This window comes from Pseudomonas sp. MWU349, assembly GCF_017947325.1.
Classification (GTDB): Bacteria; Pseudomonadota; Gammaproteobacteria; order Pseudomonadales; family Pseudomonadaceae; genus Aquipseudomonas; species Aquipseudomonas protegens.
Window position 1 is genome coordinate 166,431 of record NZ_JAFEVP010000009.1, and the last position, 111,431, is coordinate 277,861.

Genomic DNA, 111,431 nt, shown 5'->3' on the forward strand with positions numbered 1-111,431 from the left:
CGAGGCGCTGTCGATTCCTGCCGAGGATGACATCCTCACACACCTGGCGGCCTTGCCGGCGGACGAGTCCGCGGCCAAGCATGCCTGGCTGCTGGAACACGAGCGCGACCTGGCCCTGGGGTCGCGCCCGGCGCCGGGTGCGGTGGAACTGGTGCGGGAACTGGCCGGGCGCGGTTATCGCCTGGGCATCCTCACCCGCAATGCGCGGGAGCTGGCCCATGTGACCCTGGAGGCCATCGGCCTGGCGGACTGCTTTGCCGAGGCCGACGTGCTGGGTCGCGACGAAGCACCGCCCAAGCCCCATCCGGGCGGTTTGCTGAAGCTGGCCGAAGCCTGGGATATCTCGCCGTCACGGATGGTCATGGTGGGGGACTACCGCTTCGACCTGGACTGCGGGCGGGCCGCCGGGACCCGTACGGTGCTGGTCAACCTGCCGGACAACCCCTGGCCGGAGCTGACCGATTGGCATGCCCGGGATTGTGCGCAGTTGCGCGACCTGCTGTCGGCCTGAGGGCCCTGTTCGCCGGCAAGGCTCCCGTAGGAGCCTTGCCGGCGAAAGCGTCGTTCCGGGCAGCGCCTTTCTTTACTTGAACACTGCCGCCTGCCCCTCGGGCGAGGTGAACATCCGGTCACCGTCATGCCCGACCCCGGGCACTTCCACCAGCCGTTGCAGCAAGCCTTGCGGATGACGCCGCACCAGGTAGTCGAAGTAGTTGTGCCCGCGAATCAGCCGGTACGCGCCCTGGGTCTCGGCGGCGCAGCTCTTGTCCAGGGCGGGATGGTTGGGATCGGTGTCCTGCTGGCCCAGCAGGTAGGTGATGTCGCGCGTCACGTAGCCCTGTTCGAGTTGTGCCGGGGAATGGCCGCCGGCATAGCCCGGCAGCCGGTTCAGGCCGTACTTCCAGTCGTTGAAGCCCGGGCAACTGGCCGGTTCGAATGCCACCGGGCGCCATGCGTCGAAGTAGGCGTAGGACGACGGATTGGCGATCACGTAGCGCAGGCCGATCCCGGCTTTTTCCAGCTCGGGGTGGCTGCCGGTGGTCAGCGCATAGCGCTGCACCACCTGGGCGCCGCCGGAGTGACCGGCGATCACCACTTCCTTGAGTGCCGGAAAACGTTGGCGGTCTTCCAGGCGCTGGAGGATGGCATCGAGCACCGCATAGGAGCTGATGGCCTGCGGACCCACTGAAGGTTCGCCGGCCATCCAGCCATTGCCCTTCCAGCGCAGTAGCGCGTCTGGCAATTGATGGCGGGTGATGTCGCTCTGGTTGAGAAACTGCGGGGCGATCACCAGGGTTGTTGTGCTTTGCCCGGCCTGCCCGGCAGCGCTTTGCCCACTGTGCAGATACGTCTGGGCGTTGCGCAGCCGGCCGTGAACGATGATCAGGGCCCGCTCTACGCCCGGCAGCGGCTGGCGCCAGTCCTGGCTCAGGCCCAGCGCCAGTTGCCCGCCCTCCAGGGGCAGGCGTTGCGGGCTGATGACCTTGACCCCCTGTTCCGCCGCCTGGGCGCCGCAGCCACCCAGGCACAGCAGCAGGACGAGCAAGCGGCGCATCTACAGGCTCCTGGCGCTGAAGGTGTCGCACTGGCTGACCTGGCCCTGGCTGAAGCCGGTCTTGAACCAGCGCACTCGCTGCGCCGAGGTGCCATGGGTGAAGGAGTCCGGCACCACCCGGCCCTGGCCTTGCTGCTGCAGACGGTCGTCACCGATGGCATTGGCGGCGTTCAGGGCTTCTTCCACATCCCCGGGTTCCAGCCAGTTCAGGCGTTTCTGTGCGTGATAGGCCCAGACCCCGGCAAAGCAGTCGGCCTGCAGCTCCTGGCGTACCAGCAGGCCGCCATCGCCTTGCATCTGCTGGCCCTGCTGGCGTGCGGCCTGGATTTTGGCCGAGACCCCGAGCAGGGTCTGCACGTGGTGCCCGACCTCATGGGCGATCACGTAGGCCTGGGCGAAGTCGCCGGCGGCGGAAAAGCGCTGGGCCATCTCCCGGAAGAAGTCCATGTCCAGGTACACCTGGCGGTCGGCGGGGCAGTAGAAGGGCCCGCTGGCGGAAGTGGCCGCGCCACAGGCGGAATTGACCCGGCCCCGGAACAGGATCAGCTTGGGCGGCTGATACTGGCGGCCGGCTTGCTGGAAGATCTGGCCCCAAGTGTCTTCGGTGTCACCGAGGATGGCGCGGACAAACTCTGCCTGTTCGTCATTGGCCGGTGGTGCCTTGCGTGCCTGGGGGGTGGCCGGCGCTGACGTCTGCCCGCTCTGCTGGCCCAGCAGTTGCCCGAGGATCTGCAGCGGATCCTGGCCGGTGGCCCAGCCGATGCCGACGATCAGTACGATCGCCGTCAGGCTCAAGCCCTTGCCTCCACCGAACCGCATGCCACCGCCACCGCCGGCGCTGCTGTCATCTCGCGCGTCCACGACGTTGTCGCTGCGCCGGCCTTTTTTCCAAAGCATGGGGGTGTCCTCGTTTTTTCTGCTGGTCAGTGTTGCTGGTGGCTCGAACCGGCGCCAGTCCGGTCGTCAGGGTTTTTTCTGCACGCTACCATGGCCCGGTTACGGATCGATCCGGTCCAGGCGCATTCGGGGCTCCCTATTGAACATCGATACCCGCATCAAATTCCGTCACTTGGTGTGTTTTCTTGAAATGGCCCGCCAGGGCAGCCTGGCCCGGGCGGCCGATGTCCTGGCGGTGAGCCAGCCGGCGATGTCGAAAACCCTCAAGGAACTGGAAGCGTTGCTGGAGACCCGGCTGTTTGCCAGGAGCAAGGCGGGCCTCAGCCTGACCGAGGCCGGGCGGGCCTTCCTGCGTTATGCTGGGCCTTCGGTGCAGGCCCTGCGTGAAGGTGTCAGCAGCCTGCGCGGCGGTGAGTACGCCGCCGGGCTGGTGCGCATCGGTGTGCTTTCCACGGTGGAAAGCCTGCTGCTGCCGGAGGTGATGCGACGCCTGCATCAGCGCCATTCGGCGCTGACCGTGAGTGTGCTGACTGGCCCCAGTGCTTACCTGCTGTCGCAATTGCGGGTCGGCGACCTGGACCTGGTGGTGGGGCGCATGACCGAGAGCCCGGAGATCCACGGCCTGAGCTTCGAGCACCTGTACAGCGAATCCATGACCCTGGTGGCCCGCCCGCAGCATCCACTGGTAACCGGCCCTCTGGACCGGGACGCGGTGAGCGCCTATCCCCTGGTGCTGCCCCTGGCCGGCACCAGCATTCGCAAACACGCCGACAGCCTGTTCATCCAGTGCGGCATCGCCCCGTCGCAGCAGCGCCTGGAAACCCTCTCGGTGGCCCTGAGCCGGCGCTACACCTTGTCCAGCGACGCGCTGTGGATCGCGCCGCTGGATGCCGTGCGCCTGGACCTGGCCAATGGCGAGTTGCAGGAGCTGGACCTGGGCCTGCGCGAACCCGGTGGCTCGGTGGGGATTTCCAGCAATGCCAGCCTGCCCTTGTCCCTGGCGGCGCAATGGGCGGTGGAGGTGCTCAGGGAAGTGGGGCTGGCCTATCGCGAGGGCAGTTATCCATAACCATTTGGTTATTGATTGAGGGCGGCATTTCAATTTTCCCTGCTCCTGGTTTGTTTGAAACTGCGCCGGCTGCGCTCCATAAATCAAACAACAGGAGATCGACATGTCTGATGCAGACAGCAGTCGCTTCGTGATTCGCGACCGTAATTGGCACCCCAAGGCCCTGACCCCCGACTACAAGACCTCCGTCACTCGCTCCCCGCGCCAGGCGCTGGTGAGCATTCCACAATCGGCCAGTGAAACCACAGGCCCGGACTTTTCCCACCTGCGCACCGGGCGTTTCGACAACGACCTGCTGCTCAACTTCAACAACGGTGGCTTGCCCGTGGGCGAGCGGATCATCGTTTCCGGGCGGGTCTGCGATCAGTACGGCAAACCCATTCCCCATACCCTGGTGGAAATGTGGCAAGCCAACGCCGGCGGCCGCTACCGGCACAAGAACGACCGCTACCTGGCGCCCCTGGACCCGAACTTCGGTGGCGTCGGCCGGGCCCTCACCGACCGTGATGGCTACTACAGTTTCCGCACCATCAAGCCCGGCCCCTACCCGTGGCGCAACGGCCCCAATGACTGGCGCCCGGCGCATATCCATTTCTCCATCAGTGGCCCGTCGATCGCCACGCGCCTGATCACCCAGCTGTATTTCGAAGGCGACCCGCTGATCCCGCTGTGCCCGATCGTCAAGTCCATCGCCAACCCGGACGCGGTACAGAGCCTGATCGCGCGCCTGGACATGGGCGGCGCCAATCCCATGGATTGCCTGGCCTACCGCTTCGACATCGTGCTGCGCGGCCAGCGCAAGACCCACTTCGAGAACTGCTGAGGAGCCTGACATGCCTGTTCAACTGCTGCCTGAAACCCCCTCGCAAACGGCCGGCCCCTATGTGCATATCGGCCTGGCCCTGGCGGCCGCGGGAAACCCGCCGCGCCCCGAGGAAATCTGGAACCAGATGGCCAAGGCCGATGCGCCGGGTGAGCGGATCCTGCTGATCGGCCACGTCTACGATGGCAATGGCCACCTGGTGCGCGATTCATTCCTGGAGTTCTGGCAGGCCGACCACGCCGGGGTCTACGACCCGGTGTTCGATACGGAGAAACCGTTCAACTGCTTCGGTCGCACCGCCACCACCTTCGATGCCGGGGAATGGACACTCAACACGGTCAAGCCCGGGGTGGTGAACAACGCCGCTGGCGTGCCCATGGCGCCGCACATCAACCTGTCGCTGTTTGCCCGGGGGATCAATATCCACCTGCACACCCGGCTGTACTTTGCCGATGAGCCGGAAGCCAACGCCCAGTGCCCGGTGCTGAACCTGATCGAACAGCCCCAGCGCCGGGAAACCCTGCTGGCCCATCCCTGTGAGGTCAATGGCCAGCGTGCCTACCGTTTCGATATCCGCATCCAGGGTGAAGGGGAGACGGTGTTCTTCGATTTCTGAAGCATCGCCAAGCCAGGGATGGCCAGCGTTCGAGCATCCGCCCCCTGACGCCACGCTGCGGTGTCAGGGGGCGTTTCGTTTCAGTGGTCGAAGTGGTCCCACACCGGAGCGAAATCCGGGCTGACCTGACGCTGGTCCTTGGGCAGGGCGGCGATCAGCGCCCGGTCTGCATCGTCCAGGCGGATCTTCAGGGACTCCAGGTTGGCCAGCTGGTTGGCTCGGCTACTGGCCTTGGGGATGGCGGCCACATTGTCCTGGTCGAGCAGCCACTTGAGGGCCACCTGGCTCGGCAGCACGCCGTGCTTGGCGGCGATCTGCTGGATTTGGGCCACCTCTGAGACCTTGTTGCGCGCCAGCGGGGTATAGGCGGTCAACACCATGTCGCGCTCGCGGGCGTAGTCCAGAAGGCCGCTCTGGCCCAGCAGCACGTGGTACTCCACCTGGATCGCCGACAGCGGCGCGCCCAGCCCTTCGATCACTCGGCGCAGCAGGGCCAGGGGAAAGTTGGCCACGCCAATGTGTTTCACCAGCCCCTGCTCCTTGAACGACACCAGGGCCTCGATGCTGCGTTCCAGTTCCCAGTCGCTGGTGGGCCAGTGAATGTGGAACAGGTCGATGTAGTCGGTTTGCAGGGCTTTCAGGCTGCGCTCCAGTGAGTGGCGCATGGCGGTGGGGTGCAACTGGTCCCACCAGACCTTGGTGGTGACGTGGATCTGCTCCCGGGGTACAGGAGTGTTGGCCAGGGCCTGGCCCACCGCTTCTTCGTTGTTGTAGGCCTGGGCGGTGTCGATATGCCGGTAACCCAGTTCCAGTGCCTGTTCCACGGCGCGGGTGCATTCCTGGTCGAGCATTGGCCAGGTGCCCAGGCCGAGCTTGGGCATGCGCAGGCCGCTGTGGGTGAGGACGGGGCAGTCAAGGGTATGAGGCATGGGCAATCTCCCTGTGGATAAAAGAGCACAGCCGGTTGAGGGGCGAGTGACGATCCGGGCTGCGGGGGTGTTGCTGAAGGTTGGACAGCATTGGCGGGCGGAAAATGCCCGGAAAATCGATGCGGCGGGCAAGCCGTTATTTTGCGTTTTATGGAAGCGGGTTCCAAAAAATATACGAGCTCGGCTACCCTGCCACAAGGCGCCGTGCCGGGTACAAGACTCGATCGGCGCCGATTCCGGGCGGTAATCGAACACCGCCGCCCGGTTCCCCAACCGGCCGCTTGTCTCTAGAATCGGCCAAATTTTGTCGGGACCCGACCATGGCTGGCAGTCAAATCGAACGCGTCTTCAGTGTTCTCGAACGTCTTACCGCTGATCCCCGTGGGCTGCCCTTGCAGACCCTGGCCGAGCAACTGCAGATTCCCAAAAGCGCCACTCACCGCTTGCTGGCGGAGCTGATCCGCCTGGGTTATGTGCGGCAGAACCCGGACAACCTGCGCTACCAGCTGTCCACACGGCTGGTAGCCATGGGCTTTCGCTACCTGTCCGCCAGCGGCGCCGATATCGTTCAGCCAGTACTGGACCGCCTGGCGGTCGAATCCGGCGAGCTGGTGCGCCTGGGCGTGATCGAAGGCGAGCGCCAGACCTGGATCGCCAAGTCCCAGGGCGCCCGTTCCGGCTTGCGCTACGACCCGGACATGGGCCGTGAAGCACCATTGTTCTATACCGCCTCCGGGCACGCCTGGCTGGCCACCCTGAGTGATGCCGAGGCCCTGTCCCTGGTGGAGCGCCAGGGGGCCGAGCCCCCGACGGACCTGGGGCCCAACGCTCCGCGCTCGAACATCGAACTGCTGGAGCGCCTGCGCCTGGCCCGGGAGCAGGGCTATGCCTGGGTCGAAGAAAGCTCCGCCGTGGGCACCTCGGCGATCGCCGCGGTGGTGCGCCATCCCATTGATGGCCGGGTCGTTGGCGTGCTCAGCGTTGCCGGGCCCAGTGCACGCCTGCCTCTGGCGCGGCTGCACGAACTGGCGCCACTGCTGTTGCAGTTTGCCGAGGAACTGTCGGCCGCCAGCCAGGCGTCCGAGTTGTTCAATTGAGGCAACGCCGCAGGGCCGGTAGTGGCCTTGATATCTCCGCGCCTGTTGCACAGCCGTTCGCAGCCTGCGGCAGTGGCTACATAAGCCTCGGCCTGGCATAAAGCTGTTCGATAATCGGACAGTATTTTTTATCTCTCTTGTGTGAAAGTGGAACTGAGTTCTAAATATTTGAAATCCAGTGTCCCCATAACAATCACAAGAGGATCTTCCATTGAGCACGCCACTGCGCATCGCCCTGATCGGCGTCGGCAATATGGGGCAGCAGCACTATCAGCACCTCAAGACTCTGGCCGAGGCCTGTCTCTGCGCGGTGGCCGATCCCGGCCCCCAGGCGGCGGCTGTCGCCGCACAATGGCAGGTGCCGCACTTTGCCGATCACCAGACCTTGCTCCGGGAAATCCGCCCGGATGCGGTGATCGTTGCCAACCCGAACAACCTCCATGTCAGCACCGCCCTGGATTGCCTCGCCGCAGGCGTGCCGGTGCTGCTGGAAAAGCCGGTGGGCGTGCATCTGGATGAAGTACGCGAATTGGTAGCGGCCACGCGGGCCACTGGGGTCCCGGTGCTGGTGGGTCATCATCGACGGCACAACCCATTGATCGCCCGCGCCCATGAACTGCTGCGCAGCGGCGCCCTGGGGCGCCTGACCAACGTCACCGCACTCTGGCAATTGCAGAAGCCCGAGCACTATTTCGACATTCCCTGGCGCCGCGAGGCCGGGGCCGGCATGTTGCTGACCAACCTGATCCACGACCTGGACCTGCTGCGCCACCTGTGCGGCGAGGTGCGCCAGGTCCAGGCCATCACCAGCAACAGCGTGCGCGGCTACGCCAACGAGGATTGCGCAGCGGTGCTGCTGCAATTCGACAACGGCGCCCTGGGCAGCCTGACCGGGTCCGACGCCGCGGCCGCGCCCTGGAGCTGGGAGCTGGATTCCGGGGAAAACCCGGTGTACCCGCGCCAGGCCGACCAGCCCTGTTACCTGCTGGCCGGGACCGCAGGCGCCTTGAGCATTCCCCAGCTCAGGCGCTGGCACTACGCCGAAGCCGGGGCCGGCTGGCATGAACCTCTGCTGATGCAGCAGGAGGCCTTTGACCCGGGCGAAGCCCTGCACCTGCAGTTGCAGCACTTTGTCCAAGTGGCCCGGGGGGAAGTCGAGCCTCTGGTCTGTGCCGCCGATGCCGCGCGCACCCTGGCGCTGATTGAAGCGATTCGAGAGGCCGCCGCCACCGGCCGTGCCTGCACCCCAACCCTGATTGAGTGAAGAACGCATGAGTGAGCGGATTTTTTCCCTGGCCAGCCTGACCGTGCTGGAGCTGTCTCCGCCCGAGATGGTGGAAGTGGCGGCCCGTGCCGGCTACAGCCATGTGGGCCTGCGGCTGGTGCCGGCGACCCCAGAGGAACATCACTTCCCGCTGGTGGCGGATGCCGGCTTGCGTCGGCAAACCCAGGATCGCCTGCGCGATACCGGGGTGCGGGTGCTGGATGTGGAAATCCTGCGGCTCAAGCCGCAGACCCGGATCAAGGACTTCGAGGGCGTGCTGGCAGTGGGCGCCGAGTTTGCCGCCAGCGAGTTGCTGGTGGCGGGCAATGACCCGGATGAAGCCCGCATGACCGACAACTTTGCCGCCTTGTGTGATCTGGCGGCGCAGTATGGCTTGCACCCCCATCTGGAGTTCATGCCCTGGACCGATGCGCGCAACCTGGAGCAAGCCGTGCGCGTGGTGGAGAACGCCGGTCGCAGCAACGGCTGCGTGCTGGTGGACGCCTTTCACTTCGACCGCTCGGGATCGCGCCTGGAGGACCTGGCCAAGGTGGCTCCGGCGCGGCTGCGGTATGCCCAGTTGTGCGACGTGGCCGGGCCGCGGCCGGACGATATGCAGGAAATCTTGCGCCAGGCCCGTAATGAGCGGCGGTTCCCTGGGGAGGGCGATTGCGATCTGGCGGGGCTGCTCAAGTGCCTGCCGGAAAACCTGCCCCTGAGCCTGGAGATTCCTACGGTGCAATTGCTGGAGCAGGGCGTGAGTGCCTTGCAGCGAGCACAGATGGCCCTGGACAGAACCCGGGAGTTGCTGGCTCGGATTTGAAGCCGCGCAGGCCTTTCGCCGGCCTGCCGGCTCCTGCCAACATCCGGTAGGGGCCGGCTGGCCGGCGAAGCCGTTTCTACAATTGCCCCAAGGAAAGCCCATGACCCGCAGCACGCCCCTTTCCGGGACCAACCACCCTTTCAAGGGCATTGTGCTGATCGTTCTGGCGACCTTTCTGTTCGCCAGCCACGATGCCCTGTCCAAATACCTCTCGGGATTCTTTCCGGTGATCATGGTGGTCTGGGCCCGTTACCTGATCCACACCCTGCTGATGGCCGGGATCTTCCTGCCGCAATCCGGCCTGCGGGTACTACGTAGCAAGCGACCGCTGCTGCAACTGCTGCGGGCTCTGTGTTTGCTGAGCACCAGCCTGTTGTTCACCTCGGCGCTGCTGTTCATTCCCCTGGCCGAAGCCACGGCGGTCAACTTTCTCGCCCCGGTGCTGGTCACCGCGTTGTCGGTGCCTTTGCTTGGCGAGCAGGTGACCCGGGGCCAGTGGCTGGCGGTGATCTGCGGTTTCGTGGGGGTGCTGATCATCGTGCATCCGGGCGGCGAGCTGTTCACGCCGGCGGTGTTGCTGCCGTTCTGTTCGGCGCTGTTCTTCTGTTTCTATCAACTGCTCACACGCAAGCTGGCCGAGCATGACAGCCCCACCACCAGCAACTTCTTTGCCGGGCTGTGCAACACCCTGGTGATGACGGCGCTGGTGCCGTTCTTCTGGCAGACGCCCGGGTTCCTCCATGGCTTGCTGATGCTGGCACTGGGCGCCTGCGGCATGAGTGCCCACCTGTTCCTGACCCAGGCCTTTCGTCATGCGGCGCCGGCGCTGCTGGCGCCCTTCGGCTATTGCCAGATTGTCTTTGCCGGGTTGCTGGGCTGGTTGCTGTTCGGCCACGCGCCGTCGTTGATCACCCAGGTGGGCATCGCCGTGATCTGCCTCAGCGGGCTGGCAGCGGCCTGGCAGCAACGCCACCGTTGAGACGGCTCAAAAGCGCAAGCGCACCACCAGGTTCTGCAGGCCGGCCGCCAGGTGCGACAGCTCCTGGCTGGTGGCGTTGGTGCGGGTGGCGGCGTCGGCGCTTTCCAGGGACAGGTCGCGGATGTTCAGCAGGTTGCGGTCCACTTCACGGGCCACCTGGGCCTGTTCTTCCGAGGCACTGGCGATCACCAGGTTGCGCTCGTGGATCTGTTCCATGGCCCGGGTGATTTCCCCCAGGGCCAGCCCGGCCTGTTCGGCGATGGACAGGGTCTGGGCCACCCGCTGACTGTTGCCGTGCATGGACTGCACCACGCTGTCGGTGTCGCCCTGGACCCGGCCGATCATCTGTTCGATTTCCTGGGTCGACTGCTGGGTGCGATGGGCCAGGGCCCGCACTTCGTCTGCCACTACGGCAAAACCACGGCCGGCTTCCCCAGCCCGCGCGGCCTCGATGGCGGCGTTCAGGGCCAGCAGGTTGGTCTGTTCGGCAATGGCGCGGATCACGTCCAGCACCTTGCCGATTTCCCGTGACTGCTCGGCCAGGGTCTGCACTTGCTGCAGGGCGATGCCGACATCGCTGCTCATGGCCTGGATCGCGTCCAGGGTCTGGGTCACCCGGGCTTGCCCCTGGGTGGCCTGGGCGGTGGACTGGCGGGTGGTGTCGGAGGTGGACACTGCGTTGCGGGCCACTTCCTCGACGGCCGCGGTCATCTCGTTGACGGCCGTGGCTGCTTGCTCGATTTCGTTGTGTTGCTGCTGCAGCCGGCTGGAGTCCTGATGGGTGCTCTGGCTCATCTGTTGCGCGGCGGCGGCCAGTTGGGTCGAGGTGCTGCTGATCAGTTGCAGGGTTTCCCGCAGGCTGGCTTGCATGCTGGCCAGGGCCTTGAGCAGGCGCGCGGTTTCATCGTTACCCTCGCTGTGGATGGGGCGGCCGAGATCGCCAGCGGCCACTTGCTCGGCCACGTCCACAGCCTGGCGGATGGGCACGACGATGCTGCGGATCAACAGCCAGGCCAGGCACAGGGTCAGCAGGGCGACGGCGATCAGGGCACCGATCACCGTGATTTTTACTTGGGTATAAAGCGCGTCTGCATGCTGGGCCGACTGGCTGACTTCCTCGGCAGTCAGGTTCATCAGCTCGGCGAACTGGTCGCCGGTCTGGGTCGAGTAATCCTGGATCTTGCCATTGAGCAGCGCCGTCATCTCGCTGCTGCGGTTGTCCTGGGACAGGGCTTCATACTGGGCCAGGGCCTGTTGGTAGCTCTTGATCGTGGCGAGGAATGCCTCGTATTGCCCCCGATTGTGATCGCCCACCAGTGGCGCGAACCTGGCCAGGGCCTGGTCGAGCCAGGCTTGTACCTGATGCAGGCGGGCAATGGTGCTTTCCAGCACTTTGGGTTCACGGTTGAGGGCCATGCGCAGGCTCAGCACGCGGATGCTCAACACGTAGTCGCGCACTTCTCCCAGGTAACGGGTGCTGGGCAGGGATATGTTTTCGGTGTGCTGGCCGGTGGCGCGGACTTCGGCCACTTGCTTGAGGGCGAACAGCCCCTGCAGCAGGACCAGCAGGGCAATCACGCCGAAGCTGATCACGGCGCGTTGGGCGATGCTCAGGTTACCGAGCGTCATGGGACGATCTCCGAGTCTGGAAAAACAAAAGGGGGGAGGGCGAGCCGATAAAAAAACGCAGGCCCTGAGCGGGCCTGCGTGAAAGGAGCATCAGTCTTCTACGCGGGGAATCTTGCGCGGGGCCATGAAGTACATCCAGGTCAGGGCAATGAAGTACATGGCCGGGATCAGGGTGAACAGCAGGGTGTAGTTGTTGTTGGTGGCGGTAAGGATGTGGCCGACGATCTGGGTCATGAACATGCCGCCGATGGCCGCGCACATGCCGCCGAAACCGAACACCGTGCTCATCATGTGCTTGGGCGTGTAGTCCATCACCAGGCTCCAGATGTTGGCGGTCCAGGCCTGGTGCGCGCCGATCCCCAGGGAGATGGCGAACACGGCCAGCCACAGGTTGGCGGTGCCGGCGGCCATGATCACGCCGATGATGCAGCAGGCGAACAGGAACATCGACAGCAGCCGCGCCTTGATCGGGTTCATGCCGCGCCCGATGAGGAACGAAGAGAGGATGCCGCCGCCGACGCTGCCGAAGTCGGCGGTCAGGTAGATGATGATCAGCGGGATGCCCATCTGGGTCACGTTGATGCCCAGGTTGTACTGCTGGTTGAGGAACGGCGGCAGCCAGTACAGGTAGAACCAGAACACCGGCGCTGTCATCGCGTAGGCCAGGGCGAAGGCCCAGGTGCCGCGCATGCGCAGGATGCGGCTGAAGGGCACGCGGGTTTCTTCCGGCTCCACCTGCTGCTGGATGTAGGCCAGTTCGGAGGCTTTGACGCTTGGATGATCTTCAGGGTTGAAGTACTTCAGGCCCCAGAACAGCAGCCAGATGCCACCCAGCGCGGCCATGCACAGGAACGCGGCCTGCCAGCCCCAGGCGTGGAGGATCAGCGGCAGCAGCATGGGCGTGAACATTGCGCCGACGTTGGTCCCGGCGTTGAAGATCCCGGTGGCCACGGCCCGTTCGCCGGCCGGGAACCACAGCCGCGTGGTCTTCACGCAGGCCGGGTAGTTGGCGGCTTCGGTGAGCCCGAGAATGAACCGGCAGACCATGAAGCCCGCCGCCGAGGTGGCCAGGCCGTGGGCGCCGGTGGCCAGGCTCCACAACAGCACGGCGAAGAAGAACACCCGCTTCACCCCAACCCGGTCGATCAGGCGGCCCTGGAGCACGAAGCCCACGGCGTAGCCGACCTGGAACCAGAAGTTGATATTGGCGTAGTCCATCGCCGTCCAGTTCATTTCCTTGGCCAGGATCGGCTGCATCACGCCCAGTGCGGCGCGATCTATGTAGTTCAGGGTGGTGGCGAAGAACACCAGGGCGAGCATGCCCCAGCGGGTCTTGCCGACCGCCATGGCGCCGCGGATCTTGTCGCCGATGCCGCCGGCAACGCTGAGGCTCGGGGCGATGCGAGAGCTTTGGGAAGGAGTCATGTGGGCCATCCGTTCAGTGACTGGCGAGCCGGGGCTCGTCGGAACTCAAGGGCGCGTGACCAACCGTCGGCGGGGGCATGGCAGCCCGGGAACCTGCGGGTTGATCGGCTGGGGCGGCGTGTCGCTGCGGCAGATGCCGGGCAGGCGAACGCCATCGGGTCGGCTGCAGCTCAGGGCTGTAGCGCGGCGTATTCCAGGGTGCCGGTTGAGGCCGTTGGCGGTATCAGCCAAAGGGATGTGCAGCAGTGAAGGGCGTTGAGTGCAAGCATGAGGGTGTACCCGATTTTTGAAATTTTTATGGTGTGTTCTGGGTCTGGGTGATTGAAGCCGGGGGTTTGGCGCCGGCTCAATGTGCTGTCGATGGTGCGCAGTGGCTGAAAAATCGTCAATTCGCCAATTTGTATTTTGTTCGATAATCGAACACAAAACTAACTGGTTCGTACACTTTAACAAGGCCTGTGGAATAATCCGCAACATCCAATAAAAAGCCGCGGTCCCCCTGTGCCCGACTGGCCGTCCTTACCCGGGAGTCGAATCATGCAGCGTTCCATTGCCACCGTGTCCCTGAGCGGTACCCTGCCGGAAAAACTCGAAGCCATCGCCGCCGCCGGGTTCGACGGCGTGGAGATCTTCGAGAACGACCTGCTCTACTACGACGGCAGCCCTCGGGAAATCAAGCAGATGTGCGCCGACCTGGGCATTGCCATCACCCTGTTCCAGCCATTCCGGGATTTCGAGGGCTGTCGTCGCGACCGCCTGCCGCGCAACCTGGAGCGCGCCGAGCGCAAGTTCGACCTGATGCAGGAATTGGGCACCGACCTGGTGCTGGTGTGCAGCAACGCCTCGGCGGACAGCCTGGGGGACCGGCAGATCCTCATCGACGACCTGCACCTGCTGGCCGAGCGGGCCGGTGCCCGGGGCCTGCGCATCGGCTACGAAGCCCTGGCCTGGGGCCGTCACGTGAATACTTATCAACAGGTCTGGGACATCGTGCGCAGCGCCGATCACCCAAGCCTCGGGGTGTTGCTGGACAGCTTCCATACCCTGTCGCTCAAGGGCGACCCGGCGGCGATTGCCGAGATTCCGGGAGACAAGATCTTCTTCGTGCAGATGGCCGACGCGCCGATCCTGGCCATGGATGTGCTGGAGTGGAGCCGGCATTTCCGCTGCTTCCCCGGCCAGGGCGAATTCGACCTGCCGGGCTTTCTGGCGCCGATCATCAAGAGCGGCTACACCGGGCCGCTGTCCCTGGAGATCTTCAACGACGGCTTTCGCGCCGCGCCGCCGCGGGCCAACGCCGCCGATGGCTTGCGCTCGCTGCTGTACCTGGAAGAGAAGACCCGCGAGCGCCTGCTGCAGGAAGACCAGCCGGTGGCGAACATCGACACCCTGTTCGCGCCGCCTGCGGTGCAGGCCTATGGCGGCACCGAGTTTCTCGAGTTCGCCGTGGACGAGGCCCTGGGCGCCAAGCTCGGCGGCTGGCTGGAGCGCCTGGGGTTCGCCAGGGCCGGGCAGCATCGCTCCAAGAGCGTCAGCCTGATGCGCCAAGGGGATATCAACCTGATCCTCAACTCCGAGCCCTATTCCTTCGCCCACAGTTTCTTCGAGGCCCACGGCCCTTCGGTGTGTGCCACGGCAATCCGGGTCAAGGACAGCGCCAAGGCCCTGGAGCGGGCGGTGGCCTACAAGGGCCAACCCTATCGCGGCCTGGTGGGCCCCAATGAGCTGGAACTGGCGGCGGTGCGCGAGCCCGATGGCAGCCTGATCTACCTGGTGGATCAGCAGCAGGGCGGCCAGCACCTGTACGACACCGACTTCAATATGCACAGCGGCGTGGTGGCCAAGGGCGGCCTCAAGCGCATCGACCACATGGCCATGGCGCTGCCGGCGGACAGCCTGGACAGCTGGGTGCTGTTCTACAAGAGCCTGCTGGACTTCGAGGCCGACGACGAAGTGGTGCTGCCCGACCCCTACGGCCTGGTGAAAAGCCGCGCCCTGCGCAGCCGTTGCAGCTCGATCCGCCTGCCGCTGAACATCTCGGAAAACCGCAACACGGCGATCTCCCATGCCCTGTCCAGCTATCGCGGTTCCGGGGTGCACCACATCGCTTTCGATTGCGACGACATCTTTGCCGAAGTCAGCCGGGCCAAGGAGGCGGGCGTGCCGCTGCTGGACATCCCGCTCAACTACTACGACGACCTGGCGGCACGCTTTGATTTCGACGACGAATTTCTCAGCGAACTGGCCTACTACAACGTCCTCTACGACCGCGATGCCCAGGGCGGCGAGCTGTTTCACGTCTACACCGAGCCCTTCGAAGGGCGCTTCTTCTTCGAGATCATCCAGCGCAAGAACGGCTATGCCGGCTACGGGGCGGCCAACGTCGCGGTGCGCCTGGCGGCCATGGCCAAATCACGCAGCGGTGCCGTGCGCCAGGCCAAGTTGTAGAAGATTGTTAACGACGGCGGTAACGGCCGCCGTCGCGCTTTCTTTCGCAGGGTGACGCGGCCCATAATCGCCCGCGTGTGCAGTGATGGCCGTGAGCCCAGAATGACAATGACCAGTGAACGCTCGATTGCGCCCGATGAGCCTGCTCTCGAACCGCGCAAGAGTCGCAAGAACAACCCGGAAAAGACCCGCGAGAACATCCTTCAAGAAGCCATTGTCGAGTTCGTCCAGCAGGGATTGTCCGGCGCGCGAGTGGATGCGATCGCCGAACGCATCCATACCTCCAAGCGCATGATCTATTACTACTTCGGCAGCAAGGAGCAGCTGTACGTCGAGGTGCTGGAGAAGCTCTACGGCGATATCCGCAGCACCGAGAGCCGCCTGCACCTGGCAGAGCTGGCGCCCCAGGAAGCGATTCGCCGGCTGGTGGAGTTCACCTTCGATCACCACGACCGCAACGTCGATTTCGTGCGCATCGTCAGCATCGAGAACATCCACAAGGCCGAGTACGTGAAGCAGTCCGGCGTGATCAAGGCCATGAACAACACCATTCTCCATGCCCTGGGCGAGATCCTCGAGCGCGGCGCGCGCGAAGGCGTGTTCCGCGGCGGCCTGGACCCGCTGGACGTGCATTTGCTGATCAGCTCGTTCTGTTTCTACCGGGTCTCGAACCGCCACACCTTTGGCGAGATCTTCCAGATCGACCTGCCGGATGAAGGCATCAAGCAACGCCACCGGGAGATGATCTGCGAGTCGGTGCTGCGCTACCTGCAGGCCTGATCCCACTCTTTGTAGGCGCTGGCTTGGCAGGCGCTGGCTTGCCAGGCGCTGGCTTGCCAGCGAAAGCGCCCGTAAGATCGCCATCGCCACCAAGGCTTCTGCAACCTGCACCACGACAAGGAAGGCACCATGGGCAACCCCGTTCCAACCCTGAAAATAATCCTGATCCTGATGATCGTGGTCGACACGTTCTGGTTCGGCGAGCGCCTGCTGTCCCTCACCGGGTTCAGCATGTTCGACTGGTTGCCGTCGTCGGTCATCAGCCTGGTGGGCATCCTCGGCAGCCTGCTGATGATTCTCTTCAATGTGCTGCTGATCGGCCTGCTCTCGCGCCTGCAGCTTAAATCCGACTAAGCAGGCTGTAGCCGCTGCCGCAGCCTGGCGGCAGCGGCTACAAGCGCATTTCAGCCGTTCATGCTGTGAAAGTGCGCCAGCATGCGCTGCGGGTCCGCGCGTTGGCCGCTGAACAGCTCGAACGCCTTGACCGCCTGGAACACCGCCATGGTGCCGCCATCCAGGGTCCTGCAACCCAGGGCCCGGGCGTTGCGCAGCAGTTCGGTTTCCAGGGGAAAGTAGACGATCTCTGCAACCCACAGCTGCGCTCGCAGCAGTTCCACCGGCACCGGCATGCCCGGCAGCTTGGCCATGCCCATGGGCGTGGTGTTCACCAGCCCGTCGGCGCTGTGCAGGGCACTCGACAGATCACCGCCTGCCCGGGCTCGGGCGCTGCCGAAATGCTGGTTGAGGTTGTCCGCCAGGCTCTGGGCCCGCTGCGGCTCGACGTCAAAAATATTCAGTTGCTCCACGCCTTCACTCAGTAGGGCGTGAGCCACTGCGGCCCCGGCACCGCCGGCGCCCATCTGCACCACCTGGCGCCTTGCCACGTCCGGCAGGCCGCGGCGAAAGCCCTCGGCAAAACCCAGGCAGTCGGTGTTGTGGCCGACTCGTTTGCCATCCTTGAGCACCACGGTGTTCACCGCACCGATGCCCCGGGCTTCCGGGGACAGTTCGTCGAGCAGCGGCAGGATGCTCTGCTTGCAGGGAAAGGTGATGTTCAGGCCGGTGAAGCTCATCTGCTCGGCGGCGCGCAACAGGTCGGGCAGGGCGCTGCTGTCCAGGCCCAGTTGATCCAGGTCGATCAACCGGTACAGGTAGCGCAAATGCTGGGCATCGCCCTCTTGTTCGTGCAGGGCCGGGGTGCGGGAGGCCTGGATGCCGGCGCCAATCAGCCCGGCCAGAACGCTGGCTTGCCGGCTCATGCGCCTTGCTCCTTGAACCGCTGGCTGAAGTGTTCCAGCGCCAGGCGATAGCCATGGCTGCCAAAGCCGCACATCACCGCCTGGGCGATGGCGGAAACGAAGGAGTGATGGCGAAACGGTTCGCGCGCGTGGACGTTGGACAGGTGCACTTCGATCACCGGCAGCTCGCTGGCCACCAGGGCGTCACGGATTGCCACCGAGGTGTGGGTCCAGGCGGCCGGGTTGATCAGGATGCCGGCGCAGCGACCACGCGCCCCGTGGATCCAGTCGAGCAACTCGCCTTCGTGGTTGGTCTGGCGAAACTCCACGGCGAGGCCGAACTCCTCGGCGGCGCGGCCGCACAGGGCGGAAATGTCAGCCAGGGTTTCGTGGCCGTAAGTGGCCGGCTCGCGGGTGCCGAGCAGGTTCAGGTTCGGGCCGTTGAGCACCAGAACGATAGGACGCATGGGGTAAATCTCCGTTGTTATTGTCGGCCTCGGGAGAGCGTACGAGGCGTTGAAAGGTAAATTGTACTAACTGGTTAATTTGGTCAATTGGCGGTAGATGCGCAACAGGGGGCGGGCGGATTAAGTGTTCGGTAATCGAACGGCAGCGCTGGGCTTGCTGGTGCAAGGCGGCCGCCAATGAGTGTTTATATCAATTGAAAATCATTCTCGATTGACCGTAAGATGCCCGGCAATTTCCTTCATGTTCCAGGGAGTCGGTTTGTCGGACGTGGATCTCAAGGGACTGTTTCTCAAGCATGCCGCTGCCTTGCGTGGGTACCTGGCGCGCAAGATACGGGACCCGCAGTTGGCCGCTGATCTGGTGCAGGAGAGTTTCCTGCGGCTGGCCGAGCACACGCGCGGCGAGCGTATCGACAACTCCCAGGGCTATCTCTACCGCACGGCGAACAATCTGCTGATCGACCATGTACGTCAGGAGGCGCGACGCAAGACCGAGACCGTGCCCCATGAAGTGCTGGCCGACATCGAGGATGAGGCGGCCGGGCTGGAGGCTCAGGCGATGGCGCAGCAACAGCGCAAGGCACTGAAACAGGCGATCATGGAACTGCCCCCGCGGACCCAGGAAATCTTTCGCCTCAACCGTATCGAAGGCATGACCCACGCCGAGGTGGCCCGGCACCTGAATATTTCCGACAGCTCGGTGCAAAAGCACCTGTCCCGGGCGCTGGCTTATGTGATGCAGCGTTTGCAGGCTACCGACGGTCGGCCGGTCGACGAGTGAGTTACGGTAAAAGTCGGGGTCAGACGTCACTGCTTATATATAACGAGAAATCGAGATTCACACGTGAATAGCCAGGGTCCGCAAGAGCGCAGTATCACCGAGGCCGCCGCCGACTGGGCGGTGCGTTTGCACGCGGGAGGCCTGAGCGCCACCGAGCAGGCGCAGCTTGCCCAATGGCAGGCCGCCGACCCGCGTCATCCCCAGGCTCTGGTGTTTGCCCGGCAGACCTGGGAGGCCCTGGGCGAGTTGCGCCTGGACCCCGAACTGGCGGCCACTGCCCCACCACGGCGCCAGGTGGAGCGGCCTGCGGCGACAATACCGCGCCTGCGCCGTCGACGCCGGCTGGTGCGGGCCGCCAGTGCGGCGATGCTGGTACTGGCGGTGGCCCTGGGCTGGTTGCAAGGACCGCAGGCGCTGCTGTACCTGCAGGCCGACTACCTCACCGGCAAGGGCGAGGTACGCACCGTGCAACTGGCCGATGGTAGCCAGGTGGAGCTGGATTCGGGCAGCGCCATTCGCCTGGATTACAGCGGCGACAAGCGCCAGGTTCAATTGCTGGCCGGCTCCGCGGTGTTTGACGTGGCGCCCATGGCCGGCGAGGAAAAACGACCTTTTATCGTACAGAGTGCCGGCGGCCAGACCCGCGCCCTGGGCACTCGTTTCGTGGTCGGGCGCGAGAGCGCTCAACAAGCCTGGGTCGGCGTGTTGCAGCACAGTGTCGCGGTGAGCCTGGATGCCCCGGCGCAACGCGGGGCCTCCGAGCGGGTGCTGCAAGAGGGGCAGAGCGTGCGCTATGACCCGCAGTCGGGAGTGGTGGCGCTTGATGGGCTCGACCTGCAACGGGCCACCAGCTGGCGGCGCGGCGTCCTGGTGTTCGACCGCCAGCCCTTGGGCCTGGTGGTGGAGCGCCTCAATCGCTATCGGCCCGGGCGTGTGGTGCTGACCAACAGTGCCCTGGCCCAGCGTCAGGTCAGCGGTGTCTTCCGCCTGGACATGCTCGATGCAGCCCTGGTTACCCTGACCCGGGAATTGCAGGTGCAGCGCTTCGACCTGGCCGGCGTCAGCCTGATCTACTGAGGCCTGCGGGCCTTTTTCCACCCTTGTGCAAAATAATTCAAAAAAACCTTACTGAGTTTTCCTGCCTGGCACGTCTAGCTAATTGAGATGCATTCGCATAAACAAAAATAGCCAGCGCAGGAACAAGGGACATGAGTGTAGGCAGTCGCACTGGAATTCACGCAGCAAGTCGTTTGGCCCTGGCCATTCACTTGGGCGTCGCAGGGCTGTTGGCAGGAGGCGGTTTGCTGCACGCGGCAGAGCCTGTGGGTGCCGCCCCACAGAGCGCCCAGCAGCAACGCGAGATGGATTTCGATATCCCCGCCCAGGCCCTCGGCAGTGCGGTGCTGGTGTTTGCCGAGCAGGCCGGGGTGCAGGTGCTGTTCGACAGCCTGCGTCTGCATGGCTTGCACAGCTCGCCGCTCAAGGGCCGCTACAGCGTCGAGGAAGGCCTGGCGCGGTTGCTGGGCAATGCGCCGGTGCAGTACCGCTTCACCGGCGAGCGCCAAGTGACCCTGAACCGGGTGGAAACCGGCCGTGACGGCGCCCTGGCCCTGGCGCCCACCACCATCTCTGGCAACCTCGAAGGCCGCCAGAGCGACTGGGTGTATAACGCGCCGCGTTCGGTGAGCGTGGTCGGCCGCGAGCAGCTCGATCGCAACCCGCCCCGGCACGCGGCCGACATGCTGGAGGAAACCTCCGGTGTGTATTCGGCAGTCAGCCAGCAGGACCCGGGCCTGTCCGTGAACATCCGCGGCCTCCAGGACTATGGCCGGGTCAACATGTCGGTGGACGGCATGCGCCAGAACTACCAGCAGAGCGGCCACCAGCAGCGCAACGGCACCCTCTACGTCGACCCCGAGCTGCTCTCCGAGGTGGTGGTGGAGAAGGGCGCCACTTCGACCATGGGCGGCGCCGGGGTGATTGGCGGGGTCGCCAATTTTCGCACCCTCGAAGCCCGTGACCTGCTCAAGCCCGGCCAGGAAATCGGTGGCCGGATCCGCGTGACCAGCGGCCTGGGTGGCCGCAGCAATGGCACCCATTTCATCGGCAGCACCGCTTTTGCCATCGGCACCGAGGTCTGGGACATGCTGCTGGCCGCCAGTGAGCGGCACCTGGGGGACTACAACCCGGGGACCAAGGGCGGTATTGGCGAGCTGCGCACTGGCAGCTGGATGGACCCGTCGATCAATGACCGGGTGAAGAATTCCAAGGTGGCCTATTCCGCTTCCGTGATGCGTTCACGCCTGGCCAAGCTGGGGCTCAACCTGCCTCAGGACCAGCGCCTGCAACTGAGCTACCTGACCACCCAGGTGTCCTACGACGACGCCAACATGATGAACGTCGAGAACAAGCAACAGCTCTGGGAAAAGCTCGGCAGCAGCGATGTGCGCTCGCAGAACTTCGGCCTCGACTACAGCTACACCCCGGACAACCCGCTGATCGACTTCAAGGCCAAGCTCTACTACGTCGACAACAGCAACGACCAGAGCACCTTGACCCGGCGCAGCAGCCCCGGCTACTCGATCACCTACCAGACCGACACCTATGGCGCTCAGGCGCAGAACACCTCGACCTTCGCGCTCGGCGAGCTGGCCACGCTGAAGGCCAACTACGGCCTGGAGTTCTTCTATGACAAGGTCCGCCCCGACTCCAGCCAGCCGGTGCCCAAAGGATCGGCGGTCAGCGCTTCGCCCGCAGCCAGCATGACCCCCGAGGGCGATCGCGCCCTGGGCAGCCTGTTCACCCGCCTGGATTTCGACTACGACGGCTGGCTGAACCTCAACGCCGGTTTGCGCTACGACCGCTACCGCCTGCGGGGCGAAACCGGAATCAACACCCGCACCTTCGTGATCGGCAAGACGCCCCAGCAGGTTTCGGTGCCGGTGGCCTATGACATCGACAACGAGCAAGGGCGCTTCTCGCCGACCTTCGGCCTGTCGGTCAAGCCGGGCGTCGAATGGCTGCAGTTGTTCGCCAGCTATGGCAAGGGCTGGCGGCCACCGGCGGTGACCGAAACCATGATCACCGGCCGGCCCCACGGCGGCGGCTCGGAGAGTACCTTCCCCAACCCCTTCCTCAAGCCGGAGCGCTCCACCACCTGGGAAGCGGGGGTCAACGTCTTCAAGGAGAACCTCTGGTTCAACGATGACCGCCTGGGGGTCAAGGTGGCGTACTTCGATACCCGGGTCGATGACTTCATCTATATGGCCATGGGTGTGCAGCCCCCCGGCTACGGCTCGCCCGGCATCGGCAACAGTGCCTATGTCAACGACCTCAGCAGCACCCGCTTCAAGGGCGTGGAGTACCAGCTGGACTATGACGCTGGCCGCGCCTACGGCCAGCTGAACTACACCCACATGATCGGCGACAACGATTTCTGCACCAAAGTCGCCTGGCTGGGTGGCGTGACCCAGCCGGTGAAGAATGGCAGCGGGCGTGGCGCGATCGTCACCGGCATGCGCCCCGATGATGCGGCCAACAATGCCAGCCGCTGCAATGCGGCGATCCTCGGTTCGGCCGAACACATGCCCATGGACCGCGGCACCCTGACCCTGGGCGCGCGCTTTTTCGAGCGCAAGCTGGATATCGGCGCCCGGGCCCGCTACAGCGCCGGCTATTCAATCGCCGGCTCCGCCACCGGCACCGTGAGCCAGACCGGCGTCTACCCGGCCGACTGGAAGCCCTACACCGTCTACGACCTGTATGGCAGCTACCGGGCCACTGAAGAACTGACCCTGCGCCTGGCCATGGAAAACGTCACCGACCGCGCCTACCTGGTGCCCCTCGGCGATGTCCTGGCCTTCACCCTCGGCCGTGGCCGGACCTTGCAGGGCACCGTGGAATATCAGTTCTGACCGCTTTTGCCCGTTGATGGGCAAAACCGCAGCAGGCAGTGGCGTGCTGCGGACATGACCCCCCTAATGTATTGGAGTTTTGCATGAGCATTTCGATCTCTTACAGCGCTACCTACGGCGGTAATACTGTTGCGCAATACCTGACTGACTGGTCGGCCTACTTCGGCGACGTCAACCACCGTCCAGGCGAAGTGGTCGACGGCACCAACACCGGTGGCTTCAACCCGGGCCCGTTCGACGGCACCCAGTACGCCATCAAGAGCACCGCCAGTGACGCGGCCGTCGTCGCCGATGGCAACCTGCACTACACCCTGTTCAGCAACCCGAGCCACACCCTGTGGGGCTCGGTGGACACCATCTCCCTGGGCGACACCCTCGCCGGTGGTTCGGGCAGCAACTACAACCTGGTCAGCCAGGAAGTCAGTTTCACCAACCTGGGCCTCAACAGCCTGAAGGAAGAAGGCCGTGCAGGCGAAGTGCACAAGGTGGTCTACGGCCTGATGAGTGGCGACAGCGCGGCGCTGGCCGGCGAGATCGATGCCCTGCTCAAGGCGATCGACCCAAGCCTGTCGGTGAACTCCACCTTCGACGACCTGGCCGCTGCTGGCGTTGCTCACGTCAACCCGGCTGCCGCAGCCGCTGCCGATGTTGGCCTGGTGGGAGTGCAGGACGTGGCCCAGGACTGGGCGCTGGCCGCCTGAGTGCAGGCCTGAGGCATAAAAAAGCGAATGCAGGATCGCTCCTCCATTCGCTGGCTTGACTCACCTCCGTCGCCCGAGTTTTCGAAGGCCAGGGCGGCGGCGGTGGCAAATTCTGGGGAGCGCCGTGGTGCCTGTCAACGCACCGGGCGCGCCTCTTGTCGTTCCGCTCTGCCCGAGCGGAAGGCCCTGTATCCCTAAACTCTGCACAGGACACCTTGATGAGCAGGCCGAATCCACTTGCCGCTTCCGAGACGCTGGCGGCCTTGACGGCCTACAAGGGCGGTTTTTTCAACATCGGCCTGTTCTCGGCGGTGATCAACCTGCTGATGCTGGCCCCGGCCCTTTACATGCTGCAGGTCTACGACCGGGTGCTGGCCTCGGGCAATCAGATGACCCTGCTGATGCTGACGCTGATGATCCTCGGTCTGTTCGGCCTGATGGGGGCGTTGGAGTGGGTGCGTAGCCAGGTGGTGATCCACCTCGGCACCCAGATGGACATGCGTCTGAACCAGCGGGTGTATGACGCCGCCTTCGAAGCCCAGCTCAAGGGCAGCCCCCAGGCCGCCGGCCAGGCCTTGAACGACCTGACCGCGCTGCGCCAGTTCGCCACCGGCAATGCCTTGTTCGCGTTCTTCGATGCGCCCTGGTTTCCGGTCTACCTGCTGGTGATCTTCCTCTTTCACCCCTGGCTCGGCCTGCTGGCCCTGGTCGGTGCGGTGCTGCTGGTGGCGCTGGCCTGGATCAACCAGCATATCTGCCAGGCACCCCTGGCCCAGGCCAGCCAGTTGTCGATCATCACCAGCCAACAGGCCACCGCCAACCTGCGCAATGCCGACGCGATCGAAGCCATGGGCATGCTCGGCGCGCTGCGCGAGCGCTGGTTCATCGGCCACCAGGGCTTTTTGGCCCAGCAGAACCTGGCCAGCGAAAAGACCGCCACCCTCAGCGCCTGGTCCAAGGGCGTGCGCATGGCCCTGCAGTCCCTGGTTCTGGGCCTGGGCGCCTGGCTGGCGGTGCAGGGCCAGATCACCCCGGGGATGATGATTGCCGGCTCGATCCTCATGGGCCGCGTGCTCAGCCCCATCGACCAGTTGATCGCGGTATGGAAGCAATGGAGCTCGGCGCGCCTGGCCTACGAGCGTTTGTCCGAGTTGTTGCAGGCCAACCCGCCGCGCCCGGCACGCATGAGCCTGCCGACGCCCAAGGGCCGGTTGAGCGTCGAACAGTTGAGCGCCTGTGCCCCGGGCAGCCGTCGCCCGGCCTTGAGCAACCTTGGCTTCACCCTGGAGGCTGGCCAGGTGCTGGGGGTGATCGGCCCTTCCGGCTGTGGCAAGTCGACCCTGGCCCGGCTGCTGGTCGGTGCCTGGACGCCCCTGGCGGGAAAGGTGCGCCTGGATGGCGCGGACCTGGCTCAGTGGGACAGGCAGCAACTGGGGCCGCATATCGGTTACCTGCCCCAGGACATCCAGCTGTTCGCCGGCAGCATCGCCGAGAACATCGCGCGCTTTGGCCCGCTGGACTCGGATCAGATCCTGCAGGCCGCCCAAATGGCCGGGGTGCACGAACTGATCCTGCAATTGCCCCAGGGCTATGACACGCGCCTGGGCGAGGGCGGTGCCGGGTTGTCCGGCGGCCAGCGCCAGCGCATTGGCCTGGCCCGGGCCCTGTATGGCCTGCCGGCGCTGATCGTGCTCGACGAGCCCAATTCCAACCTCGATGAGGCCGGTGAGCAGGCGCTGCTGCAAGCCATCAGCCAGCTCAAGCAGCGGCAGCGGACCCTGGTGTTGATCACCCACAAGCCCAACGTGCTGACCCTGACCGACCAGTTGATGATCCTGCGCGACGGCCAGTTGCAGGCCTACGGCCCGACGGCGCGGGTGCTGGAGGCGAACCAGAAGGCCAAGGCCGCGCCGCCGCCGGCTGTACCGATGAGCCATCCGGCGAGCAGCCCGGTGACCAGCTTGAACATGAACTACCGCCTGGGCGTGGCCGGCGGCGAAGGGAAAAAGGCATGAAGGCGAATTTATCCACAGGTCCTGCTGCGCCGGTCGCGGGGCCGGCCGCCAGCAATGTGTTGTCCCTGGACGACCGGAAGTACTCACGGCTCGGCTGGCTCCTGGTGCTGGGAGGTTTTGCCGGGTTTATCGGCTGGGCCGCCCTGGCGCCGCTGGACAAGGGCGTGGCGGTGTCGGGCAAGGTCATGGTCTCGGGGCATCGCAAGACTGTGCAGCACCAGAGCGGCGGCATCGTCGAGCGGATCGAGGTCAAGGAAGGCGACCGGGTCAGCGCCGGGCAGGTGCTGCTGCGCCTCAACGAGACGCCGCTGCGCACCCAGATGCAGTCCCTGCGCAGCCAGTACCTGGGCTCGCTGGCCAGCGAAGCACGGCTCAATGCCGAGCGCGACGGCGCCAGCGATATCGTCTTCGACCCGCAACTTCAGGCCCTGGCCAGCGAGCCGGACGTGGCCGCCAGCCTGGCGCTGCAACGGCAGCTGTTCAGCAGCCGGCGCCAGGCCCTGAGCATGGAGCAGGAGGGGATCGCCGAAACCATCGCCGGTTCCGAGGCGCAGTTGCGCGGCACCCGAGATTCCCAGGCCAGCAAGCTGGCGCAGCGCCGCGCCTTGAATGAACAGTTGCAGGGCCTGCGGGAACTGGCCCGGGACGGCTACATCCCGCGCAACCGGCTGCTGGACAGCGAGCGCCTGTACGCGCAGATCGACGGCTCGATCGCCGAGGACTTCGGCCGCATCGGCCAGTTGCAGCGGCAGATCCTCGAACTGCGCCTGCGCATCCGCCAGACCACCGAGGATTTCCAGAAAGACCTGCGCAGCCAGCTGGCCGATACCCGGGTGCGCACCGAGGACCTGCGCAATCGCCTGGCGTCCGCCCAGTTCGAACTGGCCAACAGCCAGGTGCGCGCCCCGGCCGCCGGGGTGGTGGTGGGGCTGGAGGTGTACACCGAGGGCGGGGTGATCAAGCCGGGCCAGCCGCTGATGGACATCGTGCCCCAGGACGAGCCGTTGCTGGTGGAGGCACGGGTGCCGGTGCAACTGGTGGACAAGGTGCACCCGGGGCTGCCCGTGGAGCTGATGTTCTCGGCCTTCAACCAGAGCACCACGCCCAGGGTGCCGGGGGAGGTGACCCTGGTGTCCGCCGACCGGCAGGTGGATGAGCGCACCGAGGAGCCTTACTACACCCTGCGGGCCACGGTCAGCGCCCAGGGCATGCAGCAGTTGCAGGGCTTGCAGATCCGCCCGGGGATGCCGGTGGAAGCCTTTGTCCGTACCGGCGAACGCTCGATGCTCAACTACCTGTTCAAGCCTCTGCTGGATCGGACTCACATGGCGTTGGTGGAAGAATGATTCGCGCCTGGTGGTACCTGCCCCTGCTGTGCCTGTTGGGCAGCCCGTCGGTCCAGGCCCTGGGGTTGCTCGACGCCTATGACCTGGCCTTGCGCAATGACCCGACCTTCCAGGCCGCGATCAAGGAGCGCGATGCCGGGGAAGAGAGCCGGGCCATTGGCCGTGCCGGGCTGCTGCCGAATCTTTCCTGGAGCTACAACAATTCGCGCAACCAGTCCGAAGTGACCCAGGAGACGGTTCGCGGTGATGTCACCCAGGACCGGGACTACCGCAGCTACGCCTCGACCCTGACCCTGCAGCAGCCGCTGCTGGACTACGAAGCCTATGCACGCTACCGCCAGGGCTCGGCCCAGGCGCTGTTTTCCGATGAGCGCTTTCGTGGCAAGAGCCAGGAACTGGCGGTGCGCCTGCTCAGTGCCTACAGCCAGGCGCTGCTGGCCCAGGAGCGCATCGAACTGAGCCGGGCGCAGAAGCGTGCCTACGCCGAACGCTTGCAGCTCAACGAACGCCTGCTCAAGGGCGGCGAGGGCACCCGCACCGATGTGCTGGAGACCCAGGCCCGGCTGAGCCTGGCCCTGGCGCAGGAGATCGAGGCCCAGGACCAGCAGGATGCCGCCCTGCGCGAGCTGCAAGCCATAGTCGGCGAACCGTTGCAGATCGACGAACTGGACCCGCTGACCCGGCAGTTCCAGATTCAGCCGCTGCTACCCAACCGCTTCGACAGCTGGCGTGACCTGGCCATGGCCAACAACCCGGACCTGGCGTCCCAGCAGCAGGCGCTGCGAGTGGCGGAGTACGAAGTGGAGCGCAAGCGCGCCGGGCACCTGCCCAAGGTGAGTTTGTATGCCAGCAGCCGTCAGACCCGTTCCGATTCGGAAAGCGCCTACAACCAGAAGTACGACACCAATACCGTGGGCATCCAGGTCAGCCTGCCGCTGTTTGCCGGTGGCTCGGTATCGGCCTCGACCCGCCAGGCGGCCAGCCAGCTGTCCCAGGCGCAGTTCGAACTGGACGCCAAGACCGCCACCACCCTCAACGAACTGCGCAAGCAGTTCAACCTCAACACCAGCGCCGCGGCCAAGGTCCGGGCCTATGAAATGGCCGTCAGCTCCGCCGAGGCCCTGGTGACCGCGACCCAGAAAAGCGTGCACGGCGGCGAGCGGGTCAACCTGGATGTACTGGACGCCGAGCAACAACTGTTCACCGCCCGCCGCGACCTGGCGGATGCCCGGCATGCCTACCTGTTGGCGCGGATCCAGCTCAAGTACTACGCCGGCCTGCTCAACGAACAGGACCTGCAGCAACTGGCCGGTTACTTCCGCCCCACGGGCTGACACCACTGCGCCCGCCCCTACCCCTGTAGGAGCTGGCTTGCCAGCGAAGGCTACGGCCGGATTGGCACAAGGCTCAGGGGCCTGTTCGCCGGCAAGCCGGCTCCTACGGAGGGGGCGTTACGTCTGGTTTGGCCCTGTAGGAGTTGGCTTGCCAGCGAAGGCGCCGGCCGGGTTGGCACAAGGCTCAAGGGCCTGTTCGCCGGCAAGCCGGCTCCTACGGAGGGGGGCGTTACGTCTGGTTTGGCCCTGTAGGAGCTGGCTTGCCAGCGAAGGCGCCGGCCGGGTTGGCACAAGACTCAAGGGCCTGTTCGCCGGCAAGCCGGCTCCTACGGAGGGGGAGGGCTGCGGAATGACAACGGCCGTCTCGAGGACGGCCGTTGGGGAGCGGGGCCAATCAGCGGCGGGTCAGCAGGACCCCGGATTCCATGTGGTGGGTCCAGGGAAACTGGTCGAACAGCGCGCAGCGGGTGATGCGGTGGCTGTCGTGCAGCTGGGCGATGTTGGCCGCCAGGGTCTGGGGGTTGCAGGAGATGTACAGGATGTTGTCGAAGCGCCGGGTCAGTTCGCAGGTGTCCGGGTCCATGCCGGCCCGGGGCGGGTCGACGAATACGCTGCCGAATTCGTAGCTCTTGAGGTCCACGCCCTGCAGGCGGCGGAACGGCCGAACTTCGTTCAGGGCTTCGGTCAGCTCTTCGGCCGACAAGCGCACCAGGGTGACGTTATCCACAGCGTTTTCGCTGAGGTTGCTCAAGGCCGCATTCACCGAGGTCTTGCTGATCTCGGTGGCCAGCACCTTGTGCACCCGGGTGGCCAGGGGCAGGGTGAAGTTGCCGTTGCCGCAGTACAGCTCCAGCAGGTCGTCCTGGCGCTCTCCCAGGGCTTCAAAGGCCCAGTTGAGCATCTTCTGGTTCACCGTGCCGTTGGGCTGGGTGAAGGCGCCTTCGGGCTGGCGGTAGCTGAAGGTACGCCCGCCGACTTCGAGCTTTTCCACCACGTAGTCCTGGCCGATGACCTCGCGCTTGCCCTTGGAACGGCCGATCACGCTGACCTTGAGGTCGGCGGCCAACTGGCTCGCGGCCTTGTGCCAGTGCTCGTCCAGCGGGCGGTGGTAGCACAGGGTGATCATCGCGTCGCCGGCCAGGGTGGTGAGGAACTCCACCTGGAACAGCTTGTGGCTCAGCGGCGCGCTGGCTTGCCAGGCGGCCTTGAGCCGGGGCATCAACTGGTTGATGCGCTGGCTGGCGATGGGGAACTCCTCGATGAGGATCGGTGTGCGCTTGTCGTCCTGGGAGAACATCGCGTAGTGCCGCTCCCCGGCCTCGCGCCACAGGCGGAACTCTGCTCGCAGGCGGAAGTTCTGCAGGGGCGAGTCGAAGACCTGGGGCTCGGGCGCATCGAAGGGGGCCAGCAGGTCGCGCAAGCGCGCGACCTTGTCATTCAACTGGGTGGTGTAGCTTGCGGCGTCAAAAGTCATGCGGGGTAACCGAGCTTGATCACGAACAGGATCGACAGGATCACCAGGGGCGCGTTCAGCTCACGGGCACGGCCCGACAGCAGTTTGATCACGGTCCAGGCGATAAAGCCGAAGGCGATGCCGTTGGCGATGGAATAGGTGAACGGCATGGCCAGGGCGGTGACGACCACGGGAGCGGCGACGGTGATGTCTTCCCAGTCGATTTCCGCCAGGCCCGAGGTCATCAGCACGGCGACGAACAGCAGGGCCGGTGCGGTGGCGAAGGCGGGCACGCTGGCTGCCAGTGGCGAGAAGAACAGCGCCAGCAGGAACATGATCGCCACCACGATGGCGGTCAGGCCGGTGCGGCCGCCGGCGCTCACGCCCGCCGCGGATTCGATGTAGCTGGTGGTGGTCGAGGTACCCAGCAAGGAACCGGCCATGGCGGCGGTGCTGTCGGCGATCAGCGCCCGGCCCATTTTCGGCATGTGGCCGTCCTTGCCCATCAGGCCGGCGCGCTTGGCGACGCCGATCAGGGTGCCGGAGTTGTCGAACAGGTCGACGAACAGGAAGGCGAAGATCACGCTGATCAGGCCGATATCCAGGGCGCCCTTGATGTCCAGTTGCAGGAAGGTCGGGGCCAGGGACGGTGGCATCGAGGTCACGCCGCCGAACGGGGTGACGCCCATGAGAATGGAGACGATGGTCACCGCGAGGATGCCGATCAGCACCGCGCCGCGCACTTTCAGGGCTTCCAGGGCCACGATCAGGGCAAAGCCCAGGGCCGCGAGGATCGGGGCCGGTTTGCTGAGATCGCCCAGGCCCACCAGGGTCGACTCGTTGCCCACGACGATCTGGGCGTTATGCAGGGCGATCAGCGCCAGGAACAGGCCGATACCGGCGGCAATGGCCGAGCGCAGGGGCAGGGGGATGCTGTTGATGATCCATTCGCGGATGCGGAAGATCGACAGCAGGAAGAACAGCACCGCCGAGATGAATACCGCACCCAGGGCTACCTGCCAGGTGTGGCCCATGTGCAGGACCACGGTGTAGGTGAAGAAGGCGTTCAGGCCCATGCCCGGTGCCAGGGCGATCGGGTAGTTGGCGATCAGGCCCATGACGGTGGAGCCGATGGCCGCCGCCAGGCAGGTGGCAACGAAGATCGCGCCCTTGTCCATGCCCGTCTCGCCGAGAATGCTCGGGTTGACGAAAAGGATGTAGGCCATGGCCAGGAAGGTGGTCACGCCCGCAAGAATCTCGGTGCGCACGTTGGTGTTGTGTGCCTTGAGTTGAAACAGCCTTTCCAGCATGTCTGCTCCCCGTGGCGCCGCCGGGCGCCGTGAATGTATCGACTCCAACAGCAAAGCACAGACTTTATAAGGTGCCTGCGGATTTGCTCTGGGTCGGAAAAAGCCGCGCATCATACCAGCAGCGTGGGCCAATGGCTGCGATCGTCGGCGATGTTTTGCCGCGCTGGCAAGTAGCGCATACTGCGCCCTGGTTTTAGGGGGGATTTATGCGCAGCACAGTGAAAATGACAGCCCTGGCATTGCTCGGCGCGACAGCCTGCTGGCTGGCGGCCCCGGCCATGGCGCGCTCGGCCCCGCCGCTGAGCCGGGTGGAGATTCTCAAGGTGCTGTCACCTTCCTGCGGCCTGGAGGATGTCTCCGACGGCCGTGAACGGACCCAGTGCGATCACAACGGCCCGAACATCAAGGTCTACGTGCTGGAGATCGGCTACGGCCGCGAGCCCCATGTGACCCTGGACGGCTTCGAGGTCGATGGCACCCGTTCGCCGGTGTGCGAGGACGGCTCCAGCTATGTGCCCTGCGGCAACTCGGGGACTACCGTCGGCTATGTCTATGTCTTCGACCTGGCGGGCAAGCAGGAGGGCACTTTCAGCTTTCGCAACACCTCGCTCAACGCCCCGGGCAACAGCCTGGGCGCGCAGATCTACATCAAGTGACGGTGCCCTGAACGGCAGCCGGTAAAGCTGACTAAGCTCTAAAGACCTCCACGCGGAGTCATCCCCATGACCTTCAGAGCCCTGGTCACCCTTGCCGAAGGCATCGACGACCTGCAAAGCGTGACCCTGATCGACGTACTGCGCCGTGCCGAAGTCGAAGTGCTGGCCTCCAGCGTCGAAGGCCGGCGCATGCTCACCTGTGCCCGGGGCACCCGCTTGACCGCCGACGCCATGCTGGTGGACGTGCTGGCCCAGCGCTTCGACCTGATCGTATTGCCCGGCGGCGCGGTGGGCGCGCAGCACCTGGCGGCCCATCAACCGCTGCAGCAACTGCTCAAGGATCAGGCCGCAGCGGGGCGCCTGTTCGCCGGCATCGCCGAAGCCCCGGCCCTGGCCTTGCAGGCGTATGGCGTGCTGCGCCAGCGGCGCATGACCTGCCTGCCCAGCGCCAGCCATCATCTGCTGGGCTGCACCTTTGTCGACCAGCCGGTGGTGGTGGACGGTAACTGCATCACCGCCCAGGGCTCCGCCGCGGCCCTGGCGTTTGTCCTGGCCCTGGTGGAAGCGCTGTGCGGGCGCGCCAAGCGCGCCAAGGTGGCAGCAGAGCTGCTGGTTTAGGGCTCAGCCAACATGGGCCACGATGGGCTCGATCAGCGGTTGCAGTTCCTGCTCGGTGTGCCAGATGTCGTAGTCGGCCTGCACCGCCAGCCAGACCTTGGCCTTGCCGATTCCGGCACGTTCCAGCTTGACCGCCAGTTCCGCGCGGATTGGCGCATGGCCGTTCAACACCTTGGACAGGTGCGGGCGGGCATAGCCGATATGCCGCGCCAGCTCCGTCACGCTGATGCCCAGCTCAGGCAAGACATCCAGGCGCAGGGTGTCACCGGGGTGGGGCGGGTTGTGGATGGGCATGATCCTGCCTCCTGTTCAGTGGTAGTCCAGATAATCGACCAGTTCGATATCCGAACCTACGAAACGAAAGATCACTCGCCAGTTGCCGGACACCACCAAAGACCAATAGCCGTGCAGGTCGCCCTTGAGTGGGTGCAGCCGCCAACCCGGCAGGTTGAGGTCTGCCGGTTCGCTGGCGTGATCCATGAACGACAGCTGGCGGGCCAGCCGGCGTGCATGCTCAGCCCGTATTCCACGAGTCGATCCGGTTTCATAGAAGGCGCGCAGGCCTTTGTGCTGAAAGGACTTGATCATGGGGAGCGAGTGTAAGGCGATACCTTACACTCTTCGTAGCGGTTTTGTATTGCAGAGAATGATCAACAACCTGTTACGAGGCCCCCCACGGGGCGTTTCTCTGTCGCAGCTCGGTTCGGCAAGGAGTCGGGCACGGGGCTTGTGAACGGGTAACAAAGGCTAACCAGCCGCTTGTTGCACCGCCCGTCCCATCACCCCTATAGTTCGCGCCGTCGCTGCCAATTCAGCGGCCGGGTTTGGTCACCCGAAATTAGAAGGCGCACGCGCCACCCTGGTTTGCAGGCACTTTTTCGTGTCCGCACGCTTAATGGTGGGCTGTGCGCGGGACACCTTCGGGTGTGCCGGGTGCCTTCTTCCCGGTTGACCAACCTGTGCACAGTCCGCCACCCATCGTTTGGTCACGATTGGGGCGGTCATTCATAAAGAAGGATCTAATGATGAATACCCCGGAAACTGTTGCCCACTATGTACCGCTTAAATCCAACATAAGCCGGCCAGGTGTATTTTTTATCAACGCCAACGCCTCCCCTGAGGCGCTGCACGAAGCCGCCGAGCAACGCATGCGCACGGCTGCCAATCTGCTGGAAACCCTCTGCTGCCTGAACTTCAGCCACGGCGATGTGAAGGACATCCCCCACATCATCGACGTGCTCTATGTACTGACCCAGGATGGTTGCGACCTGCTGGAGGCGGCGAAATGGCGATCCTGTGCTGAGGCTCAGCCCAGCCACTGAGGCTTGAACCTGGCCGCGCCTGCCCGGCGCGGCTTCAGGCCTTAGGTTGCTCGACCCGTTCGATCATCCGATCGCGCTGGGCCAGGGTCGGGAACAGCTTGATCCAGACCCCGGTCACGACCAGCGTGCCGACCCCGCCCAGCACCACCGCCGGCACCGTGCCGAACCAGTGGGCGGTCAGCCCGGATTCGAACTCCCCCAACTGATTCGAAGCGCCGATGAACAGGCCGTTCACCGCGCTGACCCGGCCGCGCATGTCGTCCGGGGTCTCCAGTTGCACGAAGGAGGCGCGGATCACCATGCTGATCATGTCCGCCGCCCCCAGCACCACCAGCACCGCCAGGGAAAACCAGAACGAGGTCGAGAGGCCGAAGGCGATGGTGGCCACGCCAAACACCCCGACCGCGGTGAACATCACCCGCCCGACCTTGCGCTCGACGCTAAAACGCGCCAGCCACAGGGACATTAGCAAGGCCCCCACCGCTGGCGCCGAACGCAGCAGCCCCAGGCCCCAGGGGCCGGTGAGCAGGATGTCCTTGGCGAACACCGGCAGCAGCGCGGTGGCGCCACCCAGCAATACCGCGAACAGGTCCAGGGAGATGGCGCCGAGGATGTCCGGGCGGCTACGGATGAAGCGGATGCCCGCCAGCAGCGAATCGAGGGTGGCCTTGCCCTTGTTCAACGGGGTCTGCCGGGCCGGCAGGTTGAGCATCAGCACGCAGGCGATCAGGTACAGGACCACGGTGGGGCCGTAGACCCAGACGCTGCCGAAGGCGTACAGCAGCCCGCCCAGGGCCGGGGCGACGATGGTCGCCGACTGCTGCGCCGATTGCGCGGCGGCCACCGCCCGGGGAAACAGCGCCGCGGGCACGATGCTTGGCAGCAGGGCCTGGGTGGTGGGCATTTCGAAGGAGCGGGCGCCGCCGAGCAGGAAGGCCAGGATGAAGATCATTTCCCGGGTGACGCTGTCGGTCAGGCTGCCGACGGCCAGGGCCAGGGCGATCAGGGCCTGCAGCGACTGGCAGATGGCCGCCACCCGGCGCCGGTCGTAGCGGTCGGCCACATGCCCGGTGTGCAGCATGAACAGCACCCGCGGGGCGAATTCCACCAGCCCCACCAAGCCCAGGTCCAGCACATTGCCGGTCAGTTGGTAGAGGTTCCAGCCAATGGCCACGGTGAGCATCTGGAAGCCGCTGGCGGTAAAGATCCGGGCCAGCCAGAACGCGATGAACGGACGATGGTGACGGAGCAGCAGAGGGGCTTGGCTGGGCATCGGGCGGTAGATCTGAGCGGGAGTGCCACGAGATTATCACCAAGGTGTAACCAATAGTTGCGGCCCGGGGAAAATTCGTTAGCCGCGCATCTATCTTGTTTTCGCTCGAACACCTGGTCGCGAACCCTGTAGCCGCTGCCGCAGGCTGCGAACGGCTCCGAAGGAGACGCCAGGATCTTGAATGCGCCGCAGGCTCGACGGGAAATCACCAGCCAAGGCCCTGCGGGCCTTTTTGCAGCTCAGCAGCGGCTACAGGCGTTTTGTGTGGGAAAAAGCCGGGAAAACCCCGGGCTTGAGAGGGTGAGGCAAGCTGTCACGCGGCAAATAACCACAGAGTTGCATGGCGAAATTAGGACTACTCTTTCAACGTTGCTTGATCCAGATCAAAACCTTTTTGCAAAGGCTGATGTGGTGGCCCAAGTGCCAGACTCCCTGCGTAGCGATGGTTTAAAAAAGAACGAATCCGAATTCGCCGCACTCCATATCCGTGGGGGCAGTGGGTGCAGGCCTCTGGCCGGCAGCCGGTATTACCTGATAGAGGAAAGCTTATGTTCGGTTTAGAGGCTCTTGATCTCGCCCGAATTCAGTTCGCGTTCACCATCTCGTTCCACATCCTGTTCCCGGCGATCACCATCGGCCTGGCGAGCTACCTGGCGGTGCTCGAAGGCCTCTGGCTGAAGACCCGCGACGACACCTACCGCGATCTCTACCATTTCTGGTCGAAGATCTTTGCCGTCAACTTCGGCATGGGCGTGGTCTCCGGCCTGGTGATGGCCTACCAGTTCGGCACCAACTGGAGCCGCTTCTCGGACTTTGCCGGGTCCGTCACCGGCCCCTTGCTCACCTATGAAGTGCTCACGGCCTTCTTCCTGGAAGCCGGTTTCCTCGGGGTGATGCTGTTCGGCTGGAACAAGGTCGGGCGCAAGCTGCACTTCTTCTCCACGGTGATGGTGGCCATCGGCACCCTGATCTCGACGTTCTGGATCCTCTCGTCCAACAGCTGGATGCAGACCCCGCAAGGCTATGAAATCGTCAATGGCCAGGTGATCCCGGTGGATTGGCTGGCGGTGATCTTCAACCCGTCATTCCCCTATCGCCTGGCGCACATGGCTGTAGCGGCGTTCGTCGCCACGGCGTTCTTCGTCGGTTCGTCCGCAGCCTGGCACTTGCTGCGCGGGCGCGACAACCCGGCCATTCGTCGCATGCTGTCGATGGCCATGTGGATGGCCCTGATCGTGGCGCCGGTGCAGGCGGTGATCGGCGACTTCCATGGCCTCAACACCCTCAAGCACCAGCCGGCGAAAATCGCCGCCATCGAAGGCCACTGGGAAAACGTCGGCAACGAGCCGACCCCGCTGATCCTTTTCGGCTGGCCGGACATGAAGGCCGAGAAAACCCGCTTCGCGGTGGAAATCCCTTACCTGGGCAGCCTGATCCTCACCCACTCGCTGGACAAGCAGGTGCCGGCGCTCAAGGAGTTCCCGCCCGAGGACCGGCCCAACTCGACCATCGTCTTCTGGTCGTTCCGGATCATGGTCGGCCTGGGCATGCTGATGATCTTCACCGGCCTGTGGAGCCTCTGGCTGCGCAAGCGCGACACCCTCTATACCTCGCGCCCGTTCCTGTACCTGGCGTTGTGGATGGGCCCATCCGGGCTGATCGCGATCCTGGCCGGCTGGTTCACCACCGAGATCGGCCGCCAGCCGTGGGTGGTCTATGGCCTGATGCGCACGGCGGATGCCTCTTCCGGCCACAGCTTTGTGCAGATGAGCATCACCCTGGCGCTGTTCGTGGTGGTGTACTTCTCGCTGTTCGGCGTGGGTATCGGCTACATGATGCGCCTGGTGCGCAAAGGTCCGGTTACCAACGAAGGTGCCGAAACCAGCCACGGTGGCCCCGGCCAGAAACGCACCCCGGCCCGTCCGCTGTCCGCAGCCGACGATGACCACGACGCCGACCACGGCACCCGCCTGAACAAGGGGAACTGAGTCATGGGTATTGATCTTCCGCTGCTCTGGGCCGTGATTATCATCTTCGGCATCATGATGTACGTGGTCATGGACGGCTTCGACCTGGGGATTGGGATTCTCTTCCCGTTCGTCAAGGACGACCGCGACCGTGACGTAATGATGAACACCGTCGCGCCTGTCTGGGACGGCAACGAAACCTGGCTGGTACTGGGGGGCGCGGCGTTGTTCGGCGCCTTCCCGCTGGCCTACTCGGTGGTGCTCTCGGCACTCTACCTGCCGCTGATCCTGATGCTGGTGGGCCTGATCTTCCGCGGCGTGGCCTTCGAGTTCCGCTTCAAGGCCAAGGAAGACAAGCGCCACATCTGGGACAAGGCCTTCATCGGAGGCTCGGTGGCGGCAACCTTCTTCCAGGGCGTGGCCCTGGGGGCATTCATCGATGGCCTGCCGGTGGTCAACCGCCAGTTCGCCGGCGGTTCCCTGGACTGGCTGACCCCCTTCACCCTGTTCTGCGGCCTGGCGCTGGTGGTGGCCTATGCCTTGCTCGGTTGCACCTGGCTGATCATGAAGACCGAAGGCAAGCTGCAACTGCAGATGCATGACCTGGCGCGGCCCCTGGCCTACGTGGTGCTGGCGGTGATCGGCGTTGTCAGTATCTGGACGCCCCTGGCCCACGCCGAGATTGCCGCGCGCTGGTTCACCCTGCCGAACCTGTTCTGGTTCCTGCCGGTGCCGATCCTGGTGCTGGTGACCATGTACGGCCTGCTGCGCGCCGTGGCCCGCAACGCCCACTACACGCCGTTCCTGCTGACCCTGGTGCTGATCTTCCTCGGCTACAGCGGCCTGGGCATCAGCCTGTGGCCGAACATAGTGCCACCGTCGATCTCCATCTGGGACGCCGCCGCGCCGCCGCAGAGCCAGGGCTTCATGCTGGTGGGCACCTTGTTCATCATCCCGTTCATCCTGGGTTACACCTTCTGGAGCTACTACGTGTTCCGCGGCAAGGTCACCCACGAAGACGGTTACCACTAGGTAGGAGCCGGCTTGCCGGCGAAGAGGCCTTCGCGCCTTGCGCCGAGCTTGCAGTCGCTTTCGCTGGCACGCCAGCTCCTACGGGAATTCGGCTTAGGCAGGAGTTGAGGTCATGAGCGGTAAACACTCTTTGCAGGAAATCGAACAGGCGGAAAAGAAGCCGCTGTGGCAGCGCCTGGGTTGGCTGGTAATGATCTGGGGCGGCAGTGTCCTGGCCCTGTTCGTGGTCGCCAGCCTGATGCGCATGTTTATGAATGCCGCAGGCCTGACCACCCACTGATCATCCCATCCCGTTGCCTTGCGGCACGGTTTCAACCCTCCCTAGGTGGAGGGTTTTTTTTGCCTGTCGAAAAGGCCGCTGTGTTCTGGCGAGCCCTTACTTGCGGGCCTTGAGGATGACGAACTTGGGGGTTGCCGCCACTTGCTCGACGCCGCGGAACAGCCGCGCCAGCTTGCTGTGGTAGCCCAGGTGGCGGTTGCCGACGATGTACAGCGCGCCCCCTACCACCAGGGCCTCCCGGGCCTGCTGGAACATGCGCCAGGCAAGGAAGTCGCCCACCACCTGCTGCTGGTGGAACGGCGGGTTGCACAGCACCACCTCCAGGGATTGCGCTGCCTGGCCGGCCAGGCCGTCGCCGGCTCGCATTTGGGCTTCGCGCTCGCCCAGCACGGCCTGCCAGTTCTCCCGGGCCGATTGCACCGCCATGAAGGATTCGTCCACCAGGGTGTAATGGGCCTGGGGGTTGTCCAGGGCGCTGGCAATGGCCAGTACGCCGTTGCCGCAGCCCAGGTCCGCGACCCGGGCGCTGCCGAGGTTCTGCGGCAGGTGCGGGAGGAAGGCGCGGGTGCCGATGTCCAGGCCTTCGCGGCAGAACACGTTGGCGTGGTTGAGCAGCTCGATGGCCGGCTGCTCCAGGCGATAGCGGGTCGGGTAGGGTGACACGACGGGCTGCTTGTCTTGCGGCGTGGCAATCAGCAGCCGAGCCTTTTTCACCGCCAGCGAGGCCTGGACCGGGCCGATGTAGCGCTCCAGCAAATCACCGGCGGCGCGGGGCAGGTGCTTGACCATCGCCGCCGCCACTACCTGGGCGCCGGGGGCCAGTTGCCCTTGCAGGCGGATCAGTTGCTCTTCCAGCAGGGCCAGGGTCTTGGGGACGCGGATCAGTACCCGGTCGAAAGGGCCGGCCAGGGGCTCGCTGGCCGGCACCACGCGCACGGCGTCGAAGGGCAGGCCGTTGCGCACCAGGTTCTTTTCCAGGGCCAGGGCGCCCAGGTAGGAGTCGCCACTGCTGCTGACCTGGACCTTGCCCAGCAGGCTCGCGGCCAGGGCGCCGAAGCTGTCGTTGAGCACCAGCACCCGGGTGTCGCTGGCCGGTTGCTGTTCGGCCAGGTGATTGAGCAGGTATTCGTCCGCCGCGTCGAAGGCTTGCAGCGGCTCGTTCTGCTGTTCGGGCTGGCGGATCAGGTCGAGCTGGGCGAAGGGGCTTGCAAGCAGGGGCATGGGGCGGACTCTAGGTAATCGGTGAATGTCCCGGCGGTGGGGGTTGTCGAGCGCACGGGAACCCTCGGACAACGGCGGTGCGGGCTGTTCGAAGCGGGGCTAAATGGTACGTTTTTTTGTCGCTGATTGCCCGCGCTCTATGCCACTACAAACCGCCGGTGTTTCTGCACGGCGCTTTGCGGGACACTAGTGCATCGGTTTTGTGGAGCCTGTCATGACTGCCAGTGAAGAAAAGTACACCCGCCAGACCTTGCTCGAGGTCCAGCCCCTGACCTCCAGCCTGTTCACCCTGCGCACCACCCGGGATGCGGGTTTTCGCTTTCGTGCCGGGCAGTTCGCTCGCCTCGGGGTGACCAAGGCCGACGGCAGTACGGTGTGGCGCGCCTATTCCATGGTGTCGTCGCCGTTCGATGAGTTTCTCGAGTTCTTTTCCATCGTGGTGCCCGGTGGCGAGTTCACCAGCGAGCTGAGCCGCCTGGAAGTGGGGGACAGCCTGGTGGTGGATCGCCAGGCCTTTGGCTACCTGACCCTGGACCGTTTCGTCGATGGTCGCGACCTCTGGTTGCTATCCACCGGCACCGGGATTGCGCCGTTCCTGTCGATCCTCCAGGACTTCGAGGTGTGGGAAAAATTCGAACGCATCATCCTGGTCTACAGCGTGCGCGAGGCCAAGGAGCTGGCCTATCAGCAGCTACTGGCCGAGCTGCCGCAACGTGAGTACCTGGCGGAAGTGGCCCACAAGCTGCAATTCATCAGCACCGTGACCCGCGAGCAGCATCCGGGCAGCCTCAACGGGCGCATCACCCAGTTGATCGAGAACGGTGAGCTGGAGCGTGCCGCCGGCGTGGAGCTGAGCCCCGAGCACTCCCGGGTGATGCTCTGCGGCAACCCGCAGATGATCGATGACACCCGCGCCCTGCTCAAGCAGCGGGGCATGAGCCTGAGCCTGACCCGGCGGCCGGGGCAGGTGGCGGTGGAAAACTACTGGTAATGAAAACGGCGCCATCAGGGCGCCGTTGTCGTATCGCGGCATCAGCCTCAGGGCTTGTTGTTCTGAGCCTTGAGCAGATCGCGGATCTCCCCCAGCAGCTCTTCTTCCTTGGTTGGCACCGGCGGCAGCGTCGGGGCCACGGCCTCTTCGCGCTTGAGACGGTTGATCACCTTGACCCCCATGAAGATGGCGAAGGCAATGATCACGAAGTCGATGATGCTCTGGATGAACTTGCCGTACGCCAAGACCACTGCCGGCGTATCGCCCGCAGCCGCCTTGAGCGTGACCGCCAGATCCCCGAAGTTCACCCCACCGATCAGCAGGCCGATTGGCGGCATGACCACGTCGCCAACAAAGGACGAGACGATCTTGCCGAACGCGGCGCCGATGATAATACCGACGGCCATATCGACCACATTACCTTTGACCGCGAAGGCCTTGAATTCACTTAGCACGCCCATAGGTTATTCCTTGCTACAGATGAGGTTGGTTACGGCAGTGTAATTCAGCAAAAAGCATTTTGCCGAAACAACTTTTTACAGCTCGCGGGGTTATCGACCGATAAAGAGGCAAATAGTTTATTCAAAGTGCCATCAAATCGCGCGCGATATACCCCGCGCCCCAGGATATAACCAGTACATTCTGTCAATCGAGCGGTTACGGCCTTTCTATTTATCTTTCAAATATTTAGTCACTAGCCTCTAGCAGGCGCATCGAGATGCGCCTTATATAACTAGAGGAATACAACATGACCGCTTCTCTTGGCCTTGGGAGTCTTTCCCAGCGACGCATACTGGGCGTGCTTGCCGCCAGTATGCTCTCCCTTTCCGTACAGGCCGCCACGCTGACCCGCGACAACGGTGCGGCAGTGGGCGACAACCAGAATTCGCAGACGGCGGGCGCCACCGGCCCGGTGCTGTTGCAAGACGTGCAGTTGATTCAGAAACTCCAGCGGTTCGACCGCGAGCGCATTCCAGAGCGTGTGGTGCATGCCCGTGGCACGGGTGCCCACGGTACTTTCACGGTAACCGACAACCTCACGGACCTGACCCGTGCCAAGGTGTTTGCCGCCGGCGAAGTGACCCCGGTATTCGTGCGTTTCTCGGCGGTGGTGCATGGCAACCACTCCCCGGAAACCTTGCGCGATCCACGGGGGTTCGCCACCAAGTTCTATACCGCAGACGGTAACTGGGACCTGGTGGGCAACAACTTCCCGACCTTCTTCATTCGTGATGCCATCAAGTTCCCGGACATGGTGCATGCGTTCAAACCCGATCCGCGTACCAATCTCGACGATGACTCGCGGCGTTTCGACTTCTTCTCCCATGTTCCCGAAGCCACCCGTACTTTGACCGAGCTGTATTCCAACTCCGGTACTCCGGCCAGTTACCGGGAAATGGACGGTAATGGCGTGCATGCCTACAAGTTGATCAACGCCAAGGGCGAAGTGCACTACGTGAAGTTCCACTGGAAGAGCCTGCAAGGTCTGAAGAATCTCGACCCGAAACAAGTGGTGGAGGTACAGGGTCGCGATTACAGCCACATGACTAATGACTTGGTAACCCACATTAATAAAGGGGACTTTCCCAAGTGGGACTTGTATGTCCAGGTATTGAAACCCGAAGACCTGGCCAAGTTTGATTTCGACCCCCTGGACGCTACCAAGATCTGGCCCGGTGTGCCCGAGCGCAAAGTCGGGCAGATGGTGTTGAACCGCAATCCGGCCAACGTCTTCCAGGAAACCGAGCAAGTGGCCATGGCACCGGCCAATCTGGTGCCAGGCATCGAACCGTCGGAAGACCGCCTGCTGCAAGGCCGGGTGTTCTCCTATGCCGATACCCAGATGTACCGCATCGGCGCCAATGCCCTGCAACTGCCGATCAACGCGCCGAAGAACCCGGTGAACAACGGCAACCAGGACGGCGCGATGAACCTGGGCCACAGCAGTACCGGGGTCAACTACCAGCCAAGCCGCCTGATGCCGCGCGAAGAGCCGCAGACCGCGCGCTACAGCCAGATGGCGCTGGCGGGCAGCACCCAGCAGGCGAAGATCCAGCGCGAGCAGAACTTCAAGCAGGCCGGTGACCTGTACCGCTCCTTCAGCAAGAAGGAACGCCAGGACCTGATCGACAGCTTCGGCGGCTCCCTGGCCACCACCGATGATGAGAGCAAGCACATCATGCTGTCGTTCCTTTACAAGGCCGACCCTGAATACGGCACCGGGGTGACTAAGGTGGCCAAGGGCGACCTGGCCCGAGTCAAGGCCCTGGCGGCCAAGTTGAGCGACTGATCGAGCGAGCCTTACCCGTCACGCCCGCCCGGGCGTGACGTCTTTTTTCGACAGAGGAGTCGCGCCATGCGTCTTTTTATTGCGCTGCTGTCAGTGGCCTGGACGTTTGCCGCCTACGCGCAGCCCACGGCCGAAGCAGCGGTCGCCGTCGACCCGGTGGCGGTCAAGGTCCAGCTGGAAAGTTACTATTTCGATGCCGCCCGCCGTGGCGATGTGGAAATGCTCGATACCTTTATCGCGGCCGGCTATTCCCTCGATACCCAGGATGAAAAGGGCTACACCGCGCTGATCCTCGCGGCCTATCACGGCCAGGGCCCGGCGGTGGAGCGCCTGCTGGCCGCTGGGGCCAACGCCTGCGCCCAGGACAAGCGTGGCAACACGGCCTTGATGGGGGCGATATTCAAGGGCGAGGTGCAGATCGCCCGGCGCCTGCTGGCCGCCGATTGCAGCCCCGACCAGCGCAATGGCGCCGGGCAGACTGCGGCCATGTACGCCGGGTTGTTCAAGCGGGTCGAATTGCTTGATGCCCTGGCCGCCAAGGGCGCCGATCTGAATGCCGAGGACCCCCTGGGCAATAGCGCCACGCGCCTGGCCAGCGGGCAGATACGTACCGCCGCACCGCGCTGATCCGCGCCAGCTGAGCTATCATCGCGGTTTTTGCCGGGGGTTCAGATGGCCAAGGCCAAGCGCATGTACGGCTGCACCGAGTGCGGCTCCACCTTTCCCAAATGGGCCGGGCAGTGCGGTGAGTGCGGGGCCTGGAACACCCTGACCGAGACCATGATCGAAAGCGGCGGCGCAGCGGCACCTGCCGGGCGCACCGGCTGGGCCGGCCAGCAGGCGCAGATCAAGACCCTGGCGGAAGTCAGCGTCGAGGAAATCCCGCGTTTCTCCACCGCTTCCGGTGAACTCGACCGGGTGCTGGGCGGCGGCCTGGTGGACGGTTCGGTGGTGCTGATCGGTGGTGATCCGGGGATCGGCAAGTCGACCATCCTGCTGCAGACCCTGTGCAATATTGCCACGCGCATGCCGGCGCTGTACGTCACTGGTGAGGAATCCCAGCAGCAGGTGGCGATGCGCGCCCGGCGCCTGGGCCTGCCCCAGGATCAACTGCGGGTGATGACCGAGACCTGCATCGAAACCATCATTGCCACGGCCCGGGTGGAAAAACCCAAGGTCATGGTGATCGACTCGATCCAGACGATTTTCACCGAACAACTGCAGTCGGCCCCGGGCGGCGTGTCCCAGGTGCGCGAGAGCGCGGCCTTGCTGGTGCGCTACGCCAAGCAGAGCGGCACGGCGATCTTCCTCGTCGGCCACGTGACCAAGGAAGGCGCCCTGGCCGGGCCGCGGGTGCTGGAGCACATGGTGGACACCGTGCTGTATTTCGAAGGCGAATCCGACGGGCGCCTGCGCTTGCTGCGGGCGGTGAAGAACCGTTTCGGTGCGGTGAATGAGCTGGGTGTATTCGGCATGACTGACCGCGGCTTGAAGGAAGTCTCCAATCCTTCGGCGATTTTCCTCACTCGTGCCCAGGAAGAGGTTCCGGGCAGCGTGGTGATGGCCACCTGGGAAGGCACCCGGCCGATGCTGGTGGAGGTCCAGGCGCTGGTGGATGACAGCCACCTGGCCAACCCGCGCCGGGTGACCCTGGGCCTGGACCAGAACCGCCTGGCCATGCTGCTGGCGGTGCTGCATCGCCATGGCGGCATCCCCACCCACGATCAGGATGTGTTCCTCAACGTGGTGGGCGGGGTCAAGGTGCTGGAAACCGCCTCCGACCTGGCATTGATGGCCGCCGTGATGTCGAGCCTGCGCAACCGTCCGTTGCCCCATGACCTGCTGGTGTTTGGCGAAGTCGGCCTGTCGGGTGAGGTGCGCCCGGTGCCCAGCGGTCAGGAGCGCTTGAAGGAAGCGGCCAAGCACGGCTTCAAGCGGGCTATCGTGCCCAAGGGCAACGCGCCGAAAGAGGCGCCGCCTGGCTTGAAGATCATTGCCGTGACCCGCCTGGAGCAGGCGCTGGATGCACTTTTCGAGTAAGCATGCTGGTCTTTTTTGAAAGGAAGCAGGTGATATGGGCATGAGCGGATTCAAGGGGCGGGTGTTGAGTTGGGGGTTGCTGGGCTATTGCAGCCTGGCCCTGGCGCAGCCGGCCGAGTTACCGGAAGGCTATCGGATTGCCCAGCAGGTGCTGGTGGGTGACGGTTCGGTGCTGGAGGTGCTGGAGGATGTGCGCATTACCCCCCAGTTGCATGCCGATAGCTGGGGCAATGGCCTGGACGCCGACAGCTTTGCCGAGCCGGAGGGGGATCAGCCGAGCGCGCCGTTGGCGGCCCAGGCGCGCCTGGTGTCCGATAGCGGCGAGGTTTTGGCGCAGAAGTCCCTGGGCTACCCGATGGCCACCGTGGAAAAGGCGCCGCTGAACGGCCTGCCGTCCCCCGCGTTTTTCCTGACCATCGACCAGACCGCTCCCATGGGCAGCTACAGCGGCCCGGCCACCCAAATGCTGATGCCGGAACAGAGTCAGTTGGACCCGGTGCTGTGCCAGGGGGAGGGCGCAGAGAAGCAGCCGCTGGTGTTTGCCCAGACCGGCAAGGCGGCCTGGCAGATCGTACCGTCCGTTGGTGGCGGTACGGAAAGCATCCAGCAGGTGTCGTCCGCTTCATCGGTGGAGAACGAAGAGTTCATCACCACCTACCGCACCTTCCGTTATGTCGACGGCCAGTGGACTGTCGCCACGCGCCAGCAGGCGGGTTACTGGGACACGGAAAGCGAGTTTCCCGAGCCCGCGCTGTTTCCCTGAAGGGGCATCAGATATCGATCAAGGCCCTGAGCTCGCGCTCAAGCTCTTCGGGATCTCCCAGGTTCAATTCGATCAGGCGCCTGAGGTGCTCGATGGAGTCCAGGCCGATGTGCAGGCAAACGAAGCCCAGTTGGCCCTTATTGTCATGGGCCAGTTGTACGTCCATGCGCACATCGGCGTCGGGGCTCAGGTGAATGTCGGCCTCGAAGGGGCGCGTCGGGTCGCCCAGCCAGGGATCGGGGCGCTCGATCAGCAGGCCCTTGAGTGAAAGATCCAGCAGCCGTACCGGCCAGCGGTGGGTGCCTTGGCTGAGTTCGGTCCGGGCATCGAAGGCGATGCGTTTGAAGCGTCGGCGGTCGTCATGTTGCTCGGTCATGGGCTGGCCCTCTGCATGGTGCCCTGAACTATAGACCCCGGTTCGCGCCTGTCACTACAACCAGCGCCGGACCTTGCGACAGTAGTCACGGTAGGGCTGGCCAAAGAGCTCCAGCAGCTGTCGTTCGTCCGGGCGGATCACCGTGCGGTTCATCAGGTACAGCAGCCCCGGCAGCAATAGCCACGGCCATAGGTTGCCCAGCAGCAGGGCAATGGCGCAGTAGCCCAGGGTGTCGCCCAGGTTGATCGGGTTGCGCGAGATGGCGAAGGGGCCATCGCGGAGCAACTGGTCGGGCTGGTCGAAGTTGCTGGAGGTGGTGCGCTGTTGCCGGAAACGCCACATGGCCCAGAACGACAGGCCCTGCCCGAAGACGATCAGGATCACTGCCAGGCTGCGCACGCCGTTGTTGACCGGCAGCGGCAAGGGCAGCCAGCCGCTGAGAAACAGCGCCAGGGTCAGGCACAGTAAATACAGGAGTGGCGGTGGCAATGGCGGTTGTTCGGGGGGCGTTGACATGGCGGTTCCTGCACCAGGGCTCAAGCGTGCGACTGTGGGCAAGCGCCCAGGGTTCCGGTTTTTTCCTGGCGGGCGCCGCTCAGGCAGATCGGGAGCAAGAAAAACCGCCCTCATAAGTTAAAAGAAGGCTCTAGACCAACGTGGGGGGTGGTCTTTAAGAGCAGTAGCGCTACACTCGAAACGCGGTTTTTCTATCCTCCTGGCTGGAATAAAAAAATGAAAAATAATAATAGCCTGTTGCGCCATGTTCCTTGGCTGCTGCTGGCAATCGTAGGAGCTTGCGCCCTTGGCGTAGTTGCATTGCGTCGCGGCGAGGCGATCAACGCCTTGTGGATTGTGGTCGCCGCCGTGGCCATCTATCTGGTGGCGTACCGGTATTACAGTCTGTTCATTGCCAACAACGTGATGCAGCTGGACCCGGGTCGGGCCACGCCCGCCGTGGTCAACAATGATGGTCTGGACTACGTGCCGACCAACAAGCACATCCTCTTCGGCCACCATTTCGCGGCCATTGCCGGCGCAGGCCCCCTGGTGGGCCCGGTGCTGGCGGCGCAGATGGGCTACCTGCCCGGCACTCTGTGGCTGATTGCCGGGGTGGTCCTGGCCGGCGCGGTGCAGGACTTCATGGTGCTGTTCCTGTCCACCCGGCGTAACGGCCGTTCCCTGGGCGATATGGTCCGTGAGGAGATGGGCCGTATCCCGGGGACCATCGCGCTGTTCGGTTGCTTCCTGATCATGATCATCATCCTCGCGGTGCTGGCGCTGATCGTGGTCAAGGCCCTGGCCGAAAGCCCATGGGGCATCTTCACGGTGATGGCGACCATCCCGATCGCGGTGTTCATGGGCGTGTACATGCGCTACATCCGCCCGGGCCGCATCGGTGAGATCTCGCTGATCGGCGTACTGCTGTTGCTCGGCTCCATCTGGCTGGGTGGTCAGGTGGCGGCGGATCCGGTGTGGGGCAAGATGTTCACCTTCACCGGCGTGCAGATCACCTGGATGCTGATCGGCTACGGTTTCGTCGCGGCAGTACTGCCGGTGTGGCTGATTCTGGCACCGCGGGACTACCTGTCGACCTTCCTCAAGATCGGCACCATCATCGCTCTGGCGATCGGCATCCTGATCACCATGCCCGAGCTGAAGATGCCGGCCCTGACCCAGTTCACCGACGGCACCGGCCCGGTGTGGAAAGGCGGCCTGTTCCCCTTCCTGTTCATCACCATCGCCTGTGGGGCGGTCTCCGGCTTCCATGCGCTGATCTCCTCGGGCACCACGCCCAAGCTGCTGGATAACGAAGCCAACGCCCGCTACATCGGCTACGGCGGCATGCTCATGGAGTCCTTCGTGGCGATCATGGCCATGGTCGCGGCCTCGGTGATCGAGCCGGGCGTGTACTTCGCCATGAACAGTCCGGCGGCCATCGTCGGCGGCGACGTGGTGGCGGTAGCCCAGACTGTCAGCAGCTGGGGTTTTGCGATCAGCCCGGACCAACTGCAGGCGGTGGCCAAGGACATCGGTGAAAACACCATCCTGGCCCGTGCCGGCGGCGCGCCGACCCTGGCGGTGGGGATCGCGCAGATCCTCCACCATGTATTGCCGGGTGAAAACACCATGGCGTTCTGGTACCACTTCGCGATCCTGTTCGAAGCGCTGTTCATCCTCACCGCGGTGGACGCCGGTACCCGTGCCGGGCGCTTCATGCTCCAGGACCTGCTGGGCTCCTTCGTTCCGGCGCTGAAACGCACCGAGTCGTGGACCGCCAACCTGATTGCCACCGCAGGCTGCGTGGCGCTCTGGGGCTACCTGCTGTACCAGGGCGTGATCGATCCTCTGGGCGGCATCAACACGCTGTGGCCGCTGTTCGGCATCTCCAACCAGATGCTGGCCGGTATCGCCCTGATGCTGGGTACCGTGGTGCTGATCAAGATGAAGCGCCAGCGCTACATCTGGGTCACCCTGCTGCCGGCTGTGTGGCTGCTGATCTGCACCACCACCGCAGGCTTCATCAAGCTGTTCGACGCCAACCCGGCGATCGGCTTCCTGTCGCTGGCGAAGAAATACAGCGATGCAATGGCCAACGGCCAGATCATCGCTCCGGCCAAGGACATCACGCAGATGCAGCACGTGATCTTCAACGCCTACACCAACGCGACCCTGACAGCCCTGTTCCTGCTGGTGGTGTTCAGCATCCTGTTCTACGCGCTCAAGGTCGGCATCGCCGCCTGGGGCAGCAAGGAGCGTACGGATAAAGAATCGCCCTATCAGGCCGTGCCGGACGCGTAACTCGAGGATTGCAACGATGTTCAATGACCTGAGTCGCCTCGGTAAATACCTCGGTCAGGCCGCGCGCCTGATGGTCGGCATGCCCGACTACGACAACTACGTCGAGCATATGCAAACCAAGCACCCGGACAAGCCGGTGATGTCGTACGAGGCGTTCTTCCGGGAACGCCAGGAGGCGCGATACGGCGGCAAGGGCGGTCCGAAGTGCTGTTGAAACACAGCGTTTGAGCCACACCCCTGTAGGAGCCGGTTTGCCGGCGATAGCGGTTCTTCGGACGCCATCGCCGACAAGCCGGCTTCTACGTTTTTATGCGTGGGAGATCCTGTTTTGCACAACCCTATTCCCGTGACCGTGCTCAGCGGTTTTCTCGGCGCCGGCAAGACCACTTTGTTGCGCCACCTGCTCAAGGCCGAGCACGGCCTGAAAATCGCCGTGATTGAGAACGAATTCAGCGACGCCGGCATCGACACCCAGTTGCTGGGCGAGCAGCCGGTACAGGTCATGACCCTGTCCAACGGTTGTGTCTGCTGCACCATCCACACCGACCTGACCAAGGCCCTGTACCTGTTGCTGGAGCGTCTGGACAGCGGCGAGATCGCCTTTGACCGGCTGGTGATCGAGTGCACCGGGCTGGCCGATCCGGCGCCGGTGGCACAGACCTTCTTCATTGATGAGGAACTGCGCGAACGCTATATCCTCGACGGCATCATCACCCTGGTGGACGCCAAGCACGCCGAGTTCCACCTGACCCAGACCATTGCCCAGGCGCAGATCGGTTTTGCCGACCGGCTGCTGGTGAGCAAGCGTGACCTGGTGGACGAGGCGACTTTCGAAGCCCTCTGCCAGCGCCTGACCCGGATCAACCGCCGGGCACCGATCCGCCTGGTGGAACACGGCCAGATCGACCTGGCCGAGCTGCTGGATGTGCGGGGGTTCAATCTCAATGCCGACCTGGGGGGCGGTCTCAGCCTGCGGCCAGTGAGCAAGGCGCCGTCAGTGGACCGTATTTCCAGCCTGGTACTGCGCACCGAGCAAGCCCTGGACCTGGATCGCCTGAGCGAATTCATGAATGAGCTGCTGGAAGACCACGGCAAGCAACTGCTGCGCTACAAAGGTGTGCTGAGCGTTATCGACGAGCCCCGGCGCATGGTGTTCCAGGGCGTGCTCAAGCTCTATGGCTTCGATTGGGACAGCGAATGGGCCGAAGGCGAAGTGCGCGAGAGCGTGATGGTGTTCATTGCCGACGATCTGCCGGAAGAGAAGATCCGGCAGGGGTTCGAGCGGATGCTCGCGGGCTGATGGCGGCTACAGGCCGCCCAGCAGGCGCTGCTCCAGGTGCGCCAGGTGCTGGTTCATCAGGGTTTCGGCCTTTTCGGCATCGGCCTCCTGTAGTGCATCGATGATCTTCGAGTGTTCCTGCCAGGAGCAGTAGTTGCGGGCCTGGCCCTCGAACTGGGCGATGGCCAGGGAGGTCAGGGGCACCAGGCTGCCGAGGAACTGTGCCAGAGGCCCGTTGCCGGCGATTTCCGCCAGTTGCAGATGGAATTCCCCGGACAGGCGGATAGCCGGCCCGCGCTGGTCGCGGGCAATGGCCTCGCGCTCCTGGGCGATCAACTCGTGCAAGGGTTGCAACTGGCGCCGAGGCTGCTGGCAGGCCAGGCGCACCAGGGTGATTTCCGTCAGGCGCCGGGCATGCAGGATCTGCCGGGTCTGTTCCAGGTCCGGCGCCGCCACCTGGGGCCGGTAATTGGGCCGCAGGATCACCACTTGCTGATGGGACAGCCGCGCCAGGACCTGGCGCACTATGCTGCGGCTGACGCCGAAGGCCTGCCCCAGGCTGTCTTCGGTGAAGCGGCTGCCGGGAGCGATGCGCTGTTCGAGGATGGCGTCGAAGATCTGCGGGTAGACATCATCCACCAGCAGCTTCCTTTCGCCCCGAGGGCGCCTTGGCAGGCTGGCCACCCGGGTGAAGGGATTGTTTTTCAGGGCGTAGCTGACCATGGCCTGTCTCCAGTCCGGTTGCTGACTCGGGGGGATTACTGGGCGCTGTTGCCCAGGTGATCGTCCGGGATATTCAGTTCGATGCCCATGCGCTGGCCTTCCTGGAGGATGTGCCGGCGCATCTCGGCGCTGGCCAGGGCGCTGTTCTTGTTGCGGATGGCCCGCACTACCGCCTCATTTTCTTCCAGGCGTTCGGCCAGGTGCTCCGGTGAATTGCGCAGGATCTGTGCGCTTTGCTTGAGGGCATTGCTGGTCTGTTGCACCACGTTCTGGAAGATCGGGTTGCTGGTCAGGGTGAAGAGTTCCTCGTGGAAGGCGATGTAGGCGTTGACCCCGGCTTCGCTGTCGCCGGCTTCAAGGGCTTCGCGCATGTCCATCAGGGTCAGGCGCAACTGGCCGACTTCCTTGCTGCTGATGGATTGCGCCACCAGGCCGACGATGAAGGGCTCCAGGGTGTAGCGCAGTTGCAGCACGTCTTCGAGGCTGGCCCCGGCCACTGCACTGTCGCTGTTCTGCGCTTCGTCCAGGGGCGTGTCCAGCACCACCACGCCTTTGCCGGGCATGGAGCGCACCAGGCCCAGGGTCTCCAGGACGATCACCGCTTCGCGCAGGCTAGGGCGGCTGATGCCCAGTTGCTCGGCCAATTCGCGTTGCCCTGGCAGCATGTCGCCGGAGCGCCACTGGCCGCGGGCCAGGGCGGCCCGGAGCTTTTCTACCACTGAATTCACCACTGTTGACGAGCTGATCACTGTTGACTCCATGAACGATTAATAGCGCGCTGTTGCCGCGCCGAGTGTTGTGCCTGCCGATGACAGGCACAAGGTCGGGTCAGAATTCCTGCTGATGTGCGCCAGTCACCGGTTTTCGCGCCTGGAAGGTATAGCCCTGCTGGCCGCTGAGCACCTTGTTGGCCCGCTGCACGTCGATGTCCTTTTCCCAGCGGGCGATGGCGACGGTGGCCACGCAGTTGCCGATCAGGTTGGTCAAGGCGCGGCCAATGCCCATGAACCAGTCCACCGCCAGCACCAGCACCAGGCCCACCACCGGAATCGCCGGGATTGCAGTCAGGGTTGCCGCCAGGATCACCAGCGCCGAGCCGGGGATCCCGTGGGCGCCCTTGGAGGTGATCAGCGACACCAGAAGAATGGTCAAAAGGTCCGACATGGACAGCGGAGTGCCGGTGGCGTTGGCAATGAAGACGATGGCCAGGGTCAGGTAGATGGAGAAGCCGTCGAGGTTGAACGAGTAGCCGGTGGGAATCACCAGGCCTACGGTGGAACTGCCGATCCCCAGGTGTTCCAGCTTGCGCATGATCTGCGGCAGCACGGCGTCGGAGGAAGCGGTGCCTAGTACGATCAGCAACTCTTCGCGCAGGTACTTGAGAAAGGGCAGCATGCGCAGGCCCGACAAACGCATCACCAGGCCCAGGATCACCGCGACGAAGGCAAAGCAGGTCAGGTAGAACAGCCCCACCAGGCTGCCCAGGTGCTGCAGCGAATCCAGGCCGTACTTGCTGGTGGTGAAGGCGATGGCACCGAACACGCCGATGGGCGCCAGGCGCACGATCATGCCCATGATGCGGAAGATCACATGGCTCAGTTCGTTGATCAGCCGGGAGATGCCCGAGGCGGCTTCACCCACCAGGTTAAGGGCGCTGCCGAACAGCACCGAGAACAGCAGCACCTGGAGGATGTTGTTCTCGGCGAAGGCACCGATCACCGAGGTGGGAATCAGGTCCATGAGGAACTGAGTGGTGGTGTGCATGTGCTGGCCACGCTGGGCGATGTCGCCCATGTCCGCGGTGGACAGTTGCTCCAGATGGATGTTGGCGCCGCTGCCGATGCCGGTGCTGAAGGCCATGACCAGGCCGATCACCAGGGCCACGGTGGTCAGGATCTCGAAGTAGATCACCGACTTGAGGCCGATGCGGCCGACCTTCTTCAGGTCGCCGGCACCGGAGATGCCGCTGACGACCACGCAGAACACGATCAGCCCGATCAGCATCTTGATCAGCTTGATGAAACCATCGCCTAGGGGTTTGAGCTGGGAGGAGTATTCGGGGAGGGTGAGTCCGCACACGATGCCGAGCATCAGTCCGAGGACAACCTGGAGGAAAATCGAACGCGAGCACCATCTGAGCATGGGGGAGAATCCTGGTCGGTGTCCTGTCTGTCGTGCGCGGGGGATGCGCAGCGGATGGAGGACTTAATTATTGTGGTCTTACCGGTATGTCCAGTGCAGGCGCAGTCTACGCTCGGGTTTTATGGGTTTACAAGGGGGAGGGTGAAGATTGGCTTTACCGGTCTGACCAGTGGTTTTCATCCCCAGGCCACAGTAGCCGTTGCCCAGGCTGCGATCGGCCGGACCCGCCGCCCGGGTATCTTGCGTTCGCAAGACCTCGCAGGCTTTGTTCACCGCCTGTCTCCACGGCCCTGCGGGCACAAAAAAGCCCGGCACTGGGCCGGGCTTTTTCTGTTGCGGTCTGCGGGCTGATTAAGCGCCGTATACCGGCAGCTTCTTGCAGATGGCCTTGACCTTCTCACGCACGGCGTCGATCACCGCTTCGTTGGAAAGGTCCGCCAGAATGTCGCAGATCCAGCCGGCCAGTTCCTTGCACTCGGCTTCCTTGAAGCCACGAGTGGTCACGGCCGGAGTACCGAAGCGCAGGCCGGAGGTGACGAACGGGGAGCGTGGGTCGTTTGGCACGGAGTTCTTGTTCACGGTGATGAAGGCTTTGCCCAGAGCGGCGTCAGCGTCCTTGCCGGAGATGTCCTGCTTGATCAGCGACAGCAGGAACAGGTGGTTCTTGGTACCGCCGGACACCACGTCGAAACCGCGCTCGATGAACACTTCGGCCATGGCCTGGGCGTTCTTCACCACTTGTTCCTGGTAAGCCTTGAACTCAGGCTGCAGTGCTTCCTTGAAGCAGATGGCCTTGGCGGCGATCACGTGCTCCAGTGGGCCGCCCTGGGCGCCAGGGAATACGGCGGAGTTCAGCTTCTTCTCGATGTCGGCGTTGGCGCGAGCCAGAATCAGGCCGCCACGTGGACCGCGCAGGGTCTTGTGGGTGGTGGTGGTCACGACGTCAGCGAATGGCACCGGGTTCGGGTAGACGCCAGCGGCGACCAGACCGGCCACGTGGGCCATGTCGACGAACAGGTAGGCACCGACCTTGTCGGCGATTTCGCGAAAGCGCGGGAAGTCGAGGATCTGCGAGTAGGCAGAGAAACCGGCCACGATCATTTTCGGCTTGTGCTCAAGGGCCAGGCGCTCGACTTCGTCGTAGTCGATCAGGCCGTTGGTGTCGATGCCGTATTGAACAGCGTTGTACAGCTTGCCGGAGGAGGAGACGGCAGCACCGTGGGTCAGGTGACCGCCGTGGGCCAGGCTCATGCCCAGGATGGTGTCGCCACCTTGCAGCAGGGCCAGGTAGACCGCGGCGTTGGCCTGGGAGCCGGCGTGTGGCTGGACGTTGGCGTAGTCGGCGCCGAACAGCTCCTTGGCGCGGTCGATGGCCAGCTGTTCAACCACGTCGACGTATTCGCAGCCGCCGTAGTAACGCTTGCCCGGGTAACCTTCGGCGTACTTGTTGGTCAGTACCGAGCCTTGAGCTTCCATCACCGCTGGGCTGGTGTAGTTTTCCGAAGCGATCAGCTCAATGTGCTCTTCCTGGCGCTGAGCTTCTTGCTCCATGGCGGCAAAGAGATCGGCGTCGTACTTGGCAATAGTCAAATCACGGCTGAACATGGCGGTCCTCAAGGATCGGGGGCAGAAAAGGGAGGCATTCTAACCCAATGGGTTTTAGATGGCATATGAAAGGACATCATGTCGCAGACAAGTGGCCTTCACTTGGGTACGGGCTTGTGCAGGAGCTGGCTTGCCAGCGAAGAGGTCCCTGAGACCGCCTTCGTCGACAAGCCGGCAATTACGCAAGCAGGGGATGTTAGTCGAACATGAACAGGGCGTCGTTGCTGAACTGCGCCTCGAAGCGGTTGGCCGGCATCGGCCGGCCGAACAGGTAGCCCTGGACCTCGTCGCAGCCATGTTCGCGCAGGAACTCCAGCTGTTCGTGGGTTTCCACGCCTTCGGCGATCACCGCCAGGTTCAGGCTGTGGGCCATGGCGATGATGGCGCGGGCGATCTGCGCATCCTGCTCGCCGGACGGCAGTCCGTCGACGAAGGTGCGGTCGATCTTCAGCACGTCGATGGGGAACTGCTTGAGGTAGTTCAGCGATGAGTAGCCGGTGCCGAAGTCGTCCACCGCGATGCTCAGGCCGAGGTTCTTCAGGCCATCGAGAATCTGCATGGCCTCGCTGACTTCGCGCATCAGGATACTTTCGGTCAGTTCCAGCTCCAGGCACGCCGGTGGCAGGCCGGTGTCCTTGAGGATGGTGGCGATGCGCATGCCCAGCTGGCCGTCGGAGAACTGCCGGGCGGAGATGTTCACCGACACTTTCGGCACCCGCACCTTGGCCTGGTGCCAGGACTTGAGCTGGCGGCAGGCTTCGCTGATCACCCAGTCGCCCACATCCACCACCAGCCCCAGTTCTTCGAGCACCGGAATGAAGTCCCCCGGCGGTACCAGGCCGCGGCGCGGGTGGCGCCAGCGCAGCAGCGCCTCGGCGCCGGTCAGGCGCTTGCCGTCGCCGCTGAACTGCGGTTGGTAATAAAGCACGAATTCTTCCTGCTCCAGGGCGTGGCGCAGGTCGCTTTCCAGTTCCAGGCGCTCCAGGGCGCTGGCGTTCATGTCCGCCTGGTAGAACTGGAAGTTGTTCTTGCCGCGTTCCTTGGCGTGGTACATCGCGGTGTCGGCGTTCTTCATCAGCTGGCTCAGCTCGTTGCCGTCCTGGGGGCTCAGGGCGATGCCGATACTGGCGGTAACAAAGAACTCGCGGCCTTCGAGGACGAAGGGTTTGACCAGGCTGGCGAGAATCTGCTCGGCCACATGGATCGCCCGGTTCAGGGCCATCTCCCGGCTTGAGCGCGGCTGCAGGAGCAGGGTGAATTCGTCGCCGCCCATGCGTGCCACGGTGTCGTCGTCATCGACGCAGCCCAGTAGGCGCGTGGCCATTTCCTTGAGCATGCGATCGCCGGCGGCATGGCCCAGGGAGTCGTTGATCGGCTTGAAGCGGTCCAGGTCGAGGAACATCAGCACCACCCAGGACTTCTGTCGTTCTGCCGATTGCAGGGCGGTGTGCAGGCGGTCCTGGAACAGCGTGCGGTTGGGCAGGTGGGTCAGGGCATCGTAGTAGGCCAGGCGGTGGATGCGCTGTTCACTGGCCTTGCGTTCGCTGATGTCGCTGAAGAAGCACACGTAGCTGGCCAGGTCGCCTTCATCGTCGAGCACTGCGGTGATCCCGACCCACGCCGGGTAGTGCTCGCCATTGCGGCGCTTGAGCCAGACTTCGCCTTCCCAGGTGCTGTGCTGGTTCAGTTGCTTGAGTACATAGCGCAGGTGGGCTTCCTGCTGGTCGTCCACGGTGAGCATGTTCGGCAACTGGTCGAGCACCTGGGACACCGCGTAGCCGCTGACCCGGCTGAATGCCTCGTTGGCCTGGACGATATAGCCGGCGGGGTCGGTGATCAGGATCGCCGAGGTCGAGTGCTCGAATACCGTGGCCGCCATGCGCAGGTCCTTTTCCGCTCGGCGCTGCTGGCTGATGTCGCGGCCGACCCCGAGCACGCCCTCGAAGGCGCCATGCTCGTCCCACACCAGTACCAGGCGCAGTTCGATGGGGATCTTGCGGCCATCGGCCCGCAGGCAGTCGAACAGGAACAGCTGGGTCTGCACCTGGCTGCGCAATTGCGCCAGTTGCTCGGGTTTGTCCAGGGCCTTGCTGACCCGGTCCATGAGGGCATAGATGCCGCTCAACTGCTGCGGGTTGGCGATGGTCGACTGCCAGCCGTTCTGGAAGATCCACTCCACGTCGTAGCCGAGCACCGCATGCACCGAGGGGCTGACGTAGTTCAGCGAAAGCTGGCTATCGGTGGAGAAGATCACGTCGCTGATGCTTTCGGCGAGCATGCGGTAGCGCTGCTCGCTGTCACGCAGCGACTCGCTGGCCTCGATCTGGTCGGTGATGTCCTTGGCCACGCCGATGATTCGCGTCACCTGGTCGTAGCGGTCCCGGGCCAGGGCCTGCTCGCGGATTTCGAAGCGCCGCCACTGGCCGCTGCGGTGGCGGAAGCGCAACTGGCATTGCAGCAGCTGGGCATAGGCCGAGTGCCGCTGCTCCTGGCGCAGGCGGTGGTACAGGTCGGCGTCTTCCGGGTGCAGGAGGATTTCCCAGAAGTATTCGCCCATCTGGTGCAGCTCGGTCTTGTTGTAGCCCAGGGTCTGGCCCAGATGGTGGTTGCTGAAGATCATCCGCTGGCTGATCACATCCTGTACGTACAGGTGATCGGGCACGGTGCGCACCACGTCCGACCAGAACCCTTCGCGCTCGAGCAGTGAAAGTTCGATCAGCTTGCGGCTGGTGATGTCGCTGATGCTGAGGATCACCGCGCTGTAGTCCGCGATGGCCTCGGGCAGGCGCAGGACCAGCCACAGATGCTGGTCGTTGCCCTGGGCGTCGCTGAGCTTGATCTCCAGTTCCAGCTGTTTCTGCTGGTTGATCACGGCTTCGAGCAACTGGCTGCCGATGGCGTTGCCGTTCTTCGGGCTGCCTTCGATCAGCAGTTGCCAGGCCTGCTCGCTGGATTCGACGTTGAGCAGGCGCAGGGCAACCTGGTTGACCTCGGTGATGCGCATTTCACTGAGCAGTTGCTGGCGGTGGCCAGGGTCGCAGGCCTGCCAGCGCTTGAGTTGGTCGCTGTTGCGTAGGTTGTGCTTGTCGAGCAACCCTGGAAGCCCGGAGATATCCATGACGCACAAGGCCACGCCGGTGCCTTCGAAAATGTCCTGATAGCGCCGCCGGCCTTCGTGCAGTTGGCGCTGGCGCCGGCGCATGTTCAGCAAGGCGATCACCGGCAGCAGGGAGAAGGCCAGGCCCAGCAGGCACTTGCCAATGAAGGCCGGCAGCAGCGCCTCGAGCACGGCCCGCTGGTCGAACAGGCCGCGCAGTTGCCAGTCGCTGTTGCTCAGGGGCACCAGCAGCACGCTGCTGGCCATTTCATCGGGATCCAGCATGCCTGGGGTCGGAGTACTGCGCTCATCGCGCTTGATCACCTGGTGGCTGAGGCGGTTCTCGATCACCCAGGTCGGCTTGAAGCCTTCCTCGCTTTGCCGCACCAGGGTCTGCAGAAAACTCGGAGCCAGGCGCAGGACCCAGTAGCCGCGGCTCCCGCCGCTGGCCTGGTGCAGCAGGACATGCACCACCGAGCCATCGGCGGGGTTGCTGTAGTAGTAGCGTTGGGCACGGCTGCGCTGGACCAGTTCGGCGAGCCACAGGGCGTCCTGGCTGTCGGTGGCGCTATCGCTGAGGATCTGCCCCTTGCTGTCCAGCAGGGCAAAGCTGCGAACGTCCGGCAGTGAGCGCTGGAGTTTCTGAAGCAGTTGCTGTTGCTGCTGGCTGTCTTGCGGCGCCTCGATGATGGGCAGCAGATTGAGGGCGATCTGGGCGTTGAGCGCCAGGTTCAGGCTCAGGTGGTCGGCCAGGTCGGCGCTGTAGTCGATGGCATGCTGACGCTGGTCCTGGCGGGTCTGTTGCAGTTGATCGAGCAACTGCCAGAACAACAGGGCCAGCAGCAACAGCACCAGCGTCGCCAGTGCGCCTTTGAGTGTGCCACGCATAGGATAGGCCGGCCCGGGGGCAGCGGCGCGCGCGGGCTTTGGCGAAGTGACGTTGAACAAGCTGTGATCCTGCGGTTTGGCTGGGCTGGCGCGACGTGCACTATAAGCCGGACGCCCGAAGGGCGGCTAGCATGCCTTGAGTTGTGGCAAAGTGCCAGTCCCGCCTGGCTGGACCTGGATCGTGCATTGAGGTAGTTTTGCCGGTTACGCGGGAGCGTTCCAGCTCCAGACAATCAGGCTTTTTCCGCCCGTCGGTATTGATCATGGTCAATGCCGGCGCAGCGCATGGCCTGGCCCGGGCCCGGCCCGTTCTATTCATCTGTCACTGACGCTAGGTTCACCATGGCTCAATACGTCTTCACCATGCATCGGCTGGGCAAGGTTGTTCCGCCGAAGCGGGAAATCCTGAAAAACATCTCCCTGTCCTTTTTCCCGGGCGCCAAGATCGGCGTGCTGGGTCTCAACGGTTCGGGCAAGTCCACGCTGCTGAAGATTATGGCCGGCATCGACACCGAGTTCGAGGGCGAAGCCCGCCCGATGCCGGACCTGAACATCGGTTACCTGCCCCAGGAACCCCAGCTGGACCCGGCCAAGACCGTGCGTGAAGTGGTCGAGGAAGCGGTCAGCGTGATCAAGGACGCCCAGGCTCGCCTGGACGAGGTCTACGCCGCCTATGCCGAGCCGGATGCCGACTTCGACAAGCTGGCCGCCGAGCAGGCCAAGCTGGAAGCCATCCTGCAGGCCAGCGATGGCCACAACCTGGAGCGCCAGTTGGAAGTGGCCGCCGACGCCTTGCGCCTGCCGGCCTGGGACGCCAAGGTCGAGCACCTGTCCGGTGGCGAGAAGCGTCGCGTGGCCCTGTGCCGCCTGCTGCTGTCGGCCCCTGACATGCTGCTGCTCGACGAACCCACCAACCACCTGGACGCCGACTCCGTCGCCTGGCTGGAGCACTTCCTCCACGACTTCCCGGGCACCGTGGTTGCGATCACGCACGACCGTTACTTCCTGGACAACGTTGCCGGCTGGATTCTGGAACTCGACCGCGGCGCGGGTATTCCTTACGAGGGCAACTACTCCGGTTGGCTGGAAGCCAAGTCCGAGCGACTGGCCCAGGAATCCAAGCAGCAGTCGGCCCATGAAAAGGCCATGAAGGAAGAGCTGGAGTGGGTGCGCAAAGGTGCCAAGGCCCGCCAGTCCAAATCCAAGGCTCGTCTGCAACGTTTCGAGGAAATGCAGTCCCAGGAATTCCAGAAGCGCAGCGAAACCAACGAGATCTACATCCCGGCCGGTCCGCGCCTGGGTGACAAGGTCATCGAATTCAAGAACGTCACCAAGGGCTACGGCGATCGCGTGCTGATCGACAACCTGTCGTTCTCCATGCCCAAGGGCGCCATTGTCGGCGTGATCGGCGGTAACGGTGCCGGTAAATCGACCCTGTTCCGCATGCTCATGGGCAAGGAAACCCCGGATTCGGGCAGCATCGAGATCGGTGAAACCGTGCAGCTTGCCTGCGTGGATCAGAGCCGTGAGGACCTGGACGGCAGCAAGACCGTGTTCCAGCAGATCTCCGACGGCTCCGACCAGATCCGCATCGGCAACTACGAGATCCCGTCGCGTACCTACGTCGGTCGTTTCAACTTCAAGGGCGGCGACCAGCAGAAGTTCGTCAAGGACCTGTCCGGTGGTGAGCGCGGCCGCCTGCACCTGGCCCTGACCCTGAAGGAGGGTGGCAACGTCCTGCTGCTCGACGAACCTTCCAACGACCTCGACGTTGAAACCCTGCGCTCCCTGGAAGAAGCCCTGTTGGACTTCCCGGGCGCCGCCATTGTGATCTCCCACGACCGGTGGTTCCTGGACCGGGTGGCCACTCACATCCTGGCGTACGAAGACGACTCCCAAGCGGTGTTCTTCGAAGGCAACTACACCGAGTACGAAGCCGATCGCAAGAAGCGCCTGGGCGAAGCCGCAGCGCAACCGCACCGTGTGCGGCACAAGAAGCTGGCCTGATCGCTTAGCTGCTTGAGAAAACGGGGCCTTCGGGCTCCGTTTTTTTATGCCTGGCAGAAATCCGGGTGGTTGATTGGGGGGCGTGGCTCAACGTTCAAAGTGAGTGCAAAGCAGTCGATTTTTGTCACCAATTCGGTGCGTAAAACACCTGTAGAACCGGGCTATTTATATTTATTGCACCATTTAAATTCATATCTGCGACATTTTGCGCTGTCGCGGTGCGGATTGAATTGATAAAGTCCCGGGCAAATCTCTTCTTAACGACAATAAATTTGCCGAGACTTCTCATGATCGAATCCGTCGAAGACTTCCTTGCCCGCCTGAAAAAACGCGACCCGGACCAGCCTGAATTCCATCAGGCGGTGGAAGAGGTCCTGCGCAGCCTCTGGCCGTTTCTCGAAGCCAATCCGCACTACCTGAGTTCCGGTATTCTCGAGCGGATCTGCGAGCCGGAACGCGCGGTGGTGTTTCGCGTGTCGTGGGTCGACGATCAGGGCAAGGTCCGGGTCAACCGCGGCTTCCGCATCCAGATGAACAGCGCCATCGGCCCGTACAAGGGCGGCCTGCGCTTTCATCCCTCGGTCAACATGGGCGTGCTGAAATTCCTCGCCTTCGAGCAGACCTTCAAGAACTCCCTGACCTCCCTGCCCATGGGCGGCGGCAAGGGCGGTTCGGACTTCAACCCCAAGGGCAAGAGCGACGCCGAGGTGATGCGCTTCTGCCAGGCCTTCATGAGCGAGCTGTACCGGCATATCGGTGCCGACGTTGACGTCCCGGCTGGTGACATCGGCGTGGGTGCCCGGGAAATCGGTTTCCTCTTTGGCCAGTACAAACGCTTGAGCAACCAGTTCACGTCGGTGCTGACCGGCAAGGGCATCAGCTATGGCGGCAGCCTGATCCGCCCCGAGGCCACGGGCTTTGGCTGCGTGTACTTCGCCGAGGAAATGCTCAAGCGCCGCGGTGATCGGGTCGAAGGCAAGCGCGTGGCGATCTCCGGCTCCGGCAACGTGGCCCAGTATGCGGCGCGCAAGGTCATGGACCTGGGGGGCAAGGTGATTTCCCTGTCCGATTCCGAAGGCACCCTGTATTGCGAGTCGGGCTTGAGCGAAGAGCAGTGGCTGGCGGTACTGGAACTCAAGAACGTGCAGCGTGGGCGTATCAGCGAGCTGGCCAGCCAGTTCGGCCTGGAGTTCCGCGCCGGCAAGACTCCCTGGGACCTGCCGTGCGATATCGCCTTGCCCTGCGCCACGCAGAATGAACTGGACGCCGAGGCGGCCCGCACCCTGCTGCGCAACGGCTGCACCTGTGTCGCCGAAGGTGCCAACATGCCGACTACTCTGGAGGCTGTGGATATCTTTATCGACGCGGGCATCCTCTTCGCCCCGGGCAAGGCGTCCAACGCCGGTGGCGTGGCGGTCAGTGGCCTGGAAATGTCGCAGAACGCCATGCGCCTGCTGTGGACCGCCGGTGAAGTGGACAGCAAGCTGCACAACATCATGCAGTCGATCCACCACGCTTGCGTGCACTATGGCGAAGAGAATGGCCGGATCAACTACGTGAAGGGTGCGAACATCGCCGGCTTCGTCAAGGTCGCCGATGCCATGCTGGCCCAGGGCGTGGTCTGAACCGTTTCAGGCCGGTTCGATGCGGATGATTTCGATCAACTGATTGCCCGCCGGCCGTTGCCAAAGAACCTCGTCACCGGGTTGTGCCCCCAGCAGGGCACGACCCAGGGGCGAGGCCCAGTTGATCAGCCCCTTGGCTGCATCCGCTTGATCCTCCCCCACCAATTGCACACTTTGCTGACGATCCTGTTCATCGGCGAAGGTCACGCGGCTGCCGATCTGCACCTTGTCGGTTGAAGTGGCCATCGTCACCACTTGGGCGCTGTGCAGGCGCTGGGTGAAATAACGCAGGTCGCGCTCAAGCTCGGCCATTCGCTGCTGGTCCGCGGCATCCCCCCGATCATGCTGCTCACTGTGCTGGCTGTGCAGCAGGGCGACTTTGGCCTGCAGTTCGGCAAAGCCCTGGGGCGTGACGTAGTTGGGTTGGTCGCTGATCTGGCGCTCCACCGGTTGCTCGGCTTGGGCTGCGGCCTGATCTTCATTGACGAAAGCGCGGCTCATGATGTGCTCCTAGAGTGCAGGGCTGGACCATGGTCGCAGGCTTTTAAGCCGGGCAGTTGCCTGAAAGCGACCTATTGCGAGCGATAGGCCCGGGCAGCGTCGCGATCCTTTTCCTGTTGCCAGGCCCGTTCCCGCTCATCCCAATGCCGCGTTCTATAGTCGTTGCGGTCCTGATTCTCCAGCATCGCCTGGCATTGGCGGAAACCGTCGTCCCAGCCTTCGGCGTATTGCGGGTCCTTGAGGTAGCGCGGCACGTCCTTGCGGAACTCTCCGCTCATGGAACCTGCCGCCTGGCGTCCACTGATGCAGCCCGCGTCGAACCCGTCGACAAAGGCCGGCGGATAGCCTTGCTTGAGCAAATACTCGTGGTTCGACTCACAACCACCGATCAGGGCCAGTGCCAGCACCGCCCAAGCATAACGCCACATCCACAAACTCCCCGGCTTCACTTGAGTGAAGTCTAGAAGGGCGATTGTCGGCGAGGCGTGAAAACCTTGTCGCTAACAGCTTGAAGCTTGCGGCTGCTCTTAATAGTGATACCACTTGAGTTCGAGCATGACCTCGTTGACCGGAGTCGCCAGTTGGCTGAACTCCCGCTGTGCGCTCAGGCGCAGGCCCAGGTTGCGCGACAGCTCCCACTGCTGGTTGAGGCTCAGGCTGCGGCGTACCTCGCCATTGGTGAAGTAGTCGCCCTTGGCCTCAAGGCTGAAGTTGCCCAGCGGGTTCTTCCACAGCAGCCCGGAGTTGAAGCCCGCTGCCGGGGCGATGAAGCCGGCGAAGTCAGCGTTGTGCTCGACCCGCACGGTACCCAGGACAAAGCCCAGGGTGTCCTCGCCCAACTGCCAGGTGCCGCCGGCCCCGCCGTTGACGTGGCTGACCAGGGTCTCGTCGTCGTGTTTGCCCGGCACTCGCTCCAGGCCGCCGGTGACCTGCCAGGACCAGGGTTGCAAAAGCTCGTTGCGTGGGGTCAGGGAGCGGATGGTCGCCAGGTCCAACTGTTGCAACTGCCAGTGGTTGCCCTCGTATTGGCGCAGCTTCATCTGCAGGATCTCGATCTGCGCCCCCAGGGGGAAGCCTTCGGCGTTGTCGTTGAGGTCGTGATAGGCCATGCGCAGGCCGTACTCGGCGAAGGCCTTGTCGTCCCGGGTGCCGACTCCCAGCTGCCAGGTGCGCGACTGGTGGCCGTCTTCCGGCAGGCCGGGGCGTTGGATCTGCAGCTCTGGCGCCGGGTTCTGGTTGATTGCCCGCAGCAGTTCGAAGCTGCGTTGCGAGCGCTGCGCATCTCGCTCCAGGCCGTTGGCCCGGTAGCGTTCAAGACGGTAGGCGGCATCCACGATCAAGGCCTGGCGATCCCGTGGCAGAGCCTTCAGCTCGGGGGCCTGCAATTGCTTCTGGTCAGCGCTGACCTTGAGCACCCATTGCTGTTCTTCCGGGTCCAGGGGCTGGGCGCGGCTCAGCAGCTCCCGCTCCCGGGACGGGCGGTAGTCGATGCGTTCCACCAGCCCGGCGTCCTTGACCGCCTTGACCGTATCGGTAGGGATAGCCGTCAGCGGGAACTGTTCGGTCAGGCGCAGGCTGGGGCGCGCCACTTGCAGCAGTTCCAGGAGCCGGTAGGAGCAGTTTTCATCGAAGAAGAAGTAGTCGAACTTGATCTGCTTGAGTTCCCAGACATGCTCCACCATGCGTTCGGTTTCGGCCTGGGTCAGGTTCAGGCGGTACTCCCACAGGTCGCGGTTTTCCAGGCTGCGGTATTCCGAGAGCTTCTCCTGGTAGGGCACCAGAGCGAACAGCCCCGGGTAGCCGCCCATCAGGCCTTTCCAGGCGTAGAGAATGCTGTTGTCCGAGCCCTCGATATAGGCCCCGAAGTTGATTGCGTAGCTGAGCAGCGCGGTGTTGTTGCTCTGTACGTCCGCCTGATCGATGCGCAGCAGGGTGTGGCCGAACATCGACGAGGGGCTGTTCAGGTAGGCCGCGGGAAAGATCATCACCGTGCTATGGGGTGAGACATCCTTGAACCATTGCTTGAATTCAGCGCATTCCACCGCGGGCAAGTCGTTCAGGCCCAGTTGCGTCTTGAGCCAGCGGGTGCGGGACGGGTAGACGCACTGGGCATGCTGGTCACCCGTATCGGCGGGGGCGTAGAGGGCCTTCAGGGTCGCGGCCAGCTCAGCGTCGGGATGATGTGCACCGTCGGCAGCGAGGAAGAATTTCGGGTCGCTGACATAACTGCGCCAGCCGCCGAGCTTGGCAGCTTCGTAATGGCCTATGGATATCCAGAAGGGGTCATTGGCCAGTTGCTGCAAACGTTGAGGGTCGATGTGAGGCGCGGCATACAACGGGGCGCAGACACAGAGCGCCAGGTAGGCAAGGCGTTTGAGCATGTTGGGCAACTTAAGTCGGAAATACAAAGACCCAAGGTGGGCAAGGTCCGGACAATAAAACCCGCTCCTCGCGAGGAGCGGGTAGGGCGAGCTTAAGCTGGGGTTGCGTACTTGGCCAGGCGCGCGTCGTTTTTCAACACGGCCAGGGTATTGGTGTGCACATCTTCCGCGGTCACGTCAGCCTTGCTGAAGATCTGTTGGAAGTGTTCGTGGGTGACCGCGGCAAAGTGCGCGCGATCCTCAGGGGCTACACCGAGTACTACGGCGTAGGTGGTCAGGGCTTCGCCTTGACCCTTGGCCATGTCTTCGGAGAGCTCGTTCATCATGCCGTTCATGGCGAACCAGGACTTGCCGCCGTAGGTTAGCGCGGCATTGGTCGAGCAGCCGTTGGTACCGGAGGTCATGCCGAAAGTGGCGTTGCCTGAGGTGCCGTTAGTGGTGGATGCGAGGAAGTGCGCCGGAGTGCCGCGCTGGCCTTCGAACAGCATGTTGCCCCAGCCGCAATCCGGGCCGCCTGGCGCCTGGGCCATGGCGTTGAGGGATACAGCGGTGAAAAGAGTACCGAGAAGAATCCGTTTCATAGCGTTGTTCTCTTTGTGTGCATACCAATGGACAGGGAGACTGGCCCGTGTGGGCGCCAGTGGGCCGGTTATCTATCCAGCCGCGCAGTTTGGAGTTTAGGCAGGTTCCTCAGGTTCCGTATTTTTTTACAAAACAATACCTGAAACAGCTGGTTTTACTTGGTGTCGGTCGTGGCCTGCGGCTTGTCTATGCTTTCCCCTGAGGCGCGCCTTGCCAGCCGGGCACACCCGGCGCCAGAATGCCGCCATCTGCCCCGCCTGATGTAAGGAAGCCCGATGCCTGATCCTGTTGCTGCCAGCCTGCGTCTTGCGCCTGAAGCGCTGACCCGTCCTTTCTCTGCTGAACAGTTCAGCTTCTCCACCACCAATGATCTGGAGCCCTTCCGCGGTGTGCTAGGCCAGGAGCGTGCGGTCGAAGCCTTGCAGTTTGGCGTGGCCATGCCGCGCCCCGGTTACAACGTCTTTGTCATGGGCGAGCCGGGCACCGGCCGCTTCTCTTTCGTCAAACGCTATCTGAAGGCCGAAGGCAAGCGCCTGCAGACCCCGTCGGACTGGGTCTACGTCAACAACTTCGATGAGCCCCGGGAGCCCCGGGCACTGGAGCTGCCAGCGGGTGCCGCGGGCAGTTTCATCAGCGACATCAACGGCCTGATCGATAACCTGCTGGCCACCTTTCCGGCGGTCTTCGAGCACCCTTCGTACCAGCAGAAGAAGAGCGCCATCGACCGCGCCTTCAACCAGCGCTATGACCGCGCCCTGGATGTGATCGAGCGCCTGGCCCTGGAAAAGGACGTGGCGCTGTACCGCGACAGCAGCAACATCGCCTTTACCCCGATGTTCGAAGGCAAGGCCCTGGACGAGGCTGAGTTCGCCCAGTTGCCCGAGGCCGATCGCGAACGCTTCCACGAGGACATTTCTGCCCTGGAGGAACGCCTCAACGAAGAACTGGCGAGCCTGCCGCAATGGAAGCGCGAGTCGAGCAACCAGCTGCGCCAGCTCAATGAGGAAACCATCACCCTGGCCCTGCAGCCCTTGCTCGCGCCGCTGTCCGAGAAGTACGCGGAAAACGCCGCGGTCTGCGGCTACCTGCAGGCCATGCAGGTCTATCTGTTGAAGACCGTGGTCGAACAACTGGTGGACGACAGCAAGACCGACGCCGTGGCGCGCAAGCTGCTGGAGGAACAGTACTGCCCGAGCCTGGTGGTCGGTCACCCGGCCAGCGGTGGTGCCCCGGTGGTATTCGAGCCCCATCCGACCTACGACAACCTGTTCGGGCGCATCGAGTACAGCACCGACCAGGGTGCGCTCTACACCACCTACCGGCAGTTGCGCCCTGGCGCCTTGCACCGGGCCAATGGCGGTTTCCTGATTCTGGAAGCCGAGAAGATGCTCAGCGAACCCTTTGTCTGGGACGCGCTCAAGCGCGCCCTGCAATCGCGCAAGCTGAAGATGGAGTCGCCGCTGGGCGAGATGGGCCGCCTGGCCACGGTGACCCTGACGCCGCAGGTGATTCCGTTACAGGTCAAGGTCATCATCATTGGGGCCCGCCAGTTGTATTACACGCTGCAGGACCTGGATCCGGACTTCCAGGAGATGTTCCGGGTACTGGTGGATTTTGACGAAGACATCCCGATGGTGGACGAAAGCCTGGAGCAGTTCGCCCAGTTGCTGAAAACCCGCACCTCGGAAGAGGGCATGGCGCCACTGACCGCCGACGCCGTGGCGCGGCTGGCCACCTACAGTGCACGCCTGGCGGAGCATCAGGGGCGCTTGTCGGCGCGTATCGGTGATCTGTTCCAACTGGTCAGCGAAGCTGATTTCATCCGGCACCTGGCCTCGGATGAAATGACCGACGCCGGGCATATCGAGCGCGCGCTGAAGGCCAAGGCCACACGTACCGGGCGGGTGTCGGCGCGGATTCTCGACGACATGCTGGCGGGCATCATCCTCATCGACACCGATGGTGCCGCGGTAGGCAAGTGCAACGGCCTGACGGTGCTGGAGGTCGGGGACTCGGCCTTTGGCGTGCCGGCGCGGATCTCGGCCACGGTCTACCCCGGCGGCAGCGGTATCGTCGACATCGAGCGCGAGGTCAACCTCGGCCAGCCGATCCACTCCAAGGGGGTAATGATCCTCACGGGTTACCTGGGCAGCCGTTACGCCCAGGAGTTCCCCCTGGCGATTTCCGCGAGCATCGCCCTGGAGCAGTCCTATGGCTATGTGGACGGTGACAGTGCTTCGCTGGGCGAGGCCTGCACGCTGATTTCGGCGCTCTCCAAAACCCCGCTCAAGCAGTGCTTCGCCATTACCGGCTCGATCAACCAGTTCGGTGAGGTGCAGGCGGTCGGCGGGGTCAACGAGAAGATCGAAGGTTTCTTCCGTTTGTGCGAGGCCCGTGGCCTGACCGGGGAGCAGGGGGCGATCATTCCCCAGGCCAACGTCGCCACACTGATGCTCGACGAAAAGGTCTTGCAGGCGGTGCGAGCCGGGCAGTTCCATGTGTATGCGGTGCGCCAGGCCGATGAGGCCCTGAGCCTTCTGGTGGGCGAGCCGGCTGGCGAGCCGGATGCCGAAGGGCAGTTCCCCGAGGGCAGCGTCAATGCGCGTGTGGTGGAGCGGCTGCGGGTGATTGCCGAGATGATCAGCGAAGACGACCTGAAGGAGGCCGAGAAGGAACAGGCCCAGGAGGCCTTGGCCGATACCAAGCCGGCGTGATGCTGTTCGATGGCGAGGGTGTGCTCCCTCGCCATCGGCGCCAGGCCGCTGGCGCCAATTTTTCAAAATAGACCATTCGGCGCCTGTTGGATCGGTCAACTTTGTTTATCAGGCTTTTCTTCTATTCTCAGGGCAAGGAGAACGACAGTCGTCGCTGGATCGAAACAGCCTTGCGTTGAAGGCTGAATAGTGGATCTACCGAGGGTCGCCGCCATGTCGCGCAACCTTTGCCTCACTCGCCAATGCCTTGGCCTGGTCACTCGTATCGAATGCATTGTTCGCCCTTTGGCGGGTGACAACGGTATGTGGACCCTTCTCTTCGCCGCCGGAATGGCCGGTGAACAACCTTCGGCGATCAAGTCCCAGGGGCCGTTCTGCGGACCTGTAGTGGCCGAATCGATCCTCGATTCGATCGTCGAAAGCCTGACCACCCACGGTTATCAACTGGCCGACGACCCACAGATATGGTGCCTGCATCTGCAGGCCCAACTGCGGCAGATCAACGGTGAGCGGGGGCGTCACGCCGGGGATTTCCAGTTCCGCCCCGAACACTGATGGCTAGGGTGGTGTCGGCTCGGCTTTGTCGAGCTTGACCTCGAAGCCGTATTCGACGGCATTGAGTTCGCTGCGCTGGTAGCTTTCCAGTTGGCTGGGCTGGCCGTAGAAGTAATGCACGTCGAACAGCGCGGGCCCGTTGTTCGGGGCTCCGTGGCTGACGGTTAGGATTTCCTTCAGGTACTGGCCACTGTCGTCCTTGGCGTAGAAGCGCCAGGCATCCGCGGGAAAGAGCTTCTGGTCGACTATCAGGGTATTGCCCTTGAGCTCCAGGCCCTTGGGCAGTTGCTGGGCACTGAGGGTCTTTTTCTCGATATTGGCGAGAAACAGCGGGATCGAGCCGACGGCATAGGCCGGGGTTTCCGGGAACAGGTTCAGGTCATAGGTGATGACGCCACGCATGGGGTCTATTTCAAAGGCCTCGTCCGGCAGTTCGATCGGCTCGCCACGCTGGCCCTTGTCGTTCTGAGTGAAGAAGGTCAGCGGGGTGTCGCCGGCATTGAACTCAGAACCCAGCAGTTCGTCGTTGAAGGTCCGCGGATGGCTGAACTCAATGCGTGCCGCACTGGCATCTTCCACTGACTGGCTGATGGTCACGGACTTTTTCAATGAGTCCTCATCAAGCTCCGCGCCCTTGAGGTAGCTGGCGGCCTGATCGTCGTAGACCACCACCGGCATCGGCAGAGGCTGGATGTTCTTGTCGGTGGTGAGCCGATCGAAGCGGTGTACCGCCAGGTCGAGGTCCTTGCGGGTCACGCTGGCCTGAGCGAAGTCGAGTACGGCAACCTCCAGCTTGTCGATCTGGCCGTTGAAATACACCTTGGCGTAATGCTGGGTGTGCTGCTGCTCGAAGGCTTTCTGCTCATCCTCCAGTTGCTTCTCGAAGGCCTCGCTCCAGCTCTTCTGCTTTTGCATCTCGGCCAGTTGCTGGCGGTAAAAGGCAACCTGCTGGGCGCTCTCATTGATCGAGCCCGACCGGGAGAGGATTTGCCCGCTGCTATCCCGAGCCTGCGCCAGCAAAGGGTTGAGGGAGGCGTCGTCGGCTTCCTCAGGCAGGGGGGCGTTATTGCTCAGCTCGATTTCGGCGACATTCTTATCCAGCGCCAGCAAGGTCAGGCTGATGTTGCCGTCCTGGCGTGGCTTGCCGATGTCGGCCCGGGTCAGTTCGAAGGTCAGGGTACGGCTGGGAGCTATCACTTCCAGCTTGCCCTGCAGCGAGATCGGCTGGGGCTGGTTCTTGTTTTCCACTTCCAGGCCCTCGATGAAGGGATAGGTCACGGTCAGGTCATCCGGGTTGGTCAGGTTGGAACTGGACGGGCTGAGCTGAATCCCGGGGTCGGTTTCCGACCACTCAGGTTGAAAGGGGATGACTTTCTTGTTGCTCAGGGTAACGGACTGCCACTCCAGGCCATGGGGAAAGGGGAACTGAGCAGGCATGTTGAAGCTGAACGGGAACACCGGCTGCAGGTCGATCAGGTAGTCCGAGCTTGAGGGCTTGCGTAGCACGAACAGGCCATTGATGTAGGTGTCCACCAGCGCCTGGGCCGTGGGGTAGTGCTTGAGCAGGGCCAGGCTGTCGTCACCGTATTCGGTTTCGATCGGCTTGCTGTCGAGCTTGATCTGCGCACGCTCGAGCAGCAGCAGTGAGCCGCCGAGGTCGGCGATGGCGTCCTTGAGCTTGGGGTCCTGGATGGCGTCCAGGGACTTTTCAAACTGTGCGGTTCTCTCTTCGAGGCTGGCCTGCTTCTTTTCGTCGCTGGGTGAACAGCCGCCGCTGATCAGCAGCGCCAGACCAAGGCCGAAGCTGGCCAAAGGCAATCGCAAATCCATTTTCCAGTCTTCCTGTCCAGTGTCGGTGGGCGGTAGCAATGGCTTCGACACTAGCAGAAAAAACGTTTGGAAAAACCCGTGGGGCAGGGGATTGTCTGTGGTTTATGGGCTTTTGGCGCGCTGATATACTCGCCGCCGTTTTTACACCGGGTACGAGATTCAATGGAACGTTTTATCGAAAATGCAATGTATGCCTCACGCTGGCTGCTGGCGCCGATCTACTTCGGACTGTCCCTGGGCCTGCTGGCACTGGCATTGAAGTTTTTCCAGGAAGTCTTCCACGTTATCCCCAATGTGTTCTCCATGGCCGAGTCCGACCTGATCCTGGTGCTGCTGTCGCTGATCGACATGGCGCTGGTGGGTGGCCTGCTGGTGATGGTGATGATTTCCGGCTACGAAAATTTCGTGTCGCAGCTGGACATCGATGAGGACAAGGAAAAGCTCAGCTGGCTGGGCAAGATGGATTCTTCGTCGCTGAAGATGAAAGTGGCGGCGTCCATCGTCGCGATCTCCTCGATCCACCTGCTGCGGGTGTTCATGGACGCCAAGAACACCCCCACCGAGTACCTGTTGTGGTACGTGGTGATCCACATGACCTTCGTGATCTCGGCGTTTGCCATGGGGTACCTGGACAAGCTGACCAAGCACTGACCGCCCCAGCCCAGCGGACACCTGCCGCCCGGCCGTTGCGAAACGGACGGGCGGCGTTGTTTGTGGCTTGTGCTTTTTCCGGGCGGGGCATATCCCTGTAGGGGTCATGGCTTTCAATTGCACGAGGTGCGCTCATGAACCTGCAGGAAATGAATGCCTACGCTATTGCTGGAAAAGTCGATGAGTTGAACCTGATTTCGCTGGAAGGCGGAATCTACCTGCTTGAGGCGCGCATGCACGGGGCCGCATACCCGTTGAGCGATGCTCATGGGCAGATGTTTCATCTGCGTTCGGTGGAGCATGCCCGTGAAGTGCTGCAGTCGTTTCCCAAGCTGCCATTCAACCTGATCCACACCTCGGTGCATGACGAGATGTGCGGGTTGTCCGCCAGCGCCGAGGAAAGCCTCAAGGTGCCGATCACCCTGCACTCCGGCTGGTAGCGCCGGGGTTGCGCTGATTGTCGCCGGACTTCTGTGCTAGTCTGCTCGCCCTTTTGGTTCCGGGCGCTCCGGAGGGTGCTGTGTTTCCACGGCCTTTCCCGAGCCGTCCGCACAGCGGAGCAGTGTCATGTCCGAAGTAAATCTGTCCACCGACGAAACCCGCGTCAGCTACGGCATTGGCCGCCAGCTGGGCGACCAACTGCGTGACAACCCGCCACCGGGTGTGAGCCTGGACGCAATCCTGGCCGGTCTGACCGACGCTTTCGCCGGTAAGCCTAGCCGTGTGGGTCAGGAAGAAATGTCTGCCAGCTTCAAAGTCATCCGCGAAATCATGCAGGCTGAAGCCGCTGCCAAGGCCGAAGCGGCTGCCGGTGCGGGCCTGGCATTCCTGGCGGAAAACGCCAAGCGTGAAGGCATCACCACCCTGGCTTCCGGCCTGCAGTTCGAAGTGCTGACCCAGGGCGAAGGCGCCAAGCCATCCCGTGAAGACAGCGTTCGCACTCACTACCACGGCACCCTGATCGACGGCACTGTGTTCGACAGCTCCTACGAGCGCGGCCAGCCTGCCGAATTCCCGGTTGGCGGCGTGATCGCTGGCTGGACCGAAGCGCTGCAACTGATGAACGCCGGTAGCAAATGGCGTCTGTACGTGCCGAGCGAACTGGCTTACGGCGCACAAGGCGTGGGCAGCATCCCGCCGCACAGCGTCCTGGTGTTCGACGTCGAGCTGCTGGACGTTCTGTAACCCCTGTAGGAGCCAGCTTGCTGGCGATGAAGGCTGCGCACTCGCGGTCTGCTCATCGCCGGCAAGCTTGCCCCTTGATCGGCTTAGGTTTCATAGACGGATTTTTGCGCTCAGGCTTTGACCATCGGTGCCGGTCGGCCGCAAGGCTCTGGCGTAGCAGAACAAAAACAGGTTGCGCACCAATTCCTTGAGTACCAGCGGTTCGCTGGAGCTCAGGCCGTTCAGGTCCAGATCCCCCTGGTCCTGCAGCTCGTTCAGGGCTTCTTCTTCCAGTACCGCACAGACTTCCCCGGTTTCCCGATGCAGGATTCGCAGGTAAGGGTGTGGGCGGTCCAGCCAGGCATCAATCAAATAAGTCATGGTCGTCATCTCCTTGAATGGGGTTCAATGAGAATAATTCTTATTCAATGAATAGCAAGTGCCTATTGGCGGTTTCTGCTTTTTTCTGTGCAGAAATTGTTTTCGATCAAATCGACTGGCTTTTTGCTAGCAAGGTTGCGGGTTGACCGGGCGGGGAGGGGCGTAGGGGAAACCCTCTCGCGGCGGGCGCGAGAGGGGGCGGATTCAGACCTTGCGGACGAACTCGGACTTGAGTTTCATCGGGCCGATACCGTCGATCTTGCAGTCGATGTCGTGGTCGCCATCGCACAGGCGGATGTTCTTGACCTTGGTGCCGACCTTGACCACCAGCGAGGTGCCCTTGACCTTGAGGTCCTTGATCACGGTAATGGTGTCGCCGTCTTGCAGCACGTTGCCCACCGAATCTTTCTTCACGGCTTCATCGGATACGGCTTCGGCTTCACCGCTGGCGGACCACTCGTGGGCGCACTCAGGGCAGATCAGCTGGGTGCCGTCCTCGTAGGTGTATTCGGAATTGCATTTTGGGCAGGGTGGCAAAGTGCTCACTTAAGCTCCTCAAAGTCAGGATGGCTAAAAAGCGCACATTGTATAGGGTTTTGTGGGCGAGAGGGGATGAAGGGGGGCAGGGCAACGAGCCGGCTCCTGTGATGGGCAGGAGCCGGGGCTGTTTAGTGGGTGCGGGCGACGGCGAATTCGCTCAGTTCCACCAGGGCATCGCGGTACTCGCTCGGTGGCAGGGCTTGCAGGCAGGTGATGGCGCGCGCGACGTAATCGCGGGCCAGTTGTGCGGTGTAGTCCAGGGAGCCCGAGGCCTCGACGGCGGCACGGATGCTTTCCAGATCTTCGATGCCGCCTTTTTGGATCGCCTGGCGAACCAGGGCTGCCTGCTCCGGGGTGCCTTCACGCATGGTGTAGATCAGCGGCAGCGTCGGCTTGCCTTCTGCCAGATCGTCACCGACGTTCTTGCCCAGGGTCTCGGCATCGCCGCGGTAGTCCAGCAGGTCGTCCACCAGTTGGAAGGCCACGCCCAGATGGTCGCCAAAGGTGCGCAGGGCCTCGGCCTGTTCCTCGGTGGCGCCGGCCAGCGCGGCGGCGCTGTGGGTCGAGGCCTCGAAGAGCATGGCGGTCTTGCCGCGGATGACTTCCATGTAGGTTTCTTCGGTGGTGCTGGCGTCACGCACCTTGGACAGCTGCAGGACCTCGCCTTCGGCGATGATCCGCGTGGCCTGGGACAGGATGCGCATGACCGGCATAGAGCCCAGCTCGACCATCATTTCGAACGAGCGCGAGTACAGGAAGTCGCCCACCAGTACGCTGGGAGCGTTGCCCCACATGGCGTTGGCGGTTGAGCGGCCACGGCGCATGCCGGACATGTCGACCACGTCGTCATGCAGCAGAGTGGCGGTGTGCAGGAATTCGATGGTGGCGGCCAGCAGGCGCAGGTCGTCGCCTTCGCGGCCCAGGGCCTTGCCGCACAGCAGCACCAATAAAGGACGCAGGCGCTTGCCTCCGGCCGAGGTGATGTAATCGCCGATTTTGGAAACCAGCGGAACTCGGGAGGTCAGCTGTTTCTTGATGATGCCGTCGACGGCGCTAAAATCGTCCGCCACCGCGCGGTAGAAAGCTTGGGGTTGCATCAGCGACAGGTGCTCCAGAAGGGTTGCGCGGCATGCTAGGACCCACGTCCGCGGGTGTCAAGGCGCGGTCCCGCACGGCAAAAGCCTCGACGGGCTGTAATTTGTCAGGGTAAAACACTGGGGTATGGTCGCGTGCTGTCATTAAACTCTGGTTTCAGGGGGCAGGCCCTCGGCGACGAGGCCGGTAGCGTTGTCCGCCGCGGTCTGAGCGGCACTTGCAAGGCCATTGAGCCTTGCGTACAATCGCGCACCCTGAACTTCCTGGGCAGCACCTGCCTTACGCAATTGCACTTGGGCCGTTCCAGCCCCATGCAGCCATGCCAGCCAATACCTCTTCTTATAAAGAGCTGGGTGAGCAGGATTATCGGAGAAATACCATGTACGCAGTAATCGTTACCGGCGGTAAGCAATACAAGGTCGCTGAAGGTGAATACCTGAAGATCGAAAAACTGGAAGTCGCTACTGGCGAATCCGTGACTTTTGACCGCGTTCTGTTGGTCGCCAATGGCGACGACGTGAACATCGGCGCACCTGTTGTTGCTGGCGCAACCGTCAAGGCTGAAGTGATCTCCCAAGGTCGTCACGATAAAGTCCGCATCATCAAGTTCCGTCGCCGTAAGCACCACATGAAGCGTATGGGCCACCGCCAGTGGTTCACCGAGATCAAAATCACCGGTATTCAGGCTTAATTTCAGCCTAATTCCTCACTAGGAGAATTGAACTCATGGCACACAAAAAAGCTGGTGGTAGTACCCGTAACGGTCGCGACTCAGAAGCCAAACGCCTTGGCGTGAAGATGTATGGCGGCCAGGTCATCAAGGCCGGCAACATCATCGTGCGTCAGCGCGGCACCCAATTCCACGCTGGCTACGGCGTTGGCATGGGTAAAGATCACACCCTGTTCGCTAAAATCGAAGGCGTGATCAAGTTTGAAGTAAAAGGCGCCTTCGGTCGTCGTTACGTGAGCGTCGTCGCAGCTTAATTGCGCGATCGCTGGAAAAGCCCTGTCTCGCGACGGGGCTTTTTCGTTTGTGGGATGAGTCTCTTGCAAAACTGTTTGTACGAGCTGCCAGCGTTGGATGTTTCGGTCGTTGATTGAGGTCGCTGCGCTCATTTTTGCAAGAGTCTTATGTCTTAGTGCTTTTCAGCTCGCCCATGTGGCGAGAGGCGTTTGAACATGAAGTTTGTTGATGAAGTATCGATTCGAGTAAAGGCTGGCGACGGCGGCAATGGTTGCATGAGTTTCCGTCGGGAAAAGTTCATCGAGAACGGTGGTCCCAACGGTGGTGATGGCGGTGATGGCGGCTCGATCTACATGGTCGCCGACGAAAACCTCAATACCCTGGTGGACTACCGCTACACCCGGCACTTCGATGCCGAGCGCGGTTCCAATGGTGGCAGCACCGACTGCACCGGCAAGAAGGGTGAGGATCTGGAGCTGCGGGTTCCGGTCGGTACCACGATCATCGATGCTGGCACCCAGGAAGTCATTGGCGACCTGACCAAGGCTGGCCAGCGGTTGATGGTGGTGCAGGGCGGTTGGCACGGCCTGGGCAACACCCGCTTCAAGTCCAGTACCAACCGTGCTCCGCGCCAGACCACTCCGGGCAAGCCGGGTGAGCAGCGTGATCTGAAGCTGGAGCTTAAGGTGTTGGCGGACGTGGGCCTGCTGGGCTTGCCGAATGCCGGCAAAAGTACCTTTATCCGCTCGGTGTCTGCGGCCAAGCCGAAGGTGGCCGATTACCCGTTCACCACCCTGGTGCCGAACCTGGGTGTGGTCAGCGTCGATCGCTGGAAGAGCTTCGTGATCGCCGACATTCCGGGTCTGATCGAGGGGGCTTCCGATGGTGCCGGCCTGGGGATTCGCTTCCTTAAGCACCTGGCGCGTACGCGCATCCTGCTGCACCTTGTGGACATGGCGCCGCTGGATGAAAGCAGCCCGGCGGATGCGGCAGAGGTGATTGTCAATGAGTTGATGAAGTTCAGCCCGTCCCTGGCCGAGCGCGAGCGCTGGCTGGTGTTGAACAAGTCCGATCAGATCCTCGAGGAAGAGCGCGAAGAGCGGGTCAAGGAAATCGTTGATCGCCTGGAGTGGACCGGTCCGGTATACGTGATCTCGGCCATCTCCAAGGATGGTACCGAGCGCTTGAGTCGCGACATCATGCGTTACCTGGAGGATCGTGCCGATCGCCTGGCAGCTGACCCTGCCTATGCCGACGAGTTGGCTGAGCTGGATCAGCGCATTGAAGACGAGGCGCGCGCCCAGTTGCAAGCCCTCGACGATCAGCGTGCTCTGCGCCGCAGTGGCGTGAAGAGTGTCCATGACATCGGTGATGATGACTGGGACGAAGAAGACGTTGACGATGAAGATGGTCCGGAAATCATTTACGTCCGCGACTGATTCGGCAGGAGCGGGCTTGCCCCGCGAAGACGGTTTATCTGGCAGGGTGCGGTGTTATCATCGCTGCCAAGCCAGCTTCCAAGGCGCCGCTCATTTGAGCGGCGTTTTGGTGTCTGCAGGATACAAATACGAATAACCCCATGAGTGGCGCTCGGTCGCGTCGCTCGCTGGCAAAGGTTGAATAAGATGCGGAGCAAGGTGACAGGTGCGCAGCGCTGGGTCGTTAAGATCGGCAGCGCGCTGCTGACAGCGGATGGCAAGGGGCTGGATCGCGCGGCAATGGGTGTGTGGGTTGAGCAGATGGTGGCCTTGCATGAGGCTGGCGTCGAGCTGGTGCTGGTTTCCTCCGGTGCTGTGGCGGCCGGCATGAGTCGCCTGGGCTGGACCGCACGACCGAGTGCGATGCATGAGTTGCAGGCCGCTGCGGCCATCGGCCAGATGGGGTTGGTGCAGGCCTGGGAGTCGAGCTTTGCCGAGCATGGCCGGCATACTGCGCAGATTCTCCTGACCCATGACGACCTCTCCGATCGCAAGCGCTACCTCAATGCTCGCAGTACCTTGCGTGCCCTGGTGGAGCTCAAGGTGATCCCAGTGATCAACGAGAACGACACCGTGGTGACCGACGAGATCCGCTTTGGCGACAACGATACCCTGGCGGCGCTGGTAGCCAACCTGGTTGAGGCTGATCTGCTGGTGATTCTTACCGACCGTGATGGCATGTTCGATGCCGACCCGCGTAACAATCCTGATGCTCAGCTGATCTATGAGGCGCGGGCCGACGACCCGGCGCTGGATGCGGTGGCCGGTGGTACGGGTGGTGCGCTGGGGCGTGGCGGTATGCAGACCAAGTTGCGTGCGGCGCGGCTGGCGGCGCGTTCCGGGGCGCATACGATCATTGTTGGTGGGCGCCTGGAGCGCGTGCTGGACCGCCTCAAGGCTGGCGAGCGCATCGGCACCTTGCTGTCGCCGGAGCGCGGCATGCTGGCGGCGCGCAAGCAGTGGCTGGCCGGGCATCTGCAGACCCGCGGCACTCTGGTGCTGGATGAGGGGGCGGTGTCGGCTCTGTCCCAGGGTAACAAGAGCTTGTTGCCGGTTGGGGTCAAGCAGGTCCAGGGTGGGTTCCGGCGTGGTGAGATGGTGGTGTGCGTAGCGCCGGATGGTCGTGAGATTGCCCGTGGTCTGGCCAACTACAGTGCGCTTGAGGCGCAGAAGATCATTGGCCAGCCGTCCGACGCTATTGTCGGTGTCCTGGGGTATATGGCGGAGCCTGAACTGGTACACCGCGATAACCTGATTCTGGTGTAAGTGGCGTAAGGAAAAGCGTATGCGCGTAGCAAAAGGATTGTTGGGCTTGCTCTTGGCGATGCCGTTCATGGCTTCGGCCGAGGAGATTGGCCAGGTGTCCACGGTGTTCAAGTTTGTGGGGCCGAATGACCGGATCGTGGTCGAGGCGTTCGATGATCCCAAGGTCGATGGGGTGACGTGCTATCTGTCGCGAGCCAAGACGGGTGGGCTCAAGGGTGGGCTGGGCCTGGCGGAAGATCGTGCGGAGGCCTCCATTGCCTGTCGTCAGGTGGGGCCTATTGCGTTCAAGGGTGAGCTCAAGGATGGCGACGAGGTATTCAAGGAGCGCACCTCGCTGGTATTCAAGACCATGCAGGTGGTGCGTTTCCTGGATAAGAAGCGCAATACCCTGGTGTACCTGGTCTACAGCGATCGCCTGATCGAGGGCAGTCCGCAGAATGCGGTGACGGCTATCCCGATCCTGCCCTGGCCGCACCCGTAACGGAGTTTCTCCTGGCATGCTGGCCCTCTGTTGAAGGCGGGGCTGGTTTGCCGGGTGGGTAAATCGCGGGCAATAAAAAACCGACCCTTGGGTCGGTTTTTTAACAAGCGTGTCGCTTAGGCTGCAGCAGCAAGGTTCAGAGCCTTGATGTGGCCATTCAGACGACCTTTATGGCGAGCAGCCTTGTTCTTGTGGATGATGCCTTTATCGGCCATGCGGTCGATAACTGGCACGGCCAGAACATAAGCAGCTTGCGCTTTTTCAGCGTCTTTTGCGTCGATGGCTTTAACTACATTCTTGATGTAGGTACGAACCATGGAACGCAGGCTGGCGTTGTGGCTGCGACGCTTCTCAGCCTGTTTTGCACGTTTTTTGGCGGAAGGTGAGTTGGCCACCGTCGAGCTCCTCGAAAGACTTTTTGGGAAATAGCAAACAAAATAGGCCGCGAATCATGCCGATGAGTTGAAGTCTTGTCAAGGGCAGGTGATGCGTTCCGCTGAGTGGTCGATCTGAAGAGGCGGGATATTTATTTCCGGCGCTTGACCTGTAAACTCGCGAGCTTTGGCTCTGTGCTGTTGCGGCGCGGAGTATCGCATAAGTGGGTGTCTTTTCGCCTGCTGTTTATCTACAAGGCGCAAAACCTTTTCATGAACCTGCTCAAGTCGTTGGCCGCCGTCAGCTCTATCACGATGCTTTCCCGGGTACTGGGGTTTGTGCGTGACACCATCATCGCGCGCACTTTCGGTGCCGGGATGGCCACCGATGCCTTCTTCATTGCCTTCAAGCTGCCCAACCTGCTGCGGCGCATCTTTGCCGAAGGAGCGTTCTCCCAGGCGTTCGTGCCGATCCTGGCGGAGTACAAGAGCCAGCAGGGGGAAGAGGCGACCCGTACCTTCATTGCCTATGTCTCGGGCCTGCTGACCCTGGTCCTGGCGCTGGTGACGGCTTTGGGCATCATCGCCGCGCCCTGGGTGATCTGGGCCACGGCACCGGGGTTCGTCGACTCTCCGGAAAAGTTCGCCCTGACCTCTGACCTGTTGCGGGTGACCTTTCCTTATATATTGCTGATCTCGCTGTCGTCTCTGGCCGGGGCAATCCTCAATACCTGGAATCGTTTCTCGGTGCCGGCCTTCGTGCCGACCCTGCTCAACGTCAGCATGATCATTTTTGCGGTGTTTCTCACGCCGTACTTCGATCCGCCAGTGATGGCTCTGGGCTGGGCGGTGCTGGCTGGTGGCCTGGCGCAGTTGCTGTATCAGCTGCCGCACCTGAAGAAGATCGGCATGCTGGTGCTGCCACGCCTGAACCTGCGGGATACCGGGGTCTGGCGGGTGATGAAGCAGATGCTGCCGGCGATTCTCGGGGTCTCGGTGAGCCAGATTTCGTTGATCATCAACACCATCTTCGCCTCTTTCCTGGTGGCCGGTTCGGTGTCGTGGATGTATTACGCCGACCGCCTGATGGAGCTGCCGTCCGGTGTGCTGGGGGTGGCGCTGGGCACCATTCTTCTGCCGACCCTGGCCAAGACCTACGCCAGCAAGGACCGCCACGAGTATTCGCGGATTCTCGATTGGGGCCTGCGCCTGTGTTTCATCCTGGTGCTGCCGTGCTCCCTGGCCCTGGGGATCCTCGCCGAGCCGCTGACCGTGTCACTGTTCCAATACGGGGAGTTCAGTGCCTTCGATGCGTCCATGACCCAGCGTGCGCTGGTGGCTTATGCCGTGGGTTTGCTGGGGATCATCGTGATCAAGGTGCTGGCGCCGGGCTTCTATGCGCAGCAGAACATTCGTACACCGGTGAAAATCGCCATCTTTACGCTGATTGTCACCCAACTGCTCAACCTGGCCTTTATCGGCCCCCTGAAACACGCGGGTCTGGCCCTGGCCATCAGCGCCGGGGCCTGTATCAACGCCGGGTTGCTGTTCTACCAGTTGCGCAAGCAGCAGATGTTCCAGCCGCTGCCGGGGTGGGGGCGGTTCACCTTCAAGTTGCTGTTGGCGGTAGCGGTCATGTCCGCGGTGCTGCTGGGCCTGATGCATTTCATGCCGGCCTGGGATCAAGGCCACATGCTCCAGCGGTTCCTGCGCCTGGGTGTGCTGGTGGTGGCCGGGGTGGTGGCCTATTTCGGCATGCTGGCGCTGCTGGGCTTCCGTTTGCGCGACTTCAATCGCAAGGCCTTGAACTGACGGCTGTTTAGTCGCCAGGGCAGGGCAGGCATCGGTTTTGTCGGATCAACCACATTGGGTGCGGTGCTGCCTGTCGTCGGCCGCCGGGTGTGGTTATAATCGACCACTTTATGAGCAAGAAGCGCGTTATGCAGCTGGTTCGAGGCCTCCACAATCTGCGCCCCCAGCATCGGGGCTGCGTCGCCACTATTGGCAACTTTGACGGTGTTCACCGTGGTCACCAGGCTATCCTGGGCCGGCTGCGCGAACGTGCGATCGAGTTGGGCGTGCCCAGCTGCGTGGTGATTTTCGAGCCCCAGCCGCGGGAATTCTTTGCCCCCGAGACGGCTCCAGCGCGCCTGGCCCGCCTGCGGGACAAGCTGCAGTTGCTGGCTGACGCCGGTGTCGATCGGGTGCTGTGCCTGGCCTTCAACCAGCGCCTGAGCAAACTCAGCGCCAGCGAGTTCGTCGAGCGAATCCTGGTGGATGGCCTGGGTGTACAGCACCTGGAAGTGGGGGATGACTTCCGCTTCGGTTGCGACCGGGTCGGTGATTTTGACTTCCTGCAGCACGCCGGAGCCACCCACGGCTTTACCGTCGAGGCGGCTCAGACCGTCGAGCTCGACGGCCTGCGGGTGAGCAGTACCCAGGTCCGCAATGCCTTGGCCGCCGCCGATTTCGATCTGGCCGAGCGCCTGCTGGGTCGCCCGTACCGGATTGCCGGGCGGGTGCTGCACGGCCAGAAACTGGCGCGCCAGTTGGGTACGCCCACTGCCAATGTGCAGTTGAAGCGCCGTCGCGTGCCGCTTTCCGGGGTGTACCTGGTGAGTGTCGAGCTCGATGGCAAGACCTGGCCCGGCGTCGCCAATATCGGCGTGCGGCCCACGGTTGCAGGTGATGGCAAGGCCCACCTGGAAGTACATCTTTTAGATTTTGCCGGCGATCTGTATGACCGGCGTTTGACGGTGGTTTTCCACCACAAGCTGCGTGAAGAGCAGCGTTTCGCCTCCCTGGAGGCGTTGAAGACGGCGATCAATGCGGATGTTGCCGCCGCCCGTGCCCAAGTGGCACGTATCCATAGCGCCAATCGCTAATGAAGAGCCTTAAATGACCGACTATAAAGCCACGTTAAACCTTCCGGACACCGCCTTCCCAATGAAGGCCGGCCTGCCTCAGCGCGAACCACAGATTCTGCAGCGTTGGGACAGCATTGGCCTGTACGGAAAGTTGCGCGAGATTGGCAAGGATCGTCCCAAGTTCGTACTGCACGACGGTCCTCCCTATGCCAACGGCTCGATTCACATCGGTCATGCGGTCAACAAGATTCTCAAGGACATGATCATCCGCTCGAAAACCCTGGCGGGTTTCGACGCGCCTTACGTTCCTGGCTGGGACTGCCACGGTCTGCCGATCGAGCACAAGGTCGAAGTGACCCACGGCAAGAACCTGTCCTCGGACCAGACCCGCGAGCTGTGCCGCGCCTACGCTTCCGAGCAGATCGAAGGGCAGAAGGCCGAGTTCATCCGCCTGGGTGTGCTGGGCGACTGGGCCAACCCCTACAAGACCATGAACTTCGCCAACGAGGCCGGCGAGATCCGTGCCCTGGCGGAAATGGTCAAGGGCGGCTTCGTGTTCAAGGGCCTGAAGCCGGTGAACTGGTGCTTCGACTGTGGCTCGGCCCTGGCTGAAGCAGAAGTCGAGTATCAGGACAAGAAGTCCGCGACCATCGACGTGGCCTTCCCGGTCGCCGACGAAGCCAAGCTGGCCGGTGCCTTCGGCCTGGCCAAGCTGGCCAAGCCTGCTGCCATCGTGATCTGGACCACTACCCCCTGGACCATCCCGGCCAACCAGGCGCTGAACGTACACCCTGAGTTCAACTACGCCCTGGTCGACACCGGCGAACGCCTGCTGGTGCTGGCCGAAGAGCTGGTGGAATCCTGCCTTGCCCGCTACAACCTGGAAGGCTCGGTGATTGCCACCGCGCCAGGTTCGGCCCTGGAACTGATCAACTTCCGTCATCCGTTCTATGATCGTCTGTCGCCGGTGTACCTGGCCGAGTACGTGGAGCTGGGTGCTGGCACTGGCGTGGTTCACTCGGCCCCGGCCTATGGTGAAGACGACTTCGTGACCTGCAAGCGTTATGGCATGGTCAACGACGACATCCTCAACCCGGTGCAGAGCAACGGTGTCTACGCGACATCGCTGGAGTTCTTCGGCGGCCAGTTCATCTGGAAGGCCAACCCGGCCATCGTCGACAAGCTGAGCGAAGTCGGTGCGCTGTTGCACACCGAAACCATCAGCCACAGCTACATGCACTGCTGGCGCCACAAGACCCCGCTGATCTATCGCGCCACCGCGCAATGGTTCGTCGGCATGGACAAGCAACCGGAAGCCGGCGACACCCTGCGCCAACGCGCCCTGCAAGCCATCGAAGACACCCAGTTCGTACCGGCCTGGGGCCAGGCACGCCTGCACTCGATGATCGCCAACCGCCCGGACTGGTGCATCTCCCGCCAGCGCAACTGGGGTGTACCGATCCCGTTCTTCCTGCACAAGGAAAGCGGCGACCTGCACCCACGCACTGTCGAGCTGATGGAAGAAGTGGCCCAGCGCGTCGAGCAGGAAGGCATCGAGGCCTGGTTCAAGATGGACGCCGCCGAGCTGCTGGGCGACGAAGCCGCCCAGTACGACAAGATCAGCGACACCCTGGACGTCTGGTTCGACTCCGGTACCACTCACTGGCACGTGCTGCGTGGTTCGCACCCCGTGGGCCATGAAAGCGGTCCGCGGGCCGACCTGTACCTGGAGGGCTCCGACCAGCACCGCGGCTGGTTCCACTCGTCCCTGCTCACCGGTTGCGCCATCGACAACCACGCGCCGTACCGCGAACTGTTGACCCACGGCTTCACCGTGGACGAGAACGGCCGCAAGATGTCCAAGTCCCTGGGCAACGTGATCGCGCCGCAGAAAGTCAACGACACCCTGGGTGCCGACATCATGCGCCTGTGGGTCTCGGCCACCGACTACTCCGGCGAGATGGCGGTTTCCGACCAGATTCTGCAGCGTAGCGCCGACGCCTACCGGCGGATCCGCAACACTGCGCGTTTCCTGCTTTCCAACCTGAGCGGCTTCAACCCGGCCACCGACCTGCTGCCGGCCGAAGACATGCTGGCCCTGGACCGTTGGGCCGTGGACCGTACCTTGTTGCTGCAGCGCGAGCTGGAGCTGCACTACGGTGAATACCGCTTCTGGAACGTCTACTCCAAGGTGCACAACTTCTGCGTGCAGGAGTTGGGCGGCTTCTACCTCGACATCATCAAGGACCGCCAGTACACCACCGGCGCCAACAGCAAGGCGCGCCGCTCGGCGCAGACCGCGCTGTACCACATCTCCGAAGCGCTGGTGCGCTGGATCGCGCCGATCCTGGCCTTCACCGCCGATGAGCTGTGGGAATACCTGCCGGGCGAGCGTAACGAATCCGTGATGCTCAACACCTGGTACGAAGGCCTGACCGAATTGCCCGCTGACTTCGAACTGGGCCGCGAGTACTGGGAAGGCGTGATGGCCGTCAAGGTTGCGGTGAACAAGGAACTGGAAGTTCAGCGCGCGGCCAAGGCCGTCGGTGGCAACCTGCAAGCCGAAGTCACCCTGTTTGCCGAGGATAACCTGGCCGCTGACCTGGCCAAGCTGAGCAACGAACTGCGTTTCGTGCTGATCACCTCGACCGCCAGCCTGGCCCCGTTTGCCCAGGCGCCAGCGGACGCCGTGGCCACCGACGTACCGGGCCTCAAGCTCAAAGTCGTCAAGTCGGCCTTCCCCAAGTGCGCCCGTTGCTGGCACTGCCGTGAAGATGTCGGCGTGCACCCTGAGCACCCGGAAATCTGCGGTCGTTGCGTAGATAACATCAGCGGAGAAGGCGAGGTCCGTCACTATGCCTAACGCCGCAGGCCGTTTCGGCCGTCTGGGCTGGCTGTGGTTGAGCGTGCTGGTCCTGGTCATCGACCAGGTCAGCAAGCTGCACTTCGAAAGTTCGCTGAGCATGTACCAGCAGATCGTGGTGATCCCGGATTACTTCAGCTGGACCCTGGCCTACAACACCGGCGCCGCCTTCAGCTTCCTCGCCGACGGCTCCGGCTGGCAGCGCTGGCTGTTCGCCCTGATCGCGATTGCGGTCAGTGCGGTGCTGGTGGTCTGGCTCAAGCGTCTGGGGCGCAATGAAACCTGGCTGGCCATCGCTCTGGCGCTGGTGCTGGGCGGGGCCCTGGGTAACCTGTACGACCGCATCGCCCTGGGCCATGTGATCGATTTCATCCTGGTGCACTGGCAGAACCGCTGGTACTTCCCGGCATTCAACTTCGCCGACAGTGCTATTACCGTTGGCGCGGTGATGCTGGCCCTGGATATGTTCAAGAGCAAGAAAACCGGAGAAGCCGTTCATGACTGAACAGGTATTGACTGAACAACGCATCGGTCAGAACACGGAAGTCACTTTGCATTTCGCATTGCGCCTGGAGAACGGCGACACCGTAGACAGCACGTTCGACAAGGCCCCGGCGACCTTCAAGGTCGGCGATGGCAACCTGCTGCCAGGGTTCGAAGCGGCGCTGTTCGGCTTCAAGGCCGGCGACAAGCGCAACCTGACCATCGAACCGGAAAACGCCTTCGGCCAGCCCAACCCGCAGAACGTGCAGGTCATCCCGCGTTCGCAGTTCCAGGACATGGAGCTTTCGGAAGGCTTGCTGGTGATCTTCAACGATGCGGCGAACACCGAGTTGCCAGGTGTGGTCAAAACTTTCGATGACGCGCAGGTGACCATCGATTTCAACCACCCGCTGGCCGGCAAGACCTTGACCTTCGACGTTGAAATCATCGACGTCAAAGCGCTTTAAAAGCATCGCCGGCATGCCGTCTTCTATTATCCAGGAGCCGGCTGCCGGCGATCCGCTGTCTACAACGATCTAACTTCTTGCGCGCAAGACACGAGGCACAGCATGCAAATCAAACTCGCCAACCCCCGTGGCTTCTGCGCCGGCGTGGACCGGGCGATCGAAATCGTCAATCGCGCCCTGGAAGTCTTCGGGCCGCCGATCTACGTCCGGCATGAAGTGGTGCACAACAAATTTGTCGTCGAAGACCTGCGCAATCGTGGAGCGATCTTCGTCGAAGAGCTGGACCAGGTGCCGGATGATGTCATCGTCATCTTCAGCGCCCACGGTGTTTCCCAGGCCGTGCGCAGCGAGGCTGCAGGTCGTGGCCTCAAAGTGTTCGACGCCACCTGCCCGCTAGTGACCAAAGTGCATATCGAAGTGGCGCGCTACAGCCGCGACGGCCGTGAATGCATCCTGATCGGCCATGCCGGCCACCCCGAGGTCGAAGGCACCATGGGCCAGTACGACGCCAGCAATGGTGGCGCCATCTACCTGGTGGAAGACGAAAAGGATGTGGCCGAGCTGAAGGTGCGCAACCCTGAGCGCCTGGCATTCGTGACCCAGACCACCTTGTCCATGGATGACACCAGCCGGGTGATCGATGCCCTGCGCACGCGCTTTCCGGCCATCGGCGGGCCACGCAAGGACGACATCTGCTACGCCACGCAGAACCGTCAGGACGCGGTCAAGCAACTGGCTGACGAATGCGACGTGGTGCTGGTGGTCGGCAGCCCCAACAGCTCCAACTCCAACCGCCTGCGCGAGCTGGCCGAACGCATGGCCACCCCGGCCTACCTGATCGACGGTGCCGAAGACCTGCAGCGCAGCTGGTTCGATGGTGTGGAACGCATCGGCATTACCGCCGGTGCCTCGGCCCCGGAAGTGCTGGTGCGTGGCGTAATCCAGCAACTGCAGGCCTGGGGTGCCACCGGCGCCGATGAACTGGCCGGCCGCGAAGAAAACATCACCTTCTCCATGCCCAAAGAGCTGCGGGTTCGCTCGCTGCTCTGATCAACCGACACCTGCGCACAAGGCCTGCTCGGCGTTTTCGCTGCGCAGGCTGACCCTCCCGCTACGCGACAGCACCACCTGATGGCGGCTGTACTCCCGGCCTGCCTGGCAGACGTGGAGTGTTCCTGCCTGAAAGGCGCCACTGGGCAGCAGCGGGTGGCCCAGGGCGCTGAAGCGCACGAAGTGCTGCACCGGGCGATTGCCCACGATCAATACCTGCCCACTGCCTTGGCGCTCGACCAGTTGCGGGTTGCGCGCGTCCTGGGCGCCCTTGCCGCTGATATCCAGGATGATCCTCCAGCCCCGGCTCCAGTCGTCCTCCAACCCATGGATCAGGACCGTGCGCTGGTGCAGGATCGCTGCCGCCCGGGCGTTGCGCAGGCCACTGGCGAGCATCTGCGCGGCGTCCTGCTGGCGATTGGAGCGCAGCAGCTCACTCATGGCGCTACCGGAAAGCGGCAGCAGCAGGCCCAGCAGAACCAGTGCGGTCAGCAGTTCAATCAGGCTGAAGCCTTTCTCATGCATGGGGTCTCCCTCCCTGGGGACGACGGTTTCACGCAATCCGTGCGTGTTCATTGAGCAAATGGCCAACGCGCCGGTCTATGGAGGGTCCGGGCGCTTGCCTGTTATAGCCGATGACACTTCCAAGGCCGGCCATGAATTTGCATACAAAGGGTTTCACCTTGCTGGAATTGCTCATCGCCCTGGCGATCGCGGCCCTTCTTCTGGGCCTGGTGGTGCCTGCCTATCGCACCACCGTGCAGCGAGTGCGTGCCGACACCGAGATCAATCAACTGCGCCAGGCCCTGGCTTACGCACGGTTGGAAGCGATCAATCGCCGCCAGAGGGTCGGGATTCGCCCGGCTGCCAAGGACGCTCCCTGGAACGGCGAATTGGTGGTATATGCGGGGCAGGACCCCGGAGGCAATGTATTGCGGGTTGTTCCAGGCCTCAGTCCGGGGGCCACCCTGACGCTAACCTCAGATGAGCACAGCATCGATTTCAATCGCCTCGGCGGCTTGGCGGCCAGGGATGCGCTGCACATTGTCTATGGACTGGACCAGCAGCGGCGGGTGATCAGTGTCTGTCTCAATGGGCGGGTGATAGCAGCGGAGAACTGCGGATGAACGTGCGGGATGCACAGGATGGCATGACCCTGATCGAGGTGCTGGTGGCGCTGTTGATACTGGCGGTTGGCCTGCTGGGTGCGGCGGCGGTGCAGATCAAGGCGCTGCAGTACACCGACAGCGCGCGGATGACCACCCAGGCCAGCTTTATCGCCTATGACATGCTCGACCGGATCCGCGCCAACGCCGCCGCCGACTACAGCGTGGCGATGCCGGCCGAGGGCAACCCGGGCAATGTGCGGGATCAGGACCTGTACGACTTTGCCGCCAATATCGCGAGCTTCGCCGGCCCCAGCGGCAAGGGCAGCATCAGCGTCAAGCAGCATGTCTACACCATTCGCATCACCTGGGACGATTCCCGTGCCGAGGGCCGGGAGGGCAGCCTGCGTAGCCTGGAGCTCAGTAGCCGGGTTGCAGCGCAACCGGGAGGCCTGCCGTGAACCGGGCCGATAGTGGCTTCGGCCTGGTGGAGATGATGCTGGCACTGGCCTTGAGCCTGGTGCTGGTACTGGGGGTGGCCCAGGTATTCATTGCGGCGAAGAACACCTACCAGAGTCAGAGCGCTGCCGCCTACCTGCAGGAGGATGCACGCTTTGTCCTGAGCAAGATGCTTCAGGAAATCCGTATGGTGGGGCTGTTCGGTTGCCTGCGGACCATCAGTGATGCCAGCACGGCACGGGAGTTCTCGCACTATGCGGCGACGCCGATCCAATGGGACAACGCCCAGCAGAAACTGACCCTGATCACCGCCGATGTCGGGGACGATGGCGGAACACCGACCTGGAGCGTGGTCAGCGACTGCCAGCGCAGTGCCGTAGCCTATTCAGGCGCTCATCGAGGGGCCGGCGCTGAGCAGGTGTTCGCCCTGCGCCGGCTGTTCTACAGCCTGAAGAATCGCCAGTTGCTGCTGGGCAGCGGCCTTGGCAAGCAGCAAGCGGTGCTGCTGGACAACGTCGAAGCCTTTGATGTGAGTTTCGGCATGGCCCGTTCGACCACCGACATTGCCGCCTCCAGCTACAGTCGCAACCCGCTGGACCCGGACCGGATCCGCAGTGTGCGCTTGCGCCTGACCCTGGCCGACCCCCATGACCGCGTGCGCCCGCAGACCTACAGCGTGGTCGCGGCCCTGCGCAACAGGTTGCCCTGATGACGCGCTTGCCAGGTCAGGTGCCTCTCGGGCAGCGGGGCGTGGCGTTGCTGGTCAGCCTGGTGTTCCTGTTGCTGCTGACCCTGATCGGGCTCTCGTCGCTGCAGAACGCCACCCTGCAGGAAAAGATGGCTGCCAGCCTGACTCTGCACAACCGCGCATTTCAGGCCGCCGAAGCCGCGCTGCGGGTGGGGGAGAGTGCGGTGCAGCAGGATGATTTCCGCTTGCCGGTATGTGCCAGCCCTGCTCAGTGCGCGCCTCCCGCCGAATCAGCGCAGGTCAAGGCTCCTGGAGTCAATGCAGCTTCGGCGGTGCTGTGGATCGCTAGCGGCTCTGGCTTCTACGGGGTGCAGAACCTCGGTGTTTCACAGGATGCGGTGAATGTGCCGAGCAATACTCCAGCCACCTTGTATCGCGTGACCGCTGTCGGTCTGGCCGGGCAATCGCGCAGTGTGCTGGAGAGCATCTATGCCAAGTATTGATCGGGGCATTCGTCGGCCCGGCTGGCGAAGCCTGGGCGCGCTGCTGCTGAGCCTGTTGCCGGTACCTCTGGCCATGGCGTTCAACCCTGCCAGCACCCCGCTTCTTGGTGCCGCGGCGGTGGCGCCGAACGTGATGCTGGTGCTGGATGACTCCCTGGGCATGAACAGCATTGTCCATGCCCGGGAGTTCGATCCGCTGCTCGCCCGTGCTGCGGTCTGGCGCTGTGCCGGAGTGGGGGGCGAGTGTGCTCGGGGGGAGCGACTTGCAGGCCAGGCGATTGCCTTGTCCAGCCTCGGCGAGTCGGGGTGCCGGGCAGGCTTTCACAGCTTCCATGATCCCGAACGTGGGGTGCGCTGCCTGAAGCTGCCGGACCCGGTTGGGGCTGGAAATACGCTGTACTCAGCGGACTACCTGTCCTGGCTACTGGCGCAGGCCAAGGGACGGGAGCGAGACTTCACTGACGGTTCCATTCCCAACGACTACCGGATGAATGTGGCGCGGCGGCTGGCCACGGCCCTGGTGACCCGGTATCGCTGGCTGCGCCTGGGGTTGGCCACCTTCAATCCGCCGGCCCCGGGTGATCCGGGCCCTGGGGGTTACATTGCCCGTCCCATCAGCGACCTGTCGGCCATTGAAGGCGCTGTGAGCCCGGCCCAGGCCGAGGCCAATTACCAGGCCCTGCTGGCGACAATCAATGGCCTCAAGGCCGGCGGTCATACGCCGTTGGCGGAAACCTACTACGAGATCACCCGCTACCTGCGCGGCATGGTGCCGTACTACAACCTTTCACCGGCGCTCTACAGCAGTCCCATTCAGTACCGTTGCCAGAAGAACTAGGGGGTGGTGATCAGTGCCGGGGCAGCGGATCACGATACTCAGTTCCCGCTCAACGATCCGCTGGGGGCGGGGCGCCTGCCCAACTGGGACGGGATCGGCAACGACGGTAGCGAGCGTGATGGGCAGACCCTGTACCTCGATGACCTGGCCAAGTTCGCCTTCGATATCGACTTGCGTGGCCCAGGAGTGGATGAGGCCGGGAAAAGCTGGGCGGCGGTGGATTTCCCCCGTCAGTACCTGAATACCTTCACGGTGGGTTTCCAGGCATACAATCCTCTGCTGATGGGCGCTGCGGACTACGGTCAGGGTGAGTATTTCCAGGCCCGCAGCAACCTTGAGCGCGTGCTCGCAGGTGTTCTGGGCGAAGGCATAGCCAGTGTCGTGACTGCTGGCAGTGGTGTACTGGATGCCGCCAGTGGTCGTTATTACCAGAGCCAGTACGACCCGCTCGATTGGCATGGCACGATCCGCGCCTATGGCATCGACAATCAGGGCCGAGTGGCTGTCGATTCGCCGTTGTGGAGCAGCGATAGCGGCGTGGAGGGTGCCGGCGCGGAGGCAATCCATGAGACCTGGAACACTGCCAGCCGACGTCCGGTGAGCCTGGCCTATGGCAACTTGTCCACCGCTCAGCGTGGCGAACTTGAGCAGTCGTTGCCTGCAGGTGTCAGTGGCGCCGAGCTATTGGACTGGAGCCAGGGCCGCTCCGTGAGCGGGCTCAGGGAGCGCCGCTATCAGTTGGGAGATATCGTCAATTCGCCGCTGGTGCTGGCCACTGCCGGGCAGCGCAGTGCTGTCGATGGGGCTGACGGGGGCGACTACAGCCGCTACCTGGCACAGAAAGCCACGGCCATGGCGACGCGCTTGTTGGTGAACAGCAATGACGGGTTGTTCAATGTGCTGGACCCGGCCAGGGGTGAGCGCCTCTATGGCTACATGCCCTCCAGCGCGTTGGGCGCCCTGGCGCAGATCGCCGATCCCGGTTATCTGCGGGGCGAGCGCCATCGCTATCTGGTGGATGGCCCCCTGGCGGTGTTCGATGGGCAGCGGGGCGGTGCCTGGCAAACCCTGGCCCTGGGAGGCGTCGGGGCGGGCGGCAAGAGTTTCTTTGCGGTGCGTCTGTTCGACGTCGTGCACGGCAATACGCCTGGCGCCTTGTGGGAAATCGGCGCTCCTCCCGAGCCGGACCGCAATCATCCTTTCAATGACTTGGGGTATGCCTATGCCCGCCCACAGGTAGCGCGCTTGGCCGATGGTCGCTGGGCGGCTTTCATCGGCAATGGCTACGGCAGCCATTCCGGGGTGGCAGCGCTGTATGTGGTGGACCTGAATGATGGCTCGCTGATTCGCGAGATCGCCATTGACGACCAGCCTGACAATGGCCTGTCGTCCGTCACCCTCAAGGTCAATGCACGCAATGAGGTGCAGGCGGCCTATGCGGGCGACCTCAAGGGGCGACTGTGGAAATTCGAGCTGTCCGGCAACGATAGCGCCAGCTGGCATCTGGCATTTGCCGGGCAGCCCTTGTTCCGCACCGCCGGTGGCGCCAGCCAGCCGATCAGCGCACCGCCGCGCCTGCTCGATCATCCCCGTGGTGGCCAATTGGTGCTGTTCGGTACGGGCAAGCTCAACGAGACCCGGGACAAGCAAAGCCGGGCGCGCCAGGGATTCTATGGCGTGTGGGACGCCGAGGGCGGTCCTGGGGGCATAAGCGAAAGTCAGTTGCAGGTGCAGCACCTTGAGGCCGGGTTCAGCGCGGCGGCCGGCAGTTTCCTGCGCAGCACCCTCAACGAGGTGCGTTATCCGGCGCAGCGCGGCTGGTACCTGCCCCTGGTACAAGGTGGCCTGGCAGCCGGCGAGCGGGTGCTCAACGAGGCGACCCTGGTGGCCGGCAGGGTGGTGTTCAGCACCCTGCAACTGGAGCCCGACGACCCTTGTTCGAGTGCCGGCAGTGGGAAATTGATCGAGCTGGAGGCGTTCAGCGGTAAGATGCTCGACGCTGCGGTGCTCGACACCAATGGCGACGGGGTCGTGGATGACCAGGACCAGCCCTCCAGCGGCGTGCGCTACGTCGGCACCGTGCCCAGCCTCGGCGGAGTTGCCAGCAATGGCGCCCGCAAGATCATCAGTGACTCCAGGGGGGGCATCAGCACCCTGGTGGAAAGGCCCGGTGGTGGCAGCCGGCGCATCCTGTGGCGACAAATCCAGTAAGCGAGATTCTTGACCATGCGCAGATCCAACCAAGGTTTTACCCTGATCGAAATCATGATCGTGATTGCGATCATCGGTCTGGTCCTTACCTTGAGCCTTCCCAGCATCACCGAATACGTGAAAAAACCGCACCGCAGCGAAATCGCGGTACTGCTTACCGAGCAGGCGCAGCAGCTTGAACGGCATTTCTCCAAGGCCGGGGTCTACAGCAACGCCCCGGACCTGAGCGCCGGCAATGAGTACTACAGCATTGCCGCAACCCTGACCGACACCGGCTTCTCCCTGACCGCGACCCCGAAGGACGATGGGCTGATGGCGGCGGACAAGTGCGGCAGTTTCAGCATCGACCAGACCGGCGCGACCCGCATCAGCGGCCAGGCCGAAGGGCTGACCGCCAAGGATTGCTGGGGGCGCTGAGCACCTGATTCGGGCCGCGGCGCCCACTGTCTTTCTCATGATTGGATCGGACTATGGCTAAGCAACAGCAAGTGCTGGTGGTGGGCGGCGGGGTGATCGGCCTGCTCACCGCCTTCAATCTGGCGTCCCAGGGCCAGCAGGTACGGCTTCTGGAACGTTCGGACCTGGGGCGTGAATCGTCCTGGGCCGGTGGTGGGATCGTCTCGCCGCTTTACCCCTGGCGCTACAGCCCGGCGGTCACTGCCCTGGCACACTGGTCGCAGGATTTCTACCCACAATTGGCCCAGCAACTGTTTAGTGCCACCGGTGTCGACCCGCAGGTGCATGTCACCGGCCTCTACTGGCTGGACCTGGAGGATGAAGCCCAGGCCCTGGAGTGGGCCAAGCGTGAAGGCCGGCCGCTGAGTGCTGTGGATATCTCGGCGGTGCATGACGCGGTGCCGGTGCTGGGCAATGGTTATCAACAGGCGATCTACATGGCTGATGTGGCCAACGTGCGCAACCCGCGCCTGGTCAAATCCCTGAAGGCGGCGTTACAGGCGTTGCCTAATGTGCAAATCGATGAGCAATGCACCGTCAGTGGTTTTATCCGCGAAGGCCAGCAAGTGGTGGGGGTCGATAGCTCGCTGGGCGAGGTTCGCGCTGATCAGGTGGTGCTCTGCGCCGGGGCCTGGAGTGGCGAACTGCTAGGCAGCCTGGGCCTGGAACTGCCGGTGGAGCCGGTGAAGGGGCAGATGATCCTCTACAAGTGTGCTGCCGACTTTCTGTCCTGCATGGTCCTGGCCAAGGGGCGCTATGCCATCCCGCGGCGCGATGGCCACATTCTGGTGGGCAGCACCCTGGAGCATGAAGGCTTCGACAAGACCCCGACCGTTTCGGCCCTGGAGAGCCTCAAGGCCTCCGCGGTCGAGCTGATTCCCGCCCTGGCCGAGGCCGAGGTGGTCGGGCACTGGGCCGGGCTGCGCCCGGGTTCTCCGGAAGGCATTCCCTACATCGGGCCGGTTCCGGGCTTTGCTGGCCTGTGGCTTAACTGCGGGCACTACCGCAATGGCCTGGTGTTGGCGCCGGCCTCCTGCCAGCTGTTCTGCGACCTGCTGCTGGGGAACCCGCCGATCATCGATCCGGCGCCTTATGCGCCTGAAGGTCGGATCTAGTCCAGCCCGAGCTTCTTCATGCGGTAACGCATCGAACGAAACGACAGGCTCAGCCGCCGAGCCGCCGCCGTGCGGTTCCAGCGGGTTTCTTCCAGGGCCTGGAGCAGCAGCTGGCGCTCCACCTGTTGCAGGTGCAGCGCCAGGTCTAGCTGGGTGGCCGCCGCCGATGATCGGGCGTCAGGGCTGTCGGCACTGGGCAACTGCAGGTCGTCTGTTTCTATCCAGTGTCCTTCGCATAGGGTCTGCGCCCGCTCCAGCAGGTTTTCCAGCTCTCGCACGTTGCCCGGAAAGTCATAGCGCTCAAGGGCTTGCAGGGCTTCGGGGCGTAGCTGGACGGCAGGCTGGCCGCTGTCCCTGGCCAGGCGCTGCAGGACGTACCCTGCCAGTGCGGGGATGTCGCCACGGCGCTCGCGCAACGCGGGGACTCGCAACTCGATGACGTTCAGGCGGTAGTAGAGGTCCTGGCGAAAGCGTCCGGCCTCTACCTCGTTTTTCAGGTCCTTGTGGGTGGCACAGAGAATCCGCACGTCGACGGTTTTTTCCTGCTGGCTGCCTACAGGGCGCACGGTCTTTTCCTGCAGAGCCCGTAGCAGTTTTACTTGCATGGCCAGAGGCAGGTCGGCGACCTCATCAAGAAACAGGGTGCCTCCGTGGGCGGCCAGAAATAACCCGGGCTGATCGCTGACGGCGCCACTGAAGCTGCCTTTGCAATGGCCGAAGAGTTCACTCTCCATCAATTCGGAAGGAATCGCCCCGCAGTTGACCGGGACGAACGGGTATCGGGCCCTGGGGCCAAGCTGGTGGAGCAGGCGGGCGACCCGTTCCTTGCCACTGCCGGATTCACCACTGATATAGACCGCCGCCAGGCTGTGGGCCAGCTTGTCGATGTGGCGACGCAGGGCATTCATGGGCGCCGAGTCTCCCAGCAATTGCCGGGCTGGGTCGTCCCTTGCGCAGTCCGTGGCCTGTTTCAGGCTGGCACCCACCCAAGCACGCAGTTGCTTGAGGTCCAGAGGCTTGTGCAGCAACTGGCAGGCTCCGGCCTGCAGGGCGCCGGCGCTGGCCTGTGCACAGGCGCCGTTGCTTAGCAGCGCCACAGGAAGGTTGGGGTGGGACTGGCGGATGTGCCGCAGCAGCTCCAGCCCGCTGCCGTCCGGTAGCTGCAGGTCGGTCAGGCACAGGTCAAAGCGCTCCCGGGCCAGGCGGCCACGGGCTTCCTGCAGGGTGCGCGCACTTTGGGTGTGCAAGCGCATCCGGCCCAGAGTGATCTCCACAAGGGCGCGGGTTTCCGTGGCTTCATCGACCACCAGCACCGATTGCCGTGGGTTCATGGCAGCTGCAATCTTCATCCGTGAGAGAGGAGCGGGCAACAGTGCTCGTCCGTTAGGCGTGAACTCAAGTCTAGGCCCGACGGAGTCACGGCGCAGGCGATGGGCAACTGGTCATCCTGCCGGGCGTCCTGAACGTGTGTGTCGTCGGGGCGTTCGGGTGCCCGTGGATGGGGGGCTACAACGCTCTGCCCGAGAGCGAAACGGCGAGTAGGCGCCAACAGGCTATTTTGTCGCCAATTGTTGAGCCGGGGTTGGCACTTGGGACTTCCCGTTCCTGAGTTAAGGTTCGAAGCCTGGGAGAGGCGAGGGAGGAAGGGGGCGACGAGCCGGTTCATGCGCTGACCAAGGCCTGGAATAGTCCGTGTCAGACGCCATTTTTCACCCCCGAGTTCCTTGCCTCGGGGATCGGCGGTGGGCCTGGGGGCTCAGCGGTCCTGCTTGCCCGGCCCTTGTTGCAGGTGTGCCTGGCTGCAGTACCACTGTTGCGACTGGCTCAGGGCCCGATCCTGGGGCAGGTGCACGCCACAATGGGCGCAGCGCACCATGGGCGTAGTGGCCGGTTCATTGGGGGAGCGAGGGGCAGCGATAGGACGCTTGAACTTGCGCCAGAACCATACCGCGGCGGCAATCAGAGCGATCCAGAACAGTAGACGAACCATGGCAACCAGCTTTGTGAAGGGGGAGGACGCAGTTTAGCCAAGCGCCCGTCGGGCGCACAGGCCCATGAATGCGCGGGCATAAAAAAGGGAGACTTCAAGTCTCCCTTTTTTATGCCCGCGGGGTGATCAGTCGAACACGCCGAAGGTCATGTAGCTGAACCAGGAGCGGTCGCTGTTGTTGCCAGCGGCCTCGTGCTTTTCTTCCTCGACCGCATCGCCATTGGCGTCTTTAGGCTTGAGCTCGGACGGAATGGCATCCTTGGCGTCCTGGTATTGCTTCATCACGTCCTGGTTGGCGCGGGTTTCTCCCGGCGGCAGCGGTGGACGGGACTCGATCAGGCCCAGGGTGGCCTTGCTCAGCCACGAACGGTTGTCGGCTTCAGCCACACGTGGCACGAACTGACCGTCCACCAGGCTTGGGTGATTCGGGTAGTTGAGCTTCAGGGTTTCCAGGCTGGTGGCAGCCAGTTCGTCCAGGTGCAGGCGCTGGTAGGCCTCGGTCATCACCGCCAGGCCGTCACCGACCGATGGGGTTTCCTGGAAGTTCTCCACTACGTAGCGGCCACGGTTGGCGGCGGCGACATAGGCCTGACGGGTCAGGTAGTAGTCGGCTACGTGGATTTCGTAGGCTGCCAGCAGGTTGCGCAGGTAGATCATGCGCTGCTTGGCGTCTGGCGCGTAGCGGCTGTTGGGGAAGCGGCTGGTGAGCTGGGCGAACTCGTTGTAGGAGTCGCGGGCGGCACCCGGGTCACGCTTGGTCATGTCCAGTGGAAGGAAGCGTGCCAGCAGGCCGACGTCCTGGTCGAACGAGGTCAGGCCCTTGAGGTAGTAGGCGTAGTCCACGTTCGGGTGCTGGGGATGCAGGCGAATGAAGCGCTCGGCGGCGGACTTGGCGGCCTCGGGTTCGGCATTCTTGTAGTTGGCGTAGATCAGCTCGAGCTGCGCCTGATCGGCGTAGCGACCAAAGGGATAGCGCGATTCCAGGGCCTTGAGCTTGGCGGTGGCGCTGGTATAGCTGTGGTTGTCCAGGTCGGTCTGCGCCTGCTGGTACAACTCGACTTCGCTCAGGTTTTCGTCAACGACTTCCTTCGATGAGCAAGCAGCGGTCAGTGCGAGGATGGCGATCAGCAGCAGGTGTTTCACTTGCATGGCGGCTTGCGTCCCTATGACGGCCGCTGTCTTGGGCGGGGCCGTCCTGTTATGATGAGCGCCCCGTTGAAAGCCTCGGGGCAAAAGACGCCGTATTTAACCACAAGCGCGCAGCCGAAACCAAAGGCTGTGCCGACGCCCAGTCCGAGCATGTCCGATAAAATTGAACTTCGCGCAGAGGTGCCGTCCGAACTGGGCGGTCAACGCCTCGATCAAGTCGCCGCCCAACTATTCGCTGAGCATTCGCGCTCGCGCCTTTCCGCCTGGATCAAGGACGGCCGCCTGACTGTGGACGGAGCGGTTATTCGCCCGCGGGACATCGTGCACGGCGGCTCCATTCTTGAGCTGACTGCCGAGCAGGAGGCCCAGGGCGAGTGGATCGCCCAGGATATCGAGCTGGATATCGTCTATGAAGATGACGACATCCTGGTGATCAACAAGCCTGCGGGCCTGGTGGTGCACCCGGCTGCCGGCCATGCCGATGGCACCTTGCTCAATGCCCTGCTGCATCACATCCCGGACATTATCAATGTGCCGCGGGCCGGTATCGTCCACCGCCTGGACAAGGACACTACCGGTTTGATGGTGGTGGCCAAGACCATCCAGGCGCAGACTCAACTGGTGGCCCAGCTGCAAAGCCGCAGTGTCAGCCGCATCTATGAATGCATCGTGATCGGCGTGGTAACCGCCGGGGGCAAGATCAACGCTCCGATCGGCCGTCATGGTCAGCAGCGCCAGCGCATGGCGGTGATGGAAGGCGGCAAGCAGGCCGTCAGCCACTACCGGGTTCTGGAGCGTTTCCGTTCCCACACCCATGTGCGGGTCAAGCTGGAAACCGGTCGTACCCACCAGATCCGCGTGCACATGGCCCACATCAACTTCCCGCTAGTGGGTGATCCAGCCTACGGCGGCCGCTTCCGCATTCCGCCGGCGGCGAGCCAGACCATGGTCGACTCGCTGAAGAACTTCCCGCGCCAGGCCCTGCATGCACGTTTCCTGGAGCTGGATCATCCGACCACCGGTATCCGCATGAGCTGGGAATCGCCGCTGCCGGACGATTTCGTCTGGCTGTTGTCGCTGCTCAAGCAGGACCGCGAGGCGTTCATCGGATGAATGACTGGCTGATTCCCGACTGGCCCGCGCCGGCCGGAGTCAAAGCCTGTGTCACCACCCGCGCTGGCGGCGTCAGCCTGACGCCGTTCGACAGCCTCAACCTGGGCGATCATGTCGACGATCAGCCACAAGCAGTGGCCGAGAATCGCCGTCGCCTGAGCGAACACTTCGGCATCGCCCCGGCCTGGCTGCAACAGGTGCACGGGGTGGCCGTGGCCCACGCCGACCCTTCCATGGTCGCGACCGCGGACGCCAGTTGGTCCGCCACCCCGGGCGTTGCCTGTGCGGTGATGACGGCCGACTGCCTGCCGGCACTGTTCTGCAACCGTGCCGGAACCCGAGTCGCCGCGGCCCATGCCGGCTGGCGCGGGCTGGCGGCGGGCGTGCTGGAAGCCACCCTCGACAGCCTGGATACGCCCTGCGCCGAGGTGCTGGTGTGGCTGGGGCCGGCCATTGGCCCGCAGCGCTTTGAAGTGGGGCCCGAGGTGCGTGAAGCCTTCGTTACCCAATTGCCGGCGGCCGAGCAGGCTTTTGTGCCGAGCGCCAATGCCGGGCGCTTCATGGCCGATATCTATCAGCTGGCGCGCCTGCGCCTGGCTGCCTGTGGTGTGACTGCCGTGTACGGTGGCGGCTACTGCACCGTCAGCGATCCCCGCTTCTTTTCCTACCGGCGCAGCCCTCGCACCGGGCGTTTTGCCTCCCTTATCTGGCTTGAGCGCTAGACTAATCTGACTTGTGTCAAGCTGCCGGCGCTTGAATCTCCCAGAATCGACCGCATCTAGAGATACATCTGGCAGGTTTCTCTATTTAGGTGTGTCCATCGCTCCGGCCTGCTCAAAAGGAAGGTGACTAATGCGTATAGACCGATTAACCAGCAAATTGCAGCTGGCCTTATCCGATTCTCAATCTCTGGCGGTTGGCCTCGATCATCCGGCCATTGAACCGGCGCACCTGATGCAGGCGCTGCTGGAACAGCAGGGCGGCTCGATCAAGCCTCTGCTGATGCAGGTGGGCTTCGACGTCAACAGCCTGCGCAAGGAACTGAGCAAAGAGCTCGACCAACTGCCGAAAATCCAGAACCCCACTGGCGACGTCAACATGTCCCAGGATCTTGCGCGCCTGCTCAACCAGGCCGACCGCCTGGCGCAGCAGAAAGGCGACCAGTTCATCTCCAGCGAGCTGGTGCTGCTGGCCGCCATGGATGAGAACAGCAAACTCGGCAAATTGTTGCTGGGCCAGGGCGTGAGCAAGAAAGCCCTGGAGAACGCCATCAACAACCTGCGCGGCGGCGAGGCGGTGAATGACGCCAACGTCGAAGAGTCGCGCCAGGCCCTGGACAAGTACACCGTCGACCTGACCAAGCGCGCCGAAGACGGCAAGCTTGATCCGGTAATCGGCCGTGACGACGAAATTCGCCGGACCATCCAGGTGCTGCAACGCCGGACCAAGAACAACCCGGTGCTGATTGGTGAACCAGGCGTGGGTAAGACCGCCATCGCCGAAGGCCTGGCCCAGCGGATCATCAACGGCGAAGTGCCCGATGGCCTCAAAGGCAAGCGCTTGCTGTCCCTGGACATGGGCGCCTTGATCGCCGGTGCCAAATACCGTGGCGAGTTCGAAGAGCGCCTCAAATCCCTGCTGAATGAACTGTCGAAGCAGGAAGGGCAGATCATCCTGTTCATCGACGAGCTGCACACTATGGTCGGCGCTGGTAAAGGCGAAGGCTCGATGGATGCGGGCAATATGCTCAAGCCCGCCCTGGCCCGTGGCGAGCTGCATTGCGTGGGCGCCACCACGCTCAACGAGTACCGCCAATATATAGAGAAGGACGCGGCCCTCGAGCGGCGCTTCCAGAAAGTGTTGGTGGATGAGCCGAGCGAGGAAGACACCATTGCTATCCTGCGCGGCCTGAAAGAGCGCTATGAGGTGCACCATAAGGTAGCGATCACCGACGGCGCGATCATTGCCGCGGCCAAGCTCAGCCATCGCTACATCACCGATCGGCAGTTGCCGGACAAGGCCATCGACCTGATCGACGAGGCCGCCAGCCGCATCCGCATGGAGATCGACTCCAAGCCGGAAGTGCTGGACCGTCTGGAGCGGCGCCTGATTCAGCTCAAGGTTGAATCCCAGGCCCTGAAGAAAGAAGACGACGAGGCTGCGATCAAGCGCCTGGAAAAACTCCAGGAAGAGATTGTCCGCCTGGAGCGTGAATACGCTGACCTGGAAGAAGTCTGGACCTCGGAGAAAGCCGAAGTGCAGGGTTCTGCGCAGATCCAGCAGAAGATCGAGCAGTCGCGCCAGGAACTGGAAGCGGCGCGTCGTAAAGGCGATCTCAATCGCATGGCCGAGCTGCAGTACGGGGTGATCCCGGACCTGGAGCGCAGCCTGCAGATGGTCGACCAGCACGGCCACAGCGAGAACCAGTTGCTGCGCAGCAAGGTCACCGAGGAAGAAATTGCCGAAGTGGTGTCCAAGTGGACCGGCATCCCGGTGTCGAAGATGCTTGAAGGCGAGCGCGACAAGCTGCTGAAGATGGAAAGCCTGCTGCACGAGCGGGTGATTGGCCAGAACGAAGCCGTGGTGGCGGTGGCCAACGCTGTGCGCCGTTCCCGAGCCGGGTTGTCCGACCCGAACCGGCCCAGCGGTTCGTTCATGTTCCTCGGCCCGACCGGCGTGGGTAAGACCGAGCTGTGCAAGGCCCTGGCGGAATTCCTCTTCGATACCGAGGAGGCCATGGTGCGGATCGACATGTCCGAGTTCATGGAGAAACACTCCGTGGCTCGCCTGATCGGTGCGCCACCAGGCTATGTCGGTTATGAAGAGGGCGGTTACCTGACCGAAGCCGTGCGTCGCAAGCCGTACTCGGTGATTCTTCTGGACGAAGTCGAGAAGGCGCACCCGGATGTGTTCAACATCCTGCTGCAGGTCCTGGAAGATGGTCGTCTGACGGACAGCCACGGGCGTACCGTGGATTTTCGCAATACGGTGATCGTCATGACCTCCAACCTGGGCTCGGCGCAGATCCAGGAGCTGGTAGGGGATCGTGAGGCCCAACGTGCGGCGGTGATGGACGCGGTGTCCACCCACTTCCGGCCGGAGTTCATCAACCGGGTCGACGAAGTGGTGATCTTCGAGCCTCTGGCACGGGATCAGATCGCCGGCATCACGCAGATCCAGTTGGGTCGCCTGCGCAGTCGCCTGGCGGAGCGCGAGCTGAGCCTGGAACTGAGCGACGAGGCCTTGGACAAGCTGATCGCTGTGGGTTACGACCCGGTGTATGGCGCACGGCCGCTGAAACGGGCCATCCAGCGCTGGATCGAGAACCCGTTGGCGCAGTTGATCCTCTCCGGCGGTTTCTTGCCGGGAGCCACGGTTACCGCCTCGGTGCAGGACGACGAAATCGTCTTCGCCTGATCACTGATCGGTGGGTTTATAGAGGAGGCCTCGCATTGCGAGGCCTTTTTTTTCACTAGGGCGTTGAACTGTAAGGAAAAGGCTTGTAAAGTGCGCCCCGCAGTCAGTCACCCCCGAGGTTTTTTCTGATGAAGAAGAAACCGGCAATGAAGTCGCAAATCATTGTCTTAAAAGCAATTTAAGGGGTTGACAGGGTTTTTTAAGATTGTAAAATAGCGCGCCTCAGAGACATGAACGTAGCGATACGAACAAGTCGAAGAGGATGAAGCAAGAAGTTGTAACTTGAAATATGTTGTTCCGTGATAGCTCAGTCGGTAGAGCAAATGACTGTTAATCATTGGGTCCCAGGTTCGAGTCCTGGTCACGGAGCCAATTTCAAATCGGGGTATAGCGCAGTCCGGTAGCGCGCCTGCTTTGGGAGCAGGATGTCAGGAGTTCGAATCCCCTTACCCCGACCATTTTTGGGTCGTTAGCTCAGTTGGTAGAGCAGTTGGCTTTTAACCAATTGGTCGTAGGTTCGAATCCCACACGACCCACCATTTTTGAAACCAGTTAGCGCTGGAATCGAATCTTAAGAACAGAGGCCAAAAGCGCTGTTCGAAGAAGGCGCCTCTCGTAGGTGCCTTTTTTTTACCGGGGTATAGCGCAGTCCGGTAGCGCGCCTGCTTTGGGAGCAGGATGTCAGGAGTTCGAATCCCCTTACCCCGACCATATTCACGAAAAAGGGCACCTCATTGAGGTGCCCTTTTTCGTATGCCCGTGGAAAAGTTCGCAGGCCGCCGGCATCAAGCCTGGGCAGGGTGCCTACGGTCCTTGATGCCTCGATGGCGCTTGTGCTGAATGTTCTCCGTCACAGTATTGGTTGATGGCTCAAGTCATGGCTGAAGCGGCGAGCCTTCTCTGTGGGGGAGGGCGTTTGCCAGACGGTCGAGTCAACTGCCAATGATGTTGTACCGCGGCCCGTACGGCAGCCCGGTGATATTGCACGCACCGTGCTCGTCGACGATCAGGATGTCGTGTTCCCGATAACCACCGGCACCGGGCAGGCCTTCGGGCAGCCTGATCATCGGTTCGATGGACACCACCATGCCGGGTTCAAGAATGGTCTCCACATCCTCACGAAACTCCAGCCCGGTCTCGCGCCCATAGTAGTGGTTGAGAATGCCGAACGAATGACCATAGCCGAAGGTGCGGTATTGCAGCAGGTCGTGTTCCAGGTAGAGGGCGTTCAGTTGTCGGGCGATATCGCTGCAGCGTGCGCCGGGCTTGACCAGTTGCAGCCCGGCTTCATGCACCTGGACGTTGATCTCCCATAATCGCAGGCAGGCGTCGGGGCAATGGCCGAGGAACAGCGTGCGCTCCAGGGCGGTGTAGTAGCCGGCGATCATCGGGAAGCAGTTGAGGCTCAGCACTTCTCCTGGGCTGACCCGTCTCGAGGTCAGTGGGTTGTGTGCGCCATCGGTATTGAGCCCGGACTGAAACCAGGTCCAGGTATCCATCAGTTCGGCCCCCGGAAACGCCTCGGCAATCGCCCGCACCATGGCCTGGGTGGCGTGTCCGGCCACTTCGTATTCCGGTACCTGGTCGTGCAGGGCTTCGATGGCGGCGGCCCCGCCGATGTCTGCAATCCGCGCACCCTGGCGGATCAGCGCTTGCTCTTCGGCGGACTTGAGCATGCGCAGGTTCATGCAGGGCGCGGCAATGTCCAGTAACTGTGCCTGGGGATAGAGCTCGGCAAAGGCCCGGTGATTGGGCAGGGTCAGATGATCGAACTCCAGCCCCAGGCGCGAAGCGCGGGGCAGGGCCTGCTTGACCGCGACGAAGAAATTGCCCCGCTGCCAGTCGGTGTAGATCACCTGGGCATCGCAGGTCGCCCGCCGCCCCGGTTGGCCGCCGTCGATATTGGCGCTGATCAGCACGCTGTGTTCCTGGGTCACCACCAGGGCGTACTGGCGGCCAAAGGAGCAATACAGGAAGCCGGCGTAGTAGTTGATGTTGTGGTACGAGGTGAACAGCGCGGCGTCAATGTCCTGTTGCGCCATGTAGGCCCGCAGGGCGCCCAGGCGTCGAGCGTATTCTTTGGGGGAGAAGGTGGCAGGGGCTTTGTCACCGTTGTGCAACTCAAGCGTCTGGGGCATCTGCATGGCCTGGGTCCTTGTCTGCTATGAGCGAGGCATTGCAGCAGATAGGGCGGGGGCAGGCATGTGCGGTACCGACCTTGAGCTGGTTGTCAGCGCTGTTTTGCGGGCCCTGGCCATGGGCGCCGATGACGCTGGGCCAGGCGTTGGCTGTGCCGCAAACCTGGTATTTCTTATAGGTTTTGCCTGGCCCGTTGCTGCCGGGCGTGGCATTCTGGCCCTTCGCTGTTAAGGATCAACAGTAAGGAAGCGGCAAGGATGCAGAGCAGGCTCGCGGAATTTGATACCCATCTTTTGTCCGGAAACTCGCTGCATGAGCGAATGACGGGAACCATGACACTGGCCTCGGAACTGGGTTTCGATGCCCTGGTTTATGACTACAGCCCAGTGCCTTTTGATCAGGCAGGCGAGCTGATCATCCCCAGTGCCATGGTCTGCAATACCCCCAAGGACTGGCTGGAGCTCTGGTGCGATCAGGGTTACTACCATATCGACCCGGTCCAGCAGGTTGCTCTGGACAGCTCATCGCCCTTTATCTGGTCCTACAAGCCCGAGGCGGAAACCGTCCTGCGCCAGGCCCTGGGGCAGCAGCACGCACCGGTATCCAGTTACCTGCACCATCATCAAATGGCCCATGGCATGACCGTGCCCATCCATTTACCCAGGGGCGGTTTCGCCAGCCTCACCGGTTTGCGCTCCGGCAATGCCACGGTGGCATTACAGGACTTGCAACAGGTTCAGGGCCACTTCACCCTGCTTGCTCATGCGTTGCAGGAGCATCTCTATCCACAGCTCAGCAAATGCGTTCGCAGTTATCCGGTTGATCTGACCCGGCGTGAACGCGAGTGCCTGAAATGGGCTGCAGAGGGCATGACTTCCGGCGAGATTGCCGAGCGCCTGCAGCGTTCGCAGGCCACGATCAACCTGCACCTGACCTCGGCGATGCACAAGCTGGGCGCCAGGAATCGGGTTCAGGCGGTGGTTCGCGCGGTTCACTATCGCCTGCTGGGTAACTGAGGCGAGTAGCACAGGCTCTGCCGCACTGGAGGCGTTGGAGCGCGGAACGGAAGATTGAACGACACAGGCTGATTGTCATCAGGGAGCGATGCGCAATGAATGCAAGCAAACCACCACTGCAAGGCTATGCCTCCTTTGGCGTCCATCAGACGTGGTATCGGGTCACCGGGGATCTGCACAGCGGACTTACGCCCCTGGTGATTCTGCACGGCGGTCCGGGCTGCACCCATGACACCCTGGACGCCTTCAGGGATGTGGCCGCCAGTGGTCGGGCGATCGTTCAATTCGATCACCTGGGAAGTGGCCTCTCCACTCGTCTGGATGGCAAGCCGCCGTCGTTCTGGAGCCTTGAACTCTACCTGGAGGAGCTGGACAACCTCCTGGACCACCTGCGCATCAGCCAGGACTACGCCTTGCTGGGACACTCCTGGGGAGCCGCGTTGGCCAGCGAGCACGCGGTGCGCGCGCCGGCCGGCTTGAGTGCGCTGATCCTGGCCAATGCGCCAGCCGACATGCGCACCTGGGAAGCCGAGACCCTGAAACTGCGCACAGCCCTGCCTGAGGAGGCGTTGCAGGTGCTGGCCTGGCATGAGCAGCCGGGCTCCCCTCGCGGCGCCGAATATGTGCAGGCCTGGCAGTTGTACTTTGAACGGCATGTATGTCGGCTGCGCCCGTGGCCTGAAGAGGTGGCGCGGATGTTTGCCCAGGGGCGTGGTGCCGATGGCGCGGAGCGGGGGGGAGGTTTTCCACTGATGGACAACCTGCGGGACTGGAGCATCGTCGAGCGCCTGGGGCGCATTGAGGTGCCGACGCTGTTGATCTGTGGCCGCTACGATGAAGCCACGCCAGTTGTGGTCAGACCCTACCTGGAGAAGATTCCCGGCATTCGCCTGGCGTTGTTCGAACACTCCAGCCACATGCCCCACGTCGAGGAGCGGGTCGCCTGCATGGGCACCGTCGTGAATTTTCTCGATGGATGCCTGTAACCGCACGCCAGCAGCCCCCGCTACGTTACGTAGCGGGGGGGGGGGCTTTTCAGGGGCCTAGTGCAGCTTCAGGCGTGGATCGGTACCGCGGCCGATCCGGCTGCCGAGCATCAGCATCGCGGTGCGGAAGACTCCGTACAGCGCCATCTGGTGCATGCGATACAGCGAGATGTAGAACATCCGCGCCAGCCAGCCTTCGAGCATCACGCTGCCAGTGAGGTTGCCCATCAAGTTGCCCACCGCCGAGAAGCGCGACAGCGAGATCAGTGAGCCGTAGTCGGTGTACTTGTAGGTTGGCAGGTCCTTGCCTTCGATGCGCAGCTTCAGCGACTTGGCCAGCAACGAGGCTTGCTGGTGCGCGGCCTGGGCCCGTGGCGGCACATTACGGTCGCTGCCTGGTTGCGGGCAGGCGGCGCAGTCGCCGAAGGCGAAGATGTTCTCGTCGCGAGTGGTCTGCAGGGTCGGTAGTACCTGCAGTTGGTTGATGCGGTTGGTCTCCAGGCCGTCGATGTCCTTGAGGAAGCCTGGCGCGCGAATGCCCGCGGCCCAGACCTTGAGGCTGGCGGGAATGGTCTGGCCGTCGGCGGTGATCAGGCTGTCGGCCGTCACTTCGCTGACCGAGGCGTTGGTCAGGACCTTGACCCCGAGTTTCTCCAGGGTCTTGTGCACCGGGCCGCTGATGCGCTCGGGCAGGGCAGGCAGTACCCGTGGCCCGGCTTCGATCAGGGTGATGTGCATGTTTTCCGGGAGAATCCGGTCCAGCCCGTAGGCTGCCAGTTCGTGGGCCGCGTTGTGCAATTCTGCCGCCAGTTCCACGCCAGTGGCGCCGGCGCCGACGATGGCCACGCTGATCTGCTCCACGGCATCGGTCTGCCCGGCATGGGCTCGCAAGTAGTGGTTGAGCAGTTGCTGATGGAAACGCTCGGCCTGCTTGCGGGTGTCGAGGAACAGGCAATGCTGGGCCGCCCCCTGGGTGCCAAAGTCGTTGGTGGTACTGCCCACGGCGATCACCAGGGTGTCGTAGCCCAGCTCCCGGGCCGGCAACAGCTCCACGCCTTGTTCGTCGTAGGTGGCGGCCAGTTGGATCTTCTTGCGCTGCCGATCGAGCCCGCTCATGCGGCCCAGCTGGAACTCGAAGTGGTTCCATTTTGCTTGGGCGACGTAGTTGAGTTCGTCCTCGGAGGAGTTCAGCGAACCGGCAGCCACTTCGTGGAGCAGCGGTTTCCAGATGTGGGTCAGGTTGGCGTCCACCAGCATCACACTGGCGGTGCCGCGCTTGCCCAGAGTCTTACCCAGGCGGGTCGCCAACTCCAGGCCGCCGGCGCCGCCGCCAACGATGACAATACGATGAGTCATGGGGATATCTCGCAAGGCTAAAAGAAATCGGTGCAGTCAACCGAGCGAGCGCGAAGCAGCTCATAGCGTCAGGTAACTGATGAAACGGCTCAACAGGCCCAGGGCGACAGTCACCGCAATCACCACCACGAGGAGCATCCACGGCCGGAAGGGCCGGCGCTCGACTCGATGCTGGGGCAGTTGCAGGTATTCTTCGACATGGCGTTGGTCGTCGGGGTTCAGGCGGCTGCTCATAAAAGACCTCGTCAGATAGACGTCGCAACGTTGAGGAATGTTACAGCGCGGTGTTATCCGGCATGAACGGAGCATAGCCGCTGCCGCGTGAGGGCTCGCGGGCACGGACCCGGTGTTGGCAGGCAAGTGTGCTTTTTTACCATTGCCGAGCGGATTGCGCCATGGCTACACAGGGCGCATTGACCGGCGTTACAAACTGATGCCGACGTCGAAGAGGATGCTGCGGCCCAGGTTGCTGCGCAGGAACTCCGGCGCATCCGGGTGTGCGAACAGCACGCGGGCGAACGTCGGCCCCACCAGGGACAGCGAGCGCCAGCCCTGGCGCAGGTATTCGGTGGGGGGCGGGAAGTGGCTGTTGAGGTCCAGGACTTCGCGTTTCAGGGCGGCGAAGGCAATGATGTCCAGCTCGCCGAGGTTCATTCCGCGCTCCTGATAGTTGTGGGCCTTCTTGCGCAAGGTCGGCGCCAGGCGCAGCAACAGTTCGCTGGCCGGGATGCGCTTGGGCTTGGCTTCGCGGCGCACCAGCTGGCTCAGGGAGAACGCGCTGCGCCGGCGCTGCAGTTCGTCGCGCCATTCATCGTTGAGCCTGCGGCCTTCGTCGAGGACGAAGAACACTTCGAAGCTGGCCTCGCGAAACAGCACATCGGGGGGCTCTTGCCCGGCGGCGGTGAACTCGTCGTTGCGGTAGGGAATGTTCAGGCCTTGCAGCAGGCGCTGGCAGACCCAACGCTCACGCTCCCATTTGCGGGCATTGGACAGGAACGCGTTGGCTTGTTCGGCCTGGATGGTAAGCAGGCGCAAAAAATCTGAGTCATCCATACCCCCAAGCTTAGCGCTCAAATATGACCTTAAAAACCACGGCAGTGCAAAAACCTCCGCGGGCGTTGCCGGCCACCGCACTGGAGCCTGCCCAGGGGCGGTGTAGACTGTTTGCCGTCCAACCATTCGATAAGGAGTGCGCAGTGAAGCGCTGGTCAATGCTGTTGCTGGCCCTGTTGCCGTTGTGGGCCCAGGCCCTGGAAATAGGAGAGCGCCTGGCGCCCTGGACCCTGCTGGATCAATTCGACCAGCCCTACAGCCTCGATTCCCAGGCGCGGATCCTGTTGGTGGTTCGCAGCATGGACGCCGCCAAAGTGGTGAATGCGGCGCTCAAGGACAAACCCAAGGGCTACCTGCAGGAGCGCCACGGGGTGTTTGTCGCCGATATCCAGCGCATGCCGGCAGTGATCGCCAAACTGTTTGCGGTGCCGGCCATGAGGGATTACCCCTACCGAGTGATGCTCGACCGCGATGGGCGCGTGGCACCACGCTATCCCGCCGCGGAGGATCAGGTGTTGTGGCTGCAACTGCAGGATGGGCAACTGGTCGCCCGGCAGGTGTTCGCCACGGCCGAGCAATTGGCTGCGGCGCTGGAGCGAGCCCAGCCATGATCAGCGCGGCGCTGCTGTCGCCGCAAAGCCTGATTGGCGGCTGGCTGCTGTATGTGCCAGTACTGATCTGGGCGGTACTGCGGGCACCCTGGGTCGAGCTATTTACCGACAGCCGGCGCCAGCACTTGCTGTTTGGCACGGTGTTCGCCTTGTTTCTGCTGTGGCTGGTGCGCCGGGATTTCGACACCGGGGTCTCCTACCACTTCATTGGTATGACTGCCGTAACCCTGCTGCTGGATTGGCCGCTGGCAATAGTCGGCGGCTTGATTGCACAGTTGGGCCTACTGGCCTTGGGCCGGCAGGACCTGGCGGCGCTGGGGGTCAATGGAGCCTTGCTGATCCTGCTGCCGGTGGCGGTCACCGAGGCCTGCGCCTGGCTGGTGGAACGGGCCCAGCCGCGCAATCCCTTCGTCTATATCTTCTGCTCGGGGTTCTTTGCCGCGGCACTCTCGGCGTTGCTATGCCTGCTCTGCGGCCTGGGCCTGCTGTGGTTCGACGAGCGCTTTGCCATGCCCGAATGGCTGGAGGATTTTGTCGGCTACCTGTGGCTGATCATCTTCCCGGAAGCCTTCATCAACGGCATGGTGATCAGCGCCCTGGTGGTGTTCTGCCCGGAATGGCTGGAAACCTTCAACCGCACCCGCTACCTGTCGGCGCCCTGGAAAGACGAGGATCCGCGCCCTTGATCCATATCAATCCACGGTGTTTGGCCGGGCTGCATGCTCGGCAAAAATCTCAGGAGTGCGGTCATGAGTGTCTACCAGTGGGCTCGGCAGCAAGTGCGCGACAGTCTGCACAATGCTCAGCAGGAAGGTTTTGAACCGGGGTTGAGCTTGCGCGCCCTGCTCAGTGCGGTGGTGCAGCAAAGCAAGAGTGTGCGCAGCATCGAGGACCTGGCAGATGAGCTGCAGTTTCTAGCGGAGAACCTTGACGACGATCAGGACTACAGCTTCATGCGGCCCTGACCGGCGCCGGGGTGAGCACTCAGTGAGCGCGAGGGGGCAGTTCTTCAGAGAACAGGTCGTCCTCGGCATCCGGGCTCACCGGAATCTTGTGCTCCTCGGCAGCCCAGGCACCCAGATCGATCAGCTTGCAGCGATCGGAACAGAAGGGCCGGTTGATGTTGGCCGCGGTCCATTCCACAGGGGCGCCGCAGGTTGGGCATTCGACGGTCAGGGGTTGGCTCATGACTGGCCTCCACGCAAAGTTAGGTAAAAGTGATGCAGGCGCTCGACCTCGCTGCGCAACCAGGCGTGGTCGCGGTCGTTGACCAGCACGTCATCGGCATGGCGCAGGCGTTCCTCACGGCTGGCCTGGGCCTGGAGAATCGCCTGGACCTGCTGTTCGCTGATCTGGTCGCGCTGCAGGGTACGTTCGATCTGCAGTTGCTGGGGCACGTCGATCACCAGAATCCGCTGGGTCATCCGCGACTGGCCGGATTCGATCAGCAGCGGCGACACCAGGATCGCGTAGGGCGATTCGGCGCGGGCCAGGTGGCTGACAATTTCCTCGGCGATCAGCGGGTGCAGCAGGGCCTCCAGCCAGCGACGCTGTTCGGGCACTTCGAAGATCAGCTTGCGCAGAGCCGCGCGATCCAGTTGGCCGTCGGCCTGCAGCACGCCTTGGCCAAAGTGCCGGGCAATCTGCTCCAGGGCCGGGCGGCCGGGCTCCACCACCCAGCGTGCGGCGTGATCGGCATCGATCACATGCACCCCCAGGTCGATGAAGTGCTGGGCGGCGGCACTTTTGCCGCTGCCGATGCCGCCGGTCAGGCCGAGGGTCCAGGGTGTGTTTACGGAGCGAGTCATTGGAAACCGACAAACTGCAGATAGAAGTCGGTTATTTGACCACCCCAGAGCAAGGCAATCCAGCCGGCAATGGCCAGAAAGGGTCCAAAGGGGATTGGCGTCGAGGTCTTTTCCCGGCGCAGGCGCAACAGGATCGTGCCGAGAATCGCCCCCAACAGGGATGACAGCAGCAGGGTCAGCGGCAGGATCTGCCAGCCGCCCCAGGCCCCGAGCAGGGCCAGTAGCTTGAAATCACCGTGGCCCATGCCTTCCTTGCCGGTCAGTAGCTTGAACAGCCAGAACACCGACCACAGGAACAAGTAGCCCATCACCGCCCCCCACAGCGCATCCTCCAGACTGATCAGCAGGCCGAAGCTATTGGCGATCAGCCCCAGCCACAACAGTGGCAGCACCAGCACATCCGGCAGCAGTTGGTGATCGGCGTCGATCAGGCTCATTGCCAGCAGCCCCCAACTGAGAATCAGCATCAGCCCGGCCGCCCAGCCAAAGCCGAAGTGCCAGGCGATAAAACCCGAGATCAGCCCGCAGGCCAGTTCGGTCAATGGGTAGCGCGGGCTGATGGCGCTATTGCAGTGGGCGCAGCGGCCGCGCAGCCACAGGTAACTGAGCAGCGGAATGTTTTCCCAGGGGCGGATTGGCTGCGCACAGTGCGGGCACTGGGAGTGCGGCAGCATCAGGTTGTAGGGCGCAGCCACAGGTTCGGGCTCCAGCCCCAGCACGTCGCGGGCCTGGGCTCGCCAGTCGCGTTCGAGCATTTTCGGCAGACGCCACACCAGCACGTTGAGAAAACTGCCGACGATCAGGCCCAATACCAGGGCCGCAGCCACGAAGGCCATGGGGTAG

General features: G+C 63.1%; 106 protein-coding genes, 4 tRNA genes and 1 pseudogene (2 of these 111 cut by a window edge). 70 read left to right on the forward strand and 41 right to left on the reverse strand.

What is annotated here, in order from left to right; genetic code table 11:
- A protein-coding gene (locus KCG88_RS29700) for an HAD family hydrolase (RefSeq protein WP_047289414.1) crosses the window boundary here: on the forward strand, positions 1-511 show its 3' portion. 83 nt of this gene lie to the left of the window's left edge; only the last 511 of its 594 coding nucleotides appear in the window; its start codon lies beyond the left edge, outside the window; its stop codon occupies positions 509-511.
- 72 nt (positions 512-583) lie between these two features.
- Here the strand turns inward: KCG88_RS29700 and KCG88_RS29705 are convergent, their stop codons facing one another.
- Both KCG88_RS29705 and KCG88_RS29710 read right to left on the reverse strand, forming a co-directional pair.
- Positions 584-1,555, reverse strand: a complete 972-nt coding sequence (locus tag KCG88_RS29705) for an alpha/beta hydrolase (protein ID WP_210713681.1) — start codon at positions 1,553-1,555, stop codon at positions 584-586.
- Positions 1,556-2,452 carry a neutral zinc metallopeptidase gene (locus tag KCG88_RS29710; protein ID WP_047289410.1) on the reverse strand — a complete coding sequence of 299 codons (897 nt, stop codon included), beginning with the start codon at positions 2,450-2,452 and terminating at the stop codon, positions 1,556-1,558.
- A gap of 139 nt (positions 2,453-2,591) precedes the next feature.
- Here KCG88_RS29710 and pcaQ point away from each other — a divergent pair, with 139 nt between their 5' ends.
- From pcaQ to pcaG, 3 genes are all read left to right on the forward strand, one after another.
- Positions 2,592-3,521 (forward strand): pca operon transcription factor PcaQ, encoded by a 930-nt coding sequence (gene pcaQ, locus KCG88_RS29715; protein ID WP_047289409.1) that lies wholly within the window; start codon positions 2,592-2,594, stop codon positions 3,519-3,521.
- 103 nt (positions 3,522-3,624) lie between these two features.
- Positions 3,625-4,344, forward strand: coding sequence for a protocatechuate 3,4-dioxygenase subunit beta (pcaH, locus tag KCG88_RS29720; protein WP_047289407.1), 720 nt, complete (start codon positions 3,625-3,627; stop codon positions 4,342-4,344).
- 10 nt (positions 4,345-4,354) lie between these two features.
- Positions 4,355-4,960 carry a protocatechuate 3,4-dioxygenase subunit alpha gene (pcaG, locus tag KCG88_RS29725; protein ID WP_015637137.1) on the forward strand — a complete coding sequence of 202 codons (606 nt, stop codon included), beginning with the start codon at positions 4,355-4,357 and terminating at the stop codon, positions 4,958-4,960.
- 80 nt (positions 4,961-5,040) lie between these two features.
- On the opposite strand, the gene KCG88_RS29730 is transcribed toward pcaG, so the two are convergent.
- Positions 5,041-5,889 carry an aldo/keto reductase gene (locus KCG88_RS29730; RefSeq protein ID WP_210713682.1) on the reverse strand — a complete coding sequence of 283 codons (849 nt, stop codon included), beginning with the start codon at positions 5,887-5,889 and terminating at the stop codon, positions 5,041-5,043.
- 320 nt (positions 5,890-6,209) lie between these two features.
- On the opposite strand from KCG88_RS29730, the gene KCG88_RS29735 reads away from it, so the two are divergent.
- The 4 genes from KCG88_RS29735 (at position 6,210) to KCG88_RS29750 (ending at position 10,052) form a co-directional block, all read left to right on the forward strand.
- Positions 6,210-6,986: an IclR family transcriptional regulator gene (locus KCG88_RS29735; protein ID WP_047289400.1), complete on the forward strand. Its 777-nt coding sequence runs from the start codon at positions 6,210-6,212 to the stop codon at positions 6,984-6,986.
- A 211-nt stretch (positions 6,987-7,197) separates the two neighbouring features.
- A complete protein-coding gene (locus KCG88_RS29740; protein ID WP_210713683.1) occupies positions 7,198-8,250 on the forward strand; it encodes a Gfo/Idh/MocA family oxidoreductase in 1,053 nt (350 codons plus the stop codon).
- A 7-nt stretch (positions 8,251-8,257) separates the two neighbouring features.
- The gene (locus tag KCG88_RS29745) at positions 8,258-9,073 is read left to right on the forward strand and encodes a sugar phosphate isomerase/epimerase (RefSeq protein ID WP_194237530.1); all 816 of its coding nucleotides are present in this window, start codon (positions 8,258-8,260) and stop codon (positions 9,071-9,073) included.
- A 100-nt stretch (positions 9,074-9,173) separates the two neighbouring features.
- A complete protein-coding gene (locus tag KCG88_RS29750) occupies positions 9,174-10,052 on the forward strand; it encodes a DMT family transporter (protein WP_210458035.1) in 879 nt (292 codons plus the stop codon).
- A gap of 6 nt (positions 10,053-10,058) precedes the next feature.
- Here the strand turns inward: KCG88_RS29750 and KCG88_RS29755 are convergent, their stop codons facing one another.
- Positions 10,059-11,681, reverse strand: coding sequence for a methyl-accepting chemotaxis protein (locus tag KCG88_RS29755; RefSeq protein ID WP_210713684.1), 1,623 nt, complete (start codon positions 11,679-11,681; stop codon positions 10,059-10,061).
- 90 nt (positions 11,682-11,771) lie between these two features.
- The gene (locus tag KCG88_RS29760; protein ID WP_047289391.1) at positions 11,772-13,106 is read right to left on the reverse strand and encodes an MFS transporter; all 1,335 of its coding nucleotides are present in this window, start codon (positions 13,104-13,106) and stop codon (positions 11,772-11,774) included.
- Positions 13,107-13,643: 537 nt separating this feature from the next.
- Here KCG88_RS29760 and quiC point away from each other — a divergent pair.
- The 3 genes from quiC to KCG88_RS29775 all read left to right on the forward strand — a co-directional run bounded on the left by quiC (position 13,644) and on the right by KCG88_RS29775 (position 16,688).
- Complete coding sequence (quiC, locus tag KCG88_RS29765) at positions 13,644-15,554, forward strand: 3-dehydroshikimate dehydratase QuiC (RefSeq protein ID WP_210713685.1); 1,911 nt, start codon at positions 13,644-13,646, stop codon at positions 15,552-15,554.
- A gap of 102 nt (positions 15,555-15,656) precedes the next feature.
- Positions 15,657-16,334 carry a TetR/AcrR family transcriptional regulator gene (locus KCG88_RS29770; RefSeq protein ID WP_011063606.1) on the forward strand — a complete coding sequence of 226 codons (678 nt, stop codon included), beginning with the start codon at positions 15,657-15,659 and terminating at the stop codon, positions 16,332-16,334.
- A gap of 129 nt (positions 16,335-16,463) precedes the next feature.
- On the forward strand, positions 16,464-16,688 hold the full coding sequence (locus tag KCG88_RS29775) for a hypothetical protein (protein ID WP_015637127.1): 225 nt from the start codon (positions 16,464-16,466) through the stop codon (positions 16,686-16,688).
- A 50-nt stretch (positions 16,689-16,738) separates the two neighbouring features.
- Here the strand turns inward: KCG88_RS29775 and KCG88_RS29780 are convergent, their stop codons facing one another.
- Together KCG88_RS29780 and aroQ are read right to left on the reverse strand one after the other, a co-directional pair.
- A complete protein-coding gene (locus tag KCG88_RS29780) occupies positions 16,739-17,593 on the reverse strand; it encodes a shikimate dehydrogenase (protein ID WP_210713686.1) in 855 nt (284 codons plus the stop codon).
- Entirely contained in the window at positions 17,590-18,039 is a 450-nt protein-coding gene (aroQ, locus tag KCG88_RS29785) for a type II 3-dehydroquinate dehydratase (RefSeq protein WP_011063604.1), read from the reverse strand. The genes KCG88_RS29780 and aroQ overlap by 4 nt, the downstream gene beginning before the upstream one ends.
- 259 nt (positions 18,040-18,298) lie before the next feature.
- On the opposite strand from aroQ, the gene KCG88_RS29790 reads away from it, so the two are divergent.
- The 7 genes from KCG88_RS29790 to KCG88_RS29820 all read left to right on the forward strand — a co-directional run bounded on the left by KCG88_RS29790 (position 18,299) and on the right by KCG88_RS29820 (position 28,130).
- The gene (locus KCG88_RS29790; protein ID WP_011063603.1) at positions 18,299-18,820 is read left to right on the forward strand and encodes an RNA polymerase sigma factor; all 522 of its coding nucleotides are present in this window, start codon (positions 18,299-18,301) and stop codon (positions 18,818-18,820) included.
- A 63-nt stretch (positions 18,821-18,883) separates the two neighbouring features.
- Positions 18,884-19,897 carry a FecR domain-containing protein gene (locus KCG88_RS29795; protein ID WP_210713687.1) on the forward strand — a complete coding sequence of 338 codons (1,014 nt, stop codon included), beginning with the start codon at positions 18,884-18,886 and terminating at the stop codon, positions 19,895-19,897.
- Between the two features lie 131 nt (positions 19,898-20,028).
- Positions 20,029-22,734, forward strand: coding sequence for a TonB-dependent receptor (locus tag KCG88_RS29800; RefSeq protein ID WP_210713688.1), 2,706 nt, complete (start codon positions 20,029-20,031; stop codon positions 22,732-22,734).
- An 83-nt stretch (positions 22,735-22,817) separates the two neighbouring features.
- The gene (locus KCG88_RS29805) at positions 22,818-23,435 is read left to right on the forward strand and encodes a heme acquisition protein HasA (protein ID WP_210713689.1); all 618 of its coding nucleotides are present in this window, start codon (positions 22,818-22,820) and stop codon (positions 23,433-23,435) included.
- 218 nt (positions 23,436-23,653) lie between these two features.
- Complete coding sequence (locus KCG88_RS29810; protein ID WP_210713690.1) at positions 23,654-25,450, forward strand: type I secretion system permease/ATPase; 1,797 nt, start codon at positions 23,654-23,656, stop codon at positions 25,448-25,450.
- On the forward strand, positions 25,447-26,796 hold the full coding sequence (locus KCG88_RS29815) for an HlyD family type I secretion periplasmic adaptor subunit (RefSeq protein ID WP_210713691.1): 1,350 nt from the start codon (positions 25,447-25,449) through the stop codon (positions 26,794-26,796). The genes KCG88_RS29810 and KCG88_RS29815 overlap by 4 nt, the downstream gene beginning before the upstream one ends.
- Positions 26,793-28,130, forward strand: a complete 1,338-nt coding sequence (locus KCG88_RS29820) for a TolC family outer membrane protein (RefSeq protein WP_210713692.1) — start codon at positions 26,793-26,795, stop codon at positions 28,128-28,130. Before KCG88_RS29815 ends, KCG88_RS29820 begins: the two co-directional genes overlap by 4 nt.
- A 394-nt stretch (positions 28,131-28,524) precedes the next feature.
- Here KCG88_RS29820 and trmA read toward each other — a convergent pair whose 3' ends face one another.
- Both trmA and KCG88_RS29830 read right to left on the reverse strand, forming a co-directional pair.
- Positions 28,525-29,604, reverse strand: coding sequence for a tRNA (uridine(54)-C5)-methyltransferase TrmA (gene trmA / locus KCG88_RS29825; protein ID WP_210713693.1), 1,080 nt, complete (start codon positions 29,602-29,604; stop codon positions 28,525-28,527).
- Positions 29,601-30,893 carry an NCS2 family permease gene (locus tag KCG88_RS29830; RefSeq protein ID WP_047289368.1) on the reverse strand — a complete coding sequence of 431 codons (1,293 nt, stop codon included), beginning with the start codon at positions 30,891-30,893 and terminating at the stop codon, positions 29,601-29,603. The genes trmA and KCG88_RS29830 overlap by 4 nt, the downstream gene beginning before the upstream one ends.
- Before the next feature lie 206 nt (positions 30,894-31,099).
- On the opposite strand from KCG88_RS29830, the gene KCG88_RS29835 reads away from it, so the two are divergent.
- Both KCG88_RS29835 and KCG88_RS29840 read left to right on the forward strand, forming a co-directional pair.
- Entirely contained in the window at positions 31,100-31,549 is a 450-nt protein-coding gene (locus KCG88_RS29835) for a DUF4879 domain-containing protein (protein ID WP_015637117.1), read from the forward strand.
- A gap of 66 nt (positions 31,550-31,615) precedes the next feature.
- Positions 31,616-32,167: a DJ-1 family glyoxalase III gene (locus KCG88_RS29840; RefSeq protein ID WP_210713694.1), complete on the forward strand. Its 552-nt coding sequence runs from the start codon at positions 31,616-31,618 to the stop codon at positions 32,165-32,167.
- A gap of 3 nt (positions 32,168-32,170) precedes the next feature.
- Here the strand turns inward: KCG88_RS29840 and KCG88_RS29845 are convergent, their stop codons facing one another.
- Both KCG88_RS29845 and KCG88_RS29850 read right to left on the reverse strand, forming a co-directional pair.
- Positions 32,171-32,461 carry a HigA family addiction module antitoxin gene (locus KCG88_RS29845; RefSeq protein WP_210713695.1) on the reverse strand — a complete coding sequence of 97 codons (291 nt, stop codon included), beginning with the start codon at positions 32,459-32,461 and terminating at the stop codon, positions 32,171-32,173.
- A gap of 15 nt (positions 32,462-32,476) precedes the next feature.
- Positions 32,477-32,755, reverse strand: a complete 279-nt coding sequence (locus tag KCG88_RS29850; RefSeq protein WP_016966171.1) for a type II toxin-antitoxin system RelE/ParE family toxin — start codon at positions 32,753-32,755, stop codon at positions 32,477-32,479.
- A gap of 437 nt (positions 32,756-33,192) precedes the next feature.
- On the opposite strand from KCG88_RS29850, the gene KCG88_RS29855 reads away from it, so the two are divergent.
- The gene (locus tag KCG88_RS29855; RefSeq protein WP_210713696.1) at positions 33,193-33,489 is read left to right on the forward strand and encodes a hypothetical protein; all 297 of its coding nucleotides are present in this window, start codon (positions 33,193-33,195) and stop codon (positions 33,487-33,489) included.
- A 34-nt stretch (positions 33,490-33,523) separates the two neighbouring features.
- On the opposite strand, the gene KCG88_RS29860 is transcribed toward KCG88_RS29855, so the two are convergent.
- Positions 33,524-34,762, reverse strand: a complete 1,239-nt coding sequence (locus KCG88_RS29860) for an MFS transporter (RefSeq protein ID WP_210713697.1) — start codon at positions 34,760-34,762, stop codon at positions 33,524-33,526.
- 177 nt (positions 34,763-34,939) lie between these two features.
- Here KCG88_RS29860 and KCG88_RS29865 point away from each other — a divergent pair, with 177 nt between their 5' ends.
- From KCG88_RS29865 to KCG88_RS29880, 4 genes are all read left to right on the forward strand, one after another.
- Positions 34,940-35,323: a hypothetical protein gene (locus KCG88_RS29865; RefSeq protein WP_210713698.1), complete on the forward strand. Its 384-nt coding sequence runs from the start codon at positions 34,940-34,942 to the stop codon at positions 35,321-35,323.
- Complete coding sequence (locus KCG88_RS29870) at positions 35,311-36,750, forward strand: cytochrome ubiquinol oxidase subunit I (protein ID WP_011063588.1); 1,440 nt, start codon at positions 35,311-35,313, stop codon at positions 36,748-36,750. The genes KCG88_RS29865 and KCG88_RS29870 overlap by 13 nt, the downstream gene beginning before the upstream one ends.
- A gap of 3 nt (positions 36,751-36,753) precedes the next feature.
- A complete protein-coding gene (cydB, locus tag KCG88_RS29875) occupies positions 36,754-37,761 on the forward strand; it encodes a cytochrome d ubiquinol oxidase subunit II (RefSeq protein ID WP_011063587.1) in 1,008 nt (335 codons plus the stop codon).
- A gap of 112 nt (positions 37,762-37,873) precedes the next feature.
- A complete protein-coding gene (locus KCG88_RS29880) occupies positions 37,874-38,041 on the forward strand; it encodes a DUF2474 domain-containing protein (RefSeq protein WP_011063586.1) in 168 nt (55 codons plus the stop codon).
- Positions 38,042-38,137: 96 nt separating this feature from the next.
- On the opposite strand, the gene KCG88_RS29885 is transcribed toward KCG88_RS29880, so the two are convergent.
- Complete coding sequence (locus KCG88_RS29885) at positions 38,138-39,262, reverse strand: methyltransferase (protein WP_015637112.1); 1,125 nt, start codon at positions 39,260-39,262, stop codon at positions 38,138-38,140.
- Positions 39,263-39,476: 214 nt separating this feature from the next.
- Between KCG88_RS29885 and KCG88_RS29890 the strand changes: the two genes are divergently transcribed.
- On the forward strand, positions 39,477-40,253 hold the full coding sequence (locus tag KCG88_RS29890) for a ferredoxin--NADP reductase (protein ID WP_210713699.1): 777 nt from the start codon (positions 39,477-39,479) through the stop codon (positions 40,251-40,253).
- A 47-nt stretch (positions 40,254-40,300) separates the two neighbouring features.
- Here KCG88_RS29890 and mscL read toward each other — a convergent pair whose 3' ends face one another.
- A complete protein-coding gene (mscL, locus tag KCG88_RS29895; protein ID WP_011063583.1) occupies positions 40,301-40,714 on the reverse strand; it encodes a large-conductance mechanosensitive channel protein MscL in 414 nt (137 codons plus the stop codon).
- A 287-nt stretch (positions 40,715-41,001) separates the two neighbouring features.
- Between mscL and katB the strand changes: the two genes are divergently transcribed.
- The 4 genes from katB (at position 41,002) to KCG88_RS29915 (ending at position 45,346) form a co-directional block, all read left to right on the forward strand.
- Complete coding sequence (katB, locus tag KCG88_RS29900) at positions 41,002-42,543, forward strand: catalase KatB (RefSeq protein ID WP_210713700.1); 1,542 nt, start codon at positions 41,002-41,004, stop codon at positions 42,541-42,543.
- A gap of 66 nt (positions 42,544-42,609) precedes the next feature.
- Positions 42,610-43,170, forward strand: a complete 561-nt coding sequence (locus KCG88_RS29905; RefSeq protein ID WP_210713701.1) for an ankyrin repeat domain-containing protein — start codon at positions 42,610-42,612, stop codon at positions 43,168-43,170.
- 45 nt (positions 43,171-43,215) lie between these two features.
- Positions 43,216-44,583 carry a DNA repair protein RadA gene (radA, locus tag KCG88_RS29910; RefSeq protein ID WP_011063580.1) on the forward strand — a complete coding sequence of 456 codons (1,368 nt, stop codon included), beginning with the start codon at positions 43,216-43,218 and terminating at the stop codon, positions 44,581-44,583.
- Between the two features lie 40 nt (positions 44,584-44,623).
- A complete protein-coding gene (locus tag KCG88_RS29915) occupies positions 44,624-45,346 on the forward strand; it encodes a hypothetical protein (protein WP_246882886.1) in 723 nt (240 codons plus the stop codon).
- A 7-nt stretch (positions 45,347-45,353) separates the two neighbouring features.
- On the opposite strand, the gene KCG88_RS29920 is transcribed toward KCG88_RS29915, so the two are convergent.
- The gene (locus tag KCG88_RS29920) at positions 45,354-45,722 is read right to left on the reverse strand and encodes a PilZ domain-containing protein (RefSeq protein WP_047289346.1); all 369 of its coding nucleotides are present in this window, start codon (positions 45,720-45,722) and stop codon (positions 45,354-45,356) included.
- 54 nt (positions 45,723-45,776) lie between these two features.
- Complete coding sequence (locus tag KCG88_RS29925; protein ID WP_015637107.1) at positions 45,777-46,238, reverse strand: isoprenylcysteine carboxylmethyltransferase family protein; 462 nt, start codon at positions 46,236-46,238, stop codon at positions 45,777-45,779.
- Between the two features lie 216 nt (positions 46,239-46,454).
- Here KCG88_RS29925 and KCG88_RS29930 point away from each other — a divergent pair, with 216 nt between their 5' ends.
- From KCG88_RS29930 to yjiA, 3 genes are all read left to right on the forward strand, one after another.
- Positions 46,455-48,521 (forward strand): carbon starvation CstA family protein, encoded by a 2,067-nt coding sequence (locus tag KCG88_RS29930; protein WP_011063576.1) that lies wholly within the window; start codon positions 46,455-46,457, stop codon positions 48,519-48,521.
- Between the two features lie 16 nt (positions 48,522-48,537).
- Entirely contained in the window at positions 48,538-48,735 is a 198-nt protein-coding gene (locus KCG88_RS29935; protein WP_007937254.1) for a YbdD/YjiX family protein, read from the forward strand.
- A 114-nt stretch (positions 48,736-48,849) separates the two neighbouring features.
- The gene (gene yjiA / locus KCG88_RS29940; RefSeq protein ID WP_011063575.1) at positions 48,850-49,821 is read left to right on the forward strand and encodes a GTPase; all 972 of its coding nucleotides are present in this window, start codon (positions 48,850-48,852) and stop codon (positions 49,819-49,821) included.
- A 6-nt stretch (positions 49,822-49,827) separates the two neighbouring features.
- On the opposite strand, the gene KCG88_RS29945 is transcribed toward yjiA, so the two are convergent.
- From KCG88_RS29945 to KCG88_RS29965, 5 genes are all read right to left on the reverse strand, one after another.
- The gene (locus KCG88_RS29945) at positions 49,828-50,523 is read right to left on the reverse strand and encodes a GntR family transcriptional regulator (protein ID WP_210713703.1); all 696 of its coding nucleotides are present in this window, start codon (positions 50,521-50,523) and stop codon (positions 49,828-49,830) included.
- 35 nt (positions 50,524-50,558) lie between these two features.
- On the reverse strand, positions 50,559-51,272 hold the full coding sequence (locus tag KCG88_RS29950) for a FadR/GntR family transcriptional regulator (RefSeq protein WP_011063573.1): 714 nt from the start codon (positions 51,270-51,272) through the stop codon (positions 50,559-50,561).
- 79 nt (positions 51,273-51,351) lie between these two features.
- Positions 51,352-52,665, reverse strand: coding sequence for a C4-dicarboxylate transporter DctA (locus KCG88_RS29955; RefSeq protein ID WP_041119953.1), 1,314 nt, complete (start codon positions 52,663-52,665; stop codon positions 51,352-51,354).
- 351 nt (positions 52,666-53,016) lie between these two features.
- Positions 53,017-54,270, reverse strand: coding sequence for a serine hydroxymethyltransferase (gene glyA / locus KCG88_RS29960; protein ID WP_210713704.1), 1,254 nt, complete (start codon positions 54,268-54,270; stop codon positions 53,017-53,019).
- A 196-nt stretch (positions 54,271-54,466) separates the two neighbouring features.
- Positions 54,467-58,255: a bifunctional diguanylate cyclase/phosphodiesterase gene (locus KCG88_RS29965; protein ID WP_210713705.1), complete on the reverse strand. Its 3,789-nt coding sequence runs from the start codon at positions 58,253-58,255 to the stop codon at positions 54,467-54,469.
- A 342-nt stretch (positions 58,256-58,597) separates the two neighbouring features.
- Here KCG88_RS29965 and ettA point away from each other — a divergent pair, with 342 nt between their 5' ends.
- Positions 58,598-60,262 (forward strand): energy-dependent translational throttle protein EttA, encoded by a 1,665-nt coding sequence (gene ettA, locus KCG88_RS29970; RefSeq protein WP_210713706.1) that lies wholly within the window; start codon positions 58,598-58,600, stop codon positions 60,260-60,262.
- 287 nt (positions 60,263-60,549) lie between these two features.
- Positions 60,550-61,887, forward strand: coding sequence for an NADP-specific glutamate dehydrogenase (gene gdhA / locus KCG88_RS29975; protein ID WP_041119950.1), 1,338 nt, complete (start codon positions 60,550-60,552; stop codon positions 61,885-61,887).
- A gap of 6 nt (positions 61,888-61,893) precedes the next feature.
- Here gdhA and KCG88_RS29980 read toward each other — a convergent pair whose 3' ends face one another.
- From KCG88_RS29980 to KCG88_RS29995, 4 genes are all read right to left on the reverse strand, one after another.
- Complete coding sequence (locus tag KCG88_RS29980; protein ID WP_047337852.1) at positions 61,894-62,388, reverse strand: GreA/GreB family elongation factor; 495 nt, start codon at positions 62,386-62,388, stop codon at positions 61,894-61,896.
- Between the two features lie 71 nt (positions 62,389-62,459).
- Positions 62,460-62,816, reverse strand: a complete 357-nt coding sequence (locus tag KCG88_RS29985) for a hypothetical protein (protein ID WP_047289328.1) — start codon at positions 62,814-62,816, stop codon at positions 62,460-62,462.
- A 99-nt stretch (positions 62,817-62,915) separates the two neighbouring features.
- On the reverse strand, positions 62,916-64,769 hold the full coding sequence (locus KCG88_RS29990) for a DUF4105 domain-containing protein (RefSeq protein WP_047289326.1): 1,854 nt from the start codon (positions 64,767-64,769) through the stop codon (positions 62,916-62,918).
- Between the two features lie 92 nt (positions 64,770-64,861).
- Positions 64,862-65,350 carry a DUF3015 domain-containing protein gene (locus KCG88_RS29995; protein WP_047289324.1) on the reverse strand — a complete coding sequence of 163 codons (489 nt, stop codon included), beginning with the start codon at positions 65,348-65,350 and terminating at the stop codon, positions 64,862-64,864.
- Between the two features lie 276 nt (positions 65,351-65,626).
- On the opposite strand from KCG88_RS29995, the gene KCG88_RS30000 reads away from it, so the two are divergent.
- The gene (locus KCG88_RS30000; RefSeq protein WP_015637098.1) at positions 65,627-68,065 is read left to right on the forward strand and encodes an AAA family ATPase; all 2,439 of its coding nucleotides are present in this window, start codon (positions 65,627-65,629) and stop codon (positions 68,063-68,065) included.
- A 213-nt stretch (positions 68,066-68,278) separates the two neighbouring features.
- Positions 68,279-68,620: a hypothetical protein gene (locus KCG88_RS30005; protein ID WP_047289320.1), complete on the forward strand. Its 342-nt coding sequence runs from the start codon at positions 68,279-68,281 to the stop codon at positions 68,618-68,620.
- A 3-nt stretch (positions 68,621-68,623) separates the two neighbouring features.
- Here KCG88_RS30005 and KCG88_RS30010 read toward each other — a convergent pair whose 3' ends face one another.
- Entirely contained in the window at positions 68,624-70,450 is a 1,827-nt protein-coding gene (locus KCG88_RS30010; RefSeq protein WP_210713707.1) for a hypothetical protein, read from the reverse strand.
- A gap of 162 nt (positions 70,451-70,612) precedes the next feature.
- On the opposite strand from KCG88_RS30010, the gene KCG88_RS30015 reads away from it, so the two are divergent.
- The 3 genes from KCG88_RS30015 to KCG88_RS30025 all read left to right on the forward strand — a co-directional run bounded on the left by KCG88_RS30015 (position 70,613) and on the right by KCG88_RS30025 (position 72,286).
- Complete coding sequence (locus KCG88_RS30015; protein WP_015637095.1) at positions 70,613-71,101, forward strand: TIGR00645 family protein; 489 nt, start codon at positions 70,613-70,615, stop codon at positions 71,099-71,101.
- Between the two features lie 134 nt (positions 71,102-71,235).
- Entirely contained in the window at positions 71,236-71,541 is a 306-nt protein-coding gene (locus tag KCG88_RS30020; RefSeq protein WP_011063559.1) for a DUF6482 family protein, read from the forward strand.
- Positions 71,542-71,668: 127 nt separating this feature from the next.
- Positions 71,669-72,286: an FKBP-type peptidyl-prolyl cis-trans isomerase gene (locus KCG88_RS30025; protein ID WP_007924751.1), complete on the forward strand. Its 618-nt coding sequence runs from the start codon at positions 71,669-71,671 to the stop codon at positions 72,284-72,286.
- Positions 72,287-72,376: 90 nt separating this feature from the next.
- Here the strand turns inward: KCG88_RS30025 and KCG88_RS30030 are convergent, their stop codons facing one another.
- From KCG88_RS30030 to KCG88_RS30040, 3 genes are all read right to left on the reverse strand, one after another.
- Positions 72,377-72,646: a hypothetical protein gene (locus tag KCG88_RS30030; RefSeq protein ID WP_015637094.1), complete on the reverse strand. Its 270-nt coding sequence runs from the start codon at positions 72,644-72,646 to the stop codon at positions 72,377-72,379.
- 204 nt (positions 72,647-72,850) lie between these two features.
- Positions 72,851-73,192 carry a zinc ribbon domain-containing protein YjdM gene (locus KCG88_RS30035; RefSeq protein WP_011063557.1) on the reverse strand — a complete coding sequence of 114 codons (342 nt, stop codon included), beginning with the start codon at positions 73,190-73,192 and terminating at the stop codon, positions 72,851-72,853.
- A gap of 122 nt (positions 73,193-73,314) precedes the next feature.
- Entirely contained in the window at positions 73,315-74,283 is a 969-nt protein-coding gene (locus KCG88_RS30040) for a polyprenyl synthetase family protein (RefSeq protein ID WP_047289316.1), read from the reverse strand.
- Between the two features lie 377 nt (positions 74,284-74,660).
- Between KCG88_RS30040 and rplU the strand changes: the two genes are divergently transcribed.
- The 5 genes from rplU to KCG88_RS30065 all read left to right on the forward strand — a co-directional run bounded on the left by rplU (position 74,661) and on the right by KCG88_RS30065 (position 78,470).
- A complete protein-coding gene (gene rplU / locus KCG88_RS30045) occupies positions 74,661-74,972 on the forward strand; it encodes a 50S ribosomal protein L21 (protein ID WP_003228361.1) in 312 nt (103 codons plus the stop codon).
- Between the two features lie 35 nt (positions 74,973-75,007).
- Positions 75,008-75,265, forward strand: a complete 258-nt coding sequence (gene rpmA / locus KCG88_RS30050) for a 50S ribosomal protein L27 (protein ID WP_003228360.1) — start codon at positions 75,008-75,010, stop codon at positions 75,263-75,265.
- Positions 75,266-75,460: 195 nt separating this feature from the next.
- The gene (gene cgtA, locus KCG88_RS30055; RefSeq protein ID WP_011063554.1) at positions 75,461-76,684 is read left to right on the forward strand and encodes an Obg family GTPase CgtA; all 1,224 of its coding nucleotides are present in this window, start codon (positions 75,461-75,463) and stop codon (positions 76,682-76,684) included.
- Positions 76,685-76,870: 186 nt separating this feature from the next.
- Positions 76,871-77,989 carry a glutamate 5-kinase gene (proB, locus tag KCG88_RS30060; RefSeq protein ID WP_047289314.1) on the forward strand — a complete coding sequence of 373 codons (1,119 nt, stop codon included), beginning with the start codon at positions 76,871-76,873 and terminating at the stop codon, positions 77,987-77,989.
- Between the two features lie 19 nt (positions 77,990-78,008).
- The gene (locus KCG88_RS30065) at positions 78,009-78,470 is read left to right on the forward strand and encodes a CreA family protein (RefSeq protein ID WP_011063552.1); all 462 of its coding nucleotides are present in this window, start codon (positions 78,009-78,011) and stop codon (positions 78,468-78,470) included.
- A 116-nt stretch (positions 78,471-78,586) separates the two neighbouring features.
- On the opposite strand, the gene rpsT is transcribed toward KCG88_RS30065, so the two are convergent.
- A complete protein-coding gene (gene rpsT / locus KCG88_RS30070; RefSeq protein ID WP_007924739.1) occupies positions 78,587-78,865 on the reverse strand; it encodes a 30S ribosomal protein S20 in 279 nt (92 codons plus the stop codon).
- A gap of 252 nt (positions 78,866-79,117) precedes the next feature.
- Between rpsT and murJ the strand changes: the two genes are divergently transcribed.
- The 6 genes from murJ (at position 79,118) to ispH (ending at position 86,574) form a co-directional block, all read left to right on the forward strand.
- Positions 79,118-80,656, forward strand: coding sequence for a murein biosynthesis integral membrane protein MurJ (gene murJ, locus KCG88_RS30075; protein ID WP_047289479.1), 1,539 nt, complete (start codon positions 79,118-79,120; stop codon positions 80,654-80,656).
- A gap of 128 nt (positions 80,657-80,784) precedes the next feature.
- Positions 80,785-81,729, forward strand: a complete 945-nt coding sequence (gene ribF, locus KCG88_RS30080; protein WP_210713708.1) for a bifunctional riboflavin kinase/FAD synthetase — start codon at positions 80,785-80,787, stop codon at positions 81,727-81,729.
- Positions 81,730-81,742: 13 nt separating this feature from the next.
- Positions 81,743-84,574 carry an isoleucine--tRNA ligase gene (gene ileS / locus KCG88_RS30085; protein WP_047289312.1) on the forward strand — a complete coding sequence of 944 codons (2,832 nt, stop codon included), beginning with the start codon at positions 81,743-81,745 and terminating at the stop codon, positions 84,572-84,574.
- On the forward strand, positions 84,567-85,079 hold the full coding sequence (gene lspA / locus KCG88_RS30090) for a signal peptidase II (protein WP_011063548.1): 513 nt from the start codon (positions 84,567-84,569) through the stop codon (positions 85,077-85,079). The genes ileS and lspA overlap by 8 nt, the downstream gene beginning before the upstream one ends.
- Positions 85,072-85,524, forward strand: a complete 453-nt coding sequence (gene fkpB / locus KCG88_RS30095; protein ID WP_011063547.1) for an FKBP-type peptidyl-prolyl cis-trans isomerase — start codon at positions 85,072-85,074, stop codon at positions 85,522-85,524. Before lspA ends, fkpB begins: the two co-directional genes overlap by 8 nt.
- A gap of 102 nt (positions 85,525-85,626) precedes the next feature.
- Complete coding sequence (ispH, locus tag KCG88_RS30100) at positions 85,627-86,574, forward strand: 4-hydroxy-3-methylbut-2-enyl diphosphate reductase (protein WP_210713709.1); 948 nt, start codon at positions 85,627-85,629, stop codon at positions 86,572-86,574.
- Here ispH and KCG88_RS30105 read toward each other — a convergent pair whose 3' ends face one another.
- Positions 86,575-87,099, reverse strand: a complete 525-nt coding sequence (locus tag KCG88_RS30105) for a GspH/FimT family protein (RefSeq protein ID WP_210713710.1) — start codon at positions 87,097-87,099, stop codon at positions 86,575-86,577. It lies immediately after the preceding gene.
- A 131-nt stretch (positions 87,100-87,230) separates the two neighbouring features.
- Here KCG88_RS30105 and KCG88_RS30110 point away from each other — a divergent pair, with 131 nt between their 5' ends.
- From KCG88_RS30110 to thiO, 7 genes and pseudogenes are all read left to right on the forward strand, one after another.
- On the forward strand, positions 87,231-87,701 hold the full coding sequence (locus KCG88_RS30110) for a GspH/FimT family protein (RefSeq protein WP_210713711.1): 471 nt from the start codon (positions 87,231-87,233) through the stop codon (positions 87,699-87,701).
- Entirely contained in the window at positions 87,698-88,141 is a 444-nt protein-coding gene (gene pilV, locus KCG88_RS30115) for a type IV pilus modification protein PilV (RefSeq protein WP_210713712.1), read from the forward strand. Before KCG88_RS30110 ends, pilV begins: the two co-directional genes overlap by 4 nt.
- Positions 88,138-88,848: a prepilin-type N-terminal cleavage/methylation domain-containing protein gene (locus KCG88_RS30120; protein ID WP_210713713.1), complete on the forward strand. Its 711-nt coding sequence runs from the start codon at positions 88,138-88,140 to the stop codon at positions 88,846-88,848. Before pilV ends, KCG88_RS30120 begins: the two co-directional genes overlap by 4 nt.
- Positions 88,848-89,330 (forward strand): PilX N-terminal domain-containing pilus assembly protein, encoded by a 483-nt coding sequence (locus KCG88_RS30125; RefSeq protein ID WP_210713714.1) that lies wholly within the window; start codon positions 88,848-88,850, stop codon positions 89,328-89,330. The genes KCG88_RS30120 and KCG88_RS30125 overlap by 1 nt, the downstream gene beginning before the upstream one ends.
- Positions 89,317-92,379, forward strand: a pseudogene (locus tag KCG88_RS30130) (PilC/PilY family type IV pilus protein). The gene KCG88_RS30125 and the pseudogene KCG88_RS30130 overlap by 14 nt, the downstream one beginning before the upstream one ends.
- A gap of 15 nt (positions 92,380-92,394) precedes the next feature.
- Positions 92,395-92,796, forward strand: coding sequence for a type IV pilin protein (locus tag KCG88_RS30135; protein WP_015637084.1), 402 nt, complete (start codon positions 92,395-92,397; stop codon positions 92,794-92,796).
- Between the two features lie 53 nt (positions 92,797-92,849).
- Positions 92,850-93,950, forward strand: a complete 1,101-nt coding sequence (thiO, locus tag KCG88_RS30140; RefSeq protein WP_047289300.1) for a glycine oxidase ThiO — start codon at positions 92,850-92,852, stop codon at positions 93,948-93,950.
- On the opposite strand, the gene KCG88_RS30145 is transcribed toward thiO, so the two are convergent.
- The 3 genes from KCG88_RS30145 to KCG88_RS30155 form a co-directional block, all read right to left on the reverse strand.
- Positions 93,947-95,281, reverse strand: a complete 1,335-nt coding sequence (locus tag KCG88_RS30145) for a sigma-54 dependent transcriptional regulator (RefSeq protein WP_210713715.1) — start codon at positions 95,279-95,281, stop codon at positions 93,947-93,949. The genes thiO and KCG88_RS30145 overlap by 4 nt on opposite strands.
- Before the next feature lie 425 nt (positions 95,282-95,706).
- Entirely contained in the window at positions 95,707-95,940 is a 234-nt protein-coding gene (locus KCG88_RS30150) for a PP0621 family protein (protein ID WP_210713716.1), read from the reverse strand.
- A 126-nt stretch (positions 95,941-96,066) separates the two neighbouring features.
- Positions 96,067-97,089 carry an outer membrane protein assembly factor BamD gene (locus KCG88_RS30155; RefSeq protein WP_047289293.1) on the reverse strand — a complete coding sequence of 341 codons (1,023 nt, stop codon included), beginning with the start codon at positions 97,087-97,089 and terminating at the stop codon, positions 96,067-96,069.
- 150 nt (positions 97,090-97,239) lie between these two features.
- Between KCG88_RS30155 and rluD the strand changes: the two genes are divergently transcribed.
- The 7 genes from rluD to KCG88_RS30190 all read left to right on the forward strand — a co-directional run bounded on the left by rluD (position 97,240) and on the right by KCG88_RS30190 (position 102,330).
- Positions 97,240-98,202, forward strand: coding sequence for a 23S rRNA pseudouridine(1911/1915/1917) synthase RluD (gene rluD / locus KCG88_RS30160; RefSeq protein ID WP_011063535.1), 963 nt, complete (start codon positions 97,240-97,242; stop codon positions 98,200-98,202).
- Positions 98,199-98,924, forward strand: a complete 726-nt coding sequence (gene pgeF / locus KCG88_RS30165) for a peptidoglycan editing factor PgeF (RefSeq protein WP_047337840.1) — start codon at positions 98,199-98,201, stop codon at positions 98,922-98,924. The genes rluD and pgeF overlap by 4 nt, the downstream gene beginning before the upstream one ends.
- Positions 98,925-99,054: 130 nt before the next feature.
- Positions 99,055-101,619, forward strand: coding sequence for an ATP-dependent chaperone ClpB (gene clpB / locus KCG88_RS30170; RefSeq protein ID WP_011063533.1), 2,565 nt, complete (start codon positions 99,055-99,057; stop codon positions 101,617-101,619).
- 296 nt (positions 101,620-101,915) lie between these two features.
- Positions 101,916-101,991: transfer RNA gene (locus tag KCG88_RS30175), tRNA-Asn, on the forward strand.
- Between the two features lie 9 nt (positions 101,992-102,000).
- Positions 102,001-102,077 (forward strand) — tRNA-Pro (locus KCG88_RS30180).
- A gap of 5 nt (positions 102,078-102,082) precedes the next feature.
- Positions 102,083-102,158 (forward strand) — tRNA-Lys (locus KCG88_RS30185).
- A gap of 95 nt (positions 102,159-102,253) precedes the next feature.
- Positions 102,254-102,330, forward strand: a tRNA-Pro gene (locus tag KCG88_RS30190).
- Between the two features lie 221 nt (positions 102,331-102,551).
- Here the strand turns inward: KCG88_RS30190 and KCG88_RS30195 are convergent.
- The gene (locus KCG88_RS30195) at positions 102,552-103,763 is read right to left on the reverse strand and encodes an aminopeptidase P family protein (RefSeq protein WP_015637078.1); all 1,212 of its coding nucleotides are present in this window, start codon (positions 103,761-103,763) and stop codon (positions 102,552-102,554) included.
- Between the two features lie 252 nt (positions 103,764-104,015).
- Here KCG88_RS30195 and KCG88_RS30200 point away from each other — a divergent pair, with 252 nt between their 5' ends.
- Together KCG88_RS30200 and KCG88_RS30205 are read left to right on the forward strand one after the other, a co-directional pair.
- Complete coding sequence (locus tag KCG88_RS30200; protein WP_047337838.1) at positions 104,016-104,774, forward strand: LuxR family transcriptional regulator; 759 nt, start codon at positions 104,016-104,018, stop codon at positions 104,772-104,774.
- Between the two features lie 95 nt (positions 104,775-104,869).
- Complete coding sequence (locus KCG88_RS30205; protein WP_210713717.1) at positions 104,870-105,760, forward strand: proline iminopeptidase-family hydrolase; 891 nt, start codon at positions 104,870-104,872, stop codon at positions 105,758-105,760.
- Positions 105,761-105,817: 57 nt separating this feature from the next.
- Here the strand turns inward: KCG88_RS30205 and KCG88_RS30210 are convergent, their stop codons facing one another.
- From KCG88_RS30210 to KCG88_RS30220, 3 genes are all read right to left on the reverse strand, one after another.
- Entirely contained in the window at positions 105,818-107,116 is a 1,299-nt protein-coding gene (locus KCG88_RS30210; protein WP_047289281.1) for an NAD(P)/FAD-dependent oxidoreductase, read from the reverse strand.
- Positions 107,117-107,176: 60 nt separating this feature from the next.
- Positions 107,177-107,350 (reverse strand): DUF3094 family protein, encoded by a 174-nt coding sequence (locus KCG88_RS30215; RefSeq protein WP_015637073.1) that lies wholly within the window; start codon positions 107,348-107,350, stop codon positions 107,177-107,179.
- 189 nt (positions 107,351-107,539) lie between these two features.
- Positions 107,540-108,169, reverse strand: a complete 630-nt coding sequence (locus tag KCG88_RS30220; protein WP_011063528.1) for a DUF1780 domain-containing protein — start codon at positions 108,167-108,169, stop codon at positions 107,540-107,542.
- Between the two features lie 143 nt (positions 108,170-108,312).
- Here KCG88_RS30220 and KCG88_RS30225 point away from each other — a divergent pair, with 143 nt between their 5' ends.
- The 3 genes from KCG88_RS30225 (at position 108,313) to KCG88_RS30235 (ending at position 109,745) form a co-directional block, all read left to right on the forward strand.
- Positions 108,313-108,780 carry a hypothetical protein gene (locus KCG88_RS30225; RefSeq protein ID WP_210713718.1) on the forward strand — a complete coding sequence of 156 codons (468 nt, stop codon included), beginning with the start codon at positions 108,313-108,315 and terminating at the stop codon, positions 108,778-108,780.
- On the forward strand, positions 108,777-109,466 hold the full coding sequence (locus KCG88_RS30230) for an energy-coupling factor ABC transporter permease (RefSeq protein ID WP_047289276.1): 690 nt from the start codon (positions 108,777-108,779) through the stop codon (positions 109,464-109,466). Before KCG88_RS30225 ends, KCG88_RS30230 begins: the two co-directional genes overlap by 4 nt.
- A gap of 63 nt (positions 109,467-109,529) precedes the next feature.
- The gene (locus tag KCG88_RS30235; RefSeq protein WP_047289275.1) at positions 109,530-109,745 is read left to right on the forward strand and encodes a hypothetical protein; all 216 of its coding nucleotides are present in this window, start codon (positions 109,530-109,532) and stop codon (positions 109,743-109,745) included.
- A gap of 19 nt (positions 109,746-109,764) precedes the next feature.
- Here the strand turns inward: KCG88_RS30235 and yacG are convergent, their stop codons facing one another.
- The 3 genes in view from yacG to KCG88_RS30250 are tightly spaced (each overlapping or abutting the next) and all read right to left on the reverse strand, a layout consistent with a single transcriptional unit that may run on beyond the window.
- The gene (yacG, locus tag KCG88_RS30240) at positions 109,765-109,968 is read right to left on the reverse strand and encodes a DNA gyrase inhibitor YacG (RefSeq protein ID WP_047289273.1); all 204 of its coding nucleotides are present in this window, start codon (positions 109,966-109,968) and stop codon (positions 109,765-109,767) included.
- Positions 109,965-110,588 (reverse strand): dephospho-CoA kinase, encoded by a 624-nt coding sequence (coaE, locus tag KCG88_RS30245; protein WP_011063523.1) that lies wholly within the window; start codon positions 110,586-110,588, stop codon positions 109,965-109,967. Before coaE ends, yacG begins: the two co-directional genes overlap by 4 nt.
- Positions 110,585-111,431: the 3' portion of an A24 family peptidase gene (locus tag KCG88_RS30250; RefSeq protein WP_047337835.1), read on the reverse strand. Its footprint extends 26 nt past the window's final position; the window shows 847 of its 873 coding nt (coding positions 27-873); its start codon lies off the right edge, out of view — the gene reads right to left on this strand; the stop codon is at positions 110,585-110,587. The genes coaE and KCG88_RS30250 overlap by 4 nt, the downstream gene beginning before the upstream one ends.

Bases quoted from the DNA above. Each gene is read 5' to 3' on its own strand.
- KCG88_RS29705 (WP_210713681.1), bottom strand. From the start codon at position 1,555: ATGCGCCGCTTGCTCGTCCTGCTGCTGTGCCTGGGTGGCTGCGGCGCC.
- KCG88_RS29710 (WP_047289410.1), bottom strand. From the start codon at position 2,452: ATGCTTTGGAAAAAAGGCCGGCGCAGCGACAACGTCGTGGACGCGCGA.
- pcaH (WP_047289407.1), top strand. From the start codon at position 3,625: ATGTCTGATGCAGACAGCAGTCGCTTCGTGATTCGCGACCGTAATTGG.
- pcaG (WP_015637137.1), top strand. From the start codon at position 4,355: ATGCCTGTTCAACTGCTGCCTGAAACCCCCTCGCAAACGGCCGGCCCC.
- KCG88_RS29730 (WP_210713682.1), bottom strand. From the start codon at position 5,889: ATGCCTCATACCCTTGACTGCCCCGTCCTCACCCACAGCGGCCTGCGC.
- KCG88_RS29735 (WP_047289400.1), top strand. From the start codon at position 6,210: ATGGCTGGCAGTCAAATCGAACGCGTCTTCAGTGTTCTCGAACGTCTT.
- KCG88_RS29745 (WP_194237530.1), top strand. From the start codon at position 8,258: ATGAGTGAGCGGATTTTTTCCCTGGCCAGCCTGACCGTGCTGGAGCTG.
- KCG88_RS29750 (WP_210458035.1), top strand. From the start codon at position 9,174: ATGACCCGCAGCACGCCCCTTTCCGGGACCAACCACCCTTTCAAGGGC.
- KCG88_RS29755 (WP_210713684.1), bottom strand. From the start codon at position 11,681: ATGACGCTCGGTAACCTGAGCATCGCCCAACGCGCCGTGATCAGCTTC.
- KCG88_RS29760 (WP_047289391.1), bottom strand. From the start codon at position 13,106: ATGACTCCTTCCCAAAGCTCTCGCATCGCCCCGAGCCTCAGCGTTGCC.
- quiC (WP_210713685.1), top strand. From the start codon at position 13,644: ATGCAGCGTTCCATTGCCACCGTGTCCCTGAGCGGTACCCTGCCGGAA.
- KCG88_RS29770 (WP_011063606.1), top strand. From the start codon at position 15,657: ATGACAATGACCAGTGAACGCTCGATTGCGCCCGATGAGCCTGCTCTC.
- KCG88_RS29775 (WP_015637127.1), top strand. From the start codon at position 16,464: ATGGGCAACCCCGTTCCAACCCTGAAAATAATCCTGATCCTGATGATC.
- KCG88_RS29780 (WP_210713686.1), bottom strand. From the start codon at position 17,593: ATGAGCCGGCAAGCCAGCGTTCTGGCCGGGCTGATTGGCGCCGGCATC.
- aroQ (WP_011063604.1), bottom strand. From the start codon at position 18,039: ATGCGTCCTATCGTTCTGGTGCTCAACGGCCCGAACCTGAACCTGCTC.
- KCG88_RS29800 (WP_210713688.1), top strand. From the start codon at position 20,029: ATGAGTGTAGGCAGTCGCACTGGAATTCACGCAGCAAGTCGTTTGGCC.
- KCG88_RS29805 (WP_210713689.1), top strand. From the start codon at position 22,818: ATGAGCATTTCGATCTCTTACAGCGCTACCTACGGCGGTAATACTGTT.
- KCG88_RS29810 (WP_210713690.1), top strand. From the start codon at position 23,654: ATGAGCAGGCCGAATCCACTTGCCGCTTCCGAGACGCTGGCGGCCTTG.
- KCG88_RS29815 (WP_210713691.1), top strand. From the start codon at position 25,447: ATGAAGGCGAATTTATCCACAGGTCCTGCTGCGCCGGTCGCGGGGCCG.
- KCG88_RS29820 (WP_210713692.1), top strand. From the start codon at position 26,793: ATGATTCGCGCCTGGTGGTACCTGCCCCTGCTGTGCCTGTTGGGCAGC.
- trmA (WP_210713693.1), bottom strand. From the start codon at position 29,604: ATGACTTTTGACGCCGCAAGCTACACCACCCAGTTGAATGACAAGGTC.
- KCG88_RS29830 (WP_047289368.1), bottom strand. From the start codon at position 30,893: ATGCTGGAAAGGCTGTTTCAACTCAAGGCACACAACACCAACGTGCGC.
- KCG88_RS29835 (WP_015637117.1), top strand. From the start codon at position 31,100: ATGCGCAGCACAGTGAAAATGACAGCCCTGGCATTGCTCGGCGCGACA.
- KCG88_RS29840 (WP_210713694.1), top strand. From the start codon at position 31,616: ATGACCTTCAGAGCCCTGGTCACCCTTGCCGAAGGCATCGACGACCTG.
- KCG88_RS29845 (WP_210713695.1), bottom strand. From the start codon at position 32,461: ATGCCCATCCACAACCCGCCCCACCCCGGTGACACCCTGCGCCTGGAT.
- KCG88_RS29850 (WP_016966171.1), bottom strand. From the start codon at position 32,755: ATGATCAAGTCCTTTCAGCACAAAGGCCTGCGCGCCTTCTATGAAACC.
- KCG88_RS29855 (WP_210713696.1), top strand. From the start codon at position 33,193: ATGAATACCCCGGAAACTGTTGCCCACTATGTACCGCTTAAATCCAAC.
- KCG88_RS29860 (WP_210713697.1), bottom strand. From the start codon at position 34,762: ATGCCCAGCCAAGCCCCTCTGCTGCTCCGTCACCATCGTCCGTTCATC.
- KCG88_RS29870 (WP_011063588.1), top strand. From the start codon at position 35,311: ATGTTCGGTTTAGAGGCTCTTGATCTCGCCCGAATTCAGTTCGCGTTC.
- cydB (WP_011063587.1), top strand. From the start codon at position 36,754: ATGGGTATTGATCTTCCGCTGCTCTGGGCCGTGATTATCATCTTCGGC.
- KCG88_RS29880 (WP_011063586.1), top strand. From the start codon at position 37,874: ATGAGCGGTAAACACTCTTTGCAGGAAATCGAACAGGCGGAAAAGAAG.
- KCG88_RS29885 (WP_015637112.1), bottom strand. From the start codon at position 39,262: ATGCCCCTGCTTGCAAGCCCCTTCGCCCAGCTCGACCTGATCCGCCAG.
- KCG88_RS29890 (WP_210713699.1), top strand. From the start codon at position 39,477: ATGACTGCCAGTGAAGAAAAGTACACCCGCCAGACCTTGCTCGAGGTC.
- mscL (WP_011063583.1), bottom strand. From the start codon at position 40,714: ATGGGCGTGCTAAGTGAATTCAAGGCCTTCGCGGTCAAAGGTAATGTG.
- katB (WP_210713700.1), top strand. From the start codon at position 41,002: ATGACCGCTTCTCTTGGCCTTGGGAGTCTTTCCCAGCGACGCATACTG.
- KCG88_RS29905 (WP_210713701.1), top strand. From the start codon at position 42,610: ATGCGTCTTTTTATTGCGCTGCTGTCAGTGGCCTGGACGTTTGCCGCC.
- radA (WP_011063580.1), top strand. From the start codon at position 43,216: ATGGCCAAGGCCAAGCGCATGTACGGCTGCACCGAGTGCGGCTCCACC.
- KCG88_RS29915 (WP_246882886.1), top strand. From the start codon at position 44,624: ATGAGCGGATTCAAGGGGCGGGTGTTGAGTTGGGGGTTGCTGGGCTAT.
- KCG88_RS29920 (WP_047289346.1), bottom strand. From the start codon at position 45,722: ATGACCGAGCAACATGACGACCGCCGACGCTTCAAACGCATCGCCTTC.
- KCG88_RS29925 (WP_015637107.1), bottom strand. From the start codon at position 46,238: ATGTCAACGCCCCCCGAACAACCGCCATTGCCACCGCCACTCCTGTAT.
- KCG88_RS29930 (WP_011063576.1), top strand. From the start codon at position 46,455: ATGAAAAATAATAATAGCCTGTTGCGCCATGTTCCTTGGCTGCTGCTG.
- KCG88_RS29935 (WP_007937254.1), top strand. From the start codon at position 48,538: ATGTTCAATGACCTGAGTCGCCTCGGTAAATACCTCGGTCAGGCCGCG.
- KCG88_RS29945 (WP_210713703.1), bottom strand. From the start codon at position 50,523: ATGGTCAGCTACGCCCTGAAAAACAATCCCTTCACCCGGGTGGCCAGC.
- KCG88_RS29955 (WP_041119953.1), bottom strand. From the start codon at position 52,665: ATGCTCAGATGGTGCTCGCGTTCGATTTTCCTCCAGGTTGTCCTCGGA.
- glyA (WP_210713704.1), bottom strand. From the start codon at position 54,270: ATGTTCAGCCGTGATTTGACTATTGCCAAGTACGACGCCGATCTCTTT.
- KCG88_RS29965 (WP_210713705.1), bottom strand. From the start codon at position 58,255: ATGCGTGGCACACTCAAAGGCGCACTGGCGACGCTGGTGCTGTTGCTG.
- ettA (WP_210713706.1), top strand. From the start codon at position 58,598: ATGGCTCAATACGTCTTCACCATGCATCGGCTGGGCAAGGTTGTTCCG.
- gdhA (WP_041119950.1), top strand. From the start codon at position 60,550: ATGATCGAATCCGTCGAAGACTTCCTTGCCCGCCTGAAAAAACGCGAC.
- KCG88_RS29980 (WP_047337852.1), bottom strand. From the start codon at position 62,388: ATGAGCCGCGCTTTCGTCAATGAAGATCAGGCCGCAGCCCAAGCCGAG.
- KCG88_RS29985 (WP_047289328.1), bottom strand. From the start codon at position 62,816: ATGTGGCGTTATGCTTGGGCGGTGCTGGCACTGGCCCTGATCGGTGGT.
- KCG88_RS29990 (WP_047289326.1), bottom strand. From the start codon at position 64,769: ATGCTCAAACGCCTTGCCTACCTGGCGCTCTGTGTCTGCGCCCCGTTG.
- KCG88_RS29995 (WP_047289324.1), bottom strand. From the start codon at position 65,350: ATGAAACGGATTCTTCTCGGTACTCTTTTCACCGCTGTATCCCTCAAC.
- KCG88_RS30000 (WP_015637098.1), top strand. From the start codon at position 65,627: ATGCCTGATCCTGTTGCTGCCAGCCTGCGTCTTGCGCCTGAAGCGCTG.
- KCG88_RS30005 (WP_047289320.1), top strand. From the start codon at position 68,279: ATGTCGCGCAACCTTTGCCTCACTCGCCAATGCCTTGGCCTGGTCACT.
- KCG88_RS30010 (WP_210713707.1), bottom strand. From the start codon at position 70,450: ATGGATTTGCGATTGCCTTTGGCCAGCTTCGGCCTTGGTCTGGCGCTG.
- KCG88_RS30015 (WP_015637095.1), top strand. From the start codon at position 70,613: ATGGAACGTTTTATCGAAAATGCAATGTATGCCTCACGCTGGCTGCTG.
- KCG88_RS30020 (WP_011063559.1), top strand. From the start codon at position 71,236: ATGAACCTGCAGGAAATGAATGCCTACGCTATTGCTGGAAAAGTCGAT.
- KCG88_RS30025 (WP_007924751.1), top strand. From the start codon at position 71,669: ATGTCCGAAGTAAATCTGTCCACCGACGAAACCCGCGTCAGCTACGGC.
- KCG88_RS30030 (WP_015637094.1), bottom strand. From the start codon at position 72,646: ATGACTTATTTGATTGATGCCTGGCTGGACCGCCCACACCCTTACCTG.
- KCG88_RS30040 (WP_047289316.1), bottom strand. From the start codon at position 74,283: ATGCAACCCCAAGCTTTCTACCGCGCGGTGGCGGACGATTTTAGCGCC.
- rplU (WP_003228361.1), top strand. From the start codon at position 74,661: ATGTACGCAGTAATCGTTACCGGCGGTAAGCAATACAAGGTCGCTGAA.
- rpmA (WP_003228360.1), top strand. From the start codon at position 75,008: ATGGCACACAAAAAAGCTGGTGGTAGTACCCGTAACGGTCGCGACTCA.
- cgtA (WP_011063554.1), top strand. From the start codon at position 75,461: ATGAAGTTTGTTGATGAAGTATCGATTCGAGTAAAGGCTGGCGACGGC.
- proB (WP_047289314.1), top strand. From the start codon at position 76,871: ATGCGGAGCAAGGTGACAGGTGCGCAGCGCTGGGTCGTTAAGATCGGC.
- KCG88_RS30065 (WP_011063552.1), top strand. From the start codon at position 78,009: ATGCGCGTAGCAAAAGGATTGTTGGGCTTGCTCTTGGCGATGCCGTTC.
- murJ (WP_047289479.1), top strand. From the start codon at position 79,118: ATGAACCTGCTCAAGTCGTTGGCCGCCGTCAGCTCTATCACGATGCTT.
- ribF (WP_210713708.1), top strand. From the start codon at position 80,785: ATGCAGCTGGTTCGAGGCCTCCACAATCTGCGCCCCCAGCATCGGGGC.
- ileS (WP_047289312.1), top strand. From the start codon at position 81,743: ATGACCGACTATAAAGCCACGTTAAACCTTCCGGACACCGCCTTCCCA.
- lspA (WP_011063548.1), top strand. From the start codon at position 84,567: ATGCCTAACGCCGCAGGCCGTTTCGGCCGTCTGGGCTGGCTGTGGTTG.
- fkpB (WP_011063547.1), top strand. From the start codon at position 85,072: ATGACTGAACAGGTATTGACTGAACAACGCATCGGTCAGAACACGGAA.
- ispH (WP_210713709.1), top strand. From the start codon at position 85,627: ATGCAAATCAAACTCGCCAACCCCCGTGGCTTCTGCGCCGGCGTGGAC.
- KCG88_RS30105 (WP_210713710.1), bottom strand. From the start codon at position 87,099: ATGCATGAGAAAGGCTTCAGCCTGATTGAACTGCTGACCGCACTGGTT.
- KCG88_RS30110 (WP_210713711.1), top strand. From the start codon at position 87,231: ATGAATTTGCATACAAAGGGTTTCACCTTGCTGGAATTGCTCATCGCC.
- pilV (WP_210713712.1), top strand. From the start codon at position 87,698: ATGAACGTGCGGGATGCACAGGATGGCATGACCCTGATCGAGGTGCTG.
- KCG88_RS30125 (WP_210713714.1), top strand. From the start codon at position 88,848: ATGACGCGCTTGCCAGGTCAGGTGCCTCTCGGGCAGCGGGGCGTGGCG.
- KCG88_RS30135 (WP_015637084.1), top strand. From the start codon at position 92,395: ATGCGCAGATCCAACCAAGGTTTTACCCTGATCGAAATCATGATCGTG.
- thiO (WP_047289300.1), top strand. From the start codon at position 92,850: ATGGCTAAGCAACAGCAAGTGCTGGTGGTGGGCGGCGGGGTGATCGGC.
- KCG88_RS30145 (WP_210713715.1), bottom strand. From the start codon at position 95,281: ATGAACCCACGGCAATCGGTGCTGGTGGTCGATGAAGCCACGGAAACC.
- KCG88_RS30150 (WP_210713716.1), bottom strand. From the start codon at position 95,940: ATGGTTCGTCTACTGTTCTGGATCGCTCTGATTGCCGCCGCGGTATGG.
- KCG88_RS30155 (WP_047289293.1), bottom strand. From the start codon at position 97,089: ATGCAAGTGAAACACCTGCTGCTGATCGCCATCCTCGCACTGACCGCT.
- rluD (WP_011063535.1), top strand. From the start codon at position 97,240: ATGTCCGATAAAATTGAACTTCGCGCAGAGGTGCCGTCCGAACTGGGC.
- pgeF (WP_047337840.1), top strand. From the start codon at position 98,199: ATGAATGACTGGCTGATTCCCGACTGGCCCGCGCCGGCCGGAGTCAAA.
- clpB (WP_011063533.1), top strand. From the start codon at position 99,055: ATGCGTATAGACCGATTAACCAGCAAATTGCAGCTGGCCTTATCCGAT.
- KCG88_RS30195 (WP_015637078.1), bottom strand. From the start codon at position 103,763: ATGCAGATGCCCCAGACGCTTGAGTTGCACAACGGTGACAAAGCCCCT.
- KCG88_RS30200 (WP_047337838.1), top strand. From the start codon at position 104,016: ATGCAGAGCAGGCTCGCGGAATTTGATACCCATCTTTTGTCCGGAAAC.
- KCG88_RS30205 (WP_210713717.1), top strand. From the start codon at position 104,870: ATGAATGCAAGCAAACCACCACTGCAAGGCTATGCCTCCTTTGGCGTC.
- KCG88_RS30210 (WP_047289281.1), bottom strand. From the start codon at position 107,116: ATGACTCATCGTATTGTCATCGTTGGCGGCGGCGCCGGCGGCCTGGAG.
- KCG88_RS30215 (WP_015637073.1), bottom strand. From the start codon at position 107,350: ATGAGCAGCCGCCTGAACCCCGACGACCAACGCCATGTCGAAGAATAC.
- KCG88_RS30220 (WP_011063528.1), bottom strand. From the start codon at position 108,169: ATGGATGACTCAGATTTTTTGCGCCTGCTTACCATCCAGGCCGAACAA.
- KCG88_RS30230 (WP_047289276.1), top strand. From the start codon at position 108,777: ATGATCAGCGCGGCGCTGCTGTCGCCGCAAAGCCTGATTGGCGGCTGG.
- KCG88_RS30235 (WP_047289275.1), top strand. From the start codon at position 109,530: ATGAGTGTCTACCAGTGGGCTCGGCAGCAAGTGCGCGACAGTCTGCAC.
- yacG (WP_047289273.1), bottom strand. From the start codon at position 109,968: ATGAGCCAACCCCTGACCGTCGAATGCCCAACCTGCGGCGCCCCTGTG.
- coaE (WP_011063523.1), bottom strand. From the start codon at position 110,588: ATGACTCGCTCCGTAAACACACCCTGGACCCTCGGCCTGACCGGCGGC.